General features: G+C 38.0%; 78 protein-coding genes, 2 tRNA genes and 1 pseudogene. 42 read left to right on the top strand and 39 right to left on the bottom strand.

Features of this window, described 5'->3' with window-relative positions; genetic code table 11:
- The 4 genes from AC000W_RS12990 to AC000W_RS12975 all read left to right on the top strand — a co-directional run.
- A partial coding sequence (locus AC000W_RS12990) for a polyprenol monophosphomannose synthase (RefSeq protein ID WP_474748888.1) occupies positions 1-645 on the top strand: 645 nt, incomplete at its 5' end.
- Between the two features lie 21 nt (positions 646-666).
- Positions 667-2,007 (top strand): dihydroorotase, encoded by a 1,341-nt coding sequence (locus AC000W_RS12985; RefSeq protein ID WP_474748893.1) that lies wholly within the window; start codon positions 667-669, stop codon positions 2,005-2,007.
- Positions 2,008-2,010: 3 nt separating this feature from the next.
- The gene (locus AC000W_RS12980; RefSeq protein ID WP_474748886.1) at positions 2,011-2,382 is read left to right on the top strand and encodes a DUF4296 domain-containing protein; all 372 of its coding nucleotides are present in this window, start codon (positions 2,011-2,013) and stop codon (positions 2,380-2,382) included.
- A complete protein-coding gene (locus AC000W_RS12975; RefSeq protein WP_474748885.1) occupies positions 2,372-2,791 on the top strand; it encodes a DUF2141 domain-containing protein in 420 nt (139 codons plus the stop codon). Before AC000W_RS12980 ends, AC000W_RS12975 begins: the two co-directional genes overlap by 11 nt.
- Here AC000W_RS12975 and AC000W_RS12970 read toward each other — a convergent pair.
- A complete protein-coding gene (locus AC000W_RS12970) occupies positions 2,783-3,562 on the bottom strand; it encodes an alpha/beta fold hydrolase (protein ID WP_474748883.1) in 780 nt (259 codons plus the stop codon). The two genes, AC000W_RS12975 and AC000W_RS12970, sit on opposite strands and share 9 nt — an antisense overlap.
- On the bottom strand, positions 3,553-4,293 hold the full coding sequence (locus tag AC000W_RS12965; RefSeq protein WP_474748881.1) for a pyridoxine 5'-phosphate synthase: 741 nt from the start codon (positions 4,291-4,293) through the stop codon (positions 3,553-3,555). Before AC000W_RS12965 ends, AC000W_RS12970 begins: the two co-directional genes overlap by 10 nt.
- Before the next feature lie 39 nt (positions 4,294-4,332).
- On the opposite strand from AC000W_RS12965, the gene AC000W_RS12960 reads away from it, so the two are divergent.
- The 8 genes from AC000W_RS12960 to murI all read left to right on the top strand — a co-directional run bounded on the left by AC000W_RS12960 (position 4,333) and on the right by murI (position 11,850).
- Entirely contained in the window at positions 4,333-5,001 is a 669-nt protein-coding gene (locus AC000W_RS12960) for a CBS domain-containing protein (protein ID WP_474748880.1), read from the top strand.
- Positions 4,998-5,888 carry an NAD kinase gene (locus tag AC000W_RS12955; protein ID WP_474748878.1) on the top strand — a complete coding sequence of 297 codons (891 nt, stop codon included), beginning with the start codon at positions 4,998-5,000 and terminating at the stop codon, positions 5,886-5,888. The genes AC000W_RS12960 and AC000W_RS12955 overlap by 4 nt, the downstream gene beginning before the upstream one ends.
- Positions 5,889-5,891: 3 nt before the next feature.
- Positions 5,892-6,713 carry a DUF6089 family protein gene (locus tag AC000W_RS12950; RefSeq protein ID WP_474748877.1) on the top strand — a complete coding sequence of 274 codons (822 nt, stop codon included), beginning with the start codon at positions 5,892-5,894 and terminating at the stop codon, positions 6,711-6,713.
- Positions 6,691-7,476, top strand: a complete 786-nt coding sequence (locus AC000W_RS12945; protein ID WP_474748875.1) for an isoprenyl transferase — start codon at positions 6,691-6,693, stop codon at positions 7,474-7,476. Before AC000W_RS12950 ends, AC000W_RS12945 begins: the two co-directional genes overlap by 23 nt.
- A 4-nt stretch (positions 7,477-7,480) precedes the next feature.
- Positions 7,481-9,949, top strand: coding sequence for an outer membrane protein assembly factor BamA (bamA, locus tag AC000W_RS12940; RefSeq protein WP_474748873.1), 2,469 nt, complete (start codon positions 7,481-7,483; stop codon positions 9,947-9,949).
- Positions 9,950-9,968: 19 nt separating this feature from the next.
- A complete protein-coding gene (locus AC000W_RS12935) occupies positions 9,969-10,472 on the top strand; it encodes an OmpH/Skp family outer membrane protein (protein ID WP_474748872.1) in 504 nt (167 codons plus the stop codon).
- Between the two features lie 11 nt (positions 10,473-10,483).
- Complete coding sequence (locus AC000W_RS12930; RefSeq protein WP_474748870.1) at positions 10,484-10,993, top strand: OmpH/Skp family outer membrane protein; 510 nt, start codon at positions 10,484-10,486, stop codon at positions 10,991-10,993.
- A gap of 77 nt (positions 10,994-11,070) precedes the next feature.
- The gene (gene murI, locus AC000W_RS12925) at positions 11,071-11,850 is read left to right on the top strand and encodes a glutamate racemase (RefSeq protein ID WP_474748868.1); all 780 of its coding nucleotides are present in this window, start codon (positions 11,071-11,073) and stop codon (positions 11,848-11,850) included.
- Here the strand turns inward: murI and AC000W_RS12920 are convergent.
- Positions 11,847-12,272 carry a phage holin family protein gene (locus tag AC000W_RS12920; protein ID WP_474748867.1) on the bottom strand — a complete coding sequence of 142 codons (426 nt, stop codon included), beginning with the start codon at positions 12,270-12,272 and terminating at the stop codon, positions 11,847-11,849. The genes murI and AC000W_RS12920 overlap by 4 nt on opposite strands.
- Between AC000W_RS12920 and AC000W_RS12915 the strand changes: the two genes are divergently transcribed.
- A complete protein-coding gene (locus AC000W_RS12915; RefSeq protein WP_474748865.1) occupies positions 12,248-14,194 on the top strand; it encodes a M1 family metallopeptidase in 1,947 nt (648 codons plus the stop codon). The two genes, AC000W_RS12920 and AC000W_RS12915, sit on opposite strands and share 25 nt — an antisense overlap.
- Here AC000W_RS12915 and AC000W_RS12910 read toward each other — a convergent pair.
- Genes AC000W_RS12910 through AC000W_RS12890 form a run of 5 tightly spaced genes read right to left on the bottom strand, consistent with a single transcriptional unit; the run spans position 14,184 to position 19,269 of the window.
- Positions 14,184-16,583, bottom strand: a complete 2,400-nt coding sequence (locus AC000W_RS12910; protein WP_474748864.1) for an AsmA family protein — start codon at positions 16,581-16,583, stop codon at positions 14,184-14,186. The genes AC000W_RS12915 and AC000W_RS12910 overlap by 11 nt on opposite strands.
- A gap of 3 nt (positions 16,584-16,586) precedes the next feature.
- On the bottom strand, positions 16,587-17,549 hold the full coding sequence (locus AC000W_RS12905; protein ID WP_474748863.1) for a pseudouridine synthase: 963 nt from the start codon (positions 17,547-17,549) through the stop codon (positions 16,587-16,589).
- Between the two features lie 2 nt (positions 17,550-17,551).
- A complete protein-coding gene (locus AC000W_RS12900; protein ID WP_474748862.1) occupies positions 17,552-17,881 on the bottom strand; it encodes a YraN family protein in 330 nt (109 codons plus the stop codon).
- A gap of 57 nt (positions 17,882-17,938) precedes the next feature.
- On the bottom strand, positions 17,939-18,430 hold the full coding sequence (locus AC000W_RS12895; protein ID WP_474748861.1) for a hypothetical protein: 492 nt from the start codon (positions 18,428-18,430) through the stop codon (positions 17,939-17,941).
- Positions 18,427-19,269 carry a S66 peptidase family protein gene (locus AC000W_RS12890; RefSeq protein ID WP_474748860.1) on the bottom strand — a complete coding sequence of 281 codons (843 nt, stop codon included), beginning with the start codon at positions 19,267-19,269 and terminating at the stop codon, positions 18,427-18,429. The genes AC000W_RS12895 and AC000W_RS12890 overlap by 4 nt, the downstream gene beginning before the upstream one ends.
- 65 nt (positions 19,270-19,334) lie before the next feature.
- On the opposite strand from AC000W_RS12890, the gene metG reads away from it, so the two are divergent.
- Together metG and AC000W_RS12880 are read left to right on the top strand one after the other, a co-directional pair.
- Entirely contained in the window at positions 19,335-21,395 is a 2,061-nt protein-coding gene (gene metG / locus AC000W_RS12885) for a methionine--tRNA ligase (RefSeq protein WP_474748859.1), read from the top strand.
- Positions 21,396-21,421: 26 nt separating this feature from the next.
- Positions 21,422-21,493, top strand: a tRNA-Arg gene (locus tag AC000W_RS12880).
- 102 nt (positions 21,494-21,595) lie between these two features.
- Here the strand turns inward: AC000W_RS12880 and AC000W_RS12875 are convergent.
- Both AC000W_RS12875 and AC000W_RS12870 read right to left on the bottom strand, forming a co-directional pair.
- The gene (locus tag AC000W_RS12875) at positions 21,596-21,787 is read right to left on the bottom strand and encodes a cold-shock protein (protein WP_474748858.1); all 192 of its coding nucleotides are present in this window, start codon (positions 21,785-21,787) and stop codon (positions 21,596-21,598) included.
- A 96-nt stretch (positions 21,788-21,883) separates the two neighbouring features.
- Entirely contained in the window at positions 21,884-22,870 is a 987-nt protein-coding gene (locus AC000W_RS12870) for a PKD domain-containing protein (protein WP_474748856.1), read from the bottom strand.
- A 124-nt stretch (positions 22,871-22,994) separates the two neighbouring features.
- Between AC000W_RS12870 and AC000W_RS12865 the strand changes: the two genes are divergently transcribed.
- A tRNA-Val gene (locus AC000W_RS12865) sits at positions 22,995-23,069 on the top strand.
- A 250-nt stretch (positions 23,070-23,319) separates the two neighbouring features.
- Complete coding sequence (locus tag AC000W_RS12860) at positions 23,320-23,733, top strand: hypothetical protein (protein WP_474748855.1); 414 nt, start codon at positions 23,320-23,322, stop codon at positions 23,731-23,733.
- A gap of 9 nt (positions 23,734-23,742) precedes the next feature.
- Here AC000W_RS12860 and AC000W_RS12855 read toward each other — a convergent pair whose 3' ends face one another.
- Both AC000W_RS12855 and gldJ read right to left on the bottom strand, forming a co-directional pair.
- Positions 23,743-25,017 (bottom strand): UDP-N-acetylmuramoyl-tripeptide--D-alanyl-D-alanine ligase, encoded by a 1,275-nt coding sequence (locus AC000W_RS12855; protein WP_474748853.1) that lies wholly within the window; start codon positions 25,015-25,017, stop codon positions 23,743-23,745.
- Positions 25,018-25,078: 61 nt separating this feature from the next.
- The gene (gene gldJ / locus AC000W_RS12850; RefSeq protein ID WP_474748852.1) at positions 25,079-26,743 is read right to left on the bottom strand and encodes a gliding motility lipoprotein GldJ; all 1,665 of its coding nucleotides are present in this window, start codon (positions 26,741-26,743) and stop codon (positions 25,079-25,081) included.
- Between the two features lie 376 nt (positions 26,744-27,119).
- Between gldJ and porV the strand changes: the two genes are divergently transcribed.
- From porV to AC000W_RS12805, 9 genes are all read left to right on the top strand, one after another.
- Positions 27,120-28,262: a type IX secretion system outer membrane channel protein PorV gene (porV, locus tag AC000W_RS12845; RefSeq protein ID WP_474748851.1), complete on the top strand. Its 1,143-nt coding sequence runs from the start codon at positions 27,120-27,122 to the stop codon at positions 28,260-28,262.
- A 77-nt stretch (positions 28,263-28,339) separates the two neighbouring features.
- Positions 28,340-28,825 carry a cytidine deaminase gene (gene cdd, locus AC000W_RS12840; protein WP_474748849.1) on the top strand — a complete coding sequence of 162 codons (486 nt, stop codon included), beginning with the start codon at positions 28,340-28,342 and terminating at the stop codon, positions 28,823-28,825.
- Positions 28,826-28,986: 161 nt separating this feature from the next.
- A complete protein-coding gene (pdhA, locus tag AC000W_RS12835) occupies positions 28,987-29,985 on the top strand; it encodes a pyruvate dehydrogenase (acetyl-transferring) E1 component subunit alpha (protein ID WP_474748848.1) in 999 nt (332 codons plus the stop codon).
- Between the two features lie 3 nt (positions 29,986-29,988).
- A complete protein-coding gene (locus AC000W_RS12830) occupies positions 29,989-31,629 on the top strand; it encodes a dihydrolipoamide acetyltransferase family protein (protein WP_474748846.1) in 1,641 nt (546 codons plus the stop codon).
- Positions 31,630-31,714: 85 nt separating this feature from the next.
- Positions 31,715-32,779, top strand: a complete 1,065-nt coding sequence (locus tag AC000W_RS12825; RefSeq protein ID WP_474748844.1) for a M28 family metallopeptidase — start codon at positions 31,715-31,717, stop codon at positions 32,777-32,779.
- Positions 32,779-33,459: an SDR family NAD(P)-dependent oxidoreductase gene (locus AC000W_RS12820; RefSeq protein ID WP_474748843.1), complete on the top strand. Its 681-nt coding sequence runs from the start codon at positions 32,779-32,781 to the stop codon at positions 33,457-33,459. Before AC000W_RS12825 ends, AC000W_RS12820 begins: the two co-directional genes overlap by 1 nt.
- On the top strand, positions 33,459-34,058 hold the full coding sequence (locus AC000W_RS12815) for a SprT-like domain-containing protein (protein WP_474748841.1): 600 nt from the start codon (positions 33,459-33,461) through the stop codon (positions 34,056-34,058). Before AC000W_RS12820 ends, AC000W_RS12815 begins: the two co-directional genes overlap by 1 nt.
- Positions 34,059-34,100: 42 nt before the next feature.
- Positions 34,101-35,180, top strand: a complete 1,080-nt coding sequence (locus tag AC000W_RS12810) for a mannose-1-phosphate guanylyltransferase (protein ID WP_474748840.1) — start codon at positions 34,101-34,103, stop codon at positions 35,178-35,180.
- A 3-nt stretch (positions 35,181-35,183) separates the two neighbouring features.
- Positions 35,184-36,629: a DUF389 domain-containing protein gene (locus AC000W_RS12805; RefSeq protein WP_474748838.1), complete on the top strand. Its 1,446-nt coding sequence runs from the start codon at positions 35,184-35,186 to the stop codon at positions 36,627-36,629.
- A 1-nt stretch (position 36,630) separates the two neighbouring features.
- Here the strand turns inward: AC000W_RS12805 and AC000W_RS12800 are convergent, their stop codons facing one another.
- Both AC000W_RS12800 and AC000W_RS12795 read right to left on the bottom strand, forming a co-directional pair.
- Positions 36,631-37,398: an ABC transporter ATP-binding protein gene (locus AC000W_RS12800; protein ID WP_474748837.1), complete on the bottom strand. Its 768-nt coding sequence runs from the start codon at positions 37,396-37,398 to the stop codon at positions 36,631-36,633.
- Complete coding sequence (locus AC000W_RS12795) at positions 37,398-38,135, bottom strand: MlaE family ABC transporter permease (RefSeq protein ID WP_474748835.1); 738 nt, start codon at positions 38,133-38,135, stop codon at positions 37,398-37,400. The genes AC000W_RS12800 and AC000W_RS12795 overlap by 1 nt, the downstream gene beginning before the upstream one ends.
- Positions 38,136-38,248: 113 nt before the next feature.
- On the opposite strand from AC000W_RS12795, the gene pafA reads away from it, so the two are divergent.
- Positions 38,249-39,931, top strand: coding sequence for an alkaline phosphatase PafA (gene pafA / locus AC000W_RS12790; RefSeq protein WP_474748834.1), 1,683 nt, complete (start codon positions 38,249-38,251; stop codon positions 39,929-39,931).
- Here pafA and AC000W_RS12785 read toward each other — a convergent pair.
- The 4 genes from AC000W_RS12785 to gcvP all read right to left on the bottom strand — a co-directional run bounded on the left by AC000W_RS12785 (position 39,923) and on the right by gcvP (position 45,506).
- Positions 39,923-40,768 (bottom strand): glycosyltransferase family 2 protein, encoded by an 846-nt coding sequence (locus tag AC000W_RS12785; RefSeq protein ID WP_474748832.1) that lies wholly within the window; start codon positions 40,766-40,768, stop codon positions 39,923-39,925. The two genes, pafA and AC000W_RS12785, sit on opposite strands and share 9 nt — an antisense overlap.
- Before the next feature lie 148 nt (positions 40,769-40,916).
- Positions 40,917-41,435: a methyltransferase gene (locus tag AC000W_RS12780; RefSeq protein ID WP_474748831.1), complete on the bottom strand. Its 519-nt coding sequence runs from the start codon at positions 41,433-41,435 to the stop codon at positions 40,917-40,919.
- Position 41,436: 1 nt separating this feature from the next.
- A complete protein-coding gene (locus tag AC000W_RS12775) occupies positions 41,437-42,492 on the bottom strand; it encodes a 3-oxoacyl-ACP synthase III family protein (protein ID WP_474748830.1) in 1,056 nt (351 codons plus the stop codon).
- A 167-nt stretch (positions 42,493-42,659) separates the two neighbouring features.
- Positions 42,660-45,506 carry an aminomethyl-transferring glycine dehydrogenase gene (gene gcvP / locus AC000W_RS12770; protein ID WP_474748828.1) on the bottom strand — a complete coding sequence of 949 codons (2,847 nt, stop codon included), beginning with the start codon at positions 45,504-45,506 and terminating at the stop codon, positions 42,660-42,662.
- A 205-nt stretch (positions 45,507-45,711) separates the two neighbouring features.
- Between gcvP and AC000W_RS12765 the strand changes: the two genes are divergently transcribed.
- Positions 45,712-46,536 (top strand): UbiA prenyltransferase family protein, encoded by an 825-nt coding sequence (locus AC000W_RS12765; RefSeq protein ID WP_474748827.1) that lies wholly within the window; start codon positions 45,712-45,714, stop codon positions 46,534-46,536.
- 226 nt (positions 46,537-46,762) lie between these two features.
- Here AC000W_RS12765 and AC000W_RS12760 read toward each other — a convergent pair whose 3' ends face one another.
- A complete protein-coding gene (locus AC000W_RS12760) occupies positions 46,763-47,317 on the bottom strand; it encodes a sigma-70 family RNA polymerase sigma factor (protein ID WP_474748891.1) in 555 nt (184 codons plus the stop codon).
- A 73-nt stretch (positions 47,318-47,390) separates the two neighbouring features.
- On the opposite strand from AC000W_RS12760, the gene AC000W_RS12755 reads away from it, so the two are divergent.
- Positions 47,391-47,738: a rhodanese-like domain-containing protein gene (locus tag AC000W_RS12755; RefSeq protein ID WP_474748825.1), complete on the top strand. Its 348-nt coding sequence runs from the start codon at positions 47,391-47,393 to the stop codon at positions 47,736-47,738.
- Between the two features lie 62 nt (positions 47,739-47,800).
- On the opposite strand, the gene AC000W_RS12750 is transcribed toward AC000W_RS12755, so the two are convergent.
- From AC000W_RS12750 to AC000W_RS12725, 6 genes are all read right to left on the bottom strand, one after another.
- Positions 47,801-48,148, bottom strand: coding sequence for a hypothetical protein (locus AC000W_RS12750; RefSeq protein ID WP_474748824.1), 348 nt, complete (start codon positions 48,146-48,148; stop codon positions 47,801-47,803).
- 44 nt (positions 48,149-48,192) lie between these two features.
- Positions 48,193-48,690: a DinB family protein gene (locus AC000W_RS12745; RefSeq protein ID WP_474748823.1), complete on the bottom strand. Its 498-nt coding sequence runs from the start codon at positions 48,688-48,690 to the stop codon at positions 48,193-48,195.
- A gap of 82 nt (positions 48,691-48,772) precedes the next feature.
- The gene (locus AC000W_RS12740; protein WP_474748821.1) at positions 48,773-49,402 is read right to left on the bottom strand and encodes a Crp/Fnr family transcriptional regulator; all 630 of its coding nucleotides are present in this window, start codon (positions 49,400-49,402) and stop codon (positions 48,773-48,775) included.
- A 45-nt stretch (positions 49,403-49,447) separates the two neighbouring features.
- Complete coding sequence (locus AC000W_RS12735) at positions 49,448-51,463, bottom strand: M3 family metallopeptidase (protein ID WP_474748820.1); 2,016 nt, start codon at positions 51,461-51,463, stop codon at positions 49,448-49,450.
- Between the two features lie 83 nt (positions 51,464-51,546).
- Positions 51,547-52,035 carry a 5-(carboxyamino)imidazole ribonucleotide mutase gene (gene purE, locus AC000W_RS12730; protein WP_474748818.1) on the bottom strand — a complete coding sequence of 163 codons (489 nt, stop codon included), beginning with the start codon at positions 52,033-52,035 and terminating at the stop codon, positions 51,547-51,549.
- A gap of 4 nt (positions 52,036-52,039) precedes the next feature.
- Complete coding sequence (locus AC000W_RS12725; RefSeq protein ID WP_474748816.1) at positions 52,040-53,194, bottom strand: 5-(carboxyamino)imidazole ribonucleotide synthase; 1,155 nt, start codon at positions 53,192-53,194, stop codon at positions 52,040-52,042.
- A gap of 131 nt (positions 53,195-53,325) precedes the next feature.
- On the opposite strand from AC000W_RS12725, the gene AC000W_RS12720 reads away from it, so the two are divergent.
- The 3 genes from AC000W_RS12720 (at position 53,326) to AC000W_RS12710 (ending at position 56,339) form a co-directional block, all read left to right on the top strand.
- Positions 53,326-54,435: an adenylate kinase gene (locus AC000W_RS12720; RefSeq protein WP_474748815.1), complete on the top strand. Its 1,110-nt coding sequence runs from the start codon at positions 53,326-53,328 to the stop codon at positions 54,433-54,435.
- A gap of 316 nt (positions 54,436-54,751) precedes the next feature.
- Complete coding sequence (gene obgE / locus AC000W_RS12715; protein WP_474748813.1) at positions 54,752-55,753, top strand: GTPase ObgE; 1,002 nt, start codon at positions 54,752-54,754, stop codon at positions 55,751-55,753.
- 58 nt (positions 55,754-55,811) lie between these two features.
- On the top strand, positions 55,812-56,339 hold the full coding sequence (locus AC000W_RS12710) for a DUF4136 domain-containing protein (protein ID WP_474748812.1): 528 nt from the start codon (positions 55,812-55,814) through the stop codon (positions 56,337-56,339).
- A gap of 48 nt (positions 56,340-56,387) precedes the next feature.
- Here AC000W_RS12710 and AC000W_RS12705 read toward each other — a convergent pair whose 3' ends face one another.
- The 4 genes from AC000W_RS12705 to AC000W_RS12690 all read right to left on the bottom strand — a co-directional run bounded on the left by AC000W_RS12705 (position 56,388) and on the right by AC000W_RS12690 (position 58,860).
- Positions 56,388-56,765 (bottom strand): DoxX family membrane protein, encoded by a 378-nt coding sequence (locus AC000W_RS12705; RefSeq protein WP_474748810.1) that lies wholly within the window; start codon positions 56,763-56,765, stop codon positions 56,388-56,390.
- A gap of 100 nt (positions 56,766-56,865) precedes the next feature.
- The gene (locus tag AC000W_RS12700) at positions 56,866-57,708 is read right to left on the bottom strand and encodes an endonuclease/exonuclease/phosphatase family protein (RefSeq protein WP_474748809.1); all 843 of its coding nucleotides are present in this window, start codon (positions 57,706-57,708) and stop codon (positions 56,866-56,868) included.
- Positions 57,709-57,799: 91 nt separating this feature from the next.
- Positions 57,800-58,585: an SDR family oxidoreductase gene (locus tag AC000W_RS12695; RefSeq protein ID WP_474748808.1), complete on the bottom strand. Its 786-nt coding sequence runs from the start codon at positions 58,583-58,585 to the stop codon at positions 57,800-57,802.
- Positions 58,586-58,620: 35 nt separating this feature from the next.
- Entirely contained in the window at positions 58,621-58,860 is a 240-nt protein-coding gene (locus AC000W_RS12690; RefSeq protein WP_474748806.1) for a cupin domain-containing protein, read from the bottom strand.
- 181 nt (positions 58,861-59,041) lie between these two features.
- Here AC000W_RS12690 and AC000W_RS12685 point away from each other — a divergent pair, with 181 nt between their 5' ends.
- Complete coding sequence (locus tag AC000W_RS12685) at positions 59,042-60,400, top strand: UDP-N-acetylmuramate--L-alanine ligase (protein WP_474748805.1); 1,359 nt, start codon at positions 59,042-59,044, stop codon at positions 60,398-60,400.
- 57 nt (positions 60,401-60,457) lie between these two features.
- Complete coding sequence (locus AC000W_RS12680) at positions 60,458-60,622, top strand: hypothetical protein (protein WP_474748804.1); 165 nt, start codon at positions 60,458-60,460, stop codon at positions 60,620-60,622.
- 4 nt (positions 60,623-60,626) lie between these two features.
- On the opposite strand, the gene AC000W_RS12675 is transcribed toward AC000W_RS12680, so the two are convergent.
- Positions 60,627-61,070 carry a DUF1569 domain-containing protein gene (locus tag AC000W_RS12675; protein ID WP_474748803.1) on the bottom strand — a complete coding sequence of 148 codons (444 nt, stop codon included), beginning with the start codon at positions 61,068-61,070 and terminating at the stop codon, positions 60,627-60,629.
- A 62-nt stretch (positions 61,071-61,132) separates the two neighbouring features.
- Between AC000W_RS12675 and radC the strand changes: the two genes are divergently transcribed.
- The 6 genes from radC to AC000W_RS12645 are packed head-to-tail and all read left to right on the top strand — an operon-like array spanning position 61,133 to position 66,743.
- Positions 61,133-61,831, top strand: coding sequence for a RadC family protein (gene radC, locus AC000W_RS12670; RefSeq protein ID WP_474748801.1), 699 nt, complete (start codon positions 61,133-61,135; stop codon positions 61,829-61,831).
- 23 nt (positions 61,832-61,854) lie between these two features.
- Positions 61,855-63,150: a polysaccharide deacetylase family protein gene (locus AC000W_RS12665; RefSeq protein ID WP_474748889.1), complete on the top strand. Its 1,296-nt coding sequence runs from the start codon at positions 61,855-61,857 to the stop codon at positions 63,148-63,150.
- A complete protein-coding gene (locus AC000W_RS12660) occupies positions 63,143-63,832 on the top strand; it encodes a YjjG family noncanonical pyrimidine nucleotidase (RefSeq protein ID WP_474748800.1) in 690 nt (229 codons plus the stop codon). The genes AC000W_RS12665 and AC000W_RS12660 overlap by 8 nt, the downstream gene beginning before the upstream one ends.
- A 58-nt stretch (positions 63,833-63,890) precedes the next feature.
- Complete coding sequence (locus AC000W_RS12655) at positions 63,891-64,439, top strand: hypothetical protein (RefSeq protein WP_474748798.1); 549 nt, start codon at positions 63,891-63,893, stop codon at positions 64,437-64,439.
- A complete protein-coding gene (locus AC000W_RS12650) occupies positions 64,436-65,863 on the top strand; it encodes a DUF5723 family protein (protein ID WP_474748797.1) in 1,428 nt (475 codons plus the stop codon). Before AC000W_RS12655 ends, AC000W_RS12650 begins: the two co-directional genes overlap by 4 nt.
- Before the next feature lie 10 nt (positions 65,864-65,873).
- Positions 65,874-66,743 carry a hypothetical protein gene (locus AC000W_RS12645; RefSeq protein WP_474748795.1) on the top strand — a complete coding sequence of 290 codons (870 nt, stop codon included), beginning with the start codon at positions 65,874-65,876 and terminating at the stop codon, positions 66,741-66,743.
- Here the strand turns inward: AC000W_RS12645 and AC000W_RS12640 are convergent.
- Positions 66,740-68,017 carry a replication-associated recombination protein A gene (locus AC000W_RS12640; RefSeq protein WP_474748793.1) on the bottom strand — a complete coding sequence of 426 codons (1,278 nt, stop codon included), beginning with the start codon at positions 68,015-68,017 and terminating at the stop codon, positions 66,740-66,742. The two genes, AC000W_RS12645 and AC000W_RS12640, sit on opposite strands and share 4 nt — an antisense overlap.
- Positions 68,018-68,108: 91 nt before the next feature.
- On the opposite strand from AC000W_RS12640, the gene AC000W_RS12635 reads away from it, so the two are divergent.
- Positions 68,109-68,837, top strand: a complete 729-nt coding sequence (locus AC000W_RS12635; RefSeq protein ID WP_474748792.1) for a rhomboid family intramembrane serine protease — start codon at positions 68,109-68,111, stop codon at positions 68,835-68,837.
- Here AC000W_RS12635 and rlmB read toward each other — a convergent pair.
- The 8 genes from rlmB to AC000W_RS12595 form a co-directional block, all read right to left on the bottom strand.
- Positions 68,834-69,571: a 23S rRNA (guanosine(2251)-2'-O)-methyltransferase RlmB gene (gene rlmB / locus AC000W_RS12630; RefSeq protein ID WP_474748790.1), complete on the bottom strand. Its 738-nt coding sequence runs from the start codon at positions 69,569-69,571 to the stop codon at positions 68,834-68,836. The two genes, AC000W_RS12635 and rlmB, sit on opposite strands and share 4 nt — an antisense overlap.
- A 117-nt stretch (positions 69,572-69,688) precedes the next feature.
- On the bottom strand, positions 69,689-70,426 hold the full coding sequence (locus tag AC000W_RS12625) for a hypothetical protein (RefSeq protein ID WP_474748788.1): 738 nt from the start codon (positions 70,424-70,426) through the stop codon (positions 69,689-69,691).
- A 134-nt stretch (positions 70,427-70,560) separates the two neighbouring features.
- Positions 70,561-71,301, bottom strand: coding sequence for a hypothetical protein (locus tag AC000W_RS12620; RefSeq protein WP_474748786.1), 741 nt, complete (start codon positions 71,299-71,301; stop codon positions 70,561-70,563).
- A 279-nt stretch (positions 71,302-71,580) separates the two neighbouring features.
- Positions 71,581-74,895 (bottom strand): VCBS repeat-containing protein, encoded by a 3,315-nt coding sequence (locus tag AC000W_RS12615; protein ID WP_474748784.1) that lies wholly within the window; start codon positions 74,893-74,895, stop codon positions 71,581-71,583.
- A 69-nt stretch (positions 74,896-74,964) separates the two neighbouring features.
- Complete coding sequence (locus AC000W_RS12610; RefSeq protein ID WP_474748783.1) at positions 74,965-76,326, bottom strand: aryl-sulfate sulfotransferase; 1,362 nt, start codon at positions 76,324-76,326, stop codon at positions 74,965-74,967.
- Positions 76,327-76,484: 158 nt separating this feature from the next.
- Entirely contained in the window at positions 76,485-77,429 is a 945-nt protein-coding gene (locus AC000W_RS12605) for a hypothetical protein (RefSeq protein WP_474748781.1), read from the bottom strand.
- Between the two features lie 17 nt (positions 77,430-77,446).
- Entirely contained in the window at positions 77,447-79,135 is a 1,689-nt protein-coding gene (locus AC000W_RS12600; RefSeq protein WP_474748780.1) for a SusD/RagB family nutrient-binding outer membrane lipoprotein, read from the bottom strand.
- A 31-nt stretch (positions 79,136-79,166) separates the two neighbouring features.
- Complete coding sequence (locus AC000W_RS12595) at positions 79,167-82,394, bottom strand: SusC/RagA family TonB-linked outer membrane protein (protein ID WP_474748778.1); 3,228 nt, start codon at positions 82,392-82,394, stop codon at positions 79,167-79,169.
- A gap of 445 nt (positions 82,395-82,839) precedes the next feature.
- On the opposite strand from AC000W_RS12595, the pseudogene AC000W_RS12590 reads away from it, so the two are divergent.
- Positions 82,840-82,955 (top strand): annotated as a pseudogene (locus tag AC000W_RS12590) (30S ribosomal protein S12); the annotation flags it as partial.

The following is an 82,955-nucleotide window of genomic DNA, read 5'->3' as shown; positions in this document are numbered from 1 at the left end:
TTGCCAGGCGGTTACGAAGTATTGATTGTTGATGACGGATCTCCTGATGGAACGGCAGACGTTGTACGCAAATTAATGGATGTACATGGCGGACGTATTCACCTTGAGGAACGTACGGGCAAACTGGGTTTAGGAACGGCGTATATCCATGGTTTTAAATGGGCTTTGGCACGTGAATATGCTCATGTTTTTGAGATGGATTGTGATTTTTCTCATAACCCAGAGGATTTACCCAGGTTGTTGGAGGCGTGCGAGAATGGCGCTGATGTGAGCATAGGTTCGCGTTACGTGCAAGGCGTAAATGTGGTGAATTGGCCCATGAGTAGAGTATTATTGAGCTACTTCGCCTCCGTTTATGTTCGTTTCATCACTGGGATGCCGATCCAAGACGCGACGGCTGGTTTTAAATGCTATACGCGTGAAACGTTAGCGGCCATTGATTTTTCAAAAATCCATTTTGTCGGTTACGCTTTCCAGATTGAAATGAAATTTACAGCGTGGCGCAAAGGACTCGTTGTTAAAGAAGTCCCAGTCATTTTTACGGACCGTACAGAAGGCACAAGTAAAATGTCCAGTGGCATCATCAAAGAGGCCATCTTTGGTGTTATGAAATTGAAAATTTGGAGTTGGTTCACCAAACCCTAAATAACCCCTACCTAATAAATGTTGAAATCGTATCTCATTAAAAATGCCCGCATGGTCAATGAGGGTGAAGTCTTTGAAGGTGATTTACTCGTTGAAAACGGCAGAATTGCAAAAATTGACGATTCTATCGGCCCGAAAAATGGAAACGTAACCATAATCGATGCGAATGGTAAATTCCTTTTGCCAGGAATTATTGATGACCAGGTGCATTTTAGAGAGCCTGGACTTACCCATAAAGGTGATATTCATTCAGAATCGCGTGCTGCGGTGGCTGGGGGAATAACCTCCTACATGGAGCAACCCAATACTAAGCCGGCTGCCCTCACTATTGAAGAGCTGGAGAAGAAGTACGCGCGTGCCGCTCAGGTTTCGTTGGCCAACTATAGTTTTAATATGGGCGCTTCAAACGACAACTTAGAAGAGTTGAAGAAGGTGAGTAAGCGCGACGTGGCCGGCATAAAAATCTTCATGGGTTCTTCTACGGGCAACATGTTGGTCGACGAGCAGAAAACCTTAGAGGGCATCTTCCAATTGGACCATCAACTCATTACGCATTGTGAGGACGAAGCCACCATAAAAGCAAACTTAGAGCGCGCAAAAGCCGAGTTTGGAGAGCATATTCCTATGGCACAGCACCCTGTGATTCGTAGCGAAGAGGCGTGTTATTTGAGTTCCTCTACGGCGGTGGATTTGGCGAAGAAATACAACAGCCGCCTGCACGTTTTTCACATCAGCACCGGAAAAGAAACAAAGTTGTTTTCGAACCGAAAGCCGTTAGCTGAGAAGCGAATCACTGCTGAAGTTTGTGTGCATCATTTGTGGTTTGACGATAGTCAATACGCAAAAAAAGGCAGCCACATCAAATGGAATCCAGCAGTCAAGACGGCGGCGGATAGAGATGCGCTTTGGAAAGCACTGCTGGACGATCGCTTAGATGTGATTGCTACAGATCATGCGCCACATACCCTTGAAGAGAAGGCAAACACCTATTTAAACGCACCTTCTGGCGGTCCTTTAGTTCAGCATGCACTGCCGGCAATGATGGAGCGCGTACACGATGGAACGTTTACCATCGAAAAAATGGTGGAAAAGATGTGTCACAACCCTGCGATTTTGTTCCGAATGGAGGAGCGGGGCTTTTTGCGCGAAGGATACTATGCAGATTTAGTTCTGGTTGAACCCAACCAACCCTGGAACGTGAACAAGCAAAACATATTGTACAAATGCGGTTGGTCCCCGTTTGAAGGGACCCTGTTTAAATCCAAAGTGACGCACACTTTTGTAGGCGGTCACCTTGCCTTCAAAGAAGGTAAAATAGACGATAGTGTTTTGGGCGCACGTTTAGTATTTGATAGAGACTAGAAGATGATGCGACTCGGGAACTATACAGTAAGCGTACTATTCATCCTTTTCATAGGATGCGCTTCTCCCGAGGTGAAGATTCCTCAAAACGTGTTGACACCTGAGCAAATGATGCCGATCATGGTAGACATTCATGTTATAGAAGGTGCGCGCAACGGTGCGATCATGCTTGGCGATACGAACGGTATTGAAGATTACTATGCGAAGGTCTACGAAAAGCATGGAATCACTGAAGACCAATTCAAATCCAGCTTTGCCTTTTACAGCGACAACCCAACGGTCTTCATACCTATTTATGAAGAAGTCTTGGATTCGCTAAAAGCAAACGGTGCGTTATTGTCTAAAAAAGGGGTAGAGATCGACTATGAAGATTAAAATACTCCTTCTGTTTTGGGCCTGCGCCGCGAGCACATTGGTTGCGCAAGAACAAGCGGGTTTATACTTCACCTGTGCGTCCGCTGCGCAGTACCCGACCCGTATTGCGTATGAAGTATTAGATCCCAATGAAGAACGACTTGCGGTGGGCTTTGAAGATATTAGGTCTTCCAGAGACACCGTGTATGTTTCGCTACAACTGCCCGAACGCTTCATGGTACAGGTGTATGAAGATGCCAATCGCAATGATAAATTGGACCGTGGACTATTTACGCAACCGCTCGAGCGCTACGACTTCAGTAATAAAGCGTGGGTGTTCTTAGGCAAGCCCGATGCAGCCGATGCGCTCGTAAAACGTCAGGGACCGGTACATTATATGCATTTTGAACTTAAAGACGTTCTAGACTAAATCTTTCAGGAAGTCCACTACCAATTCTGAAAACGGTTCTCGTGCTTCTGCATGTACCCAGTGCCCCGCATGAGCAATGGTCTCGATATGCGCTGCAGGGAAATGGTCTAAAATAGCATCTTCGTCCTCCGCGGTAATGTAGCCGCTTGCACCGCCTGCGATGAATAAAGTGGGACGATCAAAGTAGCCAAATTCCAAAGGTGTGCCTACTTCTTGTAGCTGATCTTCGAGGGCATCGAGATTGAAGCGGAATGCCAATTTCTCTTTGGTCTGCCAATATAAACTCTTCATAAAGAATTGGCGAATGCCCGCATTATCAACACTTTCCGAAAGAATCTTCTCTACTGCACCGCGTGAGCGAACGGCATCAAAATCAACAGACTTCATTGCATTAATGTAGCCCTGATGGTGAATGGGGTATGCCTTTGGCGCAATGTCTACAACGATTAAGGCCCGAACACGTTCCGGACGACTTACGGCAAAATGCATGGCTGTTTTTCCTCCCATGCTGTGCCCTAAGATAACGGCCGTTTGTAATCCTTTTGCATCCATGTATGCTTCCAGATCGGCAGCCATTGCATCATAATTATGGATGCTGTGATGCGGTGATTTTCCGTGGTTGCGCTGGTCGACGGCATGTATTTGCCAGCCTAATTCCGCCCAATGTTTTGCATGTGTTGCCCAATTGTCCCCCATTCCAAACAATCCGTGAAGGATAATCAGTGGTGCGCCGTCTCCGTAGACTTTCGAGAATAACGGTACTACTTCCATGCGGACGGGTTCAAACAGTTTCGGTATTGTTGGATGGTGTTATGGAGTCCCAAATAAAGTGCATCTGCAATCAATGCGTGACCGATGCTTACTTCGTCTAAACTTCCGTGAAGCTTTTGCGCAAAGAAGCTGAGATTTTCTAAGCTGAGGTCGTGGCCGGCATTGACACCGAGGCCAATGCTTTTCGCAAAGGCAGCGCTACTTACAAAAGGAGCAACTGCGGCGGCCCTATCTTTTGCATATCCGACCGCATACGATTCCGTATACAATTCGATGCGATCCGCTCCCGTTGCTTTTGCTGCTGCAATCTGCTGGTGATCCGTTTCAATAAATATGGATGTACGAATACCGGCATCTTTAAAAGTGGTGATGACCTCGGTCAGGAAGTCTTTGTGCCCAATAGCGTCCCAACCTGCATTTGAAGTCAAAACCCCTGGAGGGTCGGGAACAAGCGTGACTTGTGCGGGCCGATTCGCAAGCACAAGTGCAATGAATTCTTCGTTTGGATACCCTTCTATATTGAACTCTGTGGTCACCGCAGGGGCTAAATCTGCCACATCGCTGTAGCGAATGTGACGTTGATCGGGTCTCGGGTGCACGGTAATACCTTCGGCACCAAACCGCTCACAATCCAGTGCAATTTTCAAGACATTCGGGACATCGCCGCCTCTTGCATTTCGAAGGGTAGCAATTTTATTAATATTAACGCTGAGTTTTGTGTGATCGTTCATGGGGGCAAAGCTAAAGAAAAGGGCTATGTTTGTTATGAAATGTTGCAAGAAACACTACATACAGAACCCATTAAGGGGATTCTTCCGCAGACAACAATAGCGGAGGCTTTGGAGTTCATGGAGGATCTAAAAATTAGCCATCTTCCCGTGGTTACGGATGAAGGCGTTTATATGGGCCTTTTAAGTGAAGACGCGCTCTATGAAGCCGAAGACGATACGCTGTCCGTGCAAAATGCTTTGCGTGCGGCCTTCGTTCCCCACGTACTAGCCGGTGCTCATTTTTTCGAGGTCATGGAAGTGTGTACCCAGCACCGCATCACTTTAGTTCCCGTGGTGACTAAGGAGGGGCGCTATGTGAATTCCTACCTATTGTCGGATATTTTAGAGTTCTTTAGAGCGACACCAACATTGCTTCAAACGGGAGCCATCTTAGTAGTAAGTATTGCAGCCGACCAGTACAGTTTAATAGAGATTGCGCACGCCGTAGAACATAATGATGCCAAGCTTTTAGGGCTGTGGATGACCCACAAGGCAGTTGAAACTTCTTTGCAGTTGACGTTGAAAGTCAATTTAGAGCATACAGCACCTATTATCAAGAGTTTACAACGCTACGGCTACGAAATAGAAGGTATCTTTGGCGATGATTCGTACGAAGCCGACTACCGCGAACGGTACGACCATTTAATGAACTATTTGAAGTACTCATGAGAATTGCACTATTTGGACGCACGCCTAAACCTGCGAACCTGCCTTACTTAGAGGTGGTGTTGGAAAAATTGGTCGAGGAAGGCGTTGATTTTGCAGTATATCATACCATGGTCGGTGCTTGCGATGAGATCAAGACGGAAGAGTTCCCGGAAATGCACTTCTCGACGTTTGCAGACGAGGAAGAATTAGAGAACTTTGACCCGCACTTCCTCATTTCATTGGGCGGAGATGGAACCATTCTCGATGCAACGGTACTCATACAGAATAAAGACATTCCTATTTTAGGGATCAATATGGGCCGATTAGGCTTTCTTGCAAACGTTGCGAAAAGCAACATCGAGACCTCCTTAGATGCTCTTTTTAGCGGGCGGTTTCAGTTGGATTTCCGATCGCTTTTGCAGCTGCGCACTTCCTGCAACCGGGTGGTTAAACCGAATTTCGCTCTCAATGAAATTACCATTGCACGGAAAGAAACAACGAGCATGATCACGGTACACACCTACCTGAACGGCGCCTATCTCAACAGTTACTGGGCGGACGGCTTAATCGTGAGCACGCCGACTGGTTCGACAGGTTATAGTTTAAGTTGTGGCGGCCCCATAATTATGCCGAATAGCGAAAATTTTGTCCTTACCCCGATCGCTCCGCACAATTTGACCATGCGTCCCTTCGTTATCTCTGACAATAACACCCTCCGCCTTCGCATAGAAAGTCGAGAAAACGAATTTTTAACCTCATTAGACAGTCGAATACACAGTTTTGATACCACTACGGAACTCTTCATTCAAAAAGCCGATTTCCGTATCGCTTTAGTCCAAACTGAACTTCAAGATTTCCCATCTACGCTCCGGAATAAATTAAGCTGGGGGTTAGATTACAGGAACTAATTCATGAAAAAAGTACTCCTTTATTTCCTGCTTTTTAGCAGTTCTTTCCTCCATGCTCAATTTTATGAGTTAGGCTTAGGCGGCTCTGGAACATTGTTTCACGGAGATGTTGGTGCAGTAGGTACCAATGCACAAGGGGTCTATGGATTCTTACCCAACCAACCGGTGGGTCAAATCACTTTACGCCGTCAATACAACTGGCATTGGAGCACACGAATGAATTATTACCGCGGCTATGTCGGCGCATCCGACGCTTGGGCGAGGGATGATTTCAAATTAAATAGAGGCATCGCCTTTCGCACAGAAATTTCCGAATTCAGCTACATGACGGAGTTCAATTTCTGGCCGTACGGCACAGGAACGAAATTCAAGCGCTCCTTTTATATTTTCGGAGGACTGGGCTTAACTTTTTATAATCCGCAGGGCTTTTACCAAGACGAATGGCACAACCTGCGCGAGTTAGGTACGGAAGGCCAGCAAACGGAACTTAGTGATCAATTATTTTACGGCAATACCACCCTTACCGTACCCTTTGGGATGGGCTACCGCCAGAGTTTAGGACGTGATTTTAGTTTGTCTGCAGAAATTGGCTGGCGCCGTTACGGGACGGATTATATGGACGATACTGGCGGAGATTACGTGGATGCAGTTGCGCTGGAAGAGGAGCGAAATGCAGTTGCCGCCTATTTTTCAAACCCTGGAAACGTCTCTTATTCAAATGGATTGGCTCGAGGCACTGCTGAACAGCGAGATTGGACTATTTTTGCCGGACTGACCATTTTTTATAACCTAAGTCCCAGAGATGAACGCTGCAGTGGATTCTAAAGTTTTTAAGGCTAATCGGCTTAAAGCCGGATTAGACCCTAAGCATATGCCCGAGCATATTGCGGTCATTATGGACGGCAACGGTCGCTGGGCAAAACAGCAGGGTTTCATGTCGCGGGTACGCGGGCATGAAGTGGGGGTAGAGGCATTGAGAAGAATCACGACGGCGTCCGCAGAATTGGGCCTCAACTACCTTACGGTTTATGCCTTCTCTACTGAAAATTGGAACCGCCCGAAGTCGGAGGTAGACGCGCTCATGAATATCTTGATGACTGCATTGGAGAAGGAATTGCCCACATTAATGGACAATAACGTTCGTCTGCGTTCCATCGGTAATTTAGATACCCTCCCGTCAAAAGCAAATAAAAAGTTAATGTCTGTAATTCAGGCTACAGCAAAGAATGATGGGTTAACTTTGACGCTTGCGTTGAGTTACGGCTCACAGGATGAAATGGTACAAGCCATTCGCAAGATTGCTCAAAAAGTAGCTGAAGGAACCATGGATGCTGCAGATATTAACGAGGCAGCAGTAGAACAACATTTGTTCACTGCTGGAATGCCGCATCCAGATCTTATGATTAGAACCAGCGGCGAGCAGCGAATAAGCAACTATTTGTTATGGCAATTGGCCTATGCAGAATTGTATTTCACACCTGTTCTATGGCCAGATTTCGACGCATCCGGTTTGTACGACGCAATAGCGGCTTTTCAAAAACGCGAACGCAGGTTTGGACAAACCTCAGAACAGTTAACGGCAGAATAAAGACATGAAGAATACCCTTTGGGCACTTGTACTCACTTTAGTTTCTTTTACGACCACTGCGCAAGTGGTGCAAAACGGTGATTTTGGCCTCATTCCAGGAATAGATTATGAGGTAGCTGGCATTACAGTGAGCGGCGCGCAGGATTTAGATCCGAACGTTGTAATCATGTTGACCAACATTCGTGTCGGTGATAATATCCAATTCCCTGATCCTAAGATTTCAGATGCCATTAAAACACTGTGGCGTCAACAGCTCTTTGAAGACATCACGTTCAGTGTAGTGAACAAGAGCGGTAAAAAAGTCTATTTAGACATTCGCCTGCAGGAGCTTCCTAAGATGAGTAAGTATTTTATTACGGGCGTGAAGAAATCTTGGAAAGATGATATCCGTGAAGAATTGGATCTGCGCGCGGGAAAAGTGGTGAATGAGAACCTCGTGGTCATGAGTCGCAACAAGATTCAGTCCTACTTCCGTGAAAAGGGCTATTTAAACGCCACGGTAGATATTACGCAAGAACGCGATACGACTTTCAACAATGCCGTAATTCTTGGATTCAGAGTGAAGCCTGGTGAACGTGTGAAAATTGGCGAAATTGCCTTTGTCGGTAATGAAGCAGTGGCAGATAAGGTTCTTTTGAAAGCAATGAAGAACACGAAGATGAAAGGCAAAGCCATCTTTAAGGTTTCAAAGCTTCGCAAGAAGGAATACAGAGAAGATATGCGGGCTTTAGTTGCTAAATACAACAGCATGGGTTACCGCGATGCCCGCGTCATACGGGATACGAATTACCGAGTAGATGACGAACTCATCAATATTGAAATTACTGTAGAAGAAGGTCGCAAGTACTATTTTGGGGACATTACGTTCGTCGGCAATACGAAATACGACACGCCGCTGTTGCGCAGCATTTTGAAAATCAATCGCGGCGATATCTATGACAGCCAGCATTTGAATGAGCGCGTGAGTTTCGATCCAAACGGGAACGATGTAGCATCCATCTATTTGAATAACGGATACCTCTTCTCGCAAGTAGTTCCGATCGAAAAAAACGTTCAGAACGATACGATAGATGTGGAAATCCGCATTCAGGAAGGGCGCCAAGCGACTATTCGTAAAGTCAGCATCACCGGTAATGAGCGCACGAACGACCACGTTATTTACCGCGAGGTGAGGACGCGTCCAGGGGATCTATTTTCAAAGGCTATGATTCAGCGTACTATTCGAGAACTGTCTCAATTGGGGTATTTCGATCAAACGCAGATCGGTGTAAACCCGGTGCCGGATCCTCAAACAGGTACGGTGGATCTTGAATATACTGTAGTCGAAAAGTCAACTTCACAGCTTGAGCTGCAAGGGGGTTGGGGTGCCAACCGTGTGGTCGGTACGCTTGGTTTGAACTTCAACAACTTCTCCGCAAAAAATATTGGAAACAAACGCGCTTGGCAGCCGCTGCCGACAGGTGATGGACAAACCATCAATATTCGCGCGCAGTCAAATGGTTTGTATTTCCAGAGCTATAATGCCTCTTTCACGGAGCCGTGGTTAGGGGGTAAAAAGCCGAACAGCTTTACTGGAACCATCTACCACAACGTTCAAAGCAACGGTGTACAGGCAAGCGATCCGAACCGTCAAAGTCTATTGATCACTGGGATTAATTTTGGCCTGGGGCAACGTTTAAAGTGGCCGGATGATTATTTCACCTTGTACCAAGGATTGGAATTCCGCCGCTTTAATCTGAACAACTTCCCCACGGGATTCTTGAATTACAACAAAGGAATATCGAACAACGTCAACTACAAGTTTACATTGGGTCGTAACAATACGGATGTGCCTATTTTCCCGACGCGTGGATCGCAGATAAGTTTCGCCGCGGAATTGACACCGCCGTTCAGTTTGTTGCGTGATGATATTGATTACAAGAGCCTCTCATCAGAAGAGCGTTTTAAATTGGTTGAATACCATAAGTGGAAGTTGAATGCAGATTGGTTTGCGCCAATCACGTCAAAATTCGTCATTCGCACGCACGGTGAGTTTGGTTATTTGGGCAGCTACAATAAAGATTTGGGCTTACCGCCGTTTGAACGTTTCTATGTGGGTGGAGATGGATTGGCTAATTTCGTCATTGATGGTCGTGAAATCATCGGTCTTCGTGGCTACACTAATAATTCGATCACGCCAGGTGGTGGTGGTGCGCTCTACAACAAATACGTCTTCGAGATGCGATACATCATCGCAAACAATCCTTCAGCACAAGTCTTCCCGCTCATCTTTATGGAAGGCGGAAACAACTATGATAATTTCTGGGACTACCGTGCGTTTAATCTAAAGCGTAGTGCAGGTGCCGGTTTGCGTATTTACATGCCTATGTTTGGATTGATGGGAGTGGATGTTGCCTATGGATTTGACCCTGAGCCAAATGGTGCAGCGGCAAGCGGATGGCAGACGCATTTCATCATTGGACAACAGTTCTAATTGAAGTACCTTCAAGGCCGTGAAAAAAATAGGATTATTACTTGCTGTGCTCTTTTCCACCTCGCTGATGGCCCAGCGTTATGGTGTGGTGGATACGGATTACATCTTGAAGAATTTGCCTGAATATGCACAGGCAAAATCCCAAGTTGACCAGCTCAGTACGCAATGGGCCGGTGAAGTAAGTGCGCTTCAGAGTGAACTGCAGAGTTTAAAAGATGCATTAGCGGCGGAGCAAATATTGCTTTCACCGGAAAAATTGGAAAAACGCGAGGCAGCTATTGTGCAGAAAGCAGAAGAAGTGCTTGCTTTGCAACAGAAATATTTTGGACCAGAAGGAATGCTTTTCGAAAAGCGAACACAGCTGGTTCAGCCCATTCAGGACAAGGTTTTTGGAGCGGTTCAGGCGTTGGCTCAGAAGCGTAAATTAGAATTGGTTCTGGATAAAAGTGCTCAAAGTGGTGTACTCTTTGTTGAAAAAGAGAAAGACTACAGCGAGGAGGTTTTAAATAGTTTAAAGAAATAAATCAACAGACAATGAAAAGAGTATTACTCGCTATCGCCTTGACCTTAGGCTTCGCAGGAACCGCAGTTGCCCAGCAAAAAGTAGGTCACATCAATGTAGACGAATTGATTTCTGTAATGCCAGAATACAAGGCTGCTGAGGCTGAAATTCAGAAGTATGCAGGTCAATTGGAAAGCGATGCTACAGCCATGCAGGAAGAGTACATGACGAAACTGCAAAACGCTCAAGCAAATATGGACACTTGGACAGAATTGCGTCTTCAGAAAGAAAATGAAGAGTTGCAAACTATGGGTCAGCGCATCCAGATGTTCAACCAAAGTGCACAACAAGAGTTGCAGCGCAAGCAAATGGATCTCATGTTGCCGATCAGCGAGAAAGCGCAAGCGGCAGTGGAGAAAGTTGCTTCAGCAAATGGATTCACTTACATTTTGGATGCATCGGCATCAAAGGCAGTAGTCATTTACCTTGACGGTGGTGAGGACATCTTACCGTTGGTAAAAGCGGAATTAGGCATTAACTAAGGCCGGCGTAAAAAATTTTTTGAAGCCCCCCGCGAGCGCAGCTCGCGGGGGGCTTTTTATTTGGTATTTTGCGTGCTGTGAAAAAGCAACGCAAAATAGGACTATTCGACAGCGGCTTGGGCGGACTTACGGTCCTGCATGCGTTGGAAGAAAAACTACCCGGGGTGGATAAGGTGTATTTTGGTGATACGCTTCATTTACCGTACGGTGATAAAAGTGACGAAGCCATTCGCAGTTTCAGTCGAGAGATTGTCGGATTCTTAGCGGATCAAGGTTGCGACGTGATCGTGATTGCTTGCAATAGCGCAAGCGCTGCAGCAGGTTCGATGCTCGAAGCATCCTTTCCTGATTTGACTTTTATCAATGTGATTGATCCTGTAGTAGCTGTATTGGCGGGGAGTGCTCCGCGGAAGACGGCGCTGTTGGGAACGCGCGCGACTGTTCGCAGTGGCGCCTATACAAAGCGCTTAGAAGCCTTTAAAGTGCCGCACGAATTAGTGGCATTGCCCACACCATTGCTGGTGCCGCTGATTGAAGATGGATTTCTGGGTACGGGAATAGAGGAAAGCGTGCTCGAGCACTATCTGAACGATCCTTCTTTGAAGGGGATTGAAGCGATAGTTCCAGGGTGTACGCATTACCCGCTTTTGCGCGAGGCGGCAGCGAAATTACGCCCCGGTGTGGATTGGATTGATGCACCTGCTATAGTAGCAGAAGCAGTCGTTTCGGCTTGGGCTGAGGCTGGAGAAGGATCAGGGACCACGACCTATTATTTAAGCGATGCAACCCCCAGTTTCTTAGCACTGGCATCCAGTACCTTTGGCATTAAAGCGCATTGGGAGAAAAAAGTGCTCTAACCCTGACGCTCTCCGTAACGGTACATCCAGGAGCTGATCGTTGAGACGAGCAGGCTAAAGAGGATGGCTGTCCAGACACTTGCTACTTCTAAACCGTCTATCCATTGGTCTGCAACTCCAATGATAATGGCATTGATGATCAAAAGAAACAGGCCCAAAGTCATGAAGGTTAGGGGAATGGTAATGATGATCAGCAGTGGTTTCAAAGTGGCATTCAGGAGTCCAAGCACAATGGCGACACCAACGGCAGTTGAAAAACTGCTGATGTTGACACCGGGAAGAATCCAATCGGCCAGGAAAACGGCAATGGAACTCACAACAAGTCTTGAAAGAAGTCCAGGTTTTTGTCTCATGTGCGGTATATTCACTTTTTCGAAAAGTACATAAAATGAAAAGAATGAAGAGCTTCCTTTTCGCTGCATTTTTAGCATCGGTCACACTTATTAGTTGCCAGCCTACGACCACTGTAGATACCGTATCTGTTGAGCGGCCACCAATGATTGGTGATACGACGCTTCGAGCGGAACTGTTTGTTGACCCGCACAGCTTTAGTACACCAGAGGCAACGGTAACGCATTTGGAGTGGGATGCAAGTGTAGATTTCGACGCACAAGAGATTCATGCAACAGCGGTCTGGACGTTATCAGAAACGCATGGAGACCGGGTAGTTTTTGATACAAAGGCACTTCAGATTGAATCGGTCCTGCTGGACGGTCAAGAGGCGCAATGGGGCTTTGAGGAAGAAGATGATTTATTGGGTTCTGCTTTGGTCGTTTATGATCTTAGTCCCGCCTCTAAAGAGGTAAGCATTACGTATGTGACTACAGAAGGTGCTGAAGCGGTACAGTGGTTTCCGGCGGCATTGACTCAAGGTAAGCGCATGCCCTTTTTATTTACCCAAAGTCAAGCCATTCTCGCACGTACATGGATCCCCTGTCAGGACCGCCCCGGAGTTCGTTTTACGTACAATGCGAGCGTGCAAGTTCCGCAGGGGATGTTAGCTCTGATGAGTGCCTCCAACCCAACGCAGAAATCGGCCAATGGTAAGTATGAGTTTACAATGCCGCAGCCTATTCCTAGTTATCTCATGGCTTTAGGCGCTGGCGATTTAGAGTTTATTGCATTAGGTGAGCGATCGGGCGTGTATGCTGAACCTGAAATGGTGCGCAATGCCGCCTTCGAATTCGGGCAGACGGAGAAGATGATCGAAAAGGCAGAAGAACTCTACGGACCGTACTATTGGGGCCGTTATGATATGCTGGTATTGCCGCCGAGTTTCCCCTTTGGTGGAATGGAAAACCCTCGTTTGACCTTCCTAACGCCCACGGTTGTGGTGGGTGATTTGAGCTTAGTGAGTCTCATTGCTCATGAATTGGCCCACAGTTGGAGTGGGAATCTTGTTACCAATGGAACTTGGAACGATTTCTGGCTGAATGAAGGCTTTACCGTTTATTTCGAAATGCGCATCATGGAGCGTGTGTATGGACCAGATTTCGCGGATATGCTTGTTGCATTGAGTTATGACGACCTTCAAAAAGAATTGGCGTACATGCTCGAGAACGATCCGGAGGCGACGATTTTGAAACAGAATTTAGCAGGTAAGAATCCCGACGATGGTGTAAATGCCATTGCTTACGATAAAGGATTTCATTTCTTGAAATTGTGCGAGCAGACCGTGGGAAGAGAAACTTGGGATGGGTTTATTAAAGGCTATTTCGAGAAGTATAGATTCAAAACCATGGTTACGGAGCAGTTTTTACAAGAATTGGCGCAGTTGCTCACCCAGGAACAGTGGGATGCTATTGGCGTGGATCAGTGGGTCTATGGAAAAGGACTGCCCGTGAATTGTCCCTTCCCGGCATCGAACCGATTCTTTGTTGTGGATGAAGCCGTGAAAATGATGCTGAGCACAGCGCCCGAAGCACCGGATGCGAAACAGTTGTGCTATACGGACTTTCAAACCACTAAATTTTGGTCTACCCACGAGTGGTTGCGCTACATACGCGGACTAGAAGCGGGAGGTGCAACTGTGGGTCATTATGCATTGGCCGATGAGAATTACGGTTTTAGTGGAAGTCCTAATCCTGAGATTGTAGCAGCATGGTTTTCAGCGATATTAAAGACAGATTTCGAAGGTTACGATCCGGCCATCTATAAGAAAACCGTAGAGGAGTTTTTAGTGAAGGTGGGTCGCAGAAAATTTATTGTGCCGATGTATGAAAGTATGTTAAACGGGGATGAGAAACGTCAGCAATGGGCACGTGAGATTTATAAAAAAGCACGGCCTTCCTACCACCCACTCTCACAAGGCACCTTAGATGCGCTATTCGCCTCTAATGAGTGATACGCACCTTAAGACTGTCCTGTTCGGGCCAGAGTAATTCGAAGGTTCCGCTTCCTGGAGTAGCCTTGGGTGTGGACTCTTCTGGCTTTTTAAAGATGTTCTTTAAGTCTTCCTTTTCCTGTTGAATGGCTTCTTTGAAGCTTCGATTGATCCGTTCTCGGTCGAGACTTATACACACGTCGTCCAGGTTGCATCCTACAATCAGTCGAACATAAGGTTGGTTTTCATTTTCCGCCTCACCGATCCAATTTCCTAAATCTCTATTTGAATTTTTACCCCGCATAGCGAGATCTTTTAGACCGAGTCGGACGCTGTAACGAAGGTCGTCAGTTTCTAAATTTTGCCAGCCGTTCACCCAAAGATTCAGGGCACTATTTTTTACTTCCATCTCAGGGAGCAGAAGGGAATCCCCGTGGACGCGAAAGGACGAGGCGAGGTAGGGAAACTCAATTTTATCCAATTCTCCTTTGTCAATAAATGCGCTCAATTCTTGCAACGGTGCATAATTCTGTAGCGTTCCGCCTTTGATTTCGCCTTTTCCTCGAATATCCGTTTTAGCACTGTGCTGTTCCCATTCACTGTCAAAGGCTAATGAAACGGTAGCCGTAGCACTGGCCTCACCCAGTAGGTTGGAGGCATCTAAATCTTCAATATCAAAACTGTTGAAGCTGGCTAGTAATTGGTCCAATTCAATGGACTGTACGAATAGATCGCCTTTAAATACGTTATTTGACCCGTCTTCATACAGGGCCCAATTACCACCCAACGTTCCATCACAACCGTCGATGCGCATGGCATCTCCCATAATCCAATTCCCCCGATTATACACTGTACCCACGAGATTGGCGCCGTTGAAATCACCCAGTTGAACATGGTCTACTTTCACTGCGACGGAATAATCAAAACTGGTTTCTTCGTCGGATTCGTCATCTTCGAATTCCCAGTACAGCAACGGATCGATGGAAATGGTAGGGCTCTCTAGAGTTAAAACTACCTTTGGGTAACCGTTCGCCTCTAAAGCATTATAAATAGTCCCGGCGACTACGGCTGTATTTTCTCCACTTTGCAAAAAGCACCGATCAATCTGAATATTGCGGCCGTCGATGCCTAATTCCGCTTCGACTTTTTCAAAAGAAATATTGCTGCCAGCAAGAGAAAATGCGCCTTCGAAAAAAGAAACATCCCCTTTGAAAATAGGGCTGCCTACGGGCGTTAAATCATCCCAAGAACGAAAGCCTTGTGTAAGTGAAATGTTTTCACCTTTCCAGAAGCCCATGGGATTTACAAGAAGATCTGTTTCAATGAAATCAAAGAGTTCGCTCAAGTTGGATCCGCCTTCTAGATCGGTATAAAGGACAGGCGCATCCCCCTTTAATTCGAGGGCACCGGTAATTTTACCTGTATGGGTTTCCAATGCAAGTGAAGGTATACTGAGCTCAGGAACGGCACCCCAACGCCATTGTCCTTTACAAGAAAGTGAAGGCACTGCAATTCCGTTGTAATTCAACGCAGTATTTTTCGTGTCGAAGTCAAGCACCCATTGGTCCCAAGTGCCCTCCCAGCTCCAATCTGCGCGTAGGCCTTTAACTTCTATTTCCTCAGGAATAGTGAAAAGTGGAACAAAATCAAGCGCATTTGGGATGTCCATTTGCGCTGCACTGATTTTACCACCGTTTTGATTCAGGTCCAGGTTGACCGCTGTGCCGTCTAGTGCAAGACGGTTTGTTGAAAGGGTCCAATTTTCATTAATAGTAAGCTCGGCACTCCCATTCAGCGGCGCATTTACAAGGAACACTTCACCTTCAATGGTTGCATAGGTCGCCTCCAAATCCGCACGCAAGGACAGCTGGATGCTGCTGCCTATAATTCCGGAAGCATTTAAAACGTTGATGTAGCTGCTGTAGTTTGAGTTTTCTACGAGATCATCATAAGTCAGCTGAACCGCATTTACCTCGAAGTGCTGTAGATTTAGGTCAGTGTTCGAGGTATCTGTGCTTGAGAGTAAGTCCCAATTGTCTCCTTTGCTCGAATGCACTAAATGAATCTCACCAGTGCTTATGGCCAATTCTTCTATGGTATAAGTCCCGCGCAGTACTTCTAAAACATTCATTCCCAAACCGACACTCTCGGCTTTAATTAAGGGGCTTTTTCCACCAAAGGGATCTGCAATAGTTACAGCGTTGAGCACGATGCGCACTCGTGGAAAACCGGAGAAAAGGTCCAGCTCTATCGTGCTTACTTCCACCGGAGCTTTAAGCTGTTCATTCAGCTTGGCAACACCGCCTGCAATAATCTTTTCTTGGTTGTAATAGAGATAACCGGCACCCCCTGCTCCCAAGAGCATAAGGATGAGCGCAACATATCCTGTAAAAATCAGCGCTCGTTTCACGGGCTACCTCGTTTTTAGAAAGTCAATCTCTTTAGGGTCTAGAAAGCGCCACTGTCCGCGACTCAGATTTTTCTTCGTCAATCCTGCGTAGGACACGCGGTCCATTTTTTCTATGGTATATCCGAACTTATCAAAGATGCGGTGCACAATACGGTGCTTTCCACTATGTAAACGTAAACCGACCTCACGTTTCGTACGTTCGTCGATGTATTTAATTTCTTCTACTTCAATTTTACCGTCTTCGAGTTCAATTCCCTTAGCAATGGCAGTGAGGTCAGCTTTTTGCAACGGTTTGTCAAGCACGACACTGATGATCTGAACAGCACCATTTTTAGGATGTGCCATTTTCTTTGCAAGATCCACATCATTAGTAAACAGTAAAACACCTGTGCTCGTACGGTCCATACTACCTATAGGATACAAACGTTCTCTACATGCGTTACCAACGAGTTCTTCGACTGTTTTCTTCGCTTTCTTGTCTGTGATGGAAGTGATGAATCCCTTCGGCTTATTCAGGACGAGGTATTTCTTTTTCTCGCTCTTAATTAAGGAGCCGTTGTATTTCACGACGTCTGTACGTTGCACCTTGTAGCCCATGGTACTCACGACTTTTCCATTGACCTCTACAAGGCCAGCGGCGATCAGGTCATCTGCTTCACGGCGGTTACAAATACCGGCATGTGAAAGAAATCTGTTCAAGCGCATCTCACCGCTCGTACTCGCAATGTCTTCTGCACTGCGTCGTTTTACGCGCTTAAAGTTCGCAGCACCGCCTTTAAATTCTTTTTTACCACCACTGTTGCGGTCATCGTTATCAAACGAACGCGGTCCTCTGCTTCCTTCTGCAAAACGGTTGGTTGTGCCCGCTCTTTTTGGGCCTTTGTTGTTAGAACGACTGTTGCGCATGGCGTAGTACTTTTTTGCAAAGGTAGTCGGTCTTGCTTCAGCACAGGCAGTTACGTCCAACTTTAGTTAACAGCGAGGGGGATTATTTCAGCTTTTGAGCCGTTGCCTTGATAGGCAATAAGGAGTAATTTAATTTCAGTGCATTGAAACGGGCCAACAAGGCGCACGCCGGCCTGCAACAATCGTTGACATTGCCGCTCACTCACCCAGTTTTCGTAGTCTGTAACTGTTGAGGATCGGTATTTTACTTCCACGATGTACAAGCAGCGGTCCAGTTGTGTGATTAGGTCAATTTGAGCTCGTCCGGAACGGTAGTTCTGATAGAGTAGGGTATGCCCCATTTTCTTAAGTAGATCCGCAGCTTTCCGCTCATAGGTTTCATAAGTCTTCATTCCAATAAGATGGCTGCGAACGGTAAACTTTCCTAAGAATGTGAAGAACTTAAAGTTTTACAGCGTCATCACCTGGCGGTAAAAGAAGAGCGCCAACACACCGAAGATTAAGAGGGTGATGAAAAAGTTAATCCAAGTCTTTTGTTGATTCACCCGCTGCCTTTGTGCGTAGCGTTTCTGATGCCTTTCGGTAAAGCTTCCTTTGCGCTGCTTTCTAGCCTCGTGAAGTTTCAAAATTTGACCCATTGCCTCAAAGTACCCTGGCTCTTGAAGGTACGTTCGCATCACCTCAAATACCTGCTCTCTTTGGGTGGAAGTGAACACTCGGTCAAAGCTGTTATCGCTGCCTTCTTCCCAAGTTCCGACACGAACCTCCCAGGTGCCATTGTCCAACTTGAGTAACCGACACCCGCTCAGGGGTTTCTCCACCTGTAAAAAGAAGGTTTTAGTCTCCAACCAGGGCAGGACTTTTTCCCTCGCCTGTGCTAGCGATTCAAAACTCAAATGATGTGTTTCTTCGTTGGGTATGCCGTAGGTAACGTTGATCATACTTTGCGTAAGATAATGGGCCAATTTTCTTTACCGTGTCCAATAATAGGGTGCTCATACACGGGTACGCCCTCGGCCTCAAAGTGTTTTCTCAAGGAATGTCGAACGTCGGGACCCCACGGAATGTTGTGGTCGTGTATATCAGAAAATACTCCAAGAACCACGGCTTGTAGGCCATTGAAGGCCCCGCGTCGGCGAAGGGCAAGGAGCATTCGGTCCAGATGGTAGTGGTATTCGTCTAAATCTTCAATGATCAGTACACAATCATCTAAGCTCGGAAGACTTGGCGTGCCCAAAATACTGGAGATCACGCTGAGGTTGCCGGCGATGATCTGTCCACTAATGGTTTTAGGCAGCGCACAATGCAGCGCATCTTCTTTACCGCGCAGTACATCAAAAGTTGCTGCAAGTGCGTCAGGATGAGTAGCTGAAAAACTGATGGGCATCGGGGCATGCAGCGTTGCAATACCTTTTTGAACACCGTGGCAGAGGAAAGTGGTAAAATCAGAAAAACCGATCAGCCATTTGGGTTGCGCAATCAACGCTTCCCAGTCCACTAAATCTACAATTTCTGCACTGCCATATCCTCCTCTAATGTTCCATATGGCCTTGATGTTAGGATTATGGATTAAGGCATTAAAGTGTTGTACGCGTTCCGCTACAGTACCCGCTAACTGGTGCTGCTGCATAGAGATTTCGGGCGAATAGTAGCAGTTAAAGCCTTCAGCAGTGATGGTGCGTTCCGCGATGGCGAGCGATTCAGCAGTTGCGAATCGGGCCGTGGCGCTGATCCCAATAGTGTCTCCGGGTTGTAAAAAACTGGGTACGGTTTGTTTCATTAGCCGAAAAATACCCAATAAAAGCGCATTATCTTCGCAGGAAGCTTTAAACGTATCAAAAAAGCATGAGTTCGAACAAAAAAATCATGGTTACTGCGGCATTGCCGTATGCTAACGGCCCCGTTCACATAGGTCACCTTGCCGGGTGTTACCTTCCGTCAGATATCTACGTTAGGTATTTGCGAATGCGGGGACGTGATGTAAAGTTTGTTTGCGGCTCGGATGAGCACGGAGTGCCCATTACGATTAAGGCGAAAAAAGAAGGGATCACACCGCAGGATGTTGTAGACCGTTATCATGGAATGATGAAGGGCGCCTTTGAAGAGTTCGGGATTTCCTTTGACCATTACAGTCGAACGTCTAGTCCTCAACACCATAAAAACGCGCAAGAATTTTTCACGAATCTCATAGAAAAAGAGGCACTCGTGGCAAAAGAAACGCAGCAATACTTTGATCCTGAAGCGGGCCAATTTTTAGCAGATCGCTACATCACCGGAGAATGTCCGAAGTGTCATGCAGCTGATGCTTATGGAGATCAATGCGAAAGTTGTGGAACTTCATTAAGTCCTACTGATCTTATAGCGCCCAAATCAACCTTAAGTGGCGCAGTCCCAGAATTGCGCAATACGACAAACTGGTTCTTGCCATTGGATGAACTGTCCGATGCATTGAGGGCTTTTTTAGAGAGCCGTGAAGGCTGGAAGCCCAACGTGATGGGGCAATGCATGAGTTGGTTGAACGCCGGTGATGGATTACAACCGCGTGCGATGACCCGAGATTTAGATTGGGGTGTGCCTGTGCCAGTGGAGGGTGCTGAAGGAAAAGTGATGTACGTATGGTTTGATGCACCTATAGGGTACATCAGCGCTACACAGGAATTACTTCCAGATACTTGGGAAGCGTATTGGAAAGGTGATGATGCAGAAATCATTCATTTTATTGGGAAAGACAACATCGTTTTTCACTGTATTATTTTCCCTGCGATGCTTCAACAGCACGGCGAATATGCCATGCCCACGGCAGTGCCGGCAAATGAATTTTTAAATTTAGAAGGCCGGAAACTGAGCACTTCTAAGAACTGGGCAGTTTGGTTACACGAATACTTGCAAGACTTTCCTGGGCAGCAAGATGTATTGCGTTATGCGTTGACCGCGACTATGCCAGAAACTAAGGACAACGACTTTACGTGGGCAGATTTCCAAACACGCAACAACAGTGAATTGGTTGCAGGTCTTGGTAACTTTGTGAATCGAGTCATGGTGCTCACGCACAAATATTTTGACGGTATTGTTCAAGAGCCCGGTGTTCTGACGGATGCTGATCGTGAGGCGATAGCGACAATGACCCAATGTGGACGTAGAATTGCGAAATCATTGGATGCCTTTAAATTCCGCGATGCTTTAAATGAGGCCATGAACGTGGCCCGATTAGGAAATAAATACCTTCAAGAGCAAGAGCCCTGGAAGGTGTACAAGCAAGATCCTGCTCGAGCGGGAGCGGCTTTGTACGTTGCTACTCAGATTATGGGTATTGCCTCCATTGTTTTTGAACCGTTCCTTCCGACCACTGCCTCGAAATTACGCCGCATGCTCAATCAGAGTGGTGTGCCAACTTGGGAGCAGTCTAACGAAGAAATTGTGGTTCCTGCTGGAACACAATTGGGCGAAAGCGCTTTATTATTCTCGAAAATTGAAGATGAACAAGTTGAAGCGCAACGTCAAAAGTTGCTAGCATCGGCCGCCGCTAATGAGGCCGCAAAGGCACCTTCAACTACAGAAAAGAAACATATGCCACAGAAAGAAGATATCTCTTTTGACCAATTCATGTCTATGGACCTAAGAGTGGGAACCATTCTCGAAGCAGAACGCGTACCTAAAGCGGATCGATTGTTGAAGTTCTTAGTAGATACAGGACTGGATCAACGCACCATAGTCTCTGGTATTGCCGAGCATTTTAGCCCAGAAGAAATGGTGGGTAAAAAAGTGACGGTTTTAATGAATCTCCCACCGCGTAAAATTCGAGGTGTTGAAAGCCAAGGGATGCTGTTAATGGCAGAAGATGGTGATGGAAGCTTGAGATTGATGACTCCAGAAAATGGGGCAGATAGCGGTGCAGTAATCGGTTAATTAGCCGATATTCGCCAACTAAGTTTGGCTCCGTAGTTCAATGAATAGAATGCAGGTTTCCGGAGCCTGAGATAAGGGTTTGATTCCCTTCGGAGCTACTAAAAGCCTCAGCCTATGCTGGGGCTTTTTTTATGACCGAAACTATGGGAAATAAAAAAGGCCCCCATTTCTGGAGGCCTTTGGAATGTACTGATATAAACTTAGAGCTGCTTTACATTTACAGCGTTTAATCCTTTTCTTCCTTCTGTCAATTCAAACTCGACACTGTCGCCTTCTTCGATTTGGTCAACCAAACCTGTTACGTGTACGAAGTACTCTGTGTTTGACTCGTCGTCTTTAATGAAGCCAAATCCCTTGTCTCCGTTAAAGAACTTTACTGTTCCTTGATTCATAATATAATTTAAAGTGCAAATGTCGACTAATTAATTGAGCACCCGACATTAATTCTAAGTTATTTGTTTTTAGGCAGTTTGCCTTTAATCTTTAGGTTAATGTACCAAGAGTAATTGGTACGTCTTTCCTTCAGCATTTACAACCTCAATCAGATAGCTTCCAGCATTTAAGAAAGGCAATTGGACTTTTCCCTCTAGGTCGAACCCATGGAACAGACGACGACCGGTCATGGAAAATAATTGAATGTCTGAACGCTGCGGTAATTCAACCCAAGCGATACCATTGCTCGGATTAGGATACATTTTGATGGGTGCAAATTCCGTTTCCTCAAGGGACATTTGCGCGGGATTATACACATTAAGGGAAACGTTGAGATTTTTGTAACTCACGTTACCCGTGCTATCAATGGTGATGGTATCGCAATACGTGCTTGTGCAGGTCATGGTACCGAAAGCCGTGCTGTCCACTGCGTTTAACGTAAGACAAACCGCATAGCTTCCTGCTGCAGTGTACAGGTGTGATGGGTACGCGCCAACTGCAGAGGTCCCGTCACCGAAGTCCCAGAGGTACGAAAGCGTGGCGTTTTGCATGGTACTGTCTACGTACGATGTGTTGAAGAGGACAATCTGCCCCATACCGGTTAATGTTGAATCAAAAGAATATTGTGCCACACATCCGGTGGTGTTTGATCCACCCCCAGATCCACCCCCTCCGGAACCGGAGGTGCCGCAGAGCACAAACCCTGTGTATATGGAGAAATATTGCGGTGTATTTACACCGTAGATTAAGGATGAACTCTGCCAATTACCACTGCAACTGTCCAGCGTCTGAACGAGTAAAAGACCGCCTGTTCCGTAGAGAAAAAGGGTGTCGTTGTAGTTTCCGTTCGCATCTGTGAGCAAGGTCATTGTCATACCTCCTGATGGAGTATTCGAAGAATCACTAACCATCACCGGGTAGTTAGGCACTCCCATTCCAGTAACCGAGTCGATGACGAATCCTGATACAACGACCGTATGCATGATTTGACTCCAAGCACTAAAGGATAGCGCTAATGAGAGGATGAGCATTCTTAGTTTCATAGTCTAGGGGATCAATTGATTTCCTCAAAGATACTCGTCTGCTCATTTTTTCTTTATTGCATTGAGTAAATACGGACATAAATGAGCTAGCGAAACTTTCACAACTTATATTTGCACCGCAATAGGGCCATTAGCTCAGTTGGTTTAGAGCGCTGCCTTGACAGGGCAGAGGTCACTGGTTCGAATCCAGTATATCCCACTTTAATATTATTTAATAAATTGTTGGTCAGAGGATTATATTTTACTTAAAATTTATTTTCTTTGCTTTTTCTTGAGAAAAAAACAAGAAAATCTACATAAATATCTAAATCCTCAAAAATATTTTTTTTCGACAAACACACTTTTTATAAATACACTTTTGTTGTATTTTTGCACCCGCAAAATAAGCAAGTATTTTGAACGTATTTGCTTTATTGTCAATTATTTATATTTTTTAAAAAATTGAAACAATGAAAAGTGTAGTATTAAATCCAGTTGGGAATTTTGACCTATGGGAGATAAGTAAGCTTAATGAGCTTAAAAAAAATTATTTAAGTATATCTCTGGGACAAGAACTTTTATTTGAAAATGATGATTATAAGTTATGGACAATTAATTTGTACCCAGGTGAGAGACTTCCTTTCCGAATACAAAATACAAATTATAGCTGGGCATGTTTAACTGGAGGCTTGGCTATTTCTCGAATTGCCAATGGTTCTATAAAATTTTTTAATTTAGAAAAGGGTGATACGGGTTTCTTTGAATTTGAAGGGAAAAAAGTTATTTGTGATTTTGAGAATGTTGGAGAGGATGTTATTGAGTTGAATGCTGTAGAGTATAAATACAACCTAAATAAAAGGATAGTAAGAGAGTTGGCATTTTAGAATCTGGTTTTATAGGATATTTAAAATCCTTTCTAAAGCCATTCCTCTTGACCCTTTTATTAGAATGGTACTTTTATTAAAATTTTTTGATGCAATTTTTTCTTTTAACTCATTAAAAGATTTAAACTTTTGAAAATGAGTTTCACTCTTATAGAAGTTTTCACCAATTAAAAAAACATTTTCAAATTTTAGTTTTATAAGTAGGTCAACAATATTTTGATGTTCTGCTTCCGCATAGTCTCCAAGTTCGAACATATCTCCCAAGAAAATCACTTTGTTTTCAGAATCAATACTATCAAAATTTTCCAGTGCGACTTTCATGCTAGATGGATTGGCATTATACGCATCCATAATAATCTTGTGTCTATTTTTATTTATTACTTGTGACCTATTATTCTCTGGGCAATAGTTTTCAATTCCACTTTTTACATCTTCCAATGGCACGTTAAAATATTTTCCAATTAGAATTGCAGCACAACAATTAGCAAAATTGTAATTTCCAATAAGTTGGGATTTAATTATTATGTTTTCACATTCTATTGTTACATAGGGGTTAGAGCTTAACAAAGTAATTGGGTAAAATTCATGGTCAGTAGTACTAAATCCAATTTTTTTAATATAATGTCCTAGCTTTTCTTTTTGAATAGCATCATCGGCATTTAGGAATATATTTTTCTTGTTAGAAATGAGATAATCATACAATTCAGTTTTCCCTTTAATTACTCCTTCTATGCTACCAAAACCTTCTAAGTGTGCTTTTCCAAAATTAGTGATATAACCAAAATCTGGTTTGGCTATGTTGCACAAGAAGTCTATTTCTTCTATGTGATTTGCTCCCATTTCTACAATGGCAATTTCAGTTTTGTTGGTTATGTTCAATAAAGTAAGAGGGACTCCAATATGGTTGTTTAAATTACCCTTTGTGGCGATTGTATTATACTTTTTTGAAAGTACAGAGTTAATTAGCTCTTTTGTAGTGGTTTTTCCGTTGCTGCCAGTTAAGGCTATAATTTTTGTTTTGTAATAATTTCTGTGATATGTGGCTAGTTCTTGCAGTGTTTCTAATACATTATTGACCAAAATTGTCTTATCAGAAACTTTATATTCATGTTGGTCAATAATTGCGTAAGTAGCTCCACTTTCAATTGCTTCTAAGGCAAATTTATTTCCGTTGAAATTATCCCCTGTAAGTGCAAAGAAAATGCAACCATCTACTATTTTTCTTGTATCTGTGCAAACGTTTGGGTGTTCTAAAAAAAGGGAGTGGAGTTTTTCTATAGTCATAAATCGAAGATATAAAAAAAGCCCTTTTTAAAAAGGGCTTTTTTATCTTATATCTAAAAACTTATTTAGCTTTTTTTCCTCTTACGGTTTTGTTTTTTGTTTTGGATTTTGAACCTACTCTGGACATGGCACATCTAAACCCTATATAGTCTGTTGCCATATATTGTGGTAAATATCTTCTTTGTGCTGGATCTAACCAATATGCTCTATCTCTCCAAGAACCTCCTTTAAAGACTCTAACTTCATCATTAATTAAAGTAGTTCTGTTGTTGGATTTGTCATACTCACGTATCATATTTCCAAGGGAATCTTTTTCAACATTATGACTTGGCGAGTTATACATTTTTCTTTGGTCTTCACCCTCTTCCTCACTAAATCTATCATAAAATCTAGATGAGCCAGGTTCGCCATCTCTATATCCTCTATTATCACTAGAAGAGAAATTGGTTCTAAGATATGTTTCTTCTTCATCAACTGGAACCATTTTAATTTCACCAGGCAAGTTTAAGGCTACTATTTTTCCATTTGGTAAGGTGTCATATACAATGTTATCATCTAACACATCAACTTTACCATCTTCTCCAATGGCAGTCTTCATATATACATTTCCTCTATAATAGTTAAAGTCACTTACCTCATCATCAACTATAGGTCTATAAACATCGGCTACCCATTCGGAAACATTACCTGCCATGTCATATAAACCTAAATCATTTGATTTATAAGATTTAACTTCTGCAGTAATATCTGCGCCATCGTCTGACCATCCTGCAATTCCGCCATAATCTCCTTTTCCTTGCTTAAAGTTAGCAAGTTGATCTCCACGACCTACACGTTGTCCATTACGAGTGTAATCTCCTTCCCATGGATATTTTTTTCTACCTCTGTAATTGTTATATTCTCTAGAACCAACTTGAGCCTGCGCAGCATATTCCCATTCAGTTTCTGTTGGAAGCCTGTATTCAGGTAAAATAACACCACTACTTCTTTTAGCATAAACTGATAAAGAATCTTTCTTCTGCTTTCCTTGAAGAGAATCAATCATACCTCCATAAACAGCATCTGGTCTGTTTAAATAAGTTTCAGTGCTAAATGCGATATCTGTTTCACCGCCCAAAGCTTTATATTTAGCATCTTCAGTTAAATAACCTTCTCTTTCTAACATTACTTCATTAACACGGTCTGTACGCCATTCTGCAAACTGAGTTGCCTGAATCCAATTAACACCAACTACTGGGTATTCTGCATATGCAGGATGTCTTAAGTAATTGTTTGTCATGGTTTCGTTGAATCCTAGTCTGTTTCTCCATACCAATGTATCTGGAAGAGCGCCTTTATATATGTTAGCATATTTTGGGTCATTTGGAGGATATACTGCTTTTAAGTAATCCAAATATTCTAAATACATTACATTCGTAACTTCTGTCTCATCCATATAGAAGGACTGTACGTGTTGCGATGTGGCTGTATTATTCCAATCGTGCATTACATCATCTTGTACCTTACCTTTTGTAAAAGTACCACCTTCAACGAATACAAGACCAGGTGCTGTTTCTTGTTCTTTGAAGTCTGAATTATACTGAAAACCACCTTCTTTGGCATTGATTTTCCAACCTGTGGCTCTTGAGACATTTTTGGACGATCCTGAAGAGGAGTTTTTACAACTTGTAAAACTCGCAGCAATCACTGCACAAGAAAGTATAATTTTAATAAACGGTTTTTTCATAATTAGGACTTGAGTTCAATATGTTTACTGCCCAAAGGCTAGTTTGACTTTTGATTTTGCATCACTTTCGGCATATAAAACGACTATTTGAGCATAATATTTTATCAAGTAAAAAATATTTTCAAAAACAGTTATTTATGTAAAAATGATATTGAAATATAGAATCATAACGCTATAACCTGTTTTATAGTATGAGTAATGAAGTTAAATTAAAAGTTGAATTGAAAATCAATGGCATTATATCGAGTTTTTTAAAAAAAAATGTACTTCACATAAGATAATGTTAAAAACGTCGTTTACATGTAATACATCTAAATTATTTGAGCATTAGAAGATAATTTAGGTATTTTGCATATCAAATTTTTTAAGACAATACATGAAAAAATTAGTGATATTGGCTTTGTTAACAGTAGTTTTCAAAGTTACGGCCCAAGAAGATAGAGTTATAACGACATCAGTTCCATTTTTAACCATAGCTGCTGATGCAAGAGCTGCTGGTATGGGAGATATGGGTGTAGCAACATCCATGGATGCATTTTCTCAACAATGGAACCCTGCAAAATTTGCATTTGCAGAAAGTAAAATGGGTGTTGGGGTTAGTTATACTCCTTATTTAGAAAGTATTGTTACAGATATATCTTTATTAAATGCCAATTACTTTAACAAATTAAATGATAGAAGTGCTTTTGCAGTAAGTCTTAGGTATTTTGGTCTTGGTGAAATAGAATTGAGACAAACCGTGGATGAGACGGCAAGAATAGTAAAGCCAAACGAGTTTGCCTTGGATGGTTCTTACTCCTTAAAATTAAGCCCTACATTTTCTATGGCAGTGGCTGGTAGGTTTATTAGTTCTAACCTTAAGTTTCAAGAAAGTGCAAGTGATTCTCAGGCTGCCAATGCTTTTGCTGTTGATATAGCGGGTTTTTATCGTTCAAGGGAAATAGCCTATAATAACTTTGATGGTCGTTGGAGAGCAGGATTTAATCTTTCCAATTTGGGAGGTAAGATTCAATATGACGCAGGAGGACAACAAAACTTTTTGCCGACCAATTTGAAGTTTGGTGGAGGTTTTGATTTTATATTTGATCCAGATAATAAATTAGGATTAACTACAGAATTCAATAAACTTTTAGTGCCAACTCCGAGAGATTTTGATGGTGATGGTGATATTGATTCTGAAGATAATAGTGAATATCAAAATATTGGATTCTTAAATGGAGTATTTGAATCTTTTGGTGATGCACCAGACGGTTTTAGTGAAGAACTAAAAGAATTTACATGGGCTTTGGGTGCAGAGTATTCTTACCAAGATGCTTTTATGTTAAGAACTGGATATTTTAATGAAAGTGAAGAAAAAGGATCAAGACAGTTTTTCACACTTGGTGCTGGTTTCAAATTTAAAGCAGCTCAAGTAGATTTATCTTATTTGTTCTCTACTTCTCAAGTTAGAAATCCTTTGGAAAATACACTTAGATTTTCTCTTACCTTTAATTTAGGGGAAGAGTTTATTAATGATTAGAGAAATTTCAAAATATAATATAGTAACAAAACCTGCAAATCGCAGGTTTTGTTATTTTTGGAAACTAAGCACATACCATGAAAAAAATAAAATCGTCTTTTGAGTATACAATTTTTGATTCATTGAATGAATTAACTGGTAGTGAACAAGAGTTGATGAATAGGGCAGTAAAGGCTAGAGAAAATGCGTATGCTCCATATTCTAATTTTAAAGTAGGTGCAGCTGTATTGCTAAAGAACAAGGAAGTTGTGATTGGCAATAATCAAGAAAATGCTTCGTACCCATCTGGTCTTTGTGCAGAAAGAGTTGCTATTTTTCAAGCGGGAGCCTTATATCCTGGCGTAGGAATAGAAAAATTGGCAATAACTGCTACCTCTATAAATTATGTGGTAGATAGGCCAGCAGCCCCATGCGGTAATTGTAGGCAATCTATTGCTGAGTACGAACAAAAACAAAAAAGCCCAATTACTATTTTAATGATGGGTGAGACTGGAGAAATAATAAAATGCAATTCTCTTTCTGATATACTTCCCTTTGCGTTTGATAATTCCTTTTTGAAATAGCTATTACACTTCTTTTTTCCTAAAATTCACTAAACATTTTGATAATAATTAAGTGAACTGATTTTGGTGTGAAGCTTTTTATTCAATTTTTTTTCGCTATTGATTTAATGTGTATTTTTGTTTTTCGTTTCAGCAAATATTCTACTAAAAATTAAAGATTGATGGAAAAAATCACCAAGGAAGTTTATCTAAAGTGGTATGAGGATATGTTGTTCTGGAGGAAGTTTGAAGACAAACTGGCTGCAGTCTACATACAACAAAAAGTTAGAGGGTTTCTTCATCTATATAACGGTCAGGAAGCAGTTTTGGCAGGAGCATTGCATGCAATGGATTTGTCCAAGGATAAAATGATTACCGCATATAGAAATCACGTTCAGCCTATAGGTATGGGCGTTGATCCTAAAAGAGTAATGGCCGAGCTTTACGGAAAGGTTACCGGGACTTCACAAGGAATGGGTGGTTCTATGCATATTTTTTCTAAAGAAAAAGGTTTTTATGGCGGACATGGCATTGTAGGTGGACAAATTCCTCTTGGAGCTGGTTTAGCATTTGCTGATAAGTATTTTAAACGAGATGCCGTTACCATTTGTTATATGGGTGATGGTGCCGTTAGGCAAGGTTCTTTGCACGAAACTTTTAACTTGGCTATGCTTTGGCAATTGCCTGTTGTTTTTGTTTGTGAAAACAATGGTTATGCAATGGGAACATCAGTTGCAAGAACATCCTACTCAACAGAAATTTGGAAATTAGGATTGGGGTATGAAATGCCTTGTGGCCCAGTTGATGGGATGGATCCTGTTACCGTAGCTAAAGAAATGAGTAAGGCTATTGAAAGGGCAAGAAGCGGAGGGGGACCCACTTTCTTGGAAATGAAAACCTATAGGTATAGAGGACATTCCATGTCCGATGCCCAACATTATAGAACAAAGGAAGAGGTTGAAGAATACAAAAAGATTGATCCCATAACTCAAGTTTTAGATATTATCAAAGAGAACAAGTACGCTTCTGATGATGAAATAAAGGATATAAATAAAAGTGTGAAGGATAGGGTTGCTGAGTGTGAGAAATTTGCAGAAGAATCTGAATATCCACCAGTAAACCAATTATATGATATGGTTTACGAACAAGAAGATTATCCATTTTTACAACATAAATTATAAATAATGGCAGTAATAATTAATATGCCAAGGCTAAGTGATACCATGGAAGAAGGTACAGTAGCAAAGTGGTTAAAGAATGTGGGAGATAAAGTTGAAGAAGGAGATATTTTGGCCGAAATTGAGACGGATAAAGCTACAATGGAGTTTGAGTCCTTTAATGAAGGAACATTATTACATATTGGAATAGCTGAAGGAGATGGAGCTCCTGTTGACTCACTTTTAGCCATTATAGGTGAGGAAGGAGAGGATATTTCTGGTTTATTAAATGGGTCCGCTTCTTTGGAAACTAAAGAAGAAATCTCTAAAGAAACCGAATCTGTTGTTGAAGAAAAAACCGAAAGTGCTACGACGGAGGCTGTGGAAGTTCCAGAAGGTGTGGAAATTGTAAAAATGCCACGTCTTAGTGATACTATGGAAGAAGGTACTGTTGCCTCATGGTTAAAAAAAGTAGGAGACACAGTTGAAGAAGGGGATATTTTAGCTGAAATAGAAACAGATAAGGCTACCATGGAGTTCGAGTCCTTTTACTCGGGAATCTTATTATATGTTGGCATTCAGGAAGGAGAATCAGCTCCTGTAGATTCGGTTTTGGCTGTTATTGGCCCAGAAGGTACAGATGTAGATGGTGTGTTGAGTGCCAAACCATCAGGGGAAAAATCAAAAACACTAGTAAAGGAAACGTCAACTGTAGTTGCAGAAACTAAATCTGAAACTCCTGTTGCTGTTGTGTCAGCGTCAAACCAAGGTGGACGTATATTGGCATCACCTTTGGCGAAGAAGATTGCTCAAGAAAAAGGAGTAGATTTATCCAAAGTAGCTGGAACAGGAGACCATGGAAGGATTGTTAAGAAAGATATAGAAAATTATCAGCCAACGAAAGAAGCCGAGCAACCAGTTACTGTTCCTGAAAGTAAAGAAACTTCAAGTGCGTCGGTTGCACCTATGGTTTTACCAGTTGGAGAAGAAAGTACAGAAGAGGTTAAAAACTCACAAATGCGTAAGGTAATTGCCAAGCGTTTAAGTGAATCTAAATTTACGGCACCACATTATTATCTTACTATTGAGGTAGATATGGACAACGCCAAAGCATCAAGGGTTCAAATAAATAGCTTGCCAGACACCAAGGTATCTTTTAACGATATGGTATTAAAGGCTTGTGCAATGGCTCTTAAAAAACATCCTCAAGTAAATACTACTTGGAGTGCTGATGCTATGATTTACAATCATCATATACATATTGGTGTGGCGGTTGCAGTCCCAGATGGCTTGGTTGTGCCGGTCGTAAAGTTTGCAGACCAACTAGGGTTAATGCAAATTGGAGCTACTGTAAAGGATATGGCAGGAAGGGCAAGAAATAAAAAATTGACTCCAGCTGAAATGGAAGGCAGTACTTTCACGGTTTCTAATTTAGGAATGTTTGGTATTTTGGAATTCACATCAATTATCAATCAACCAAATTCTGCTATTTTATCAGTAGGGGCCATTGTAGAAAAACCTGTGGTAAAAAATGGTGAAATAGTTGTGGGAAGTACCATGAAAGTTACGCTGGCATGTGACCACCGAACTGTGGATGGTGCTACTGGAGCTCAGTTCTTGCAAACACTAAGGGCTTATCTGGAAAACCCAGTGACCATGTTGGCATAAAACTTAGAATAAAAACTAATAAAAAAAGCATTCCATTGATTTTGGGATGCTTTTTTTATCTTTAAACAATACTAAATAAAGTAAAATGAAAAAAATTATTGGAATATTGATTGCATCATTGTGTATAGCATGTGGTGGGTCGAATAAAATTTCAAAAGCTAATGCTGCAGATACTATTGGTGGTCCAGAGGGTGTAAAAGGAAGTATAGTTTCAGAGGAACAAAAAAGTCCCGATAAAATTCCTGTATCTTCTAAATATGTGAAGGGAGAAGCGAAACCCATCAATTTTTCAAGTAAGGAAAATGTGGGTGAAATCATAAGTTTTTTAGCTTCTGATGACTTAAAAGGAAGAGATTCTGGTAGTGAGGGAATAGCTGAAGCTGCCAAATACATTGAAAATATTTTTGAGACCAATAACATAGCACCATATTTTCAATCTTATAAAGATACCTTATCAAACTTTGAAAAAACATCTTATAATGTGGTTGGAGTTGTTGAAGGAAATGACGCCAATCTTAAGAAAGAATATATTATTGTTGGAGCCCATTATGACCATATTGGTGAGATAAAAGCAGAAAACGGTGATGCGATTGCCAATGGGGCCAATGACAATGCATCAGGAACCACCACAGTTTTAGAATTGGCCAGATATTTTGGCAATGCCAGAACCAATAAACGAAGCATTATTTTTGCTTTGTTCAGTGCTGAAGAAAAAGGCCTTTTGGGTTCAAAGCATCTGGCAAAAAAGTTAAAGAGTCAAAACTTGAATTTGTATGCTATGTTGAATTTTGAAATGGTCGGAGTACCGTTGGTGGACAAAGATTATTTTATGTATGTCACAGGGTATGAAAATTCCAATTTAGCTGAGGTAAGCAATAAATATGCAAAAGAGAAACTAATTGGATTCTTGCCTACTGCAAAGGAGTTTAACTTGTTTCAGCGATCTGACAACTATCCTTTTCATCAAGAGTTTGGAGTTCCATCGCAGACCTATTGTACTTTTGATTTTACAAATTTTGACCATTATCATAAAGTTGGGGATGAGGTATCTTTAATGGATTTTGAACATATGGCAAAGCTGGTAAATAAATCGATTCCTGTAATTCAAGGAATAGCCAATGCTAAAACTAAAGAAGTAAAATATAATTAATGGCACATGTTATAATTACAGGTACTAGTAGAGGTATTGGTTTTGAACTGGCCAGGCTTTTTGCGGATGATGGTCATAAGGTATTGGCTTTGTCCCGAAACGAAGAGCCTGTAAAGAATTTGAAGCACCCTAATATTGTTAGTTTTCCTTTTGATTTATCTGTCGCAGAACACTTGGAAAAACTCACTGATTTTATGGAAACATTTATGCCCACAGTGGATGTTTTGGTAAATAATGCAGGTAGGTTAATGAGTAAACCTTTTTTAGAAACCACCATTGAGGATTTCATGAAGGTGTATGAAGTAAATGTCTTCGGGGTGGCCCAAATCACCAAGAAAGTGTTACCCAAAATGGGAGAGAATGGACATGTGGTAAACATAAGTTCTATGGGTGGCGTACAAGGAAGTTTAAAGTTTGCTGGTTTATCAGCCTATAGTTCCAGTAAAGGAGCATTAATCACTTTGACCGAGTTACTGGCTGAAGAATACAAAAGTACAGGCCCTTCATTTAATGTTTTGGCTCTCGGAGCTGTGCAAACAGAAATGCTTGAAGAAGCTTTTCCAGGTTACCAAGCTCCCACAACTGCATTGGAAATGGCAGTATACATTAAAGAGTTTGCACTAACTGGGCAAAAACTTTACAATGGGAAATTGCTGCAGGTAAGTAATAGTACGCCTTAATGGAGGAAGTCCTTCTAAAATATATTCCAGAGCGTGCTCTTTCACCTTGTTTAGAACTTGTTAAAATGTATGAGGTTAATCTAAAGATTGTAAATCAAAGGGTTACTAGACATGGCGATTATAGAAGACTGCCCAATGGTTCTCACCAAATAACAGTAAATGCCACTTCTAATAAATATAGTTTTCTAATCACACTAATTCATGAAATAGCCCACTTGGTGGCATTTGAAAAATATGGTAGGAGAATAAAACCTCATGGGAAGGAATGGAAACACACTTTTCAATATTTAATGCTACCTTTTATAAGACCAGAAATCTTTCCATCGAAGTTATTGCCCATTTTAGCGAATCATTTTAAAAATCCAAAAGCGAGCAGCGGTACAGACGCCAATTTATCCTTAGCTTTGAAGCAATTTGATGCATCTACGGATAAAACTTATGTTTTTGAATTGCCTCTAGGGAGTATATTTAGAATATATAATGGGAAGCTGTTCAAAAAAGGAAATAAAAGGGTTAAAAGGTTTGAATGTGTTGAAATGGCAACTGGAAAAATGTACTTATTTCAGCCAAATGCTGAGGTAGAGTTGATAAAGGATTAATTAGTACTTGGTTGAATGTAAGTGAGACCTAAAAAAGTGGTTATGAATAAAAATTATTTCGCAGTTTTAATGGCTGGTGGTGTCGGGTCAAGATTTTGGCCTATTAGTACTTCCGATTATCCAAAACAGTTTCATGATATGCTTGGAACTGGGGATACTTTAATTCAAAAGACCTTTAAGAGACTTAATAAATTTGTTCCCGCAGAGAATATTTTAATTCTTACTAATGAACGCTACAATGATTTGGTACTGGAACAATTGCCTATGGTAAAACAACAACAAGTTGTTTTAGAACCAGCTATGCGCAATACAGCACCTTGTATTTTGTACGCTTCATTAAAGATTCAGAAAGAAAATCCAAATGCGGTGATAATTGTTGCACCTAGTGATCATTGGATAGAGGATGAAGAAGCTTTTGCCAAGAATGTTACAACTTGTTTTGCAAAATGTGAAGAGGAGGAGGTGCTTTGTACTTTGGGAATAAAACCTACTTTTCCGAATACAGGTTTTGGATATATTGAGTATGAAAAAGGAAATGATTCTGAATTAAAAAAAGTAAACCAGTTTAGGGAAAAACCAGATTACGATACAGCGAAGGAGTTTTTGGCACAAGGTAATTTTTTATGGAATGCCGGGATTTTTATGTGGGGAGCAAATACCATTGTGAATGCCTTTAAAAAGTATCAGCCAGCACAATATGAACTTTTTGAAAAAGGAATTTCTTGTTATAATACTACTGAAGAACAAGATTTTATAAATAAAAATTATCCTAAAGCGGAAAATGTTTCCATTGATTATGCTATCTTGGAACAGTCCAAATCTATCTATGTGCTACCAGCTACTTTTGATTGGAACGATTTAGGAACGTGGGGTTCACTGTATGATAAATTGGATAAGGATGAAAGCAATAATGCAGTTGTAAACTCTCAGGTTTTATGTGAAGATGCCCAAGGCAATATGATTCGTTCACCAAAAGGGAAAGTGGTTGTTGTGGATGGGTTAAATGATTATATTATTGTCGATAAGGAAGAAGTACTACTAATTTATCCTAAATCAAAAGAACAAGACATAAAGAAAGTTCTCGGCAAGGTAAAAGACACCTATGGAGACCAGTACGGATAATATATGAGCCAAGATTTTAATAACAATGACTCTACAAACCCAGACGATAGGGTAGAGGAAGTAAAAAAGGACTTTCAAGGACTTTTGGGAAGTACTAAAAAGTTCCTAACGGAACTTCTTGATATAAGAAGTAATACTGACCAAGATGCTACCAAAGAGTCCATCATTGCAGATATTCCTTTTAAAGGACATACATCTTGGATATTGGTATGTTCTATTTTTATTGCATCAGTTGGATTAAACGCCAATTCTACAGCGGTTGTTATTGGAGCCATGTTAATTTCTCCCTTAATGGGACCTATTTTAGGAATGGGAATGTCTTTGGCTATTAATGATATTGATACTCTTAGACGTTCTCTAAAAAACTTTGCGGTAATGGTAGTGCTTAGTATACTTACGGCATACTTGTTTTTTGCCTTGTTTCCATTACGTCATGAGTCTTCTGAGCTTTTGGCTAGAACAGAACCTGATATTAGAGATGTATTAATTGCTTTTTTTGGAGGTTTAGCATTAGTAATTGCACGAGCTAAAAAAGGAACCATTGCAAGTGTGATTTTTGGGGTTGCCATTGCTACAGCACTTATGCCTCCTCTTTGTACGGTTGGGTTTGGATTAGCAATAGGGAATGGGGAATATGCCTTAAAGGCCATGTTCTTGTTTACCATTAATACTATTTTTATTGGCTTAGCTACTTTCTTAATAATTAAGTATTTACGTTTTCCAATGGTTCGTTATGCTAATTCCAAAAGAAGGAGGCTTATTGGACGAATAGCTTCTCTTTTGGCTATTTTGGTAATGTTACCAGCGGGTTATACTTTTTATAATGCGCTTCAAGAATCTAGATATATGACCCAAGCACAGGAATTAATTAATGAGACTATTGCTGTATATCAATTTAAGGATAGAGGCAGATATATGGAGAACCTTACTCAAATCGATTATAATGAAGATGGGAATTCTGTTATAGAATTGGTTTGTATGGGGGATGAATTAATACCTGAAAACATTATTGATACTTGGAGAGCTCAGAAAGCCAATTACTCCAAACTTGACAATACGGAATTAAAAGTGGTTCAAGGTGGCAGGGATGACTCTGAAGAGAAGTTTAATTACGTTAATGAGTTATACGAATCTAAAAAAGCTGAATTACTGAATAAAGATGAAAGAATTCGCCTATTGGAAGATGAACTTTCTGGGTTGAGTAAGTTGGCTTCTAGCCAGATTCCTTTCTCAGAAATAAGTGCTGAGGCAAAAGTAAATTATGAGAACTTGGAATCTCTAGGATTTTCACGTACCATAAAAACCGATTTCAAAAAAATTGATACTGTTCCTATTTTTGAAGTAAAATGGAAAAACATATCGAATAGGAAAAAAGTAGATGAGGATACTAAAAAACTGAGTAGTTGGTTGAAACTTCGCCTAAAAGACAGTACTATTCAGGTTAAATAGTTTAATTTCTTTCTTCAATATACATCTGCCGTACTTTTTTAAATAGCTCGGATGAGTAGACAAAATTAGTGACAGCTTCGTTGTCGGTTTTAAAGATTTCGTTTTTAGTGCCTTCCCATTCCTTGATGCCATTTTTAAGAAACACAATTTTTTGACCAATTTCCATTACGGAATTCATGTCGTGGGTATTTATGACTGTGGTAATATCATATTCTTCAGTAATTTCCTTAATAAGGTTGTCAATAAGAATAGCCGTTTTGGGATCCAAACCAGAATTAGGTTCGTCACAGAACAAATACTTAGGATTCATTACAATAGCCCTAGCAATGGCCACCCTTTTTTGCATTCCTCCAGATATTTCAGAAGGATATTTATGATGTGCATCAATAAGATTCACTCTTTTTAAAACAAAATCGACCCTGTCTTGCATCTCAGATTTGGATTGTTTGGTAAACATACCCAAGGGGAACATTACATTGCCCTCAACAGTCATGGAATCAAATAAAGCACTTCCTTGGAAAACCATGCCCATGTCTTGTCTTAAATCTCTTTTTTCTGCACTAGAAAGTTCAGAGTAAATCTTTCCATCGTAGTCTATACTACCTTCCTCTGGTGTAAATAGACCTAATAGACATTTTAAGAAAACAGTTTTTCCTGAGCCACTTTGTCCAATGATTAAATTGGTTTTTCCTGTGTCAAAAGAGGTTGAAATTCCTTTAAGAACATCAGTGTCTCCAAAAGACTTATATATATTGTTCACCTTTATCATTAGCCCAAGAGAAGTTGTGTTAAAATATAGTTCAATATAATAATTGCAACACTCGTCCAAACAAAGGCGGTAGTACTTGCTTTCCCTACTTCTAAAGCTCCACCTTTCATATAATAGCCATGAAAAGATGGAATCGTAGCAATAACAAAAGCGAATACAATGGTTTTTAGAAAAGAATAGGTAACATGAAAAGGAATAAAATCCATTTGTAGGCCTTCTATAAAGTCAGCACTAGCGCTAAACCCGCCAAAAACTCCTGCAATCCAACCTCCTAAAATACCAACATACATAGCAATTGCAATTGCAAAAGGGTACATAAGCATGGCTATAATTTTAGGAAATACAAGGTAGTTTAAGGAATTGACACCCATGACTTCCAGTGCATCAATTTGCTCTGTAACTCTCATGGTTCCAATACTAGATGTTATATAGGAACCTACTTTACCAGCCATAATAATAGAGGTAAATGTGGGGGCAAATTCTAGAATAACCGATTGCCTAGTTGCAAACCCAATTAAGTTCCTTGGAATCAAAGGATTTGTAATGTTCAATGCAGTCTGTATAGCAACAACACCCCCAATAAAGAATGAAATAAAAATAATAATGCCTAAAGAACCATAAATAAGTTCATCTATTTCCTTTAATATTAGCGATTTCATTATTGACCATTTTGTAGGTTTTTTAAAAACCTCCCATATCATAATAAAATAGCTGCCAATAGATGCTATATAATTCATGTAGTAAAAGTATACTTCTTGGTGTAAAAATAACAATTATGGGTGGTATTTAACCTTCATTTAAACTTTTAAACTCTTATTTTCTTTAATTTTACTTCCATAAGAAATTCAAGATGATAAAACACAAATACCTTCTATTTACACTGACTTTTTTATTTGTTTTTTCAATAAGTGAGACAGTTGCACAAAGAAAATCAAAAAAACAACCAATAATCCAAACTGATGCTACTTTGTCTACTTCTCCAAAATTGGTTGTGGGCATTGTTGTGGATCAAATGAGGTATGATTATCTTACCAGATTTTGGAGTCATTATGGGGAGGGTGGATTTAAAAGAATGGTAAACGAGGGATTTACCTGTAAGAACAATCATTTTAATTACGCTCCAACCAGTACGGGGCCTGGACATACATCAGTTTATACAGGAACTACGCCAGCTACCCATGGTATTATTGGCAACAATTGGTACGATAAGAAAATTGATAAGGAAGTATATTGTGCTTCTGACGATAATTATGTATCTGTTGGAACAATGACCGATGCCGGCCAAATGTCTCCTCATAGAATGAATGTTACTACTATAACCGATCAATTGAGATTGCACACCCAAATGCGAGGTAAGACCATAGCAATTGCTTTGAAAGATAGGGGAGCGGTTTTACCAGGTGGCCATACGGCAAATGCAGCTTATTGGTTTTATGGTGAAAATGAGGGGAATTGGATTACCAGTTCTTATTATATGAATGATTTGCCTCAATGGGTAAAAGATTTTAATGCCAAGCGTAGTGTAGATCAATATAAAAAACCTTGGAATACCCTCAAGGATATTAATACATATTTGGAAAGTGGTGAAGATGTAAATAAGTATGAAGGTTTGTTTAAAGGAGAAACCACTTCCGCTTTTCCACATGATGTGCCAAGTCTTTGGGATGAAAATGATGAATATGACATATTGAAAGCTACCGCATATGGAAACAGTATAACTGCAGATTTTGCTTTAGAAACTCTAAAAGCCGAAAGTTTGGGTATGGACAACATTCCGGATTTTTTAGCGGTGAGTTTTTCCAGTACCGATTATGTGGGTCACAAATTTGGAGTAAATTCAAAAGAAGTTCAGGATACTTATTTAAGGTTGGACAAGGATTTGGAACGCCTTTTCAATGGTTTGGATGCACAGGTTGGTATTGGTGAATATACTGTATTTTTAACTGCCGATCATGGTGCAATTGATGTTCCTAATTATTTAAAAGATAATAAAATACCAGCTAGTAACAAGGGCATGGGTTCTATGAAGGATTCTTTTATGGAGTTTCTAAAATTTACATTTGGAACTACTGACGTGGTAAAAAACATCTCAAATGGACAGGTTTTTCTGGACCATAAAGTAATAGATAATTTGGATATGGATTTGGATGATGCCCAAGAAGAAATTGCCATGGAACTATTAAATTATGAAGCTGTAGAGAGAGTATATACGGCACATCAAATGTGGGCTAACCCATATACAAAAGGGATTCCTTATATATTACAGAATGGATACAACCAAAAACGCTCTGGGGATGTTCTGTTAGTTTTGAAGCCAGGATATATAGATTATTCCGAAACGGGTTCCACACATGGTTCTGCGCAAATTTATGATACTCATGTACCATTATTGTTCTTTGGAAAAGGAATTAAAAAAGGAAGTACTGTGGCTAGAACCGAAATTCCTGATATTGCTCCTACGATTGCATCGTTATTGGGTATTGCATTTCCAAATGGAACTACAGGGAAACCTCTTAGCGAGGTGTTAGAATAATTTATTCCAAATCCCTTTCCAACGATATTTTCTAATGAAAGAACCTTCTTTTTTGGTGACAAATCTTGGGTAATTTTTAAAAAAAGCATTTAGATAGCCAAAAATCATATTGATATAAAGAGTTGGGCTTTTGGCTTGCCAAGCCATTTTAAGGGCTGCCAATTTAGCTAAGGGTAGTCCGTAGCGCATTTTGTACAAAGCTTCTCCTTTTGCAAATTTGTTTTTATTAGAATAAGATTGCCCCGTAGGTCGCAAGTGTTTTACATGTAGAGAAGCATCGGTTACTGTATCAAAATCATGATATTTTGCTAAAAGCACATCTACTGTATCCCAGCCAACTGCAGGACGCAAACCTCCTAATTTATCAAAACAGGCTTTGTGATATAGTTTAATGGGCCCCCGAATGTGGTTTTTGTCGGCAATGTTTTCATATACCCATTTCCCATTTTTTTTTATAAATAAAAGCCCAGAGCACATGCCCAATTTCCAATTGCTTTGAAAATGGTTTAGCATGGTTTCAAAATAGGTAGGAGGGAGAATTAAATCAGCATCAAACTTTCCGATTAAATTATATTCCGATACATGTTTTAATCCTAAATTAAAGGTATCCACTACTTTTTTTCCTGGAGTATGTTCATCGGTTGAAGTATTTTGAATTACCCGAATCCAATCATGTTTTTTTGCATATTCTGAAACAATTGAGTAAGTGTTGTCACTTGAATTATCATCTACTATAATAAGTTCATTTGGTAGAACAGTTTGCTCAACAAAAGAATCCAAACAGTCTTTTAGATAAGTTTCTTCGTTATGAGCAGGAATGATAATACTAATTTGCATGGTTGATAGTTTCAAAAAGCAAATTACAAATACATATTGAATCTAAAAGTCATTTCGAATGAAAAGAGAAATCCAAATTTTATTAAAATTATTTCCGATTATGAAACCTTTCGACTTTGTTCAAGACGACATAATAATCAGAGAAGAGCTATTTTCGTTCAGCATACACAATATAATATCTGGGTGTAAAAAGCCTCAACAAAGGTCTAATTCCAATTTTTTTAACTGGATTAGTCCATTTTGCTCGATCCTTTATTTCCCAGCCCGCTTTTTCCAAGAGCCAATCAAATTGCCAATCTTCAAATTCATGGTAATGCCTATCCCACATATCGGTTTTGCTTCTATATGCAGATGAAAACCACAAACGCATTGGGATACTGGCAACTAATTTATCAGCTTTTATTTCTTTAAGTACATTTAATGGGGCTAAGAGATGCTCAAAAATTTCAAAAGCTGTTACCACTTGTTCTTTTGATGCAATAACCGAAGAAAAATCAACATCTAAATCTTCACCTTTCGTATTGGTGACTATATATCCTTCTTGTTTTAAGATGGTAGAAAAAGGATTTTCTACGCCTAAATCCAAAATGGCTTGGTCTTTAGAAATATGTTTTTGAAGAAATTCTAATGTGTGTTTGTATCTTTTGCTTGGGTATACCTTGTACATGCTAGTATTTATAGACAATGGCGTTGATATTCATTCCGGCACCAACACTGGCAAAGATAACAACATCTCCTTTTTGCACATCCTGATTTTCAATCTTTCCACGTCTTACCATATCAAAAAGAGTGGGTACGGTTGCTACGGAATTGTTGCCTATTTTACTAATGTTCATGGGCATTATACCTTTAGGAACTTCCTTGTTGTACAATTTATAAAAACGTTTTACAATGGCTTCATCCATTTTTTCATTGGCTTGATGGATAAATATTTTTTTTATATCATCAATTCCAAATTTAGTTTCATCCAAACAATCTTTTAAAGTCTGTGGTACATGTGTTACAGCAAATTCATAGATTTTTCTGCCATACATTTTAATGTATTTGGTGTCTTCTTTTGATTCTTGATTGTACGATTCTCCAAAGAAAAGATAATATGCCTCGCCATTAGCATATGTGGCAGAGGTATGGTTGAGTATGTTTCCATCACTACCGGCTTCTAGAATGGTAGCACCAGCCCCATCAGAATATATCATACTGTCCCTATCATGAGGGTCCGTTACTCTGGAAAGGGTTTCTCCACCAATGACCAAACATTTTTTTGCCATACCGCTTTTAATAAATGCTTGTGCCTGTATTACGCCTTCAATCCACCCTGGGCAACCAAACAAAATGTCATAAGCCACACATTTAGGATTTTTAATTCTAAGATTGTGTTTTACCCTCGTGGCTAAACTTGGAAGCATGTCCCCTTGTTTTTCTCCATAGGTAATATCCCCAAAATTGTGTGCAAATATAATATAGTCTAATTCTTCCTTATCTATTCCTGCATCTTTTATGGCCTTTTCCGCGGCAAGCGAGCCTAAATCTGAAGTTTTTAAATTTTTCTCAGCGTACCTTCTTTCCGAAATTCCGGTAATGGATTTAAACTTTTCTATGATTACATCATTAGAATTGCCAAAAGCAGTTCCGTCTGCATTTAAAAATTCGTGCTTACTAAAATCTGTATTTTCAATTTTTATGGAAGGAACATAACATCCAGTCCCCGTAATACCAATATTCATATAGTCAATATAATTAATCTCTTAAATATACCGAAAAAATAGGTTTTAGAAGAAAAAGTGTACCCAATCTATACGATGTTCAACGGTACTAATACTTGATTTTTATTTTATGAGAGATTGACAAAAATCCTTAAAAAACCCTTGCTTTTTGCATAAAAGAGTCCTTCTTACATCTCGGCATACGCCTCAATAGGGGTACAGGTACAGATTAAATTACGATCGCCATAGGCATCATCTACTCTCCTGACACTTGGCCAAAATTTATTCTCAGAAACATATGGTAATGGAAAAGCTGCCTCTTGGCGGGTGTATGGAAAATCCCAATCATTACTAGTCACCATATCCAAAGTATGTGGAGCATTTTTTAGCACATTGTTTGGGTTCTCAGCATTATCAATTTCTTGTCGGATAGAAAGCATGGCATTACAAAAGCGATTTAATTCTGCCAAACATTCACTTTCGGTAGGTTCTATCATAAGAGTCCCAGCGACTGGAAACGAAACCGTAGGAGCATGAAAACCATAGTCCATTAAACGTTTTGCGATATCCGTAACCTCAATACCATTTTGTTTAAAAGGTCTACAATCAATTATCATTTCATGTGCAGCCCTTCCTTGTTCACCTGTATAGAGCACATCATATCCAGAGCTCAATCTGGTTTTAATATAATTGGCATTTAAAATGGCAATTTTTGTGGACTGAGATAGACCATATTCCCCCAGCATTTTAATATAGGCATATGAAATTAAACATACCAATGAACTTCCCCAAGGAGCTGCAGAAATGGCCGTTATGGCACTTTCACCTCCAGTTTTGATTATTGGATTACTTGGAAGAAATGGCACCAATTGTTCTGCAACACATATGGGTCCAACCCCTGGACCACCACCGCCATGCGGAATAGCAAAAGTTTTATGTAAATTTAAATGGCAAACGTCGGCTCCAACAGTTGCTGGGTTGGTAAGCCCAACCTGTGCATTCATATTTGCACCATCCATATATACCTGTCCGCCATTATCATGGATAATTTTTGTAATGTGTTTTATAGATGATTCAAAAACCCCATGGGTTGATGGATATGTGACCATTAATGCTGATAAATTATCTTTATATAAGATTGCCTTTTCTTCTAAATCAGCTACGTCAATATTTCCTTTTTCATCGGTTTTGGTTACTACTACCTTCATGCCTGCCATTACAGCTGATGCAGGATTGGTTCCGTGTGCTGATGCAGGAATTAAACAAATATTCCTATGTCCTTCTCCTGTAGATTTGTGATAAGCACGTATAACCATCAATCCAGCAAATTCCCCTTGTGCTCCAGAATTGGGTTGTAAAGAAGTAGCTGAAAAGCCTGTAATTATGCTTAAATCTTGTTCCAATTCTTTAAGTACTGTTTGGTAACCTTCTACCTGGTTAATAGGTGCAAAAGGATGGATGTTCCCCCATTTTGGAGAACTTAATGGTAACATTTGGGTTGCGGCATTCAATTTCATGGTACAAGAGCCCAATGAAATCATAGAATGGTTTAGGGATAAATCCCTACGCTCCAGTTTTTTAATGTAACGCATCAATTCGGTTTCAGAATGATATGAATTAAATACTTCAGCTTCCAAAAAAGGAGTATCTCTTTGAAGGAACTCTGGAATTACATCATCTATTGAAGTTGAAAATGACATATTTTCTTTTGATAGATTCAATTCCCTAAAACAAGAAATAATATTCTCAATATCACTTTCTGTTGAGGCTTCATTTATAGAGATTGAAACAGTTTTTTCATCAATATAATTAAAGTTGATATCCTTTTTCTCGGCAATGTCTTTTAAAGCAGAAGTATTATTTACTGAAATATTGAGCGTGTCAAAGAAAATTGAATTTAATTGAACAAACCCATAACTCTCTAGGGTTCTACTTACAGACTTTGCTGAACGGTGTACTTTGTTAGCAATATATTTTAACCCTTTTGGTCCATGATACACGGTATACATACCTGCCATAACAGCCAATAAAACCTGTGAGGTACAAATGTTGGAAGTGGCTTTGTCTCTTTTAATGTGTTGTTCGCGAGTTTGTAAAGCCATACGCATGGCACTGTTGCCATCCATATCTTTGGTGACACCAATGATTCTGCCCGGAATATTTCTTTTGTATTCTTCTTTTGTTGCAAAGAAAGCAGCATGGGGACCGCCATAACCTAACGGAATTCCAAAACGCTGTGTAGTGCCCACTACAACGTCCACACCAATTTCACCTGGGGCCTTTAATAAAACCAAACTAAGAATATCCGCCGCAACCGCTACTTTAATATCGTTCTCTTTAGCTTTTACTACAAAATCAGCATAATCATAAACTTGTCCATGTTTGCCTGGGTATTGCAAGATGGTACCATAAAAATCTGTTCCAAAACTAAATTCTTCATGGTTACCTACAACCAATTCAATTCCCAATGGAGTGGAACGGGTTTGTAATAATGATAAGGTTTGTGGCAGAATTTCCTCTGAGACAAAGAACTTTACTACGTCTCTTTTCTTTTGCTCCCTACTTCTTACGTTAAGGAGCATGGTCATAGCCTCTGCCGCCGCTGTACTTTCATCCAAAAGGGACGCATTAGCAAGTTCCATTCCTGTTAAATCGGTTACCATGGTTTGGAAATTCAATAAAGCTTCCAATCTGCCTTGTGCAATTTCTGCTTGGTAAGGTGTATAGGCTGTGTACCAGCCCGGGTTTTCCAATATATTTCTTTGAATAACGGAGGGTGTAATGGACTCATGATAACCCAAACCGATATAGGATTTAAACACCTTGTTTTTTTCAGACAGATTATTGATGTGTGTCAAGAACTCATGCTCACTCATGGCAACGGAGAGATTCAATGGTTCTTTTAACCGAATATCATTCGGAATGGTTTCTTGTATTAGTTGATCCAAGCTATCTGCGCTAATAGTTTTTAGCATATGCTCTTGGTCTTCTTCCCATACACCAATATGGCGTAATGCAAACACATCTGTCTTCATAATTTCACATAAAAAAGAGCTTCAAAAATAGCTATTAATTATGTCAAAAGTCACCGATAAAGTGTCTCTGTATGCTAAAGTTTTTAACCAAAACATCACCTTATTAACAGTTTGGCTATTTTTGTTCAATAAGCAAGCTATAATTAGTAAAAAACACTTAGATGTTTATTGATACATTTTAGCTTTTCAATTGAAATTTAAAACAATGAACTGGATAAAACGTTTTTTTGATTTTTATCTGGATGCCAGTATCCATGTGGCACTTTCTGTTCTTGCTCTTTTTCATATTTCACATTTTTTTTTGGAAATTCCATTGAACAACCATCTTGCCCTTTTTGTTTTTTTTGGCACCATCGCTTGTTATAATTTTATAAAATATGGAGTAGAGGCAGAGAAGTATATTTTGGTGGCAAACAGATACCATAAAAATATTCAATTTGTAAGTTTTATAGCTTTGGGTATTGCTTTGTACCATGCTTATTTTTTACCTGTCCATATTTGGAAGGCTCTTGCTGTAATGGTTTTGTTAACTGGTTTTTATGCTTTACCAGTTTTTCCTAAATCAAAAAATTTGAGAAGCTTAGGTGTTCTTAAGATATTTTTAGTGGCATTGGTATGGGCTGGAACCACAGTTGTTTTACCAATAGTCGCAGCCCAGAAAAACATAAATTGGGATGTATGGATAGAAGCCTCCCAGCGTTTTCTTTTAGTATTGATATTGCTTTTACCCTTTGAAATTAGAGATTTACAGTATGATTCGCCCGACTTAAAAACGTTACCACAGCGTTATGGTGTTGCTAGAACAAAAATAATAGGGGCCTTTACTGTGGTTCTTTTTTTCTTTTTGACTTTTTTGATTGATGAGCTTTCGCTTTTGGAAACTATTTCGAAAGGAATTTTGTTTTTGGGATTGGGTGTATTGATGTTTATTACCAATAGAAGTCAAAAAAAATATTTCTCATCTTTTTGGGTAGAGGCAATTCCTATTTTTTGGTGGGTATTAATTTTTGGGTTAGGGATGTGGATTTAAAGCTTAGGCTTTATTTTCTCTTTCATGTCCACTTTATCTGCTTCCGTAAGGCTATGGAGTTCAGCTTTATTGCAAAGTGAAGTAAGGTGCGAATTTTTTTTACTGAATTTAGAACATGTTTTGCAAATAAGCATGTGAAGCTTAAGATTTAACTTCTCAATAAAGGTAGCTTCCTTGTATTGTGTCTTGTTGCATATTGTTGCTGCTTCTTCGCAAGAAATCATAATTAAAACCAATTTTCATTGAGGCAACCCATAAGAGCTGTTCTAGCTCTATGTATCATTACCCAAAGGTTAGACGGATTTATTCCAAGCTCTTTACAAATATCTTCTGTACTTACTCCCTGGATTGTTTTCATGGTAAAGACCAATGACTGTTTTTTTGGTAGTTTGGCGATACAATCCTGTATGGCCAGTCCCAATTCTTCATTCTCAATAAAATCATTCTCCAAAGTACTAAACGGGTCCGCAACTTGTTCCTCTAGCCAATCCCCATCGGAATCAGTATTGGAACCATAATTAATACGAACTTCGGCCTTCCCTTTTTTTGAATTTATTTTTCTGTAATGGTCAATTACCTTTCTTTTTAAGATAGCAATGAGCCATGTGCGTTCTGTGGCATCTCCTTTGTAGTTCTTGGCCGATTTTAAACCTGCAAAAAAAGTCTCTTGTACTAAATCCTTGGCGACCTCAGAGTCGCTTACGCGAGCTACTGCATAGTTAAAAAGGTAGTCTGCATAAGCATCCACCCATTTGTTAGGATGTAATTGATTTGTTGTCATTTTTTCTTCGATATCAAAAGTAAAGGAATTTTTTATCATTAAATATTATTAGCTTTGGTAAAAACAAGTATTTATGAAGCGTTTTCTATTTCTTTTTGTATTGATTTTTAGTCAAATAGGTTGTTCACAAAAAAAGGAAATTCCTATCACAGAACTATCACAAGCTGATATTGAAAATGGCATTTTAGTGGATGTACGTACTCCAGAAGAATATAATGCCGGACATTTGGACAATGCCCTGAATATTAATTGGTTTGATGAAGATTTTGCCAAGCAGTTTGAAACAATCGATAAGGGTAAAACAATTTATCTTTATTGCAAGGTAGGGGGAAGAAGTGGTAAGGCTTCTGAGCTACTGGAATCCAAGGGTTATAAAGTGGTAAACCTTTTGGGAGGCTATGATGCTTGGAAAGAAAAATAATCTCAGAGCAAACTTTTCATGCAAATTATTTAAATGCTGAAAGTTGAACTTTTGGTTATTTTTTAATCATCCAAATATTTCGCCTGATAACTACTGTTTATTTCATAAATAACTGTTGCCCAACTAGAAAAAGTCATGGTTGAAAAAATGATTCTTTTTCGAAGCGGCTGAAACCCTTGCGGCAAAAACTTTATGCACATTGTAGTAACTATTATTCCAAAAACAATTGTTATAAATAACAATAAATAGTTAGTTGCCTTTCCTTTTACGTATTTTTCTATTATAAGAATCAATGAACCAATTACTGCAGGAATCCAAGGAGTAATTCTTGCGATCTCAAACTGTAAATAATGACCAATAAAGCTAATTAGACTACATCCAATTAATATAAAGGAGTGATATTTAAACATAGTATAATAGAGAGGGGGAAATACATTTCCCCCTCTTTTTTAGGTTAAACAAAAGGGTTTTCATCTGCTGATGGTCCATAAATTGAAGGAATAAGTACATTTAAAGCCCTTAAATATGTTGCCAAAGCTCCCCGGTGATGATACCAATGATTCAACATTAAAAAGCGTAACAGGGTAGGTCTTGGCCAGTTGATAATTTCTTTTTCGCCAAGTTTGCAAATCCATTTTTTGGAATCCCAATCTGCATCTACATCTTGAAGAATAGAAATAGCACTCTTGTAACTTTGATCAAAGCTTTGAAGGATTTCATCTTTGTTTTCAGATAAAGGGTGTTTAATTAGAACTTCAGCGGTTGTAGAACCATTATTGGCAAATGTTGCTATTCGTCCTGGAATTGTTGCTACATGAAGGGCCAATTGGCCTAAAGTCATTGCTTTGGGATGGGGTTTCCAAGTTAATTTATCCTCGGGAAGGCGTTCTAAAAGTTTTTGGGTAGATGTTCTTTCAAATTCTAGTTCCGAAATTAAATTTTTTGAACTCATTTTTATATTGTTTTAAGATTACAATACAAATTAAGTTCAGATAAGGGTTCCAAAACGGTATCAAAAGATACAGAGATGAAAATTATTTTATTTCGATCATTCCACGGTGTAAATAAACCATTCCATTAATTTCAAACTGTTTAAGTATTCTTGAAATTACAACCCTGGTAGTACCCAATTCATTGGCAAGTTGTTGATGGGATATTTTTATTTTATTGGTTTTAGTTTTTGTCGCCCTAAGTTTAAGATACTCTATAACCCTTTTATCTATGTGGTCAAAAGCTACGCTTTCAAATGAGTATAGCAATTCATCGTATCTATTTCTAAAGGTTTTGATTACAAAGTTGTTCCATGAGGAAAATTCTTTCTGCCATTTAGCAATGAACCTGGTTGGGATGAGCAAAACCTCGGTTTTCACCAATGCTATTGCTTGTGACGGACTCTCATTGTTAAAAAAGCAAGCAGAAAGAGACATCATACAAGTTTGTCTTGGCTCAACATAATACAATAATATTTCCCTGTCTTCTTTTGTTTGGAAAACCCTAATGATACCTGTAATGACTATAGGAACAACTTTTACATATTGGCCTTCTCTTACTATTACATCACCTTTTTCAAAAGTTTGTAGCGTACAGTTTTTAATGATTATTTCCTGAAGCTGAGATTCAGAAAAAAGATTTATTTGTTTTAATAATTCTTTTGTAACGGTCATTTTTAAATATTAAATGATAATCATACAAAGAATATAATTATGTTGTTAAATTAGCCCAGCCCTTTCCAATAAAGGCTCTATTTTTGGCTCAGCTCCTCTAAAGCGCTTGTAGAGTTCCATAGGATCTTCGGTGCCGCCTTTAGAAAGAATATTGTCCTTAAACTTGGTTGCCACTTCTTTGTTGAAAACACCCTTTTCCTTAAAATATGCAAAAGCATCTGCATCTAAAACCTCTGCCCATTTATAACTATAATACCCAGATGAATATCCTCCTTGAAAGATATGTGCAAAAGCGGTACTCATACATGTTTCTGCTGTTTTTGGGTATAAGTTTGTATTTTTAAAGGCTTCAGTTTCATGAACTTTTACGTCTTTAATATTTGAGGGGTCTGCTCCATGCCATGACATATCCAATAATCCAAAGCTCAATTGTCGTAAGGTTGCCATACCTTCTTGAAAGGTGGCAGAATCTTTTATTTTCTGTACCAACTCCATTGGGATAACTTCGCCAGTATCATAATGCGTAGCAAAAAGCTCTAGAGCTTCTTTTTCATAGCACCAGTTTTCTAGTACTTGACTTGGTAGTTCTACAAAATCCCAATATACAGAGGTGCCAGACAAACTTGGGTAGACAGTGTTTGCCAACATGCCATGCAACCCATGGCCAAATTCATGAAATAGGGTAGTAACCTCGTTAAAAGTTAAAAGAGATGGTTTACTTTCTGTAGGCTTGGTAAAATTGCATACGTTAGATATATGTGGACGTACGTTGATTCCATTTTCAACATATTGTGTCTTAAAGGAAGTCATCCATGCCCCGCCTCGTTTTCCTGCTCTAGGATGGAAATCCGCATAGAAAAGTGAAATAAAATCACCTTCTTCATCATATACCTTATATGTTTTTACTTCATCATGGTATTTATCTATATCAAAAACTTCTTTGAAAGTAAGTCCGTATAATTTCTCAGCCACTTTAAAAACCCCACCAATTACATTTTCTAATTTAAAGTATGGTTTTAATTGTTCATCATCTAGGCTAAATAGTTTTTGCTTTAGTTTTTCAGAATAATAACTACCGTCCCATTTCTGTAGTTGGTCTATATTGTCTAATTCTTTGGCAAAACCTTCAAGCTGTTTAAATTCTCTTTCTGCGGCTGGCTTTGCTTTTTCCAATAACTCATTTAAAAACTCCAATACTTTCTCTGGAGTTTTTGCCATGCGCTCTTCTAGAACAAAGTGAGCGTGCGTTTTGTATCCTAAAAGGTTGGCCCTTTCATGCCTTAAGTTGGCAATTTTTAATACATTTTCTTGGTTGTCCAGTTCATCACCTTTAAAACCTTTACTGCCAAATGCCATGGACAGTTCTTTGCGAAGTTCACGGTTTGAGGCATATTTCATAAACGGAATATAACTAGGATAATCCAAGGTAATGAGCCAACCATCCAAATCTTTGGACTTTGCAAGTTGCACCGCTGCTTCTTTGGCTCCGTCTGGTAATCCATCTAAATCCTCTTCATTGGTCAAGTGCATTTGGTATTTATTGGTTTCTGCCAATAAATTTTCTCCAAAGGTGAGTTTTAGTTTTGCAGATTCAGCATCAATTTCCCGAAGGCGTTTCTTTTTGTCTTCCGGTAAGTTGGCACCATTGCGACTAAAACTTTTGTATTTTTTATCTAGTAAAGTTTGTTGTTCAATGTTAAGGCTTAACGAATCCTTACTATCATAAACAGATTTTATTTTTTTGAACAGTTCTTCGTTCAGAGTGATATCATTCCCGAATTCTGATAGAAGCGGAGAAATTTCTTGGGCTATTTTCTGAATTTCTTCATTGGTCTCAGCAGAATTCAAGTTAAAAAACATGCTTGATATTCTATCCAATTGCTGTCCAACAAAATCTAAGGCAACAACTGTGTTCTCAAAAGTGGGAGCAGCTGTATTAGCTGTTATGGCATCAATTTCTGCTCTAGCATCTTTTATGGCTTGTAAAAAAGCGGGCTTAAAATACTCATTTTTAAGTATAGAAAATGGTGCGGCATCAAATGGAGAAAGAAGTGGATTCATATTTTTAATGAAAAGATGTTTGTATTGATGATTTTGTCTAAGGTCTTGACTCCGCTTGACCAGACAGTTAGATATTGAAATTTCTAGTTTTTGCGAATTTCTTCAGCTCCTTTAATTACTTTTTCTTTAAGCCCTTCTTTATAGAGAACAATTTTGTCTAGAACACATTTATCTGAGCTACCAATAATTTGTGCTGCAAGGATTCCTGCATTTTTAGCTCCGTTTAAGGCAACAGTTGCTACAGGTACACCACCTGGCATTTGTAGAATAGAAAGAATAGAATCCCAACCGTCTATAGAATTACTACTTTTTACAGGAACTCCAATAACTGGTAAAGGCGACATAGAGGCAACCATACCTGGTAAATGAGCAGCCCCACCAGCCCCAGCAATAATTACTAAGTAGCCGTTAGTATGGGCATTTTTACTAAAGTCAAATAACTTTTCTGGTGTTCTGTGTGCAGAAACAATATCTACATCTACCTCAATATCAAAACCTTTTAAAATATCTATTGCTTCTTGCATTACTGGGAGGTCGCTAGTGCTTCCCATAACTACTGCTACTTTGCTCATAGTTTTATTTACTTATTACTTTAATCGTTTCTTTTACTTGTTGCGCAATCTTTCTTGCAATGACAAGGTCTTTATTCACAATGGTAACGTGTCCCATTTTTCTAAAAGGGCGTGTTTGCTTTTTGCCGTAAATATGTGGTGTTACACCATCTAATTTTAAAATGGCTTCAATATTCTTATAAACAACATCACCTGTATGGCCTTCTGCTCCTACCAAATTTACCATAATTCCTGCAACTTTGCTTTCAGTGTTTCCAAGAGGAAGTCCTAAAATGGCACGTATATGTTGCTCAAATTGGTTGGTATAACTAGATTCTATAGTATGGTGCCCACTATTATGTGGTCTTGGAGCAACCTCATTAACTAGAATTTGATTATCTGTAGTCTGAAACATTTCAACAGCCAAAAGGCCAACATGTTGTAGTTCATTAGAAACCTGTAATGCTATTTCAGTTGCCTTTTTTGCAACGGCAGCATCAATACGGGCTGGGCAGATAACATATTCTACTTGGTTGGCTTCAGGGTGAAACTCCATTTCCACCACAGGATATGTAACTACTTCGCCAGTTACACTTCTTGCAACAATAACAGCTAATTCGTTTTTAAAAGGAATCATTTCCTCAGCTATGCACTCTGCATTGGGTAAATTTTCCAAGTCTTTTAATGCGCGTACTACTTTTACGCCCTGACCATCATACCCAAACTGGGCAACTTTCCAAACAAAAGGAAATTGTAAACCACCATTGGCAATACTATCTTTTATTTCGGATGTGTATGCAAAACGGGTGTATGGTGCAGTTGGAATATTATGGTCTGTATAAAACAGTTTTTGGGTTGCTTTGTTTTGTATAGTTCTTAATGCCTTTGTTGGCGGGTATAATTTAACACCCTCATGCTCCAATTTTTCTAAGGCATCTATATTTACATTTTCTATCTCAATAGTAAGTACATCTACATTTTTTCCAAAGTTGTAAACTGCATCAAAATCTAATAAATCACCTTGAAAAAATTCATTACAGGCAATCTTACATGGAGCTTCATCAGAGGGGTCTAAAACCAAGGTGTAAATATCTAATTTCCTGGTTTCGTACAATAACATTTTTCCCAATTGCCCTCCACCAAGAATTCCCAGTTTAAAATCAGAAGAAAAATAGTTCATGTAAAGCATATTTCAAGGGTATAAAACCTTGTTTTCAAGACAAAAATACAGCTAAATATGAAAACCAATGCCTTAAATTTAAAAACAGCGTTCAAAATGCTATCTTTGCCAACCTATTAATTTTTTGAGACTTGATAAAGCTTCACGATACATATTTTAAACCATTTCTTAGTGAGGAGGAAATACTATTGGCAGTTAAAAATGTTGCCGATAAAATTGCTGCTGATTATAAAGATAAAACTCCCGTTTTTGTGGGTGTTCTCAATGGTGCTTTTATGTTCGTTTCAGATTTTTTAAAAGCCTATCAACATCCTTGCGAAGTTTCGTTTGTAAAATTGAGCTCATATCGTGGATTAACCTCTACAGGTATTGTTGAAACTTTGTTGGATGTTCCAGAAAATATAGATGGAAAAAGTGTAATTATTTTGGAAGATATAATTGATACTGGCCGCACTTTGCAAGAATTGGTACACCTGTTTTCCAAAACCAAAGTAAAAGAATTTAAAATAGCTTCCTTATTTCATAAGCCTGATATTTATAATGGCGAATATACCATAGACTATGTAGGATTGGAAATCCCGAATAAGTTTATAGTAGGTTATGGTCTAGATTATAAAGAATTGGGTAGAAACTTAAGAGAAGTATACCAAGTAAACCACCATCATATGATTAACCTTGTCCTTTTTGGAAAACCTGGTGCGGGTAAAGGTACCCAAGCCACATTTTTAAAAGAAAAATATAATTTAAAACATATTTCCACGGGCGATGTATTTCGTTACAATATTAAGAATGGTACAGAGTTGGGAACTTTGGCAAAGTCATATATTGATAAAGGAGAATTGGTTCCTGATGAGGTGACCATACAAATGTTACAAGACGAAGTGGAAAAAAATCCAGATGCTAGCGGATTTATATTTGATGGTTTTCCAAGAACTACTGCACAAGCGGAAGCTTTAGATGCATTTTTAGAGTCTAAGGATATGAAAATAAATGCTACAATTGCTTTGGAAGCCAATGATGAGGTATTAATACAACGTCTTTTGGAAAGAGGGAAAGTAAGTGGTAGATCAGATGATCAAGATGAAAAGAAAATACGTTATCGTTTTGATGAATACAATGACAAAACGGCCCCATTAAAAGATTTTTATGAGGATATGGGTAAGTTTCACAGTGTAAATGGTATAGGTACTATTGAAGAAATTACTGAACGATTAAACAAAGTAATTGAGGAGTTGGATTGATTTTCTTTTTTGTTAAATGAAATAATATGTAATCAAAATGATGTTTATAAAAAGAAATTTCAGCTTTTTTGAAAAGTACTCTATTATAATTTTTTTGTCATTTCTTGTGAGTACTATGTTTATAGAAAAGAATTTTGTGTTTTATATAATATTCTTAATTACGGTGGTCATAGGGTTCATAATCTTTATTTTGTTAATCTCAGAAATTAAAAATGAACCAATAAGGAAATTAATTTTCGCTACTATTTCTATTATTCCAAGCTTGTATTTAATAAGAGGAATGATACTTATTTTTTAAATTTTTAACCTATTTAAAATGACCGAAGGCAATTTTGTAGATTATGTAAAAGTGCATGTGACTTCGGGTAATGGAGGTAAAGGATCTGTGCACTTGCATAGGGAAAAGTTTATTACCAAAGGTGGCCCAGACGGTGGAGATGGAGGTCGTGGAGGTCATGTAATTCTTAGAGGTAATGCAAACCTCTGGACACTTCTCAGTTTTAAGTTCAAACGCCATTTTAAAGCTGGTCACGGCGAACATGGTAGCAAAAATAGGAGTAGCGGAGCAGATGGGCAAGATGTTTATATGGATGTTCCCTTGGGAACCGTTATAAAGGATGCTGAAACCAATGAGGTTTTATATGAAATAACTGAAATTGGACAGGAAGAGATTCTTCTTCCTGGAGGCATGGGTGGTCGTGGTAACTGGCACTTTAGAACATCTACCAACCAAACACCAAGATATGCACAGCCGGGTATTACTGGACAAGAAGCGGACTTTATACTAGAATTAAAGGTATTGGCCGATGTTGGCTTGGTAGGTTTTCCAAATGCTGGTAAATCTACGCTGTTGTCTGTAATGACATCTGCAAAACCAAAAATAGCGGACTATGAATTCACCACTCTAAAACCAAATTTAGGGATTGTTGAATATCGTGATTTCAAGAGCTTTGTAATGGCAGATATTCCTGGAATTATTGAAGGAGCTGCTGAAGGGAAGGGTCTTGGGCATTATTTCCTTAGGCATATTGAGCGTAATGCAATGCTTTTGTTCATGATTCCTGCGGATAGTAAAGATATTAGTAAAGAATATGAAATCCTTTTGGATGAACTTCGCAGGTATAATGCTGAACTTTTGGATAAAGAAAGATTGATAATTATTTCCAAATCTGATATGTTGGATGATGAATTGATGGATGAAATGAGAATTGAACTGGACAAAGACTTTAAAAATACTCCTTATATGTTTGTTTCCTCAGTTGCCCAACAAGGTCTTCAGGAGCTTAAAGATAGGCTTTGGGCGATGTTGAACGAATAACTACTGCTTTCCTTTAGCCATACCTCAAAATTTATTATTTTTATTTAAATTGATAAAAATGAATAGGTTAAGTGTTATTATGGGCATTTTGATTTTGACCTCATGTGGCACCGTACATGTCAATTATGATTATGACAAAGAAACCAATTTCACCAATTATACAACCTATAATTATTATCCTGAAATGGAAACAGGCTTGAGCGAGTTAGATGCCAAACGTTTGTTCAAGATTATTGACTCCACTATGGTGGGAAAAGGACTCTTACTTTCTGAGGAACCAGAATTTTATATCAATATAATTAGTAATTCCTATAGAAACCCAAGCGGGAATACTGTTGGGGTTGGTGTAGGGGGTACTGGTGGAAATGTTGGGGGAGGGGTATCCATTGGGTTGCCCATTGGGCGTTCTGGTATGGAACGTCAAATTCAATTCGATTTTATTGATGTTCAAAAAGATTTCCTTTTTTGGCAAGCTGTAAGCGAAAGTGCTTTTAGGGACAATGCATCACCCAATGATAGGGAGACTGTGTTAAGGCAAGTTGTGGAAAAAGTACTTTCTAAATATCCGCCTAAAAATAGACAATAAAAAAGAATGGCTACATAGCCATCCTTTTTACTTTAAAGGGTTACTTCCTTATGATAGTAAACTTTTATAACTGTCTTTGTATGCATAAAGCATAACAATATTTAGAACCAATAGAATGATTGACCCCAAAATAGTCCCCGGTTCCAATGTTGCATGGAACAACACTGCGTTGATAGAGACGCTCATTAAAATAAGCATCATCAAAGGGGCAAATTTGTTAAGTAAAAGAGTTAATCCAGCTAAAATTTCAACAATTCCAATAAGTGGAACCGTTTTGGTCGCCATAAGACCACCCATATAACCCATTGCTGCTTCACTCATAGAACTGTTGTCCATAGGGAGGAAATTGAAGAATTTATTCAGCCCGAACATCAATAGGAACAGCCCGAAAATAATTCGTAATACTAATAAAACTTTTGAATTCATAAGAATAGTTTGTTTTAAGGTTATTAAAAAATAGTCGTCAAGAAATGAGTTGACTTACATCCGTCTCATTTTTAGAGTATTACAATGTAATGAAATTTGTTTAATCTTTGAACTCTAAATTTGTCTGCACGGGCAAGTGGTCAGATATAAAAAAGCCGTCTTTTCTTTTATCGTTTATATGAAGATGAGACGTTACATTGATACCCTTGACAAAAATATAATCAATTCTGTCGTCCAATTCTTGGTCAGGATTAAAACCATTAAATGTCCCTACGGGGCCTTTGTGTCTCTCTTTTGAAATTATATAAGAATCATTTAATTGAGATGAAAGTGTTTGTATGGGAATACTTTCTGGGGTGCTATTAAAATCTCCCATTAAAATTACTGGAAGATTCTCTGTGTTAAGACCTTTTATTTTTTCTAAAATCAGTTTGGAGGACATTTCCCTGGACAAAGGGCCAATATGGTCATAATGGGCATTGAACACCCATATTTTGTTCCCTAGTTCTTTGTGTTCAAACAAGCCAAATGTGCATATTCTTTCCATGGAAGCATCCCAACCAATAGAAACCTTATTACTTTTTTCCGACAGCCAAAAAGTAGATTGTTCTATTAAGGTAAATTTGGTGGTATTATAAAAAATGGCACTGTATTCTCCCTTTTTTTTACCATCGTCCCTACCAATACCAATGTATTTATAATTTTGCAAAGAACTTTCAAGATATTCCACTTGATGGAGCAGCCCTTCTTGTATACCAAAAACTTGGGGTGAATAAGTATTGATTAAGCCCACGACCGATTCTTTTCGTTTTTCCCACCAATTCTCTCCATCCTTTGGATTGTCGTACCGTATGTTGTACGACATTACTGAAGTCGTTTGTCCAAATGAAAAAGTGGAAGCCAATATCAGTGATATTATGTAATATTTAAGATGCTGTTTCATACTTTTTAATTGGAAGAACTAAATTAATAAATCCTAAAAAGTAATTGGGAAGGACTTATATCGATAACCAAATATTAACATTAGAAATTATTTATAGGGATTTTAGCAGGCCTCCATCAATAGGAATATTGGTGCCAGTGATATAAGCCGCTTTTTCTGATGCCAAAAAGGTGACCAAAAAACCATATTCTTCAGGTTTTCCAATTCGTTTTACAGGTACTTGGGCTTCCATATTGGATTTGACTTCCTCAACGGGAATTCCTAATTGTTTGGCTTTGGTTTCGTTAAGGTCATGTATGCGCTCCGTATCAAAATAACCAGTAAGCACACTATTAACTGTAATTTGATGTTGTGCCACATCTGTGGCCAAGGATTTTGCCCAAGTAACCACAGCGGCCCTAATGGAATTGGACAATGCCAAATATGAGAGAGGTTCTTTTACAGACACAGAAGCGACATTGATAATACGCCCCCATTTGTTTTTTATCATTTGCTTTAAAGCAAGTTCTGTTGTAAAAACAACCGATTTAAAAAGAAGGTCAAACGCATTCTGATAGTCGTCCACTTTTTTTTCTAGTGCCCCACCAGCCGAAGGACCTTGAGTATTATTTACAAGAATATCAATGGTGTTATTTCTAAAATAATCAAAGATTACACTTTTGTAACTTTCATAATCTGTAAAGTCAACCAAAAGATATTGATGTTTTTGCTCATAGGAAGTAGGTAGTTCACTAATAATTTTCTTTAACTTGTCTTCACTGCGAGCCATTAGGGTAACGCTGGCTCCACTTTGAGCCAATTGTTGCGCAATTGCTTTTCCAATACCGCGGCTACTACCGCCAACCAATGCTTTTTTTCCTTTGAGTGATATATTCATTTTGTTCTTTTGTCATCTCGAGCGAAGTCGAGAGATTATTTATACTCTTCCCTAACCGGACTAAAAACATCCAGTAATTTACAGGCTGTCAAAGCCTTTCCGCTGTGTGTTGCATGGGGCGGAATTATAACCAAGTCACCAGCTTCATATACTTTTGTTTCTCCATCCAAAGTAAACTCAAACGTACCTTCCATAACATGCATTATTTGTTCGTGTATATGGGAATGTGATGGTACTTCGGCATCTTTTTCAACATCCCAAAATACTAAGCTCATATTTTGCCCATGCACCATTTTGGCCAGATAGCCGGGCATAATTTCTTTTGGTGTGATATTGTTTAGATTGATGTTCGTGCTGTTTTTTTTAATTAATTAAATATATTAAATATCCTTTGGTTATTACTTTGATTGGGAAAGGTTTTTCCAATCCCTATCTTTACCCTATAATTTTGACTAGATGAAAATCCATTTTGTTGCCATTGGCGGGAGTGCAATGCACAACCTTGCTTTGGCACTTCACCATAAAGGTTATGTTATTTCTGGCAGTGATGATGTTATCTACGAACCTTCTAAAACTAGACTGGCAAATAAAGGACTGCTACCCGAAGAATTTGGTTGGTTTCCGAAGAAATTGACCAAAGATATTGAAGCTGTCATTTTGGGAATGCATGCAAAACCTGATAATCCAGAACTTTTGAAAGCACAGGAATTAGGGTTGAAAATTTATTCCTATCCAGAATTCCTTTATGAGCAATCCAAAAATAAAACTAGGGTAGTTATTGGTGGTAGCCATGGAAAAACAACCATTACCTCCATGATTTTGCATGTGCTCAATTATCATAACATCAGGGTGGATTTTATGGTTGGGGCTCAGTTGGATGGTTTTGACCGTATGGTACATCTAACCGAGGAAAATGATTTTATTATTTTGGAAGGCGACGAGTATTTATCATCACCCATAGATAGACGGCCAAAATTTCATCTATACAAACCCAATATTGCTTTATTGAGCGGTATTGCTTGGGACCATATTAACGTATTCCCCACTTTTGATAATTATGTGGAGCAATTCCGGATTTTTGTGGATAGTATTGTAAAAGGGGGGAGCATTACCTATAATGAAGAAGATGTAGAAGTTAAAAGGGTAGTGGAAGCATCGGAGAATTCAATCCGAAAATTAGCTTACAGTACACCAGAATATTCAGTTGAAAATGGGCAAACCCTATTGGAAACTCCTGAAGGCGCCATGCCTATTGAGGTTTTTGGAAAACACAATTTAAGCAATTTGGCAGGTGCCAAATGGATTTGCCAGAATATAGGGGTAGATGAGCTAGATTTTTATGAGGCCATAGGAACTTTTAAAGGAGCATCAAAAAGACTTGAAAAAATTGCAGAAGGAAGAACAAGTGTTGCATACAAGGATTTTGCACATTCCCCCAGTAAAGTGGCCGCCACTACAAAGGCGGTAAAGGAACAATACCCTAAGAGAAAATTGATTGCTTGTTTGGAACTACATACCTATAGCAGTCTTAATGCAGATTTTTTGAAGGAATATAAGGGGGCTTTGGACGATGCGGATGAGGCCATTGTTTTTTATTCCCCTCATGCGGTCAAAATAAAACAATTAGATGAAGTGTCAGAAAATCAAATTGCAAGTGCCTTTGGCAGAACCGATTTGAAGATTTACACAAACCCCGATAGTTTTAAGGCTGATTTATTTGAACAAAATTTTTCAAATGCTGCCTTGCTTCTTATGAGTTCTGGCAATTATGGCGGACTGGATTTTGATGAGGTGAAAAATCTAATGGATAATTGATAAGATGAACATTTGTCAGTTATTTTAAAAAGGAATGTTATTTGAGGTGAGTATGTTATGTTTTTAAAAAACGCAGTACAATTTTTTAAGCAAAAAGCATCAATCCTTATGATTGCCTTTATGTTGGGTATATCCAATGTTATTTTAGAAGAAACCCGCATGGTACATGATACCAAACCAAAAATTGAACATCAAGATATTCAGTCAGAAGAAACAGAATAACTACTTAAACCCCAAACTGCTTTAAGTGATGGTCTAGATGTTTGTATTGTAATTGCCCCCATTGTTCATGGGTAAAATGACCAAAACCAGTATGCGGATTCCATTTTTTTCTGGTACGAACACCATAAGCATCATCCACCAAAGTTTTTAACTTGGTATATTCAGAGGTAAAATCTTTTTCCTCTGTGGCCTTTAACCATGGTGCTGTGGGCATTCCTTTTCTCCATGGTTTATCGTTATAGAGCATTTTTTTAAAAAGGAGACGAACAATGGGATTCCCTTTTATGCCCCTATCTTTGTTTTCAATCATATTTTCCAATGGCCATTGGCAGTGCCATGCCATTTGTCCCACACTCATTTTTCCCCAAACTCGTTCCGAATTTTCATTGAGCTTTTCCAAACGTTCTTTTAGTTCTTTATGGGTAGATTCATCAAAAATGGATTTCATGGTATATACTTAAATGTTGAACATTGAATTTACAATATTTTTTTGTTTGTTATCTTTAGCAAATGCAAGAAAATTCTACTTCGTTTTCCATTAAAAATTGGGCAGATGATGATAAACCTAGGGAAAAACTGGTCAATAAAGGAAAGTCAGCTTTGTCCGATGCGGAACTTATTGCCATTCTCATTAGTTCTGGGAGTAGAGATGAAAGTGCAGTAGAATTGTCTAAACGCATATTGGCTTCTGTGAACAACAACTTAAATGAATTGGGAAAGCTCTCCATTAGCCAATTAATGCAATTTAAGGGTATTGGAGAAGCCAAGGCAATCACTATTGCGGCTGCCTTAGAAATGGGAAGAAGGAGAAGGGGTGAAGATGTAGCCAAGATTACTAAAATTACGTGCAGTAAAGATTGTTTTGAACTTTTGCAACCCATAATAGGTGAATTGGAACATGAAGAGTTTTGGATAGTTTACCTTAATAATTCCAATAAAGTAATTCATTTTTCACAACTTAGTAAAGGTGGAATAACAGGAACATTGGTAGATGTGCGTTTGGTATTAAAAAAGGCATTGGAATTGGGAGCGGTTGGCCTAATTTTGGCGCACAACCACCCATCTGGGACATTAAAGCCCAGTGCGGCGGATAAAGAGATTACCAATAAATTAAAGTTAGCCTCGCAAGCTTTGGATATCAAGGTTTTAGACCATTTAATAATTACACAAAAAAACTATTTTAGTTTTGCAGACGAACATATTTTGTAATGGAAGAAGGCGAGAACAAACATATATTACTTATTTATTCCCATAAGATAACCCCTCGTTTCATTTATATAATGAAGCATGTTTTTACAAGAATTTTGGGTATTGATATTGCCTACACGACCAAAGTTGAAGATTTTATTAGGCACTCTGGACCTAAAATCACCTATACCAAACAACCACTACAAAATGAATTTTTTGTTAGAAGCAATGACCTTTTATTTGAACAAGGAATAAATGACCTGCAAATTAAAGTTTCACATTGGGACGACATACCTTGTTTCTTTGATGCAGGAGAACGTAGTAATATTCCTTTTGATATTTTTTCTGCCAGCTTTTATCTGTTGAGCAGGTATGAGGAATATTTGCCACATGTAAAGGATGCTCATGGCAGGTTTCAGGCCAAAGACAGTTTGGCTTATCAAAACGGTTTTTTAGAAAAACCAGTAGTTGATATATGGGCCTTTAAGTTGTTAGAAAGCCTAAAAGAAAGGTTTCCAGAAGTAGTTTATAAAAAGAGAGCATATAAATTTACATCAATAATAGATGTAACTACTTCTCATTGTTATTCTCATCGTGGGGTTTTTAGGAGTCTTTCGGGGCTGTTCTATGATTTAGGTTCTTTTAAATTTAGAAGATTTGGGCAGCGTATCTTGGTATGGTTAAAAATTAGGAAAGACCCTTATGACAACTTTAATGAACTCATAGAGATACATAAAAAGTACAATTTTAGGAGCATGTTCTTTTTTCAGTTTGCAGAATATTCTACTTATGACAAGAACATATCAACAAACAATAATAAATTCAGGTACTTAATAAAGTCCATTGCTGATTATAGTATTGTTTCTCTTAGTGCTTCATACAGTTCCTTTAATGATATAAAATTGCTAAAACAAGAGAAGAAAAGACTGGCAAATGTTATAAACAGGTCTATAACCTATTCTAGAATGCGGTACAATCGTATTCAGGTTCCAGAGACATATCGAAACCTTTTGGAGGCAGAATTTACTGATGATTATACTATGGGTTATTCTCATGATGTTGGTTTTAGAGCAAGCACCTGTAGTTCTTTTTATTTTTACGATATTCCTTTAGAAGTACAACAACCTATTAAAATTCACCCCTTTGCTGTACATGATTATGCCCTTGCCACATTAAAAACTAAGAACGAAATATTTGAAAAATTAGGTTTCTTGTACAATCAGATAAAAAAAGTAAATGGGAATTATATTTTGGTTTTTTCTAACGAACTGCTGGGTCAGGAGCATAAAGTAAATAGAATGAAACTATATAATTCTGTTATTAAGAAGTATCATGTTTAAAGATATTGTAACTGATGTTTTTTTTGATTTAGATCACACCTTGTGGGATTTTGAAAAAAACTCTGCCCTTACCTTTGAGAAGATATTGTTAGAAAATGGTTTTGATATTGATTTAAGCTCTTTTCTAAATGTCTATGTACCAACAAACCTCTCCTATTGGAAGTTATATAGAGAGGAAAAGGTTACTAAAGAGGAGTTACGCTATCAAAGGCTTAAAATCACGTTTGACTCACTTAATTATTCAATTTCGGATACTGATATCAATTTATTGGCCGATGAATATATAAATCATTTATCATCATTTAACCACGTTTTTGATGGCACTTTTGAAATATTGGATTATTTAAAACCAAAATATTCCCTTCATATTATTACTAACGGGTTTCAAGAGATTCAAGAAAAGAAAATGATGAATTCCAATATCCATTCTTATTTTGGTAAAATTATTAATTCTGAAATGGCTGGTGTAAAAAAGCCAAACCCCATTATTTTTAATTTGGCGCTTAAAACCGCAGGTGTAGATGCTGCAACTTCCTTAATGATAGGAGATAATCTAGAAGCTGATATTATTGGTGCTAAAGCTGTGGGCTTCCACACATTACATTTTAATACCCATAAAGAACCTAAGCACGACCATTGTGAAATGATTCATGAATTAAGGGAAATAAAATCTTTTTTGTAGAGTTATATATAGGCGAGTAAAGTAGGGTTTGTGCTGCTTTAAGATGTTATTATTTACTATGAATAAGAAAACATTCTTTATTTTTTTTGGATTGATTTTGTTTGGGTTAGCTACTTCTTGTGTTGAAGAGCAAAACTTTGAGCAGTTTGATGATTTAAGTATTACTCCAACCATTGAATCCAGTATTATTTATATTGAATCACCAGAAAGACTTATAAATCTTGTTTCTGGTATAAGTTTCTATTCAGCAGCGTTTAGTTTTGATGCTTTCAGTCAGGCATATTTTGCAGATAGAGTGTTAGATGGATCTATTACGTATGAGATAGAAAACACTACTAGTAAGGAAATGGAAATTTTATTTGAGTTTCTGGACGATGCCGGCAGTAGTCTGGATAGTGAACAGTTTTTTGTAGCTGCCGAAACTACTGCTATTTTACAAAGGGAAGTTTTTTACGGTGGGTCTGGACGTAGTTTGGATATAATTGCCAATACTGCAAACCTAAGGGTAAGTGTTAGAAACTTAGGAAATAATACATCAGTTTCTTCTCTTCCAAGCCCTAAAATTGTTTTAAGATCTAGTGCTAAATTCAGGGTAAGATTAAAATGAGAATAGCAAAAATATTTTTTACTATTCTTTTTTTGTGCAACCTTTTGAATGCCCAAAATAAGCAATTGCTGTATGACTTCATTGAAGTGCCACAGGCTTTAATGATAAATCCTGGAATGCAAACGGGCTATAACTGGCACGTTGGCATTCCCGCTCTTTCTGGAATTTCGTTTCAGGTTGGTACTAGTGGTTTAACGGTTAATGATTTGTTTGCCAATGACGGGTTAGATTTTACAGAGAAGTTCACGGAGAGGGTTTTATATGGATTAAGCCAAAGAGATGATGCTAGTTCTACTAATCAAATGGAACTCTTCAATGGGGGCTTTAGGATGGCAACCGACCCAAACTATTACTATTCTTTCGGAATGTATATTGAATCCGATTTTATTAATTATTGGCCAAAGGACTTAGCTATTTTGGGGTTCGAGGGAAATGCCGACCAGTTAAATAGAGAGTTTGACTTGGGGCATTTAAAAACAAGAGGAGAATTATTAAGTGTCTTCCACTTTGGGATAAATAAAAAGGTGAACAAAGACTTAACGGTTGGGGCAAGGGCTAAATTATATTCAAGTATTTTCAATTTTAATTCAAGTAGAAATACTGGATATTTTGAAACTACAGAAGGAGTTAATAATATTTATGCTAACACCCTGGATGTTGATATGGAGTTAAGGTCTTCTGGAATACAAGAAATTTTAGATGATGATTCTCTAGATGTACCAAGGACATTGGTTAAAAGAGCACTTTTAGGAGGAAATTTAGGTCTGGGTGTAGATGTAGGCTTTACCTATAATTTAACGGATAAGACGTTAGTAACAGCTAGCTTATTGGATGTTGGATTTATTTACCATGGCAAAGATGTAAAAAACTATACTTTAAGTGGACGAACAACTGTTGAGGGAATTGAAATTATTCTTCCGCAGGCTTTAGCCAACCCAAATGCGGATTTTTGGCAAGAATTGGTGGATGAAATAGAGGAAATGGTACCTTTTGATACAAATGATAACGGCTACATTACTTTTAGACCTACCAAATTAAATGCGTCTATAAGACATAACTTTGGAGAACCTGCATTGTCCAAGGAAGATTGTAATTGTGGACCAGATGCCTATATGAACAATTCACAAATTCAATATGTGAATAGTGTTGGAGGACAGTTATATGTAATTAATAGACCTAGAGGACCACAAGCTGCATTAACTGCTTTTTATCAAAGAAGGTTTGGAAATTTTTTAGCGCTAAAAACCACGTATACCATTGACAAGTTTTCGTTTTCCAATATTGGGCTGGGCTTAAGTAGCCAGGTAGGTCCAGTTAATTTCTATGTTATGGCAGATAATCTTCTGTCGTATAGAAATATAGCAGACTCCCATTATGCTTCTTTTCAATTAGGATTAAATATCATATCTTGGGAAAAGAAATGATATAATAACTATGAAAAAATTAAGCTTCTTTTTCCTTTTGGCTTTGTCTATTAATATTATGTATGGGCAAAATCTACTTAATGAATATAAGTATATAATTATCCCGATAAAGTTCGAGAGCTTTCAGGAAACCAATCAATACCAAACCAGTACTTTATTAAAGCACCTTTTTGATCAAAAAGGTTTTAATGTGGTGTATAGTGATAATTTACCAGAAGATTTGTCCAATAATATGTGTTTGGGATTACTTGCAGATATAATGGATAATTCCAATATGTTCACAACTAAAACAACTATAATTCTAAAGGATTGTACTTTTAAGGAGGTTTTTGTTGCTCAAGAGGGGAAGAGTAAGCTAAAGGATTATAAACCTGCATATAATGAGGGTATTACCAATTCATTTAAGTCATTTGTAGGAATGAATTATGCATATATACCGAAAACAAAAACTGAAGAACCAATTACTGTAAGTTTTAAAAATGATGTAAAGAAGATAGAAGAAAAACCTGCGGAAGTTATTGTAAATTCTGAAATAGAGAAGACTCCAACAGTGGAAGAAGCTATGGAAGTTGTTGAAAATGTTGAAAAAATAGTGGATGCTACCCCAACAGTGGAAGAAATAAAAGAAGAGGGAGCTAGGATTATCCCTGTAGCAGAAGCATCTGGGATTTTATACGCGCAACAATTAAGTAATGGGTACCAATTAGTAGATAGTAAGCCTAGTATTAGGTTAAAAATGTATAAAAGTTCTGTGCCCAATGTGTATTATGCCTCAGATAATGGTGTAAATGGATTGGTATACAATAAAGATGGAAAATGGTTTTTTGAATATTACAAGAATGAAAAACTGTTGGTAGAAGAATTAAATATAAAGTTCTAGAATCTATACTTATCTTTCCATCTATTTTTTAAGAATTCATCAATCGCTTTTTCACGTTGATTTTTGCCAGGCGTATAAAAAGTCGTTCCAGATAATTCATCTGGTAGAAACTCCTGATTTACGAAATTGTTTAGATAATCATGAGAATACTTATAATCTTCACCATACCCCAAATCCTTCATTAGCTTTGTAGGCGCATTTCTTAAATGTAGAGGTATAGATAGATCGCCAGTTTCTCTCACTTTTTGTTGAGCATTCTTTATGGCCATATAACTGGCATTGCTTTTTGCTGAAGTTGCTAAATAGATGGCACATTCACTTAGAATAATTCTGGCTTCGGGATACCCAATAGCTGTAACAGCTTGGAAAGTAGTATTGGCAATTACTAAAGCTGTGGGATTTGCCAAACCTATATCTTCGGATGCAGAAATTAACATTCTACGTGCAATGAACTTTACATCTTCACCACCTTCTATCATTCTTGCCAACCAATATACCGCTCCATTTGGGTCACTTCCTCTAATTGACTTTATAAAGGCTGAAATAATATCATAGTGCTGCTCTCCCGTTTTGTCATAAAGCACTGTGTTCTTTTGAACTTTGCTCATAACCAGTTCATCTGTGATAGTGATGGAGTTTTTCTCATCTGATAAAATGACCAACTCAAAAATGTTCAACAATTTTCTGCCATCACCTCCGGATAAACGCAATAATGCCTCAGTTTCCTTTAATTTTATTTTTTTGGATTGAAGCATAGTATCTTCTTTCAGTGCTCTTTTGAGCAATGCTTCTAAATCTTCTTTTCCAAAAGGATTTAATATGTAGACTTGGCATCTAGATAAAAGAGCAGGAATTACCTCAAAACTTGGGTTTTCGGTAGTGGCACCAATTAATGTTACCCATCCCTTTTCTACAGCTCCTAAAAGTGAATCTTGCTGGGATTTGCTAAAACGATGAATTTCATCAATAAAGAGAATGGGATTTTTAGATGTAAACAGTCCTCCACTTTGTTTGGCCTTTTCTATAACCTCTCTTACCTCTTTAACCCCACTGCTAATTGCACTTAAAACATAAAAAGGCCTATCACTTTCATGTGCAATTATATGCGCTAAGGTAGTTTTTCCTGTACCAGGAGGCCCCCATAAAATTAAGGAAGGAATAATGCCTTTTTTAATTTGGTGTGTCAATGAGCCTTTTTCACCCACTAAATGGTGCTGACTAATATACTCTTCTAATGTTTTTGGGCGTACCCTTTCGGCCAAAGGTTCATTCATTTTATAAAAGTAAAACAAAATTTAAGATGACAATTTGTACAATTTTGGAAAAATGGTCAATGTTTTGTAGTTAATTGGGTAAATTAAGCTTATGTCTGATTCCAATTACTTTAAATTTTCCAACTCTGTAGTTGTTGCACCAATACTTTTAATACTTTGTATTTGGACTGTTTTTTTAATAGAGCTAAGATTAAGTGTAAATTTTAATACGCATGGTGTGTACCCTAGAACGTTTTCTGGTTTGCAAGGTGTGGTGTTTTCACCTTTTATTCATGGTTCACTTGAGCATTTGTATAATAACACCATTCCTATAGCTATTCTGACCGCTTCTTTATTTTATTTCTATAAAAAGATTGCCCTTAAGGTATTGATTTGGGGTGTTTTACTTTCGGGATTGCTTACATGGGTTATTGGTAGACCATCTTATCATATTGGTATTAGTGGATTAATTTATGTTTTGGCCAGCTTTATTTTTTTTAAAGGAGTGTTCACTAAGCACTATAGATTAGTAGCATTGTCGTTGTTTGTTGTCTTTATTTATGGTAGTTTGTTGTGGTATATCTTTCCCATTGAAGAAGGGATTTCTTGGGAAGGTCATCTAGCAGGATTAATAACAGGACTGTGTTTAGCAATTTTTATAAGAGCAAGGATACCAATGCCAAAAAAGTATAAATGGGAAAGAGAAGATTATAATGAGGAAGAAGACGAGTTTTTAAGACATTTTGATGAAAATGGAAACTTTATTGAATCTAAAGAGGATGAAATTGTGAAAATTGAATATCATTATAAAAACAGGGAAAAAGATATTTCTGGGGACTAAAGCTGCCTTTGCCTTACTACTTCATACAAGAAGACTCCACAAGCTACAGATACATTCAGTGAACCAATTTCACCTAACAAAGGGAGTTTGGCTTTATAATCTACTGTTTTAAGAACTGAGGGTGATATGCCAATGTCTTCAGAGCCCATTACAATTGCTGTAGGGCCTTCAAAAGAAACCTGATAAATCATATTTTCTGTCTTTTCTGTGGCTGCAACTACTTTTATTCCAGAGGCCTGCATATAAAAAACTGCATCTTTAATATGATCTACTTTTGCTATTGGAACTTTAAAAGCAGCACCAGCTGAAGTTTTTATAGCATCCGCAGTTACTGGAGCTGCCCCTTTTTTTGGAATTATTATCCCATCAACTCCTGCACACTCTGCTGTTCTTATTATGGCGCCAAAGTTTCTAACATCAGATAATTGGTCTAATAATAGAAATAAAGGATTTTCTTTCTTTAGCGCAATCGGTTCTACCAATTCCTCTATAGAATAGAAAGTAATAGGTGATAGACTTGCAATAGCACCTTGGTGGTTACTTTTTGTAAGCCTGTTAAGTTTTTCTATTGGAACATAGGAAGAAGAAATCCCTTTTTTTCTAATCAGAGTTTCAAGTTCCTTGGATAAGCTTCCTTGCAACCCTTTCTGTATAAATACTTTATCAATGGCTTCATTAGAATTTATGGCTTCCATAATAGCTCTAATGCCATAAACTTGATTGTTCTTTTCCATCGGGCAAAGGTAAATAAAAAACCACCCATAATTTGTGAGTGGTTTTTTATTGACAGTTTTATGAATTATTCTCTATTGTAAAAAAATATTATTTCATAGTATATACAATAAAGTGCTTTAACTATTTAAAAAGTCGATTATTTTACTAACACTGTCCTCGTTGTTCAATTTAATTTTATGATCTTTAATAAATTTTTTAAGGGCTTGGTGTTTGTCGGAATTAACCAATTTTAATAGTTTTTTATTATTTAATTCCAGTTGATCTACTCTATTGCCACCTTCTGATTCAATATAATATTCAACGAACTGAGTGAAACGGGCAGGTGTTCCCTTAGCCAAAGAATTAGGAGCTTTTTTAGCTTCTTTAAAAATAATATTTATCCTTTTATAAAGTTTAAATTTCCCATCTTTAACCAATGTTAAATATCCATTTTGGGTTTTTCCATTTTTATCCACAAAAGTTTTGAAACTCATGGGTTTTCCATCAATAATTATTTTTATTTTTTTATCTCTTCCTAAGGCCCGTATAGGTTCACTTTCACTATTTTGCTGCTTAATTTCTATTTCCTGGTTATGGGCATTGTACCTATAGTACAATTTCCCAGCTGGTTCATCACCATAATATACAGTGGTAGGGCTAAAAAGATTGGATGTGTATGGAGAACCCTCAATATTTTTATCTAGCTTCTGGGATTTTTGTTTGGCGTCGTCCAAAGATCCTAGTGCATGTTTGTATAGAGCGTCGGAAACTCCACCATCCGCATTTACAGTATAGCTGGCAACTTGACCAGTTGTTTGGGCTTTTAGAACAAACCCTATTGAGAATATAATTAATAAACTTAATAGATTTTTCATATTAATTGACTTTAAATGTTGAGCTATAAGTTATGATTTTTTTACCACAAATCCAATCATAAGTAAATTGCAAAAAAAAAGCGACTTAAAAAAAGCCGCTTAATGAATTATACATTTTTTGCTAAGGAAATATGTTAACTATTTAAGTGTGTCAAAACTTTAAATAAATCTTGTTCATTTTTAATTTTAATCTTGTTTTCTTTAAGATAGGTCTTTAAAGATTCTTTTTTGTCATTAGGCATTAATTTAATAAGCTTTCTATTGTTCAATTCCAATTCATCTATTCTATTAACCCCATCAATTTCTATATAGTATTCTGTAAATTTTGAAAAACGGGCAGGGATTGCTTTTACAAATGAATTTTGAGCCTTTTGCCCTTCCGTATATTTTACATCATATCTTTTATAGAAGGAGTACTTACCGTCAATCAATTTAGTTAAATAACCATTTTGTGTTAACCCTTTTTTATCTATATAGGTTTTAAAACTCATTGGATTTCCATTTACCAAAATGAAGAGGTTTTTATCCCTTTGTAATGATTTGACTGGCGCTTCTTTAAAGTCGATATCCTTCAATTCAATCTCTTCGTTATAGGCATTAAACCTGTAGAACATATCACCTTGATATTCATCCTTATAATAGAGTTTGGTTGGTAAAAATGTTTCAGATGTATAAGCTGACCCTTGAATTTCTATTCCTTGGCTTTCAAGTTTGTTTTTATGCTGAGAAATTGGTCCCATCAAATAACGTATTTGAGCATTTACACCAGAGGAGGGCCCTCCTGATGATGAATTCATGCTAATCTGCCCTGTAGTTTGCCCTTGTGAAATTACTATTCCTAAAAATAAAAAAATAAAAGATAAAATATTTTTCATGTTAAAATTTTGTTTGCTAATGTAGCTAAAACATAGAATATTAGCCAAACATAACTGTTATAATTATTACAAAATAGGATTATGGGATTGGCTATAATATCAAATGGCAAAATTTTAGCTAAATCCTTAGTAAAATGATAGTCTTTCTACATAAATATTTTGCTTTTAGTTCTATGCTATATTACTTTTTTAGGAACTTAGAATAACTAAAATTAGACTTGTTGATAGATTCATATAGATATGTGAAGAGACCTAACCTAAGTCTATAGGTGTTATAAATCAATGGCTATTTAATTTATAAATAGACAAGGGACCATTGTTCATGGTTGCAAATAAGAGGATTTCTTTTTTGGTTCTTATTAATTGTATGTCTTTCGTATTTCCATCCAAATATAAGCCTGTTTCGTCATATGGTTTTGGTGTATATCCATCTTTCCCATTCGAAATTAAGACCAGACCTGAAAAGGAGTCTAGTCTAGGGGTTTCAACCTCTGTTTCATAGAGGTTTCCGGCTACGATGACATCTTCGTAACCATCTTTATTAACATCATAAAAAACACAATTTAAGATAGGGAAAAACTGAGCTTCTTTTGGAAGATACTTTTTTTCAAAAATACCATCTCCTTTATTAATCAGCAATAGTGATTGAAACTCATTGGCTTCCTGAGTGTATCCCGCATTCAATTTTTCACCATAAATGTCAACTAACTTTGCATTGGCAAAATCATTATACGAAGTGAATTTTTCCTTAATAAAAGGCATTTGCTGTGAGGAACATTCCCTACCTCTTACGGGAACATATTCCCCCTGATATTTTTTACTTAAGACAATATCAGAAGTTCCATTATCATCAAAATCATTGGCATAGATTTTTAAAGGCTTGTCTTTACTGGTTTTAAACTTAATGTTTAAACCAATATTTCCAACGATATAATCTGGCAATCCATCATTATTAATATCTGTCTCGTTAATTGAATACCACCAACCTTTATCTGCTAAACTTAATTGTTTTTCCGAGATTCTAGAGAATTTTCCTTGATTGTTTTTGAAAAGACCAACTTGGGTCCACTCCCCAACAGCAATGAAATCTTTCCAACCATCATTGTCAAAATCTGTAACAATAATATCATTAATAATTCCAAAATCTGTTAGGCCTGGAGCTATTTCTTTTGTGCTATTTTTTAATTCTCCCTCTATATTTTCATATAAGATAGAAGGGGCGTGTTTAGGGTATTCTTGTGGTTTTATTCTGTTGCCAACCAAAATATCCATATCTCCGTCCTTATCAAAATCTAGTACAGCAACAGGTTTCCCACTTTGGGGATTGGCCTCCAACGAATTGCTTTTTAACTTCGAAAAATTACCTACACCATTATTTATGTATAACCTGTCTGCATAAAAAGAGGAATTTTCGTCATATTCATTACCCCCACTTACTACATATAAGTCTTGGTCACCATCCCCATCAAAATCAAAAAAGATAGATTCCATATCTTCATAACCTTTATCATTTTGAAATACTGTCTGGTTACTTTCTATATAACCATTAGGGGTTTGCATATAAAGTATTCCTGCTTGTCCCGAAGCTCCTCCTATAAAAATATCTTCCAGTAAATCTTGGTTTACATCGCCTTTGGATATAAAAGGGCCCATTGTTGATTGTTTATATGGAAGCAAAATTTCCTTTTCAAAATCATTGTACTCATTTTCATTGTGAGTGAATGCTATTTTGTAAGTAGAAGGGTTAGTTTTTGAGAAAAGGGGAGCTTTTAAAACTGAATCTTTTTTTTCAAAGGTGGCATTGTCTTCATTAAAAACAATAATGGAATTGGTGGACACGTTATATTTTTCTTCACTAGTACCGTTTGGCCAGTCAACTATAACGGTGTCTATTTTTTTCTCTTTTCCTACTCCAAAATGCGCAACAGGTTCCTGTGAGGATCTATACCCCCGAACCCTTCGAGACTCAATTAATTGAACTTTATCTTTATATTTGATAGTTATTTTGGGGAATGATTCTGAAAGCTTTCCTTCTGTTTTAACTCGGAGGAAGTTGCCAAGATTATTTTCTATGGTTGTATTTTTATACAAAAAGCATTCGTCATCTATATTATTGACTATTAATTCTAAATCTCCATCATTGTCTAGGTCTCCCATTGCGGCACCATTACTAAATGAAAAGTCATCAAGACCCCAATGATTTGCCTCGTTTTTAAAATTTAAATCTCCGTTGTTCTGGTATAATATATTGGATAATTTTTCTGAGGGCATTTCATTGTAAAGTTGTTTTTTAATTTCTACAGGAACCTTATTGTTATATTTAAGTTTAGCTTCATAAACTTTTTGTTGCAAATCGTTATCTAGAGCATATTTTCTATATCCATTGGTAATATACATATCATTATCTTCATCATGATCAAAATCTGAAATTAGTACAGACCAACTCCAGTCTGTATTTGCAGTTTCAGTTAAATGTGAAATATTTGAAAACTTGTTGTTTCCCTGATTTAATTGAAGAGAATTGTACATGTATTGATGATGAAATCCGGCCGATTCCACCAAATAATTAAACCTTTTAGTACTCATTGATGCCATAAGTGTTTTGGCTCTTACGTGGTCATTGGATGCCATGTCCAGTACAAAAATGTCTTGTTTGGCATCATTATTAATATCTGCAATGTCCATACCCATTCCATAATATGATATATGGTTTGTGTAATTTTTTATTTCATCGCTAAATGTTCCATCCTTTTTATTAATAAATAATGCATCAGGGAGATAATAATCACTAGCGATGTATATATCTAACCAGCCATCATTATTGATATCAGAAATTGATATTCCCAAACCAAAAATGGGTCTTTCTAGCCCTGCCTTCTTAGTAATATCAATATATTTTCCATTGTCATTTAAATAGAAATGGGAGCTGTTAAAATATTTACTTTCTTCATTTTTCTCCACTAATATTTTTAAGTTGATTGGATCAACACCATATAACTCATTCTCATTCATGACTAAACAGTCCAAATCTCCATCTTTGTCATAGTCAAAAAAAGTTGTTTGTGTGCTAATTCCCATGTCGGCTAGGCCAAAGTCTTCGGCTTTTTCAATAAAAGTGCCGTCCTTTTGGTTTATATAGAGTAGATTTTTTCTATTTAACCTAGTATTTGGCCCTCCTTGAGATACATAAATATCTTTCCAGCCATCATTATTTATATCTACGAATGTAATGCCGTTGGACCATATTTTACCTTGGTTTATGCCGGCCTCTTCCGATACATCTTTAAACTTAAGTTGCCCTTGATTTATATAAAGCCTATTCTTATTTTGATTACCACAAAAGAAAATATCCAAAAGACCATCATTATTAAGGTCTTCAACCCCAACTCCCGCACCGTTATAGAAATAATCATAATTGAATAGATTCTCTAGAGTTTGGACATTTTCAACAATGGAATTAGAAAAAGTAAGACCACTATAATCACTAGAAATTTTTTCAAATACCCTTACTGGTTTATTGTTGTCAGATGATTTATTTGAAGTATGGGTTTTAATCGATGTGTTGTCCTTACATGAAAAAACTACAAAAATCATTAAAGTTATTATATACTTACTTTTATTCATTAAAATAGGCAAATGTACTTTTTAAGGCAATTAGTGATTTTAATTTTGAGGCAAGCTTAGAGATAAAATTTCAGGAGCTGATTTGGAGTAGTGATACCCTCTCCAAAAAAATCCTTCTGATTGAAATTTCCATACCACTTCCTTTTCTTGAGTTACTTCCCAAAATCCAAAATCACCTTCAGTAATTAAGATATTTCCATTTGGAAGAGGTACTGCTCCTGATACTTTTCCAGAATATAAATCTGGGTCTGTAAAACTCCATGTTACAGTTGGTTCATTATCTGTATTTGTTTGTAGAGAATAAGTGGAAGGCAGCTCCAATTCATATACTGTGGATTGATCTAAACCTAGCCCATTTGAAAAAATAAGGAGCTTTCCTTGATTCTCTCCTTTAAGTAAATTTGGAAAATGGTTGTGGTGAAATAAACGTGTGCCCATACTATTCTGATAAGTGTCTGGATTTCCAAATCGATAGATTAGATCCCCTCCCTTGCCATAGTCTCCACCCGTGCCTACTTCTGCCTCTGCCGTAGTTGTACTATGGTCTATTACCCAGACTTCTGAGTAAAAGTTAATACTTAATAATATGACATCATTAATTTCATCGTAAGCAATTGCGTTTGCGTGCATTATATCTCCTTCTACTGTACCTAATGTTCCGAATTTTGGAACATAATTAACGTCTATGCGATTTGGATGCTCAGCAATAACCCCATAGTTATCTTTGGTGTCATCATAATCTTGAATTAAATGATCCCATGAATGCCATTCCCAAACTATCTCATCTGTTGTTGGGTTAATTTCTATTATAGATTCGGGATATACATCTTCGTTTAGCATAAAACCGGCTTGGGTGGCATCATTGGCACTAATTTTGGACCAAACCATAGCCAAGATGTTCCCATTGGGTAATAATTCGGCATCATGGTGGGTTTCCCCTTCTAATGAAGAATATATAAAATCCCAGTCTACGTCTCCGTTTGAAGAAACTAGCTGTAATCTACCCCCTTTTCCTCCTAGAGGAATTTGAGGGTCGTCAGATTCTAATGAGGCCAAAAGTTTTCCATTGGGCAAAAGAAAAACATCATTACCAATATTATTTGTTAGAGTCCATTCATATAATAATTTAGCCTCTTTATCCATCAAATATACCCGGTTAGCCGCTGCATCATTAACAAGAATATAATTATCGTCTATTTTATCGGGGTTTAAAAATTCCACTGTACCTTCAGGTGTAAAGTCAGGTGTTTCATTGTCTGGCTCTTCGGGCTCGGAAGGGGTTTCAGATATAATTTCATTATCATCATCAACTTCATTATCATTTGAGCATGAGTTGAAAAGTGTAATTGAAATTGATAACATTAGAAATACTATGAGCTGAAGAAAGAATTTAAATTTCATAGTTCACTTTTTAATCAAAAATACATTTTATTTAATGAAAATTTAATAGCCCTTTGTTAATATTTAGGCCAACTATACTGTATGTAAAAAGCCACCTCATTAGAGGTGGCTTTTAAATTATATAGACTTGATACTAATTTTTTTTTGGTCCTCTAAAATTAGTCTTTACAAAAGTCAATTGTAATTGGTCCAGCATCTGCACTTGTGTAACCACCAACAACATTTCCGTTTGGAGTAACAATTTCAAATCCAATTTCTCCCCAATTATCTCCTGGAAAATACCAGTCAGCAGTTTGAGTTCCAGCAGGTATAGTAATAGTTCCTGTACCACTTGATCCATCATTAGGAGTACAACCCGACCCTCCTAAGAAAGTTCCGGCTGCAGCACCATAAGGAGAACAAAGTCCTACTTCTAATACGGTACCATCATCTAAAGTAACAGTAATGCCTGGGCCACCAGAAGCGTCAGCTGTTTGCCAACCATCACCATAAGAATCAGTCATATTAATAGTCCATACACCTGGTGTTGGTGCTTTAGGAGGACATACAATAGTTGCTGTATATAAAAATGGTGAGCTAAAGAATGATCCCGTAAGCGTACCAGAGTTGTCAGCAAAAGAGAAACGCCTTCCATCATTCATAACAAGTTCAAAGCGAATTCTAAATTGATCACTTCCATCAATATCAGCATCAGCCACCCCAGTAGCACTCAATAGTGTTCCTAAAGTAGCTTGGTAGCTAAATCTTGGTAAGCCAAATTCACCTATTTCAAAGCCAGCAGTTGAAACGTTTTCCACTAAAGATTCAGCAGTAGTCCCACCTTTACCATTATCTGGAGTTTGATCTTCAAAATTGGCAAATACATCTATTGATTCTACCAAAGCACCATTTTCTTGGTCTTGTACCTCTAGTTCTACTTCAAAGAATCCATCTGCGACACCTATTGGCAATTCATCAGAAACAACATTAACAGTTCTAAGTATAGCACCTCTTTGTTCGCTATCTACGATTTGGTCAAAAACCAAATCACCTTCTTCACACGAAGTTACAGCAAGACAACCCACAAATGCGCTAAGTATAAGTTTAAATTTATTGAATTTCATAACTTTTATATTTTAAATTAATTAGCTATTGGGAACGATGGGCTAGCTGGGTTGGTGTCCCAGAATACCTGAGTTGTCAAATCAGTCCTTTGTTCCAAATTAGGATTCGTGATAACCTCATTTTGAGGATATAAAAATGATCTTGGGAAAGGCCCAGGGTTAGCTTCCCAGTTTGGTAACAAAGTTGTTGGATAACCTACCCTTCTATAATAGTTATAGGATTCTGTAGCTCCTCCATATAATGTAACCCAGTATTGCTCAGAAAATACATTCATTTTCTCATCGTTATCAGCGGCATTTACAAATGCATCAACTTGAGCATCTATAAAAGCTGTAACCTCGGCAGCAGTTGGTTCCAAAGAAAGGTCTGCAGAAGCATCCAATGCACCAAAAGTTTGAACTTTAGCGATAGATTTTTCAAGTCCCATAGCCATTAAGTCTGCAACGGCTGCATCACTTGCACCACTTACCATTGCAATTTCTGCTCTCCAGAAATCTACATAAGAAGAAAGTATTATTGGTTCTATACCAGCACCTCTACCTCCTAGACCAAGACCTACAACATCAAAACTATCATCGTCAAATCTACCTGCAGCTGGGTAAACACCAGCAGCCGTTTTAAGGAAGTTATCTGGTGGTCCACCTTCATCATTTCCATGAGACCTACCCCAATAACCATTAGGAACACTACAATAGGCTGTAAAACCACCATCAATATAATGTTGAGGTACCTGCGCAAGAGAACAAGCTAAAGTTTCTTCATCTGGTGCGGCATCTGCTCCAGGGGTAGCACTTTCTTGTCTATAGAAATAATATCTAATTCTAGGATCACTATTGTTTAACATTTGCTCCATAATCCAGTTGGAACGATATCCTCCAGCTCCACTTGGCGTGTAGTTAGCAGCATAATCTGGATGACGAGTGTCTGGCTGTAATTCACTGGCGCCGTATTGGAACTCAAAGTCATCAGCTGAATCAGAGATATAATTATTCGAACCTATAATGCTGTTAAAACCAGAAACATTACCAGTAGTAACATATGCTTTTAGACGAATAGTGTTAATTAGCTTTATCCATTTGGTAGTATCACCACCATAGAATAAATCTGTAGCACCATTGGTAGATGGACCAGAAGCCAATAAATTTTGAGCTTCTGACAGTAAAGCAAATGCGGCAGCATAAATATCTTCGCCACTATCCAATAAAGGAGCAGGAAATTCTGCAGGATTAGCAGCTTGCGAATAAGCAGCTTCACCAATATAATCGGCTAACAAGAACAGCATGTGTGCTTTTAATGTTTGACCCACCCCAATATGAAATGAATAATCAACATCTGAAATATCATTGATACTTATTAATGCATCTACATTGGTAAACATACCAACCTGAACACCAGTTCCAGGTCCATTAGTACCACTACTATAAGTTCTACGCCATATTTGATCGAAAGTATTTCCAGGATAGTTGTTAAAGTAGTCCCTACCATTCATATAGTCAATTCTTGTTAATTGAGCTCCTAAATTGCTAATTGCAGACATATTGGAAGCATAAGCTAACTGAATTGAATTTAAAAGCAAATTTGGATCTGCTTGATCAGCTGCGAGATCATTTGGACTTACTCTTAAGTCCAAATCTGTTGTTTCACAGGCGCCAAAAAAGCCACCTGCAATTACAACTATTGTAAAATATTTTATTATTTTTTTCATAATTAATTTCTATATCATTAACAATATTTAATTAGAAAGTTGCTTTAATGCTAAAACCATACCTTCTTGAGCTTGGACCGTTGATGAAATCAAATCCACGTCCATTACCAACTCCAACACCTTGTACGTTGGGGTCAAAATTAGCTCCATCTGGAGTGTTATAAGCGTCATACCATAAATTAAACCCTTGAGCAGTAATAGATAGTGATCCAAAAGGAGTCTTGTCCAAGAATTTGGATGGGAATGTATACCCTAATGAAACTTCTTGTAAACGAATTACAGACGCATCATAAATTCTAGTCTCTGTTGGTCCAAATAAAAGGTTACTGAAGAAGTAAGTGGAGTTATTCAATTGAATGTTGTTTACTTCACCTGTACTTTGTCTTACACCTGGAAGAATATATGTATTCTCTCTGTCCTGAGTTTCAACAATTAAACCTCTACCTAAAAGAGTGGCAACTGTACTTGATAATATGTCTCCTCCTTTTATATGGTTCAACTGAAAACCTATATTCCAATTTTTATAAGTAAGGGTGTTGATAAAGTTCATTGTATAATCAGGAATTGCATCACCAACAATAGGTACATTCCCATCATTATCTTGCTCCGCAACTACATAACTTCCACCATCATTAATAAGAAAGTTTCCAGCGTCGTCCCTAGCTATTGCGGTACCCACAATAGTACCCAGAGATTCACCTTCTATTGCAGCATTTGAACCTCTAAAAAGACCACCGCCTTCAGCAAGACTACCTGCGTAAGCTATAAAATCTTGCTCCTGTTCCGTAACTGTTTCGTTATTAGTAAAGAAATTTACTCTTGAATTCCAATTAAAGTTATCACTTTTAAATATGTCAATACCAAAATCTGCTTCAAAACCTTCATTCTTTATCTGACCAATGTTACTTTCTGTAAAAGAAAATCCAGTTGATGGCGATAGTGGTTCAGTAACAATAAGATCGTTAGTTCTTCTATCAAAATAAGTTACATCCACAGAAATTCTATTCTTCCATAGACGAGTTTCCAAACCTACCTCATATTCTTCCAATAATTCTGGCTTTAAATCAGGATTGGCTCTAAAATTATCAATTTGGTTAGTAGTAACACTTCCATCATCACTGTATACTTGAGTATCTTGCTCAACCACATTAATAGTTGGGTAACCAGTTGGGAAGGTTGCTGAAGTACCATAACTAGCTCTCAACTTCAAGAAATTGATTCCATTTTCACTTCTTAGACCACTAAATGCGGTAGTTGGTAAAAATGATAAACTTACACCAGGATAGGTTTTACTATTGTTTTCAGTTGTTAGATTGGATACCCAATCCGTTCTTGCAGATACATTTAAGAACAACATGTCATCATAATCAAAAGTAGCCTGTCCTAAAACACCAACAATATTTCTTTTTCTTGAAAATTGTATAGGTGTTTGATTTTGGTAGTTAAAGTGTCTTTTAACTCCAAATACAATTTGTCCTGTACTGGAAACACCCTGACGATCATAATTATCCTGTCTTGATGTAGCTCCAGCAGTAAAGGAAAGTCCTAATTTTTCTGAAAGGTCATAATTACCATTTACAGAGAAGAAATGTTCCCATATACTGTTATTGTTATCATAAGTATCTAAGAAACCAAATATGGCTTCAGTAAAACGAATACCACCTTTATTGGAACTATTGACATTTCTTTCATTGTAGAAATCTAAACCAGTTCTCCAACCAACGTTCAAATTGTCATTGATGTCATAAGTCAATTGCGCGTTCCAATAAAATCTATTGGTTAGCTGTCTATATGTAACATTCTTAGCTGTCCATCTTGGGTTTATAATATCATTACCATTTCTATAATAAACACTTGAACCGTCTATTGGGTTTTCAAAAGGAAGTCCCATTAGGTCAACACTTCTTGGTGTAAACAGAATATTACCATAAACTGACAAACCATCCGTACCATTACCTCTACTGGATGCAATAGGAGGAGTCTTATAATCTGTCCTAGCGTAGTTCATGGTTGCGCTTACTGTAAATTTATTAGATAGTTTTGATCTACCACCAATAGATAGTGTAGATCTATTTAAGGAGTTTCCAGGAGTAAAACCAATGTCATTTAAGTATCCAAAATTGGCATTAAATGTAGTGTTTCCATCCTCAGTACCTCCAGCAACATTAACAGAGGTATTAGTAACATAACCTGGTCTTAGGAACTCTCCAACTGAATTGTATGGTTGCCATGGATATCTTGCACCTTGTAATTCTGGAAATGCATTTCTTGTTGCCGCTACAGCTGTAGTAGAATAAGGATGCTCCAAAGTACCTTGATCGTCTATAGCAGGTTGGTTGCCCCATCCTGAAACGCCACCACGATCAAAACTTGGTCCCCAGTTACTAAAGAACCATCCAAAAGATTGATCAAAACCATTACCATACTGATTTTGGTAATCTGGTAAAGAAGCAACTTCGTTTGAAAAGTATGATTGGCTTACGGTAATTTCAGTTTTCTTTTTACCGCCTGTTGCTGCACCAGCCTTGGTGGTAATCAATATTACACCATTCTTACCTTGAGTACCATATAAGGTAGCTGCTGCTAAACCTTTAAGAACTTCCACATTGGCAATGTTATTTGGATCTATATCTAAAAAACGAGATGAACCAACATTACCACTAATAAAATCGCCAGTGTCATTGGTGTCATTACTAAAAGGAACACCATCAACAATAAATAGCGCTTGGTTACTACCACTAAAAGAACTAAGTCCCCTTACTGTTACGTTTGTGGCCGAACCAGAAGCTCCACCTGCAGAAGTAATTTGAACACCAGCGGCTTTTCCAGAAAGTACTCTTGCTACATCACCTTCGGATCTAGATTCCAATTGATCAGAATCAACCGAGGTTACAGCATAACCTAGAGCTTTCTTTTCTCGTTTAATACCTTGGGCAGTTACAATAACTTCTTCCAAAGCTTGTGCATCTTCTTCCATTTGCACATTTAAAGTGCTACTTGCACCAACTACACTTCTAATGTCTTTTTGTCCAATGTAAGAAAAGAGGAGAGTTTGACCTTCACTAGCACTAATAGCGTAGTTTCCATCAAAATCTGTTTGCGTACCTGTAGTGGTACCCTCTACAACGATGTTAACTCCAGGTAGGGGCAGACCATCTTGGTCTGTAACGTTACCTGAAATCGTTTTTTCCTGTGCAAAAGACAAATGCACAACAAACGCCAATAACAGCGTCAAGATTCCATTTGATTTTGTTCTCATTTTATAAATTATTTGAATTAGCTATCGGCAAAAGTGATAATTTCACCTTAATATTCCAAACGAATTTTAATAAAACTTTAAGAGTGTGTAAAATAATATAACTTTCTTATCAGCCTTTGTTAAAAAATTGATTATGTGCAGTAATTGATATTTAAGATTAAATATTTCGCAATTTTTACGGTTTTTTTAACTTTTTTAAAAATGTTAAAATGGAGCTGCAGTAGAATTAAATTTCCAACGTATACCTTAATATATTAGGCATCTATAATTAGATTTAATGATTTTGGTTGGGAAATGTCATGGTTGAAATAGGTTTATTACAGCTCAATATATTTAATGATAAAAAAAATCTAAAAAATTAATCTTGTAGTATTTGAAATACTGCGAATTATTACTACATTTGCCAGCCCTTAAAAGAGGGTAAGTTTATACATTAATATATAGTATGCCAACAATTTCACAATTAGTACGAAAAGGAAGGGCCACAATTACTAAGAAGAGTAAATCGGCTGCTTTGGATTCGTGTCCTCAAAGAAGAGGGGTTTGTACGCGTGTTTACAC

The organism is Saonia sp., from assembly GCF_056326165.1.
The sequence above is the reverse complement of the archived record's forward strand: the minus strand, read 5'-3'. Positions and strand labels throughout refer to the sequence as shown.

Coding starts and splice junctions, on each gene's coding strand:
- cdd (WP_474748849.1), top strand. CDS start 28,340: ATGAAAAAAATAAAATCGTCTTTTGAGTATACAATTTTTGATTCATTG.
- AC000W_RS12785 (WP_474748832.1), bottom strand. CDS start 40,768: ATGCAAATTAGTATTATCATTCCTGCTCATAACGAAGAAACTTATCTA.
- AC000W_RS12690 (WP_474748806.1), bottom strand. CDS start 58,860: ATGAGCTTAGTATTTTGGGATGTTGAAAAAGATGCCGAAGTACCATCA.
- AC000W_RS12740 (WP_474748821.1), bottom strand. CDS start 49,402: ATGACCGTTACAAAAGAATTATTAAAACAAATAAATCTTTTTTCTGAA.
- AC000W_RS12895 (WP_474748861.1), bottom strand. CDS start 18,430: ATGATCAACGTTACCTACGGCATACCCAACGAAGAAACACATCATTTG.
- AC000W_RS12815 (WP_474748841.1), top strand. CDS start 33,459: ATGGAGGAAGTCCTTCTAAAATATATTCCAGAGCGTGCTCTTTCACCT.
- porV (WP_474748851.1), top strand. CDS start 27,120: ATGAAAAAATTAGTGATATTGGCTTTGTTAACAGTAGTTTTCAAAGTT.
- AC000W_RS12700 (WP_474748809.1), bottom strand. CDS start 57,708: ATGAAACAGCATCTTAAATATTACATAATATCACTGATATTGGCTTCC.
- AC000W_RS12970 (WP_474748883.1), bottom strand. CDS start 3,562: ATGGAAGTAGTACCGTTATTCTCGAAAGTCTACGGAGACGGCGCACCA.
- AC000W_RS12650 (WP_474748797.1), top strand. CDS start 64,436: ATGAGAATAGCAAAAATATTTTTTACTATTCTTTTTTTGTGCAACCTT.
- AC000W_RS12675 (WP_474748803.1), bottom strand. CDS start 61,070: ATGAAATCCATTTTTGATGAATCTACCCATAAAGAACTAAAAGAACGT.
- AC000W_RS12705 (WP_474748810.1), bottom strand. CDS start 56,765: ATGAATTCAAAAGTTTTATTAGTATTACGAATTATTTTCGGGCTGTTC.
- AC000W_RS12965 (WP_474748881.1), bottom strand. CDS start 4,293: ATGAACGATCACACAAAACTCAGCGTTAATATTAATAAAATTGCTACC.
- AC000W_RS12915 (WP_474748865.1), top strand. CDS start 12,248: ATGAAGAGCTTCCTTTTCGCTGCATTTTTAGCATCGGTCACACTTATT.
- AC000W_RS12805 (WP_474748838.1), top strand. CDS start 35,184: ATGAGCCAAGATTTTAATAACAATGACTCTACAAACCCAGACGATAGG.
- AC000W_RS12780 (WP_474748831.1), bottom strand. CDS start 41,435: ATGTACAAGGTATACCCAAGCAAAAGATACAAACACACATTAGAATTT.
- AC000W_RS12855 (WP_474748853.1), bottom strand. CDS start 25,017: ATGACTATAGAAAAACTCCACTCCCTTTTTTTAGAACACCCAAACGTT.
- AC000W_RS12960 (WP_474748880.1), top strand. CDS start 4,333: ATGTTGCAAGAAACACTACATACAGAACCCATTAAGGGGATTCTTCCG.
- AC000W_RS12660 (WP_474748800.1), top strand. CDS start 63,143: ATGTTTAAAGATATTGTAACTGATGTTTTTTTTGATTTAGATCACACC.
- AC000W_RS12820 (WP_474748843.1), top strand. CDS start 32,779: ATGGCACATGTTATAATTACAGGTACTAGTAGAGGTATTGGTTTTGAA.
- AC000W_RS12875 (WP_474748858.1), bottom strand. CDS start 21,787: ATGAATCAAGGAACAGTAAAGTTCTTTAACGGAGACAAGGGATTTGGC.
- AC000W_RS12860 (WP_474748855.1), top strand. CDS start 23,320: ATGAAAAGTGTAGTATTAAATCCAGTTGGGAATTTTGACCTATGGGAG.
- metG (WP_474748859.1), top strand. CDS start 19,335: ATGAGTTCGAACAAAAAAATCATGGTTACTGCGGCATTGCCGTATGCT.
- AC000W_RS12600 (WP_474748780.1), bottom strand. CDS start 79,135: ATGAAAAAAATAATAAAATATTTTACAATAGTTGTAATTGCAGGTGGC.
- purE (WP_474748818.1), bottom strand. CDS start 52,035: ATGAGCAAAGTAGCAGTAGTTATGGGAAGCACTAGCGACCTCCCAGTA.
- AC000W_RS12955 (WP_474748878.1), top strand. CDS start 4,998: ATGAGAATTGCACTATTTGGACGCACGCCTAAACCTGCGAACCTGCCT.
- AC000W_RS12735 (WP_474748820.1), bottom strand. CDS start 51,463: ATGAATCCACTTCTTTCTCCATTTGATGCCGCACCATTTTCTATACTT.
- AC000W_RS12620 (WP_474748786.1), bottom strand. CDS start 71,301: ATGAAAAATATTTTATCTTTTATTTTTTTATTTTTAGGAATAGTAATT.
- AC000W_RS12625 (WP_474748788.1), bottom strand. CDS start 70,426: ATGAAAAATCTATTAAGTTTATTAATTATATTCTCAATAGGGTTTGTT.
- bamA (WP_474748873.1), top strand. CDS start 7,481: ATGAAGAATACCCTTTGGGCACTTGTACTCACTTTAGTTTCTTTTACG.
- gldJ (WP_474748852.1), bottom strand. CDS start 26,743: ATGAAAAAACCGTTTATTAAAATTATACTTTCTTGTGCAGTGATTGCT.
- AC000W_RS12980 (WP_474748886.1), top strand. CDS start 2,011: ATGATGCGACTCGGGAACTATACAGTAAGCGTACTATTCATCCTTTTC.
- radC (WP_474748801.1), top strand. CDS start 61,133: ATGCAAGAAAATTCTACTTCGTTTTCCATTAAAAATTGGGCAGATGAT.
- AC000W_RS12645 (WP_474748795.1), top strand. CDS start 65,874: ATGAAAAAATTAAGCTTCTTTTTCCTTTTGGCTTTGTCTATTAATATT.
- AC000W_RS12710 (WP_474748812.1), top strand. CDS start 55,812: ATGAATAGGTTAAGTGTTATTATGGGCATTTTGATTTTGACCTCATGT.
- AC000W_RS12745 (WP_474748823.1), bottom strand. CDS start 48,690: ATGAGTTCAAAAAATTTAATTTCGGAACTAGAATTTGAAAGAACATCT.
- AC000W_RS12695 (WP_474748808.1), bottom strand. CDS start 58,585: ATGAATATATCACTCAAAGGAAAAAAAGCATTGGTTGGCGGTAGTAGC.
- AC000W_RS12595 (WP_474748778.1), bottom strand. CDS start 82,394: ATGAGAACAAAATCAAATGGAATCTTGACGCTGTTATTGGCGTTTGTT.
- rlmB (WP_474748790.1), bottom strand. CDS start 69,571: ATGGAAAAGAACAATCAAGTTTATGGCATTAGAGCTATTATGGAAGCC.
- AC000W_RS12655 (WP_474748798.1), top strand. CDS start 63,891: ATGAATAAGAAAACATTCTTTATTTTTTTTGGATTGATTTTGTTTGGG.
- AC000W_RS12950 (WP_474748877.1), top strand. CDS start 5,892: ATGAAAAAAGTACTCCTTTATTTCCTGCTTTTTAGCAGTTCTTTCCTC.
- pafA (WP_474748834.1), top strand. CDS start 38,249: ATGATAAAACACAAATACCTTCTATTTACACTGACTTTTTTATTTGTT.
- AC000W_RS12975 (WP_474748885.1), top strand. CDS start 2,372: ATGAAGATTAAAATACTCCTTCTGTTTTGGGCCTGCGCCGCGAGCACA.
- AC000W_RS12635 (WP_474748792.1), top strand. CDS start 68,109: ATGTCTGATTCCAATTACTTTAAATTTTCCAACTCTGTAGTTGTTGCA.
- AC000W_RS12760 (WP_474748891.1), bottom strand. CDS start 47,317: ATGACAACAAATCAATTACATCCTAACAAATGGGTGGATGCTTATGCA.
- AC000W_RS12640 (WP_474748793.1), bottom strand. CDS start 68,017: ATGAATGAACCTTTGGCCGAAAGGGTACGCCCAAAAACATTAGAAGAG.
- AC000W_RS12755 (WP_474748825.1), top strand. CDS start 47,391: ATGAAGCGTTTTCTATTTCTTTTTGTATTGATTTTTAGTCAAATAGGT.
- AC000W_RS12930 (WP_474748870.1), top strand. CDS start 10,484: ATGAAAAGAGTATTACTCGCTATCGCCTTGACCTTAGGCTTCGCAGGA.
- AC000W_RS12750 (WP_474748824.1), bottom strand. CDS start 48,148: ATGTTTAAATATCACTCCTTTATATTAATTGGATGTAGTCTAATTAGC.
- AC000W_RS12900 (WP_474748862.1), bottom strand. CDS start 17,881: ATGAAGACTTATGAAACCTATGAGCGGAAAGCTGCGGATCTACTTAAG.
- AC000W_RS12830 (WP_474748846.1), top strand. CDS start 29,989: ATGGCAGTAATAATTAATATGCCAAGGCTAAGTGATACCATGGAAGAA.
- AC000W_RS12920 (WP_474748867.1), bottom strand. CDS start 12,272: ATGCAGCGAAAAGGAAGCTCTTCATTCTTTTCATTTTATGTACTTTTC.
- AC000W_RS12890 (WP_474748860.1), bottom strand. CDS start 19,269: ATGAAACAAACCGTACCCAGTTTTTTACAACCCGGAGACACTATTGGG.
- AC000W_RS12765 (WP_474748827.1), top strand. CDS start 45,712: ATGAACTGGATAAAACGTTTTTTTGATTTTTATCTGGATGCCAGTATC.
- AC000W_RS12685 (WP_474748805.1), top strand. CDS start 59,042: ATGAAAATCCATTTTGTTGCCATTGGCGGGAGTGCAATGCACAACCTT.
- pdhA (WP_474748848.1), top strand. CDS start 28,987: ATGGAAAAAATCACCAAGGAAGTTTATCTAAAGTGGTATGAGGATATG.
- AC000W_RS12725 (WP_474748816.1), bottom strand. CDS start 53,194: ATGAACTATTTTTCTTCTGATTTTAAACTGGGAATTCTTGGTGGAGGG.
- AC000W_RS12680 (WP_474748804.1), top strand. CDS start 60,458: ATGTTTTTAAAAAACGCAGTACAATTTTTTAAGCAAAAAGCATCAATC.
- AC000W_RS12870 (WP_474748856.1), bottom strand. CDS start 22,870: ATGAAACTAAGAATGCTCATCCTCTCATTAGCGCTATCCTTTAGTGCT.
- AC000W_RS12795 (WP_474748835.1), bottom strand. CDS start 38,135: ATGAATTATATAGCATCTATTGGCAGCTATTTTATTATGATATGGGAG.
- AC000W_RS12800 (WP_474748837.1), bottom strand. CDS start 37,398: ATGATAAAGGTGAACAATATATATAAGTCTTTTGGAGACACTGATGTT.
- AC000W_RS12825 (WP_474748844.1), top strand. CDS start 31,715: ATGAAAAAAATTATTGGAATATTGATTGCATCATTGTGTATAGCATGT.
- AC000W_RS12810 (WP_474748840.1), top strand. CDS start 34,101: ATGAATAAAAATTATTTCGCAGTTTTAATGGCTGGTGGTGTCGGGTCA.
- AC000W_RS12615 (WP_474748784.1), bottom strand. CDS start 74,895: ATGATTTTTGTAGTTTTTTCATGTAAGGACAACACATCGATTAAAACC.
- AC000W_RS12945 (WP_474748875.1), top strand. CDS start 6,691: ATGAACGCTGCAGTGGATTCTAAAGTTTTTAAGGCTAATCGGCTTAAA.
- gcvP (WP_474748828.1), bottom strand. CDS start 45,506: ATGAAGACAGATGTGTTTGCATTACGCCATATTGGTGTATGGGAAGAA.
- obgE (WP_474748813.1), top strand. CDS start 54,752: ATGACCGAAGGCAATTTTGTAGATTATGTAAAAGTGCATGTGACTTCG.
- AC000W_RS12610 (WP_474748783.1), bottom strand. CDS start 76,326: ATGAAATTTAAATTCTTTCTTCAGCTCATAGTATTTCTAATGTTATCA.
- AC000W_RS12605 (WP_474748781.1), bottom strand. CDS start 77,429: ATGAAATTCAATAAATTTAAACTTATACTTAGCGCATTTGTGGGTTGT.
- AC000W_RS12775 (WP_474748830.1), bottom strand. CDS start 42,492: ATGAATATTGGTATTACGGGGACTGGATGTTATGTTCCTTCCATAAAA.